The sequence below is a fragment of the Methylobacterium sp. NPDC080182 genome, assembly GCF_050281105.1.
GTDB lineage: Bacteria > Pseudomonadota > Alphaproteobacteria > Rhizobiales > Beijerinckiaceae > Methylobacterium.
The window spans coordinates 1-108,771 of the sequence record NZ_JBNNWO010000018.1; the positions used below are offsets into that span (position 1 = coordinate 1).

Here is a 108,771-nt window from a genome sequence, read left to right on the forward strand (position 1 = left end):
ACCTGCTCTTCTTCACGGCTCTGCTCCTCCCATCAGGGTCTCACAAAACCGGAAAACTCGCACTCAGGCCGGACCAAAGCGATGGGGGGACGTCAGCAGATCAACGGCTGCGCGCATTGCATCGACCTACATACCCGTGACCTCTTGAAGACGATGCCGTTTGGGAAGGTCGCCCTGGTCCCGGTTTGGGCCGAGGTGCCCCAGCTGTTCTCCGACCAATACCGCGCCGCGCTTGCCTGGGCGGAGGAAGTCACGCTGGTAAGCGAGACGCACGCTTCTGACGAAGCCTATGCGGCCGCAAGCGCGGCTTTCACGCCAAAGGATCTCGTGGATCTCACGATTGCCATCGCGGCGATGAACGCATTCAATCGGCTCGGAGCGCCCTTCCGGCTTCCAGTCGTCGCGAAAGCCTGAGCCCCTTCCGAGCACGACCATGGCTGGGACGACGGCAGCTTACCGGGCTGCCAATCGATGAGCAGACCAGAAGCTTTCCACCCATAGCGGTCGCCCAAGTTCTGTGACGGTTCATGCGTAGGCGACCGGTAGCTCGCCGACCTGCGTGGTGTAGCGCGGCGTGCGCATCTCGAACTTCGTGTTCCAGTCGCGCCGGCTCACCAGCCCCGCGCGCGCTGGCACCACCGCGCCGCGGCCCCAGCGCGCGTTGCATGCGTCCATCGCCGCCATTAGCGGGCCCGTGCGCTCGCGGTCCAGCGCACCGAACAGCGCTCGGGGGCTGTGCAACAGCGGCAAGAGGTCGTTCGTGACGATCCCGGCCTTCGAGTACCGCCACGGCCGATCGCCCGGATCGCGCCAGGTCCGCGCAACCCCATGCCGCGCCGCCTTGATCAGCACCAGCGTGTCCGAGCTGTGCTCCGGCAGTTGCACGGTGGTCGAGACCGAGCGCATCGGCTCGTCCCGGTCGTGTTCGCTCGTGTGGTAGAAGACCGTGACGTGGTCTGTGCCCAGCCCCTCGCGCCGCAGCTTCTCGCCGAGCCGCGTCGCGTGCGCCGCCACCGCCTCCTCCAGCACCGCCCGCTCGGTGATCCGGCTCGAGAACGAGCGCGTGACCGCGCACCCCTTCCGCCGCGCCGGCACCATCTCCAGCGGCAGGCAGGCCGCGCCGCGCAGCTCGTAGATGATCCGCTCGCCCACCACGGTCAGGCCCTTGCGCACCGGCCGCGGGTCGAGGTCGCGCAGATCCGCCACGCTCTCCACGCCCATCGCCTGGAGCTTGGCGAGCGACGCCCGGCCGATGCCCCAGACCTCGGCGACGTCGACCCGGCACAGCCAGTGAGCGTAGGCTGTCGGATCGGTCAGGTCGCACACACCCTCCAGCACCGGCACGGTCTTGGCGATGTGGTTGGCGAGCTTGGCCAGCGTCTTGGTCGGGCCGATGCCGACACAGGTCGGGATTCCGGTCCAGGTCCGGACCGTGGCGCGCAGGTCCCGCGCGAGCTCGACTCTCAAGGCCGGCGCCACGTCCGAGAGGTTCAGGAAGCTCTCGTCGATGGAGTAGATCTCCACCTGCGGGCTGAACTGGCGGTAGACCGTGTTGGTCCGCCCCGACATGTCGCCGTAGAGGGTGTAGTTCGACGAGAACACCCGCACGCCCTGCGCCCGGCACATCTCGCGGATCTTGAAGTACGGATCGCCCATCCTGATGCCGAGCGCCTTGGCCTCGCTGGTGCGGGCGATGGCGCAGCCGTCGTTGTTCGAGAGCACGATCACCGGGACCGCGGCGAGCTTCGGGTCGAACACGCGCTCGCAGGAGCAATAGAAGCTGTTGCCGTCGATCAGCGCCACGGCGCGGCCGCCGCCAATCCGGTCGCGCCGGCGGGCTTCCGGCGTGCTCACGAGAGCTGCCCGCGGGCGACGTGCCAGCGGATCGAGAAGCGGACCACGCCCCAGATTACGCCCTCGCCGAGTTCGTCGACCGCGAAGGCGGGCAGGTCCGGGTTGCAGAAGGCGAGCCGGGCGACGTTGCCGTCGATCACGAGGCGCTTGCAGCTCATCTGGCCGTCGACCGCCGCAACGACGATGCTGCCGTGGCCCGCCTTGAGGCTGCGATCGACGCAGGCGAGGTCGCGGTCGTAGATGCCGGCGCCCTCCATGGACGAGCCACTGATCCGCCACAGGAAGGTGGCGGGCGGGTTCGGCACGAGCCAGCGGGGCAGCTCGAGCGCGCCCTCCAGGAAGTCGTCGGCCGGCGACGGGAAGCCGGCGCACAGGGCCTGCCCGATCAGCGGGACGCGGACGGCTTCAGGGCTGCGGACCAGCAGGTCGTCGATGCGGTGTACTGACATATGGTTCAGGCTGCGGAGACGCGACCGCGTGCGTAACCGTCGGAGACAAGTCGCCCATGGTCCGCGATGTGGCGCTCCGCGGCATCGATGTCGGCAAGGGCGTCGGCGATCGCCTGCACGAGGGCCGCCCAGCCATCTCGATGTGCGGACTGGTAGTAGTGGAGCGCGATCGCCTCTGCCTCGGTGAGACGAAACTCCACAGGTGGCTCATGCGGGAGAGCGTGCATCGCGTTCCGATTCCCGGCTAGAACAGACTGGGAACAAAGCGCAGGGGGGATCGCGGTTCAACCGTCTGATCAGCGGCGGCTCGGATAGCGGGGGATCGGTGTGGAAGGCTCCCAGAATCAGCAATAGCGAGCGGGCCTTAACGTTACCGAGGCCGACCGGAGGAGGAGACGAAGACGGCGTTCGTGGTGCAGCCTTTCGAAGTCCACCGGAAGCGGCTGCGGCCGGCCCGGCAGGAGCCGGCACAGACCGAGAGCGGGGCGGTGAAGAAGGCTGAGAACCTGGCCAAGCGGATGCCGGGCGCGGCGGCGCTGAAGGTGGTGGCCGACGATGAGACCGGCGAGCTGGAGGGCGTCACGATCCTCGGCCAGTGGGGCGAGATCCCCGACGACTTCGCCGAGAGCTTGCAGGGCTGATCGTCAGCCGCGCCTCTTGGCTACGAACTCCCAGACCGGTGGCAGGGCTCCTCCCGGATGCAAACGCATCTCCGTGTTCATCAGCTTGGTGTGGCAGCCATATCAAGTGGTCTGTCCATCAAATGCTAACCCTCGCGCCGTTGAAGTGCTGTCCCAACGGCGTGAGCAGGAGCGACATGGCAGAGCGATACCATTTCCGTCTGAGGGGGCCGGGCGAGGTCATCGAGGACGAGGAGGGTGTATTGGCTAGCTCGATCGAGGTTGCCGTGGCCGAGGCGACGCAGCTGATCGCCGAGATGCGCGCGCGGGGCGAATTGGCCGATCCTGACGAGCGATGGTGCGTAGAGATCCACACCGCCGATGGCGTCGTGCTTCGCTCCCTTCAGCTGTACTGAGCGCTGGCCGCGGGGCACGGGAGCTTGCGCAGGATCCGGCGGATGTGCTCGCGGAGGATGAGCGTCTCAGGTGTTGGGCTGACATCTGGAGGCACTACCAAAACCTCCAGGGCCACCAAGGCTGAGTCGCGCATCAAGGCCCTCGTCTGTTTCGAGAGCTGCATTTAGCAGATTCTTATCGTGGATTCATCCATCATTTGAGTTCGTTTGGCCGTTTAATATCGCGGATTTTTACGTAGATTAGTTATTCGGCCCCAGATTAGATCGCGCAATAAAGTATCGTGCCCTCTTGGGAGGTCGAGCTAGGGAGCGCGCGATTATCCCGCTCCCCGTGATTAAAGGACGCTTCTTAGCGGCGGAACTCGGGCTGGCCATCGGCAGGCGGAGCCTCATAGCACAACCCGCGGGGATCAGGTCGCGCCAAGCGGCGACGGCGGGCGGGAGGTCAAACATGGCCGGCGGGGTACGGCCGAATGGTCGCCAGATTGGAAAGGGCCGCCAAAACGGTGCGCTGGGCCAAGGGCTTGGAGCGCTCTGACCGGGGTGCCGTTGGCGCCGGGCGCGATCTGATGTCAGTTGCAGCCCCAGGCTGAAATCATGCTGTAACCGGCGGATGTGATCACCGGCCTGTCGCAAAGCCCGTCCCCAACCGGTTTGCGGCAGGCAGGTCGGGTTCTTGCGCCCATCGCCCTTCGGTGCGGACCCGACCCGCCATCTTCAAAGCTCTTGTGGGAATGGCCGCTTCAGCCGCGCACCTTGGCCGCGCACTCCCAGACCGGCGGCCCCTAGGTCTGACCGGGCTTCGTCCGGTAGCCGCAGAAGCGACCTGGCGGTGTCCTTACTCGTCGTCCCACTTCATGGCATCCCGCCTGATGGACGCGACCTCCATTCCTGTCCCATCCACGTCGATCACGAGTGCGATCTCGGCGTCGCGTTGGGCGATCTCTGCTTCCGCGAGCCGCTTGGCCGCAGCTCGATCCTCAAGCCCCTCGGCCTCGCCGATGACAGCGCCGTCTCTGCGGAATTCAACACGATAGGTCATGGCCTCACATGCCACGGGCTGATGACGGCTTCAAAGCGCTCGATCTGGTCGCGCCAGGAGGCGACGGCGGACCTGACGTTCGGTGCAGCGTGACGCCGCGCCCATTTGCGCTGCTCTCAACTCAGAGTATGTCTCTCCTCATGGCGACGGGTGGATCCAGGACCGTCATCGCTGCCTTCACCGAGGACGAAGCGCAGCGCCTGACGGGCATCAGCCTGACGCAGCTCAGGTACTGGAGACGCACGTCCTTTTTCGAGCCGAGCCTGAAGGTCGAACTCAGCGAGGGGGAGGAGACGCGCCTCTACTCCTTCCGAGATCTCATCTGCCTGCAGGTGCTGGATCGCCTACGGAATGATAGCGGCGTCTCGCTGCAGCATCTCCGTGAGGTGAAGGCAGAGCTCGCCGACCTGGGCGACGATGTCTGGGCGCGGACGACCCTTTACGTCCTCAACAAGCGCGTGGTCTTCAACCATCCCGAGACAGGACGGCGTGAGGAGGTCACGACAGGCCAGGGCGTGCTCAGCATCCCGCTCGAGATCGTGCGAGCGGACATGGAGCGAAACGTCCGACAGCTGCGCACGCGGAACCCCGACAACTACGGGAAGGTCCAGAGCGTGCGCGGGGTCGCGAGGAGCAACCCGGTGATCGCGGGGACCGCGATTCAGGTCGCAAGCATCAAGGCCTATGCCGACGCCGGCTACACGGTCGAGCAGATCATCGAAGAGTACCCGACGCTGACGGAGCGCGACGTTGAAGCGGCCCTGGCCCACGACGCCGCCGCTTAGGGCCGTCGCCGAACAGCCTGTCTTCCGCGTCCTCCTTGATGAGGGCGTACCTGTCTCCGTCGCACGAACCTTCGAGCAAAGTGGCTATGAAGCCATCCGCCACGGCGCCGCGCTTTCGCCGGGCTCTGATGACTACCTCGTGGCGAAAGCGGCACAGCTCAACGAAGCGGTTCTGATCGCGATCGACAAGGACATGAAGCGAATCGCGGGCCGCTACGGCATGGCCGACCCGAAATTTCAACTTCTCAACGTCATCAAAATCGGCTGCTCCGAGCCGCTGGCGGCCGCCCGTATCGACCAGGCTATGGACCTGATCGCGTTGGAATGGCGCTATCGTTGTGAGCAGCGCGGACGACGTCTCTACATCGAGATCGGCCCACACTGGATCCGCACATTCCGTTGAGGAAAGCTACCTGCCCTAGCCCGCTCGGCCCCGCCCCGATCTGCTCACGGGGCGGGGGAGCGTGCCAGCAAAATCAGGCTTGATCAGCCGCCTCTTGTACAAGCAGAAGGACGCGGCGCCGCTCTTCGGGATCTTGGATACGGTTGTATGCGCTCAGAAGCGCATCGCACTCAACCGCAGGATTGATGGCCGCTTTGCTCTCACTGGCTTGGTACGGCGTTACTTTATGAGCAGGCGCATACAGTACTTGCTCTGGGAGCTGTAATGCTTCAGCGATCCGCGTTACAAGGTGTCGTCCTGCCGGAGGCCGCTGAGAAACCCTGTGCTCAAATGCCTCGTTCTCGCCGCGCTCTCCATGGGAAGTTTTGCGCACAGGCGGTGACTTCGATCCCATTTTGTATTCCATCATGGGTAGATGCTGCTGATCTTGTATACATTCGCGTCGGCGACCTAGCTTGATGGGCTACCTCCAGCACGCGACAGTTGCACAAATTTGTATCGCCTCACTTGAGGTTGATTGATTATCGATCAATAGATTGGGGGTCGCTTTGATTTGCCATGGGATCAGCGGTGAGCAAATTTCTGTGTGATAATATACACTATCCCACTTCAGCGTTCCAAATTGCACTCGACGAGCTTGACGTAATTGGTTCTTGGACTTGGGATGCTGCGACTGACCGGATCCGCGTTGACGCTGTAGTTGCGCTCTTGTTCAATCTAGACCCAGATCAGGCGGCAGAAGGCTTGCCGCTAACATGCTTCATCCAGAGTATCCACGGCTGTGAGCAAGAGCGTATAGCGGCGCTGTTTTGCGGTTGTGCGCGGGAAGGCGGCGCTTATCTTGCGGAACATCGAGTGAAATCTGTCGATGGCCAGATGCGGTGGGTGCTGGCGCGCGGACGCTTCACCAGAGACCATGTTGGTAGGCCTCAAAGTGGCCGCGGAATCCTTGTCGACGTCACCCAACTGAGGATGAACGAGGGCGCCCTTGAAGCGGAGGAGCTATGCTTGGCGGAAGAGCAGCTGGAGCGGGCCGCTGAGCACGCCATCACCGCGCAGGAAGCGATCGCAGACCTGAAGGATCCAGAGTTGAAAGCTTGTGCGGACGCACTGCTGATGGCCCTGGGACGCAAGCTAGCCCAGCGGGAGAGGCGGGAGTGGCGCCGACACATGAACTAACGAGGGAGTGCCTCGTGAATTCACTGAGCGCAGGGGGAACGTCCGATCTCACCAGCGTGTGAGCCGAGTCTCGCTGAGGCACTAAGCGAGCAACCATGTTCCCGTGAAGGCAAGGGCGCCCAGATAGACGGCTTGGCCGTTCTCGTCCCTGATCAGGACAGTCAGGGCATGCCGCTCGCCATCTCTAGGCACCTCATCGGCCGCGATCTCGGGAAGCGCCTGCTTGGCGTGCCTGACCGCAGCCTGAAGGTCAGCGCACTCAAAGCCCACTTCGTCGCGCTCGTTGCGGCCGTCATTGATGTCGAAGAAGTAGCGGGGCACTCACGCCTCCGTGAACGGATACCCCCCACGCAGCTAACCCAAAGCGCCAGCGCCGGTTCGAAGAGCCGAGCCGATACGCAACTTGGCTCGGCGTCACGATGGCCGGCGGCGGTTACCTGCTCGTGCGATTGTTGGCCTCGGAGTAGTCCCAAGCCGGGACGGCTAGATCGAGCGACGCCGCAGGGGTGCATTCCACGAGCAGCGCCAGCATCTCGGTACGGGAACTCAGCAGGATAGCAGGCGGCTCGCCCGTGATAAGGCGCCATCGTTCGACGAAGACGGCGTCGGACAGATCCGCCATCGCATCCGAGCCGGACCTCACGAGACCCTTTTGAGAATGGCCGGGGAGGCTCATGGCCCCCAGAACGGAGACGGCGCCCGTTTGGCCCATCTTGCTGCATCGGATGGTGGACAGTTGATTGCGGCGATCGGCCACGAAAAAGCCCGCGCCGGCGGACCGGGCGGGCTTCTCAGGCTCGGCACCGACAAGGGAGGAATCCCGCCAAACCTGACACTGAGAGTGGGTGAAGAGCACGGAAAGACAAGCCCTCCAACGGTAGTGACGCTGGGAGCGAGGACTCGACGCTCGCCCAGGCAAATCGAACCACCCACCTTTGAAAGCGTTCACGCCTCGCAACAACGGAGAGCACGACATGAAGGTGATCTCGGCGACCGTCCTTGGCCTAGCGCTACTCAGCGGAGCCGCTCCGGCCTTCGCGCAGCCATACGGCGGACGCGACTACGGCTACGATCGCGGCGACTACGGACCCCGTGATCGGGGCTACGGAGATCGGGGCTATGGCGATCGAGGCTACGGCGACCGTGACCGCCGCGACTACGATCGTGACTATGACCGAGGCTCGCGGGGCGGGCGTGGCGACTACGCTTTCAACGAGATGGAATATCTGCGCTGCAATCCGGACGTGCGCCGAGCGGTCATCGGCCGAGCGATCAAGTCCGGTCTGGAACACTACCGGAAGGTCGGCATGGCCGAAGGCCGGAAGCTGACCTGCAATTAGAGCGCGTCTGAAGAGCGGAGCACGATGTGAGAAAACCCCGCGCGGCGGTGCCGGCGGGGCTGAAGGTTTGGGTCTCGGGCTGCCACCACAGTAACGGCAGAACTTGAGCCGTACCCCCTCATTTGAGGGTCGAGTGTCGCGAAATATCGCTCCGGCCGGTGCCGGGCGGTTCGAGGTGATCTCGCTGGGGAGTGTCGAGGCCCGGTCTACGCGCAGGATGGCAGCGCGGTTCAGTCGTCGATCCGGCTCACCGGCCCGCCAGCCCGATCTTCGCCAGCACGATCCCCCCGAAGGCCAGTAGCGCCGCCGAGGCCAGGCCCCAGCCGATCTTGCGCAGGTCCCGCACCTGCCCGGCGACCTCGGCCAGCCCCTTGGCGGCCTCCGCCTTCGCGCCGTCGACCGCCTTGTCGATCCGCCGCTCGATCTCATCGCGGACCACGAAGTGCTCGATGTCGCGCCGATAGGCCACGCCCTCCAGCTTCTCGTCCATGCGGTCGAGCTTGCCCCCGAGCGCGTCCATCTGCCGCCCGGTCGCCTCCACGCGCTCGATCATCCGGGCGGCCTGGTCCTTCCGTGTCTCGATCACGAGCCGGAGCAGGTCGTAGCCGTCGGCGAGCCGGCGCAGCTGCGCGAACGAGACCGGCTCGAAGGCGCGCGCGGTGGTGTTGAGGTTGTAACCGGTCGGGTAGTCGAAGCGGCGGCCGGCGACCTCCGCGGGCGCGGTCGGGCGCATCGGCACCGACGGACCGAACCAGCCCGAGCCCTGGCCGGTCAACGAGCCAGCGCCCGCGCTTCCATAGGTGAGGGTGTAGGCCAGCGGAGCGAGCGAGGTGCCCGCCACGCCGCCGCGCGACGGTGAGGCCAAATGCAATTGCCCTTTGGCGGAGCGCGAAGATCGATCTGGAGAGCAGTGAGGGTGCGATCGAAGGCTGTGGATCAGAATTGTCCGCTGGCGACCTATTGTTTATCCACTAGAATAACAGCCGATGTTCCATCTGAACAGTCTTCCAGATCGTTATTCGCCGATGAGACGTTATATCTCCGAGCACAACCGAACCGCCTGACCCAATTTCTGGACCATCCCGCCGCTGACGGTCCCAACTCCGCTAGCCATTTTTCTAAATAATCTGTCCGTGCTCACCCAATATCTGGGCCAAGTCGTTAAAATATCCCATACCATTAGACGTCTTGTTATTGCAAAACGCAATAGGCCGGGATTACGCCTGCCGAGTCAGTGCAGCATGGCGGTAGTCGCGCGGACTGAGACCGAAATGAGCTCGAAATCGGCGAGAGAAATGAGCTTGGTCCAAGAAGCCGCTTTCAAAGGCGAGCTCGCCCAACGAAAGGTGTGAACATCCAGGGTCTGAAAGCCGCCGAGACGCCATCTCCAATCGTCGCTGCCAGATCCAGGCGGCGATATTATCCCCATTCTCGCGAAACAGCATCTGTAACTGGCGCAAAGACACACCTGCCGCGGATGCGACTTCGGCTGGGCCTATGCGCGGATCGGAAAAATTTGCGGAGATGTAGGATTTCGCTCGCTGCACGATCAATGAGCCGCGCAGAGACTTGGGCGATTCCATTGCCATGCGCTCGGCTATGCTGGCGGCGATGAGATCAACGCCGACGGCCGCCATGCGCTCAGCAGAATGGGGCTCCAACTGGTCCGCCGTACGCGCCAGATCACAAAGGAATGAGCGAGCCAAAGCCGCGACCGGAAGATGACGCCCTACGATCAGTCCGGCGAAGTGTCGTGCAGGTCCTATAATACTCTCGATTTTGTCCCTAGGTATCTCAATGGCAAGAACTTCGCTATATCCGCTATGTTCGATCGTCCAAGGCGCATTCGTGTCTCTGATCGAAAAATCACCAGTGGTGGAGACCGCCGATTTATCGTTCTGAAGTGCTTTGACGGAGCCGGTCAGGACCAGGCTCATAAACAGCCTGTCTGTCTTATTGTCAGGATGACGTACCATCTGCGAAGTGGTGGCGGCATGCAAATTTTGTAACGAGAACTTTGTGAAACCAAGGCTGCCGACTTGACAACCCTCAATGACAGCCTGAAAGGCGCCGCCTTCCAAGCGTTGCTGCGCCATTGGGACCAGGCGGTCTTCGCAGATGTCGCGCCACAGGCGGAAACGGTCCCTCTGCGGCACTCCATCGGTTGAAAATAGCGTCTGCATTGCTTTGGACGCTTATTATATTCTCAGGCTGCCGGCATCCCCTAACAGTTACAAGAATGCGTGATCTGACATTCGCGGATCATGATACTGAACTGTTATTCAAAATTACATCCGATTTTCGTTTCCGATCGTCCTAATAATACTACGATATTGGAAATCACACAGACAGACTCGATAGTACAGTACGGCTTGCCAATTGCTTAAGCAATCGCGCGTGCCGCCTCTCGGACTTGCCGTGTCGCTTGGTCGACTTGCGCACTCGCTGCGGCGATGGTGTCCATTCCGGCCGCAATAGTGGAAACGCCATGCGAAGCTGTCTGCATACTGCCTGACATCTCGCGGGTCACCGCCGACTGTTCTTCAACGGCAACCGCGATAGCTGACGAAACATCATTCAGGGTGCGGATCGTGGCTTGGATGTTCCCGATCGCCCCGACGGCTTCATGAGTTGCAGCTTGCGTGGAGGCGATCTGTCCGCGGATCTGGTCGGTCGCCCGCGCTGTCTGCTCAGCCAGCGCCTTCACCTCTGTCGCGACGACGGCGAAGCCACGGCCGGCTTGTCCTGCTCGAGCAGCCTCAATGGTGGCATTGAGCGCCAGCAGATTTGTCTGCGCCGCGATGCCAGAGATCAGGCCAACAACGGCACCGATCTGCGCCGCCTGCTCGCTCAAGCCAGATACGATGTCGCCCGTATGCCGGGCCTGATCCACGGCATCGCCGGCGATCCGCGCGGCGTGGCTCACCTGCTGACTGATCTCACCGACCGAGGCAGACAATTCCTCTGCGCCGGTGGCTACGGCTTGGATGTCGGAGGACACCCGGCCGACTGTTCCGGCAGCCTCGCCCGTCTGACGCGTGACGTCCTCCACAGCCTTGCCGATCGCGTCAAGATCGTTGCCGATGGCACGTTGCGCCTCAGCGAGTTGCTGCCTTTGGCGGACCTGCGGCGTGACATCGACGGCGAATTTAACGACCTGCATAACCCGCCCGTCTGCATCGGTGATTGGGTTGTAGGTGCCCTGAATAAAGACGTCCGTTCCATCTTTCGCGAGACGGCGGTACTCGCCCGTCTGAAAATCTCCGCGCGCGAGATTGGCCCAGAACGCGCGGTAACTGTCCTCCGCCCGTTCGCATTCCGGGACGAAGATCGAGTGGTGCTTTCCGCGGATCTCGTCCAGGCGGTAGCCCATAGCAGAGAGAAAATTGCTGTTGGCGTCCAGGATCGTACCATCTGGGGTGAACGCGATGACGGCCTGAGAGCGATCGAGCGCCGACAGGCGGCCATCCGCCTCCAAGCCTCGCGTCTTCGATGCGGTGATATCGGTCGCGAATTTGATCACCTTCGTGACGCGGCCGGCTCGGTCGAGAACCGGGTTGTAGCTTCCCTGAATCCAGATTTCACGGCCACCTTTGGCTATCCGTCGAAAAGCATCGTTCCGGAACTCGCCTTGTCTCAGAGCAGTCCAGAAAGAATTATAGGAAGAGCTTGCAGCGAATTCAGGATCAACAAAAATCGCGTGATTCCTCCCCTGTATTTCCGTCAGTTCGTAGCCAATCAATTGCAAAAAATTGCGATTGGCGCTGATGATCGTGCCATCCGGCTTAAATTCGATGACTGCCTGCGAACGATCCAAAGCCTCGAGTTTAGCGCGATCATCGCCCCAAAGATCGAACATTTAACAGCTCTCATCCTTCTGCGACATCATCCGATGCCGCTATACGGTAGATCTGCCCAGAACTTTGCCTTAAAAACTGAATTTAACAGTTAATGTTTGATCAAGATATTTGGACAGCAGCGCATTATTTTTGCCTGATAGCGAATGCCGCGCTGGTTGAATTTTGAAATCTAATTCTACTTTGGGTTTGATCTGGTGTATCGCGAGCTGATCGTGTAAGTCGGGATGATGCGATTTAGGCGTGCGCTATGCGGCCTTATCCGTAGTTATAGCTAATCGTGAGCAGAGGGGATTGCATTCAAAAGATGCTTTTTTGAGCCTTCGGAAAGCGAACAGACCGCTCAACACCCAAGAAAGACCTTCAGACCGCCTCGGCTGCATAGCTGAAACCTGAGGCCAGCAGCGGCCCGGCGTCCGTGGTCACGACTGCGATACGCCCATGGGTGTCAGGCGTATAGCGTGCCCCCGACAAGCCGATCACGGATCCTGTGCCAGCCGGTGCCACCAGCTCGATTGTCGAGCCCTCGGCCGCGCCGCTCGGCATCGACCACCCGTGGCGAAGGCTCTCTGAAGCTGAGCTTGCCGCGGTCTGCCGACGGTAGAACTCGATCAGCCCCTCGCCCGGCAGCACGCCGGCCAACTCGTTGAACGCGTCGGCGGCCGCGTCCACTTGATCGTCGTGGCTGCCCGCCGGGAACATGCCCAGTTCCTCCAGAAACGCCTCGTTCCAGTGCCCGCGCAGCAACAGCACGTTGCCGACCTCGACCTGGCTGGAGAGCGGCTTGGCGCGCACCTCTTTCGACCCGGTCGGCGCCACGGCGCTGACGATGAAGCCCGCGAGTGCCGTGACGTAGTCCTCAGCCTGCGCGATGCCGGCCTGCCCCGCATCCTTCGGGATCCGGATGCCGACCGCGGCCCCGTCCTGGCCGGCGGTGTTGATCAGCCGCTGGCGGACCTTGCCGGGTGTCTCGCGCACCCGAACCACGTCGGCGATGTAGAACCGCTTGTCCGCCCCGCGGCCCATCTTCACACCGACGGTCCAGTCCGGATCGGCGCCCGGCCGCTTCCTCGTGCCGGCGAAGTCCCAGGCGCGCACCCACTTCTCGATCGGCGGCAGCGCGTCGACGATCCCGAACCCCGCCCGGTCGAACAGCCCGCCCTCGCGCGGCGCCGGCCGCTGCTGGAACTGCCCTGCCACCGCGTAGGCGCCGAGCGGGACCTTGTCGCGCTCCACCACTGCCCGCGGGAAGCGCTCGGGGAACAGCAGCTCGCCGTCCAGCGTGCGCGGGTCGGCGAAGATTGGCGTCCGGCAGGCGCGGTCCGGCTCGAACTCCATCGGCAGCATCAGGTGAACGTAGCCCAGGCCGAGCCGCAGGATCTCGCCCGAGACGTCGCGCTCGTGCAGGCGCTGCATGATCACCACGATCGCCGAGCGCGCCGGGTCGTTGAGGCGCGTCGTCACCGATTCCCGGAAGATGCGCAGCGTCCGCTCGCGCTCGGTCTCGCTCTCGGCGGTCTCGGTCGAGTGCGGATCGTCGATGATGACCCGATCGCCGCGGCCCGCGGTCAGCGAGGCGAACGGCATGCCCTCGCGCGAGCCGGTCGCCGTGTTGGCAAACGAGATCTCGCCCGACCGCGACAGCGCGACGTGGGGCCAGAGCGCCCGGTACCACGCGCTCGACACGAGGTCGCGCATGCGGCGCGCGTCGCGCTTGACGAAATCCTCCTTGTACGAGGTCGTGAGGTAGCGCAGTCCGGCGAGGCCGCACGGCCCCCATTCCCAGGCCGGCCAGAACACCGAGACGATGAGCGACTTCATCGTGCCCGGCGGGACGTTGATCAGCAGGCGGTTCTCCAGCCCGAGGGCGAGGAAACGCCCGTGCGTGATCGCCTCGAGATGCGCGCAGATCGCCTCGATGTGCCAACCGTGCACGTAGGGCTGATTGGGCTCCAGGACGTGCCAGGCCTCCTGGACGAAGCCAGCAAGCGACGCGCTGCGGGTCCGGATCCGCTCGCGCTCGGCCCTCTCGCTACGCCGCGCCTGTTCCGCCCGGATCGCCGCCAGCAGCTGCGCCGGCGGCGGCAAGCGGACCGAAGAGAGCGCCGAGCGCGGCCAGTTGCTCATCGGTTGCGCCCGTCAGGTCGACCGCGATCGGACCGCCCCCGACGCCGCCGTGCTCGTGGGCCTGGGTCGGCTTGCCGTAGCCGCGGTCGAGGATCTCGCGGATCGCCGCGACCGCCGCGCCCTCCGGCGTCTTGGCGTTGCTGGCGATGGCCACGAGGCGCGCGACCATCTTCGGGCCGTGCTCCTGGCAGAGCGTCTTGATCTCCGCCGTGGCCTTGTTGCGCGCGCCCTTCGGCCGTCCACGGGGCATCGATTTTCCCAGGTTATTTTAGTCGGAGTCGCGGCGGCGAGATTCGGCGCACTATGGCTCTGCGGAGCTGAGTAAGCCGATCGAGCGCACAATCCGGGCTGTGCATGTCGCGCGTGGGCAGATGGTCCCGACGCTGACACGTGATCCGGTAGTTCCGGCAGGCGCACCCTCCACCGAGCGCAGCTCACGATCCGGCCGTCCACGGGCGGGATAGACTCAGATCTGAGTTTCCAAGTCAAGCCGCCACCGGATCGCCAAGTTGGTCGGGTGTGAATTCGACCGGGGTCGCGCGGCCGAAGAGGCTGACCTCGGCGCGCACGAGCCCGTTGCTGAGAACATCCTGGACCTCGGCGAAGAACGACATGAACGGCCCGTTCAAGATCCGGCGCAGCTCGCCGACCTGAAGCAACGCGGCCTCCCGGCGCCGCTTCGCCCGGTCCGTCTCATCGACGCCCGCGATCCGATCGGACAGGGCCTGCAGGACCGAGCCCGGGATCTCAAGCGGCGCGCGCCGGCCGAGCACGTCGATGACGTGGCGGCTGTCGAACAGCGGCTCGGTCCAGCGCCTCGCGTGGCGCTGCCTGTCGAGCCCGACGAACAGGTACGAGGCGAAGAAGATCGCCTGCGTGTCGATCTTGCGCCCGCGTCGGACCACGGTGACGCGGTACCGCGGCAGCCACCAGTCCATGGCCAGTGTCCCGAACTCCTCGGCGGCCGAGGCCTCGTGCAGCGGCAGAGTGTGGACCACGAACCACGTCAGGCTCTGATCGATCACCGCGTGCTCGGCCCTGATCCGGGATCCGTTCGTTCCGCGTTTCCGACCCATGTCACACTCCTCGATCGCACGCGATCATCTCGGCCCCAGGGCGCGGGGCGGCTCCGCGCGGCGCCGTCACGCGGCCTCGCCGATCAGCAGCCGCGACGGGATCCGGCATCCGGGCTGGCCCGGCGGCGGGCCGAACAGCGATTCCGACCACGTCGCCGGGTTCTCGCGGAACCGTGCGATCCAGGTCCGCAGGTCGGCCTCCGGCCAGCGCAGGCCGCCGGGCAGGTCGATCATCTCGTCGGGCGGTACCGGCGCCGGCGGCACGGCGGGCAGGCCCTGCGCGGCGCGACTCCGGCGCTGGGCGGCGACGCACTCGGCGACCGCGTTGGCCAGCAGCGCCCAGGTCCGGATCGGCACGCGGCGACTGACCGCGAGGTCGAGGATCGCCGGCACGATCTCCCGCTCGAGGTCGAGGCCGTCCGCCTCCAGCCGCGCCATCGGACCGACGACGGGGTCCAGGCACCAGCCCGGGGGCAGGGCGGTCCGGCACCGGTGCTCGACCCGGTCGAAGTTCGCCCGGTTGCTCCAGGGTGGCGCGCCGTCCGCGCGGGGTACAGGATCACAGGCGGCCGCCGGTATATCTTTCTTCTTCCCTTCTACTTCCCCTTCCCTTGGTGAACGTAACGGTCCGCGCGTGGCGACCGTGACGGTATCGTCACGTTGATCGTCGCGTGGGTCGTGACGTTGATCGTGACGACCATCGTTACGATCGGTCGTTTCGTTGAGAAGATTGGGTTTTTCGCCGCCGGGCGGGGTCGCCTCGGGATCACTCTTGCGCTGACGGGCTCGCGTGGCCGCGGCGGTCCGCTCGCGCCGCGCGTCCTTCGCCTCCGCGGCGCGCAGCACGTCCTCGCACAGAACCCGGTGATAGTAGCGGCCGTCCGCGCACAGGACGAAGCCGCGCAGGGCCATCGTCCGCACCTTCTTCCAGCGCGGGCCCGCCCCCGAGAAGGCGGCGAGAAGCCGGTCGTCGTCGGGCAGCGAGCCCGCCGGGCGCTGGCGCCAGGCGTGGCACCACAGGGCGACCGCGGCCTTGAACTCGTCGCCGGTCGAGAGCGCCCACAGCTCCGAATGGAACAGCCGGTCCGTGTGCAGGAGGAAGCCGTGGATCCCGTCCACGTCGATGTCGGCCGGCACCAGCGGATCGGGCAAGGGCGTGGACGCGTCGGAATGCTGGCTCATAGCGGGCCTCGTGCGGTCTGGGCGATGGCGGAGGCGGCCACGTCGCACCACAGGTCGAGGGTGGGGCATGGGCCGGAGCGGTTCTTGGCGAGGATGAGCTCGAGGGCGTTCTGCCGCTCGATCAGGCGCGCGCCGATCTCGGGGTCACCGCCGGAGGCCTTCAGCTTGCGCTCCAGGTAGTAGGCCTCGCGGTAGAGCATCAGCACCGCGTCGGCGTCCTGCTCGATCTCGCCGGAATCGCGCAGGTCCGCGAGGTTCGGGCGGCGGTCGGCCCGGTCCTTGGCCTCGACGGCGCGGTTGAGCTGCGTCAGCAGCACCACGCAGATGTCCTCGGCCTTGGCGAGCTGCTTCAGGCTGCCCGTGATCTCGCCGATCTCCAGCACCCGGTTGCCCTGGTACCGGTCCGAGACCTTGATGAACTTCAGATAGTCGATGAACACGACGCCGAGGGCGATGCCCTGCCGGGCGAGGCGCCGCTTCTCGACCTTCACGGCCGCGGCGATCTGCGCGAGGCCGACGCTGGGCTCGCAGGTCAGGGTGAGGTGCAGGCGCTCGAACCGCCGCATCGCCTCGTCGAGGCGCGCCATCTCTTCCTCGTCGAGGTCGACGGCCGCCATGATCCGGCCGAAGGGCAGCGGCCGGTTATGTCGATAGGACAGGTCGGCGAGGTAGCGGGCCATCTGCTGGTCCCGGGTCACCTCGCACTGGAAGGCGAGCACGCCGGCCGCACGGGCGGCGAGGCGGCTCAGCGTCGTCATCGCTACCGTCTTGCCCATGCCGGGACGGCCGGCGAGGATCCAGAGCTGGCCGCGCTGGAATCCGCCGTTGGTGGCGCGGTCGAGGTCGGGCAGCCCCGTCGGGATCGCGGTCGAGCGGATGAGCCCCGAGCGCAGGCCATCGATCCGCTCGCGCATCCAGGCGGCGGACTGGGCCGCGCTCTGCGCCGTGGAGCCCAGGCCCGGCTCCGCGTCGATCAGGTCGAGCAGGCGAGACTCGGTGGCCGCGATCAGGTCGCGGGGCGCCTGCTCCACCGGGGCCTCGTAGGCGCCGTTCACCAGCTCCTCGCCGATGGTGATCAGGCGACGGCGCACGGCGAGGTCGTGGATCGTGCGGGCGTAGGCGCCGGCGTTGACCACCGTGGTGGCGTCGGAGGCCAGCCTCGCGAGGTACTGGATCACCGTCTGGCCGCCGAAATCGGCGTCGCCCAGATAGGTCTTCAGGGTGATCGGGGTCGCGACCGTGCCGCCCCGGATCAGTGCGCCGGCGACTGTGAAGATCTGGCGGTGCGCCTCCTCCATGAAGTGCTCGGGCAGCAGGAAGTCCGCCACGCGGTGATAGGCATCGTTGTTGACCAGGATCGCGCCGAGCAGCGCCTGCTCCGCGTCGACGTTGTGCGGGGGTGCCCGGTATTCCGGCCGGATCGCCTCGAGGCGGGCGGTGATGGCGTGCGGGAGGTTCATGCCGCGCGCCTCCGGCCTCGCGCCGGCAGCATGGCCTCCGGCAGGATCAGGGCGCCCTGGACGAGCCGCGGCGGCAGTTCCGTGCCGTCGGGATGGTAGCCCCGGGCGGGCTCGGGCGAACGCCCCGAGGTCGCGTGCCAGACGAGACCGTGGTGCTCGGCGAGCGTCAGCACGGTCTCGCGGCTGCCCCGGCCGAGAACCGCGCCGGCGCGGATGAGGATCCAGCGCATCGGGCTATTCCGCGACTGCGGGCGCGGCCAGGGACGCGAGCGGACGCGCGTCGCCCCTTGGCCGGGGGCTGTCCGGGTTCTCGGCCATCGCGGGCCTCCAGAATACGCGGGGCACGCCCCGCAGGGGCGGAAATCCTCAGCCCGGCGCGCGGGGCAATTCGGCCAGCGTCCCCGGCATCACGCGCGCAGGCGCGACCGCAGGTCCCGGATCGCGGCCAGACCGAAGCGGCCCAGCGACCGCAGCAGCTTCACGAACCGCACGTCGCGCCTCCTCTCGGGCCGCCGTCGCGGCCTCCAGCCGCGCGCTCGCCTCATCGAGCCTCGCGCAGAGCGTGTTGATGTTGAGCCAGTCGTGGAGACCGACCGAGACGTCGGCCGCGCGCCCGATCACCTTGCGCACCCACGACGGTGAGCGGCCGAGGCATCCCCCGACATCATCGTAGGCCGCCATCAGCGAGCCCGTGCGATCCTTCCGATCCAGCACGAGCCGCAGGAGCGGATCCCGGGCGACCTCGTTGGCCTGCTCCACCGTCACCATGCGACGCCACCGCGATTTTGACCGCATTCGATCAGCCCTCCATGCGAGATCCTCGGCGGGGCCGAAGCACGGCGTGCGGACGGGAGGCGACGGAAGCGGCGGAGGAGAACGGCGACACCCCGGCTGCGATGCGGCCAGCGAGGCAGCCGGGGCGTGAGGACGAAGCCAGTTTGAGATCCGGCGAGCGCCAAGCTCCGGGCAGGGCCGGCGCGGTGTCTGCGGGTGCGGCGCGCGGCCGGCGCGCGCGGGGATCTGCGGGGGCCTGCGGCCGTGCCGCCGAGGAGGGAATCGGGATGGAGGTCGGACCGAAGATCCACGCGCTGAACGGCTTCTTGGTGGCGCCGTTGCCTGGGCCGGGCGGCCCCTACGTGCTGATGACCACCGGCGGCCGCGCGCAGGATCCGCGCGCTCGTGCGGTGCCCGTGCTGCACACGGTCGGGATGCGCGTCGAGCAGGCCCGCGACCTCGCGGCCGCTCTGCTCGAGGCCGCCGATGCGGCCGAGGCCTCGGGCGGCCGGTAGCCAATTGCGCGGGCGCGGACCGGGCGGCATCACACAGCCTCCTCCCGTGCGGCATCGACCGGATCATCCGCGTCGCGGCGCGGGATGAAATCGGCGGCCGTCACCGGGCGCGGGAGGTCGCGGGAGGCGGCGATGATCTGGGGCGCTCGGCGGATCGGGATGAGGCCGCGCTCCATCCAGCCCTGGATGGTCGAGGGCGGCGTGTCGCGGAGCTTCGACGCCATGGGTCGAATGCCACCGAATCGCCGGATGATGCGCTCTGCGGGCGTCATGCATCGATACGTACGCAATGAACGTACGTACGTCAACGTGGAAAGCGTACGACTCTGTGCGTCATAGCTGCGCCATGGTCACGACCAGCGCCCGGCCCGTCGCGGAACGTCTCGCCCACCTGCGCGAGCGTGCCGGCATGTCCCTCGAGCAGGTGGCTCGGGAGGCCGGTTACCGGGGCCGATCCAGCATCCAGCGCTACTTCGAGGATCAGACGATCGAGTCGCTGCAGCCGAAGGTGGCGGCCAAGCTCGCCCGCGCTCTTGTTGGCAAGGGGACGCCGCCGATTCAGCCGGCCGAACTGATCGTGCTCGTTCACGGCGACGCGGATCACGGCGCGTGGATGGCGCAGCTCGAGACCATGCCTCTCGCGGCGTCCACAATTTTGAAGCTGCCGCCCCATGAGCCCCGGGACGCAGCATCTAGCGTCCTCCTGATTCGTTCCGGCATGTTGCCCGTCATGGGACCAGCACATGCGAGCAATTGGATGGAGCGAAGCCCGTCTTTGGACGAGCCGGAGGACTGGATCTCCGTCCCGAATGAGCATTACGTCAATAAAGTTGGGCAGTACGTCCTTCGAATTGTTGGGCCTTCACTTAATAAAGTCGCACCGGACGGGCATTATGCCATCTGCCAGCGCTACGGTGAGGGCCGGCATACTCCGCCGAACGGAAAATACGTTCATGTCGAGCGGTGGCGCGGCGACTTCATCGAGTGGACCATCAGGAAGGTCCGGTCCGACGGAGACCAGGTCCTCCTGTGCCCGGACAGCACGCATCCAGATCACCAGCAAGTGCTCGATCTCGGCGCCAGCGAGGACCAGGTCCGCATCCTCGGGATCGTCACGGGCTGGTATCGACCGGCATAGGTCCGGCGCCACGATCCGGAGAGGACGCGCAGGGCAGCCTCCGCGATACCCTCGACGTTGCTGGCTCCCCCGCGACGCTCTCCGCCACCGCCTGCGCGCCGCTCGGCGGAGCAGAGGCTTCAGAGCGTGGCCGAATCCCATGGGCCGCCGCTCTCTCTGACGGGTGGTCAGCCCGTTCCGGCCGATCGCAGGCCTATGCGCGGACCTCAACAAGGGATTGACGTACCCGCAGGCCAAACGGACCGACCATTCGTACGTTTTGCCCATTCGTACGCGTTATGCGTTGACAAAACGTACGCTTTATGCGTACAACGCTGCATCGCCCGCCGCGATGGAGCTTCTCGTGTCCGAAGCCGCCCAGTCTCACGTCAACCTCACCTTCGAGGCCTCCGCTTCGGGCGGAAGCGTCCACCTCCCATTCACGTCCGAGGACCGCTGGGTCGTCATTCTGGATCGCACCTACGCGGTCCGCAGTCCTCGCGGGCTCGAAGCCGAGGGCTTCGACTGCATCGCGGCAGCGCGCCACTGGATCGAGGAGCGCGAAGCCGAGGAGGCCGAAGAGCTGGCGGCAATCGCGGATTGTGAAGCCGACCAGATCCGCGAGGCCGCCTGACCATGGCCGGCCATGCCTTCGATCATATGACCCTCGAGGAACGCCGTGATCGACTGGACGCGCAGGCGGCCGTCATCGCCAACCAGCAGGCGGCCCGCCGCTTCGCCCTCCAGATCGCGCCAGCCGATCGGGCGGCCGCTGAATGCCTACCGCGCGAGGAGCGCCTCCGCTCCACAGCAGGCCTCCGCGGGAGCCCCATCATGCCCCTGTCCGCTTGGCGCGGCCGCTCCGGCCGCCGCTACGTCGTGCGGGTCCTGCCCGTCCCGGCCGGCGATGCCGAGGAGCTGTGCGACGCCGTCGTGATGCTGGTGGGCCGGGACGACTCCGGCCTCGCCGAGATCCGCGGCGTCTCGATCGTCCGCGGCCTCGCTTCCGCGCAGGCCCTGATCGATGGCCTGCCGCCAGCCGTGACCGAACTGCACGCGCACCGGCTGGCCCAGACCGACGCCGACCGCGCCGCCATCCTCGCCGATCTCGGCACCGTCACGACCGGGCGGCGCCGGTGACCGCCAGCAGCAAGAGAGAGAGGAGAGGAGCCGGTGAGCCAGCCGCAGATGCAGATCGTCGCCACCGATGCGGCGTCCCAGGCCGTGACAGCGGCCTCGCCGAGCGAGGGTGCCACGGTCCTCTCGATCATCGAGCGGATGGCGCGCGATCCGAACGTCGATCCCGACCGGGTCGAACGGTTCCTGGTCATGGCGAGGGAGGATCGGGCTGAGCGCGCCCGGGTGGCCTTCATCGCCGCCATGGCGGCCTGTCAGGCCGAGCTGCCGCGCGTCCTGCGCGATGCCCGGAACACGCATTCCGGCGCACCCTACGCGCGCCTGGAGACGATCGCGCGGGCCACGCAGCCGGTCATCGCGCGGCGCGGCTTCTCGCTCTCGTTCGACACCGAGGCGTCGCCGATCCAGGGGCATCTGCGGGTGAAATGCACCTGCGCCCACGAGGCCGGACACGAGCGCGCCTACCATCTGGATCTGCCGCCCGACACGGCGGGCGCACAGGGGAAGGCCAACAAGACGCCCATCCAGGGCATCGGGTCGACGATCACCTACGCGCGTCGCTACCTCGTCCTGCAGGTCTTCAACATCGCCCTGACCAACGATCCGGACGACACCGACGGGGCGTCCGGGGCGGACGCGTCCGCGGACGTGATCTCGGACGCGCAGGCCGAGACGCTGCGCAATCTCCTCACCAAGCACGGGATCGCCCCGGCCAAGTTCCTGCGCGTCTTCGCCGTCGAGAGCGTGCCCGACCTTCCAGCCAGCCTCTACGGCGAGGCCCTGGACGCCATCGAGCGCGCCGTCGCCCGGCGTGCCCGGCCGGAGGGCCGCTGACATGGCGGAAATGATCCAGGGCAGCGCCGCGTGGTTGGACGCCCGCTGCGGCAAGGTCACGGCTTCGCGCGTGGCCGACGTGCTGGCGGTCAAGCGCGACGGCAAGCCGACTGCGGAGCGCGAGCGCTATCTGATGGAGCTCGTGGGCGAGCGCCTGACCGGCCTCGCGACGCAGCACCATCTCACGGCCGCGATGATCGAGGGCTCGGAACGGGAGCCCCAGGCCTGCGACGCCTACGAGTTCCTGTACGGCGTCGACACCGTGAAAGTCGGGTTCGTCGACCATCCGACGATCGAAATGGCCGGGGCCAGCCCGGACCGACTCGTCGGTACGGACGGCCTGGTCGAGTTCAAGTGCCCGACGCTGCGCACCCATCTGGAGACGCTGCTCGCGGAGGAGATCCCGGAGGCGCACCGGCCGCAGATGCGCTGGCAGATGGCCTGCACGGGCCGAATGTGGTGCGACTTCGCCTCGTGGCACCCGAGCGTACCATCGGCCCTGCGGCTGTGGGTCAAGCGGCTGCACCGCGACGACAGGCAGATCGCCAGGGACGAAGTGCCGTGAACGCTTTCCTTGGCGAAGTCGAGGCGCGGATGGCGGCCCTCCTGGCCATCGGAACGGTCGAGGCCGCTTGATGCCCGGCCGCTGCACTATCGACAGCCGCGCCGGCTCCTCGAGCATCACACCGAGATTGCCTGCCGAGCGCCAGACCGTACGCGCTGATGCCCTCCTCGGTCTTCGGGATCACCAACACGAACCTGCGATGAAGCGCCTAGGAGGGCAAAGTGCGACATAGCGGTCGCCCGCCCGGGCGGACCACAATTCCGTTCGCGCCCAAAGGCCTCTCTCGCCAAGAGGTAGCCCGCTACGTCGGGGTGTCTACGACGACCTTCGACGAGATGGTGCGCGAACGGCTGATGCCGCGGCCCAAGCTCGTAGGCACACGCGTGCTCTGGGACCGTACCCAGGTCGACCTCTTCTTCGAGGCGCTGCCGGAACGCGAGCCAATTCAGGAGAGCGACGAGGATATCTTGGCGAGGCTCGGGTGACCCGCATCCGAGTGAAAGGGTTCAAGATTTTCGCGGACCGGCACGGCGTTATGCGATGCTACCACCGGAAGACTGGCGAAAAGATCGACCTGAAGAAGGCGCCGCTCGGATCCGCTGCGTTCTTCGCGGAGGTGGCCCGGATCGGGAAGAGCGCCGAGTCGGCCGCCGCGCCCAAGGCCGGCACGCTCGGCAGCCTGATCGTCGCCTACCGCGCGCACGCGGCTTTCACCGACTTAGCTCCGCAGACACGCGCAGACTACCAGAAGGTCCTCGACTACCTGAAAGACATCGACGGCACAGATCTTTCTCGGTTCACGCGCCCGTTCGTGGTGAAGGTCAGAGACCGCGCAGCTGAGCGGAAGGGCCGTCGGTTCGGCAACTACGTGAAGGCGGTGCTGTCGCTGCTCTTCGCCTGGGGGTCGGAGCGCGGTCACCTGCCGGCGAACACTGCCGCCGGCATCAAGGATCTGCGCAAGAAAAAGGGCGAACCCGACGCCAATCGGCCTTGGTCGGACGCCGAGCGCGAAGCTGTGCTGGCCGCTGCCCCGCCGCACATCCTCACTCCGGTCGCCTTGATGATGTTTACCGGTCTCGGACCAAAAGAGGCGCTCGGCCTGCCGCGGGAGGCCTTCCGCGATGGCGAGTTGTCGACGAGCCGCGCCAAAACGGGCGAGCCTGTGTTCTGGCCCGCTCCGTTACCGCTCACGATGATCCTGGCTGCCGCGCCGGAGCACACAGCACCGACTCTGTGCGCAAACTCCGAGGGCAAACCCTGGACACTCAGCGGATTCCGCGCGTCCTGGCGACCGATACGGCTGAAGCTGGAGAAGGCTGAAAAAGTCCAGCCGGGTCTCACCCTGTACGGGCTACGGCACACCCTGGCCGTCGTACTGCGCGAGATCGGGCACGATGAACGTGCGATCGCCGACGCCCTCGGCCAGCGCACGATCGAGATGGCGCGCCACTACGCGAAGGGGGCCGATCTGGCTCCGAAGATGCGGGCGCTGGTGGCCTCCTTGGACGCCGAATTCGCGCGTCGCAGGGCGAATGGGCGTCAAACCTTGGCGCCAAAAACGTCAAACCCGCCGAAGGGCGGGTTCGGTCTAGCAAGAAAAAACAAGGAGTTAGATGGTAGCGAGGGAGGGATTTGAACCCCCGACACAAGGATTATGATTCCTCTGCTCTAACCAGCTGAGCTACCCCGCCACGAGCCGCGACCGTCCATCGAGACGATGCGTGCAGTGGCGGCGGTATAGGAAGAGCGGGCGCTCCGTGTCAACGTCTTCCCGTGAGCAAATCGCGCCTCCGGAGGTCGGGCAGGCCGCGTGCCGTCGCGCGCGGGAGGGAAACGCTTGGCTGTCACCGAGAATCGCTCGGCGACAGCCACTTCGCCATGTCCGACCCGTCCCGGCCCGCTAGGTTTGGCACGGGCCGCTCGACGGCCCGTCAGATCGCGGAGCGTTCGATGACAGCGCGCAAGAGCCATCGCTGGACCACCAGCCTCGCCGCCCTTCTCGTCCTCGGGGTGCCGCTCGCCACGGGTCCGGCATTCGCCGCGGGCAAGGACGTCACCTACCGCGCGGCGCTCACCGGCGGCAGCGAGGTGCCGGCAACCGCGTCCTCCGGCAAGGGCGAGATCACCGCGACCTTCGATCCCGCCACCAAGCGCCTGAGCTGGTCGGGCCAGTACAGCGGCCTCACCGGGCCGGTCACGGCCGCCCATTTCCACGGGCCGGCCAAGGCGGGCGAGAATGCCGGCGTGCTCGTGCCGGTGACGGCGGCGAGCAGCCCCTTCACCGGCGAGGCGACCCTCGACGACGCCAAGGCCGCCGATCTCGAGGCGGGGAAGGTCTACTTCAACCTCCACACCGCCGCGAACCCGAAGGGCGAGATCCGTGGCCAGATGGAGCGCGCACCCTGATCCGGAACGCCGGGAGCCTCGACGTTCCCGGCCGCGCCCGGTAGGCGGATCCCCGTCCACCTGCCGGAGCCTTCGATGAAGCACACCGACGCCATCATCGCCTGGACGCCCGTCCGCTGGGCGGAACTGAAGCCGGAAACCGCCGGGCAGGTCGTCGTCCTGCCCGCGCCAGACGCGGCCGGAGAGGCCAAGCGCTACATGATGCGCGCCGGCGCGAGCTCGTCCGCCCTGGCCACCCTGACGGAGGAGGCCCGCGTCGCGCGCCTGTTCATCGACTTCCAGACCCTGGTCGTCCGCGACGGGATCGACCCGCAGGTCGCCCACCGGGCGTTCCTGGCGATCGACGAGTACCGGTTCCGCATCGCCCCCGATACCGAGGGCGCGGAATTCGAGGACCCGCCCGAGGAAGATTAGACCGAGCCTCGAAGGTGCAGCGCGCATCCCTCGCGGAAGCGTGAGAATTAAGAATACACAGAGCGCGGACGCGCCCTATCTCCCGGCGGGTCCTGAATCCGTCGGAGGCCGGCCATGCCCGTATCCCGTCGCGCCGTCATCGCCGCAGCCGCTATCGCCCCGCTCGCCGGCCGCCTCGCCGCGGCGGCCGAGCCGCTGATCCGCCGCCCGATACCCTCCACCGGCGAGACGCTTCCGGCCATCGGGATCGGCACGTCCCGGCGCTACGAGGTCGAGCCGACGCCCGAGGCGGTGGCGCCCCTGAAGGAGGCGGTGAAGACCTTCGTCGCACTCGGCGGATCGGTGATCGACACGGCCCCGAGCTACGGCACCGCCGAGGACGTCCTCGGCCTGATCCTGGCGGAGCCCGGCCTGCGCCAGAAGATCTTCCTCGCCAGCAAGGTCGACACGACCGGCCGCGACGCGACGCTCGCGGAGTTCGACCGATCGCTGAAGCGCATGAAGGTCGACACCCTCGACCTGGTGGCGGTCCACAACCTGATCGACGTGACCGGGAATCTGGCGGTCCTGCGCGATCTGAAGGCGCAGAAGCGCGTCCGGTACGTCGGCGTCACGGTCTGGCGCGACAACCAGCTCGACGCCCTGGAGGCCGTCATGAGGCGCGAGAGCCTCGACTTCATCCAGGTGAACTACGCCATCGACAACCGTGCCGCCGCGGAGCGCGTGCTCCCGCTGGCCGCGGATCGCGGCGTGGCGGTGATGACCAACGTGCCGTTCGGCCGCGATCGCCTGTTCAAGGCGGTCCAGGGCAAGGAGTTGCCGGCGGTCGCCAAGGATCTCGGCTGCGCGAGCTGGCCGCAGTTCTTCCTGAAATACGTGCTCGGCAACCCGGCCGTGACCTGCCCGATCCCCGGCATGGCGAAGGCCGCCTATGTCGAGGACAACCTCGGGGCCGCGCGGGGCAAGCTGCCCGACGCGGCGCAGCGCAAGCAGATGGAGACGTTCATCGATGCGGTCTGATCTCACCTCGCGCCGCGCGGCGCTCGCCCTCGCGGCCGGCCTCGCCGTGGCCGCCGCTCTTCCCGCTTCCGTGCCCGCCGCGGCCCAGGACGGCGCGAAGAAGATCCGGATCGGCGTGATCGGCGCCGGGAACATCGGCGGCACGATCGGGACGCTGTGGGTCAAGGACGGCCACGAGGTCATGTTCGCCTCCCGCCACCCGGAGCAGCTCGCCGCGATGGTCTCGGAGCTCGGGCCCAAGGCCAGGGCCGGCACGCCCGAGGAGGCGATCAAGTTCGGCGACGCCGTGTTCATCGCCGTCCCCTACAAGGCCTATCCGGACCTCGCGAAGGAGATCGGCCCGTCCCTCAAGGGGAAGGTCGTCCTCGATGCCGGCAACGCCACGCAGAAGCGCGACGGCGCGCTCTACGACGAGGTCCAGGCCAGCGGGATCGGCGCGACCTCGGCCAAGTACTTCCCCGGCGCCAAGATCGTGCGCGCCTTCAACGCGGCCAATTACAAGATCTTCGCCAAGGAGGGCGCGGACGGCGGCAAGGGTCGTGCGGGCGGGCGGATGGCGATCCCGATCGCCGGGGACGACCCGGAGGCGCTGAAGGTCGCCGAGGGCCTCGTCCGCGACGCCGGGTTCGACCCGGTGGTGGTCGGCCCGCTCAAGGATGCCGACAAGTTCGCCATGGGCAGCCCGGGCTTCGGTCACGACGTCACCGCGCCGGAGATGCGCGAGAAACTCGGACTGGCGAAGTAGGCGCGTCGCCCGGCCCCTCGCCGGGCCCCGCAACGGCGAGGGGTCCGACCGAGCCTTCCCCGAGGGAGGCCCGTCCGGGGAAGAAGCCCATTCCGGTGAGATCGGCCCATGCCTGAACCCGCCCGCGGCACGCTCGCGCGCCTGATCGACGTTCAGCCCGGCGAGGGCCGGGCGCTGGCCTGGTCGTGGGCCTACATCTTCTCGATCCTGGCCGCCTACTACGTCCTGCGCCCGATCCGGGACCAGATGGGCGTCGCCGGCGGAATCGAGAACCTGCCCTGGCTGTTCACCGCCACCCTCCTGGGGATGCTCGCCCTCAACCTGCCCTTCGCCTACCTGGTGAAACGGATGCCGCGGGCGCGGTTCGTGCCGATCACCTATCGGTTCTTCGCGGCCAACGTCCTGGCGTTCGCGCTGACGCTCTACCTCGCGCCCGCCGAGTGGGGCGTGTGGATCGGCCGTGTGTTCTTCGTCTGGCTGTCGATCTTCAACCTGTTCGTGGTCTCGATTTTCTGGGCGACGATCGTCGACGTGTTCTCGAACGCCCAGGGCAAGCGGCTATTCGGCTTCATCGCGGCCGGCGCGACGCTCGGCGCCATCGCGGGCTCGGCGACCACCGCGATCCTGGCCAAGAACGTCCCGACCTGGGGCCTGATGCTCTGCGCGGTGGCGCTCCTCGAGGTCGCGGTGTTCTGCATGCGCGGGCTCGCCGCGCTGTCGACGCAGCTGCACGAGGTGCCGGGCCGCGACGGGGGCGCCGAGGACGGGCAGGACCGGACGATCGGCGGAAGCGTGCTCGCCGGCGTCACCCGGACCCTCGCGTCGCCCTACCTGCTCAACATCTCGCTGTTCCTGCTGCTGTTCTCGGTGACCTCGACGTTCCTGTACTTCGAGCAGGCGGGCATCGCGAAGCGGAGCTTCCCGGACCGCGGCGCGCAGACGGCGTTCTTCGCCAGCGTCGACCTCGCGGTGAACGTCCTCACGCTGGGCATCCAGCTGTTCCTCACGGGCCGGATCGTGAACCGAATCGGCGTCGCCCTGACGCTGGCGATCCTCCCGGCCTTCAGCATCCTCGGCTTCGCGGCGCTCGCCCTCTGGCCGACAATAGGCGTCATCGTGGCGTTCCAGGTGCTCCGCCGGGCCGGCAACTTCGCGATCGCCCGGCCGGTGCGCGAGGTGCTGTTCACCGTCGTCCCCCGGGAGGACCGCTACAAGGCCAAGAGCTTCATCGACACGGTCGTCTACCGGCTGGGCGATCAGGTCGGCGCGTGGTCGTTCACCGGCATCCAGGGCATGGGGCTCGGCAGCGCCAGCGTGGCCGGCGCCGCGATCCCGCTGTCGATGGCGTGGCTCGTGAACAGCGTCTGGCTCGGGCGCGCGCAGGAGCGGCGGCGGGCCGAGCAGGCGGCGGAGCCGGACATCGAGCCCGAACGGACCGCGCCGGTCGGCCGCGCGGCCGCTGCGCCCGGCGGGTGAGTGCCGTTTCGCCCCGCCTATCGATGCCGCATGAAGTCCCAGACCAGATAGGCCGGGAACGGCAGCATGATCGCGAAGAAGATCCAGTCGAACATCTGAGGCATCAAGCCGTCTCCCGCTCGGTCCCCCCTGGTTCTACCGGCTTCCCGAGGTGAAGTTCCGCGCGGCCGCGGCGGCCGTTAAGAGGCGGTTTACCCTGACGGGTGAGGTATCGCGCTCGTTCCGGGCGGGAGAGTGACATGGCGGGACCTGCATGGTCGGCGCCGCGGCGCCGGTGGCGTGCCGCCGATCCCGCGATGGCGCTGCTCGGGCTCCTCGCCCTGACACCGGCACCCGTCGCCGCGCAGGAGCCGCTCTTCATCCGCATCCGCCCGCTGCCGGACGCCGAGGCGGCGCGCCTTGCCCGGGAGATGCTCTGGGCCCGCCGGCAGGCCCATGCCCGAGCGGTGATCGAATCGGTCTGCACCGGCTGCCTGGGCGCCTGGAAGCCCGAACCGGTCCCGCCACCGCCGCCTGCGCCCGCGCAGGACAGGATTGCGAACCTCACCGTTCCGATAGGGGTTGAACTCGACCCCGGCTCCGGGGCATCCGAGCCCGGTCCCGATCCATCGACCTCCGAGAGGCATCCATGACGCAAGCGCATCCGACCAGCGGCGCCGAGCCCGAAGTCGATTGCCCGGTGACCCTCGAGGTTCTGGGCTCCGTGTACCGGGCCGACGACTTCGACCTGCCGCTGATCCTGGAGCAGATCCCGCCGCTGAAGCGCGCGCAGCTCGCCGCCTACCTCTACGGCAAGAGCCACATGCACAAGCTCGGGCTGAAGGTCGCTCGTTCCTGCGAGCGCGACGACCTGATCCGCGTGGCGGGGGAGATCGGCTCGGTGATCCACGGCCAGGCGCACTTGAAGCCGTCGCGACCGACTCCCGAGCCCGCCCCGCAGCTGCGCGCCAAGACCCCGCCCGGCCAGAAGAAGGTGAGCCTCGCCGGCGCCGCCGCGAAGCCCGCGATCAGCCTCGGTGGCTCGGCCAAGGTCCGCAACTTCGACTGAGAACTGGCGCGCGTCGGGCCAGCCGAGACCGCCGCGCGCGGCTGGCCGCGCCGGCACCGACGGGGCGACGGCGACGCGCGGGACCTGACGGTCGGGTCCGGCATTCCGTCGGTGACGGCACGTCGGAAGGCCGGACAATCCGGACTTGTGCGTTGCACGCGCCGCGGGCTTCGGATAATCGCCCGCGATGAACACCGACCACGACAAGATCCTGATCGTCGATTTCGGCTCTCAGGTGACGCAGCTCATCGCCCGCCGGGTGCGCGAGGAGGGCGTCTACTGCGAGATCGTGCCCTTCACGAAGGCCGAGGCCGCGTTCCGCGAGCAGAAGCCCAAGGGCGTGATCCTCTCCGGCGGCCCCGAATCGGTGACCGTCGAGGCCTCGCCCCGCGCGCCCCAACTGGTGTTCGATTCGGGCGTCCCGGTCTTCGGCATCTGCTACGGCCAGCAGACCATGGCAGCCCAGCTCGGCGGCGCCGTCGAGGGCGGCCACCACGCGGAGTTCGGCCGCGCCGAGGTCGAGATCCTGGCCGACTGCCCGCTGTTTAAGGGCGTCTGGCACAAGGGCGAGAAGTACCCGGTCTGGATGAGCCACGGTGATCGCGTCACCAAGCTGCCGGACGGCTTCACCACCGTGGCGATCTCCAGGAACGCGCCCTTCGCGGCGGTGGCCGACGAGGCCCGCAACTACTACGCGGTCCAGTTCCACCCGGAGGTGGCGCACACGCCCCACGGCGCCCTGCTGATCCGCAACTTCGTGCGCGACGTCGCGGGCTGCTCGGGCGACTGGACCATGGGCGCCTACCGCGAGGAGGCCATCGCCAAGATCCGCGAGCAGGTCGGCTCCGAGAAGGTGATCTGCGGCCTTTCGGGCGGCGTCGATTCGGCCGTGGCGGCGGTGCTGATCCACGAGGCGATCGGCGATCAGCTGACCTGCGTGTTCGTCGACCACGGGCTCCTGCGCCTCGGCGAGGCCGAGCAGGTCGTGGCACTGTTCCGCGACCACTACAACATCCCGCTGGTCCACGTTGAGGCGTCGGGGATGTTCCTCGCGGCTCTGGAGGGCGTCAGCGACCCGGAGATCAAGCGCAAGACGATCGGCCGCCTGTTCATCGACGTGTTCGAGGCCGAATCGAAGAAGATCGGCGGGGCGAAGTTCCTCGCGCAGGGCACGCTGTACCCGGACGTGATCGAGAGCGTGTCGTTCACCGGCGGCCCGTCCGTGACCATCAAGAGCCACCACAACGTCGGCGGCCTGCCCGAGCGCATGAACATGAAGCTCGTGGAGCCGCTCCGCGAGCTGTTCAAGGACGAGGTCCGGGTGCTCGGCAAGGAGCTGGGCCTGCCCGAGGGCTTCGTCGGCCGCCACCCGTTCCCGGGCCCGGGCCTGGCGATCCGCTGCCCCGGCACGATCACCGGCGAGAAGCTGGAGGCCCTGCGCAAGGCCGACGCGATCTACCTCGACGAGATCCGGCAGGCCGGCCTCTACGACACGATCTGGCAGGCCTTCGCGGTGATCCTGCCGGTGAAGACCGTCGGCGTGATGGGCGACGGGCGCACCTACGACCACGTCTGCGCGCTGCGCGCCGTCACCTCGGTCGACGGCATGACCGCCGACTTCTACCCGTTCGACATGGCCTTCCTGGGCCGGGTCGCGACCCGGATCATCAACGAGGTGAAGGGCATCAACCGGGTGACCTACGACATCACCTCGAAGCCGCCCGGCACGATCGAGTGGGAGTGAGCCGGCGTCCGACCCGATTCCCGCGCCGTCATCGCGAGCGGAGCGAAGCGACCCAGAGCAGCGTGACGCTTCGATCCGTGTCGCGCTCCTGGATTGCTTCGCTCCGCTCGCAACGACGCGGCGCCGGTCCTCACGGGGTGCAGAGCGCCGGCTCGACCGCCCTCAGCGCCGGCCGGAACGCCGCGAGGTGCAGCCCGTCGCGCAGGGCGCCGGGCTTGGCGTAGCCCGTATCGCCGTCGCGCAGGGCGGCGAACGGATCCGTGAAGACGCAGCCGAGCCGCCCGCAGAGGTTCTGCAACCGGCGCGAGTAATCCGCGACCGCGCCGGCATCGACCAGCTTGCCGATCTCGCGACCCACCGGGGGGAGGGCGGTCACCACGACGCGCGAGCTGAGGGTCTGCAGCCGCTTGACGATCGTCTCGGCGGCGGCCTCGAACTGCTCCGTCGGCTTGTGCAGCTGCGGGTTGTTCTTCACCAAGATGTCGTTGGTTCCGATGGTCAGGACCGCGAGCCGCGGCTGCACCTTGAAGGTCAGGCGCGCGAGATAGTCCGCGTAGCTGCCCGCGGTCGCGCCGCTGATCCCGCCGTTGAGGAAATCGAGCCCGCAGGGGCGCTGGCTACCGGGCTGCAGCTCCACCTGGGAATCGCCGGCCCAGAACACGTAGTCCGGCGGCGCCTCGTCGAGGCTGACCTGCACGGCAATCAGGCGCATCTCCGCGTAGGCCCGTGCGTCGGCCCCCGGCCGGTGCAGGCGCCACCCGGCGAAGCCGCCGATCGCCAGGAGGGCGAGGCCGCCGAGAACGAGGAGAACGACGCGCTTCACGGCTCGGCCCCGGCCCTGTCGACCCGGGCGTCGGGCCGCGCGTCCGTCGAGGCGTAATAGGGCTTGATGTCGAGGAGCGGCGTGCCGTCGAGGCAATCAAGCCCGCGCACGCGGAGCGTGTCGCCGACGCGGCCGAGCAGTTCCACGACCGACAGGGCGATCGGGTTGGGACGGGCGGGCGAGCGCAGGGAGAACGTGCCCCTGGGGCCGTCGGCGTGGCGCGGCCGCTGGATCACGAGGCCGCGGGTCGCCCGGTCCATCCAGTAGAGGAGGATCAGGTGCGTGCAGCCCGTGACGTTGCGCAGGCCGGGGGCGTAGGCCGGATCGACCTCGACGGTGCAGATTGCGTCGGCCTGCAGGCCGTTCTTCGGACAGTCGGACCGCGCCTGCCAGGGCGTGCGCAGCCGGCCGATGAAGTGGAGGCCCGCGTCGAAGGTCGCGGGCAGGGCGGCCCTCTCTTCACCGGGACGGGTCCCGAACTCATCCGCGTCCAGCCCCGTGTCCATGCCCGCGTCCTCGCCGCCGCGCTCCGCGCCGGCCGGCTTGTCGGCCATGTGTCCGCGGCTCGCAACCCCGCATCTCGCCCCCGGATGGCGCGGGGTGTAGATCCGGCAGCAGGAACGGAGGCGACATGATCGAGCGGGAATTGCGGCCGATGCAGGCAGTGGCGGATGCCGCGACCGCCATCGACCGGCTGGTCGAGCTCTACGACGACGCGGCCGGCGCCCTGCGGACCGCGCTGGAGCGCTACCTCGCCGGCGGGCCGCCGCCGGACGCCACGGAGCGTCTCGCCTTCCGCTACCCGGAGCTGCGGATCAGCTACCGCCCGGACGGGCCGCTGCCCCGGGTCCGGCGCGCCACCGCCAAGCTCCAGGCCGCCGGCACCTACGCCACCACAATCACGCATCCGGGATTCTTCCGGACGTACCTGACCCGCCAGCTGGAGCCGCTGATCGCCGACTACGGCATCGCCCTCGAGGTCGGTCTCAGCGCGCAGGAGATTCCCTATCCCTACGTGCTGGAGGCCGGGCTGGACGCGCGCGGGCGGACCGTCGACGGCGCTGACCTCGCCACCTACTTCCCGGTGCCGCTCCTGTCGCTCGTAGGCGACGAGATCGCGGACGGGCTGTTCGACCAGATCCCTGGCGAGCCGCTGCCCCTGGCGCTGTTCGACGCGGTTCGGGTCGATTACTCGCTCCGGCGCCTCGTCCATTACACCGGCTGCGACTGGCGCGACGTCCAGCCGTGGATCCTGCTCACCAACTATCACCGCTACGTCGACCAGTTCGTCCGCCACGGCTTGGAGCGGCTCGCCTCGGGCGCGGAGGGGTTCGAGCGGCTGGTCCTGCCGGGTGGCGTGTCCGTGACCCGTGCCGAGGCGGCCGATGCAGACCCGGCCGCTGTGATCGCCGCCTCGCCCTGGCATCGCCATCAGATGCCGGCCTACCACTTGGTGGCGCGCGATTCCGACGGGACCCAGCAGGGCACGACGCTGGTCAATATCGGCGTCGGCCCCTCGAACGCGAAGACGATCACCGACCACCTCGCGGTGCTGCGCCCGGATTGCTGGCTGATGGTCGGCCATTGCGGCGGCCTTCGTCAGTCGCAGACGATCGGCGACTACGTGCTGGCGCACGCCTATCTCCGCCGCGACCGGATCCTCGACGAGCTCGTGCCGCCGGACGTGCCGGTGCCGGCCCTCGCCGAGGTGCAGGTCGCCCTTCAGGACGCCGCCGCCGCGGTGACGGGCGAGCAGGCTGACGCGCTCAAGCGGCGCCTGCGCACCGGCACGGTGGTTACCTACGACGATCGCAACTGGGAACTGCGCTTCAGCCAGGAGCGGCGTCGGATCAACCAGTCCCGCGCCGTGGCGGTGGACATGGAGAGCGGCACGGTCGCCGCTCAGGGCTTCCGCCTGCGCGTTCCCTACGGCGCGCTGCTCTGCGTCTCAGACAAGCCGCTCCACGGCGAGATCAAGTTGCCGGGTGCCGCCAACGCCTTCTACGATCGGGCCGTCTCGGAGCACCTCCGGGTCGGGCTGGCGGCCCTCGACGTTCTTCGGGCCGATCGGCAAGGTCTCCACTCGCGCAAGCTGCGCAGTTTCGATGAACCGCCCTTCCGGTGAGACTTCGTGAAGTCCAGGGTGACGTTCGAGCCCGACGTACATATCGCCAACTCAGCGACCGACTGCCACGCCATCGGTCATACTCAAGCTTGGATACAGCCGCCTTAGAGCCGGGTTGAGTGGTTAAAGCACCACACATCAGGCTGAGCTTTCCCATGACTCGTATCGCACTCGTCTCCACCGCCCTCCTGGCGACCGTCGCGTTCGCGCCGACCGTCGCCGATGCCCGCGGCTTCGGCGGCGGTGGCTTCCACGGCGGCGGATTCGGCGGGGGCGGTTTCCACGGTGGCGGTTTCGGCGGCGGCTCACGCGGCGGCAGTGTCGGCGGCGGAGCGTTCCGGAATGGCGGCTTCGGCGGCGGCGCCTTCCAGAACGGCGTCGGCGGGGCGCGGGTCGGCGGACTGGGCGGCGGCTTCCGCGGGGCCGGGCTCGGCGTGGCCGGCGTCGGCGGCGTCCGGACCGGCGGCCTGCGGGCCGGCGGATATAACCAGGCCGGCCGGTTCGGCGGGGTCGGGAACCGCGGGATCGCCGGTCGCGGCTTCGTCAACCGCGGCTATTACGGCCACCGCTACGGACGCGGCGTCGGCTACGGACTCGCCGGCCTCGGGCTCGGCCTCGGCGTCGGTTACGGCCTGGGCGGTCTCGACTACGGTTACGACAATTGCGCCTACACTTACGGCTACGGCGCCTACGACCCGGCTGCCTGCAACGGCTACTACGGCTACGGCTACTGAGTCAGGCGGCGCGGGTCCCCGCGGCGCATCCTCGAAACCGCGCGACGCCCGGCCGGCCTTCGGTCGGGCAATGTCGTGAGGACCCCTGGGCCAGATCGGCCCACCGGATCCACAGCCTTCGCTGCAGGCGAAGGCTCGCTCAACAAGTCCCGAATTGCGAACGGTTCCAATCCGATGAGGATGCCGCTTCCGGCGTAGCGTGGTGCGGGGACGATCGCGGTGAGCGGCGAGGGACTGGTTGCGGCGACGGCGGGGCTGCTCGTGCTGTGCATGGGCCTGTGGGCGACCGCGCTGCTGCCCGAGATCGTCACGGCACTCGCCTTCTTCGGACTGGCGATGCTGCTGCGTCTCGGCTCGGCCGCGACGGTGTTCTCGGGCTTCTCGTCCTCCGCGTTCTGGCTGGTCCTGTCCGGCATGGTAGTGGGGCAGGGCATGACCCGGACCGGCCTGGGCGCCCGGATGGCGCGCACCCTCGCCCTGCGGCTCTCCGGCTCCTACGGCCGCTTCATCGCTGGGCTGGTGACGCTGAGCTTCCTCATCGCCTTCGTCATGCCGTCGAATCTGGGCCGCATTGCCCTGATGATCCCCGTCACCCTCGCACTCTGCGACGCCTTCGGCCTCGCGGCCGGGCGCCCGGGGCGGACGGGTGCGGTCCTGGCCGTCGGCCTCGCCACCCCGATCCTCTCTGCGGCGATCCTGCCCGCCAACGTCCCGAACCTCGTGATGGCCGGCTCGGCCGAGCACCTGCTCGGCCTGCACCTGTCGTACCTCTCTTACTTCGTTCTGCATGCCCCGGTCCTGGCGCTGTTGAAGGGCGTGCTGCTCGTCGGCCTCATCGTCCGGCTGTTCCCGGACAACCTCGGCTCCGCCGCTCCGGCCCTGCCGGACCTTCCCCCGCTGTCCGCGCCCGAGCGGCGCCTTGCGGTGATCCTCGCCTGCACGCTGATCCTCTGGATGACCGACAGCCTCCACGGCCTTGCCCCCGCCTGGGTCGGCCTCGCCGCCGCGGTCGTCTGCCTGCTGCCGCGGATCGGGGTCCTGCCGCCGGAGGCGTTCCAACAGGTGAACCTGCGGACCTGCTTCTACATCGCGGCGCTGCTCGGCCTCGTCGCCCTCGTCAACGAGACCGGGCTCGGCGAGCGCCTCGGCCATCTCCTGCTGACCGTCGCGCCCCTGGCGCGCGACGCGCCGACGCAGAACTTCGCGGTGCTCACCGGGGTCGCCACGGTGCTGACCCTCCTCGTCACCGCCAACGGCGCCCCGGCCCTGTACACGGCGCTCGCGGGCGAGATGTCGGAGGCGAGCGGCCTGTCACCCTTCGCGGTCGTCTCGCTGCAGGTGATCGGCTACTCGACCCTGTTCTTCCCCTATCAGGCGCCCCCGATCGTGTTCGCCAGCGAGCTCGGGCGGGTCCGTCTCCGGGACGCGACGCGGCTCACCCTGAGCTTCGGTTTCCTGTCGCTCCTCGTGGCGGCGCCGCTCGACTACGCGTGGTGGCGCCTCCTCGGACAGCTGAAGTGACAGAATCGGCAAAGTGTCGCCCCAGAGGGCACATTGCGCCGCACCATGACGGATTGCGGGTTGCCCGCTCAGGCTCTAGCGCTACCAGATTAAAGACGGTCCAGTTCGCAGCTGCGAGGCTTCAACACGATGGCACCCACCGCCCGCCCGACAGTGGCTCAGCCCATGTCGCCGCATCTCCAGATCTATCGCTGGACCTGGACGATGGCGATGTCGGTGTTCCACCGCATCACCGGCACCGCGCTCTACGGCGGGACTGCGCTCGTCGCGATCTGGCTCGTGGCTCTGGCTTCCGGGCCGGTCGGCTACTCTTACGTGGCGGGGTTCTTCGGCTCGATCTTCGGGCGCCTGATCCTGTTCGTCTACACCTGGATCCTGATGCACCACATGCTCGGCGGCATCCGGCACCTGATCTGGGACACCGGCGTCGGGTTCGACCGGGAGAAGCGTCTCTCGATGGCCCGGCTGACGCTGATCGGCTCGGTGGCCCTGACCCTCGTCATCTGGGCGGTCGCCCTTCTGGTCCGCTGAGGAGGCCGATATGGCTAAGGAAGAGGTCCGGCAGGACACGCGCGTCTCGATCCGCACCCCGCGCGCCCGCGTGCGCGGTCTCGGCGTCTCCCATCACGGCGCCGGCCACTGGTGGCTGCAGCGGCTGACCGCCGTCGCCAACGTCGTGTTGATGCTGAGCTTCGTGGTGATCATCGCCAAGATGGCGGGCCGCGGCTACGCGGAGGCGCGGCTCCTCGTCGCGACCCCCTTGGTCTCGATCCTCCTGATCCTGGCGCTGCTGTCGGTCACGGTCCACATGCGCCTCGGCATGCAGGTGATCATCGAGGACTACGTGCACGCGCCGGCGACGAAGATCGCGGCGGTGTTCGCCAATAACGCCTACGCGGTCGTCGTGGCCGTCGCCTGCCTCTACGCGGTCCTGCGCATCGGCTTCGGACAGCCGGCCTGACCCCGCCAACATCGATCTCGAGGAGCCGAACATGGCCGCCAACGGCACAAACGGCAGCGGGCCTGCCTACACCATCCACGATCACGCCTTCGACGTCGTGATCGTCGGCGCGGGCGGCGCGGGACTGCGCGCCACGGTGGGCTGCTCGGAAGCGGGCCTGCGCACCGCCTGCATCACCAAGGTGTTCCCGACGCGCTCCCACACGGTGGCGGCGCAGGGCGGCATCTCGGCCTCGCTGGGCAACATGGGCCCGGACGACTGGCGCTGGCACATGTATGACACCGTGAAGGGATCGGACTGGCTCGGCGACCAGGACGCCATCGAGTACCTTGTGCGCAACGCGCCCGCCGCCGTCTACGAGCTGGAGCACTGGGGCGTACCGTTCTCCCGCACGGAGGAGGGCAAGATCTACCAGCGCCCGTTCGGCGGCATGACGACCGATTACGGCAAGGGCACCGCCCAGCGCACCTGCGCGGCGGCCGACCGGACCGGCCACGCGATGCTGCACACCCTCTACGGGCAGGCGGTGAAGAACCAGACCGATTTCTTCATCGAGTACTTCGCCCTGGACCTGATCATGGACGACGAGGGCCGCTGCCGCGGCGTCATCGCCCTCGATCAGGCCACTGGCGAGATCCACCGCTTCCGCGCCCAGATGACCATCCTGGCGACCGGCGGCTACGGCCGCGCCTACTTCTCGGCGACCTCCGCCCATACCTGCACGGGCGACGGCAACGCCATGGTGCTGCGCGCCGGCCTGCCGCTGCAGGACATGGAGTTCGTGCAGTTTCACCCGACCGGCATCTACGGCGCGGGCTGCCTGATCACCGAAGGCTCCCGCGGCGAGGGCGGCTACCTCACCAATTCCGAGGGCGAGCGCTTCATGGAGCGCTACGCTCCGTCGGCGAAGGACCTCGCCTCGCGTGACGTGGTCTCGCGCTCTATGACCATGGAGATCCGCGACGGCCGCGGGGTCGGCAAGAACAAGGACCACATCTACCTGCACCTCGACCACCTGGACCCGAAGATCCTGCACGAGCGCCTGCCGGGCATCTCGGAATCCGCGCGGATCTTCGCGGGCGTCGACGTGACCAAGGAGCCGATCCCGGTCATCCCGACCGTCCACTACAACATGGGCGGCATCCCCACGAACTATCACGGCGAGGTGCTGACGCTGCGCGACGGCAACCCCGACACGGTGGTCCCGGGGCTGATGGCGATCGGCGAGGCGGCCTGCGTCTCCGTCCACGGCGCCAATCGCCTCGGCTCGAACTCGCTGATCGACCTCGTGGTCTTCGGCCGCGCCGCCGGCAAGCGCTGCGCCGAGATCGTCGAGCCGAACGGCCGGGCCATGGAACTGCCCAAGGGCGCGACCGACAAGGCCCTCGAGCGCCTCGACCGGTTCCGCTACGCCAACGGCTCGACGCCGACCGCCGAACTCCGTGCCGAGATGCAGAAGACGATGCAGAACAACTGCGCCGTGTTCCGCACCGGCGAGGTGCTGGAGGAGGGCAAGGGCCTGATCCACAAGGTCTGGAACGCCGCCGCCGACGTGAAGATCACCGACCGGTCGCTGGTCTGGAACACCGACCTCCTGGAGACTCTGGAGTTCGACAACCTGATCGGCCAGGCGGTGGTGACGATGGAATCGGCCGCCAACCGCACGGAATCCCGCGGCGCCCACGCGCGCGAGGACTTCCCGGACCGCGACGACAAGGACTGGATGAAGCACACGCTGTCCTGGCTCGACGAGGGCCAGCACCAAGTGGTCATCGATTACCGCCCGGTCCACACTTACACGATGTCCAACGAGATTCAGTACATCGAGCCCAAGGCGCGCGTGTACTGATCTGCAACTCTGCACAACGACTGCGGCGGCGGGGCCTCACCCCTCCGGCCGCCGCGTCCTGCTCCAGCGGAAGCCGTCGAGAACCATGGCTCAGTTCAACCTTCCGAAGAATTCCCAGATCACCCAGGGCAAGTCCTGGCCGGCCCCGCCCGGCGCCAGGAACCTGCAGACCTTCAAGATCTACCGCTGGAACCCGGATGACGGGGCCAACCCGCGGATCGACACCTATCAGGTCGACCGCGAGGATTGCGGCCCGATGGTCCTCGACGCACTGCTGTGGATCAAGAACAAGGTCGACTCGACGCTGGTCTTCCGCCGCTCCTGCCGCGAGGGCATCTGCGGCTCCTGCGCGATGAACATCGAGGGGCAGAACGCGCTCGCCTGCACGATGGGCATCGACGAGTGCAAGAGCCCCGACAACGCCCTGCCGGTGATGACCCGCAAGGACAAGGACGGTGCGATCCGGATCTACCCGCTGCCGCACATGCCGGTCCTCAAGGATCTCGTGCCGGACCTGACGAATTTCTACGCCCAGCACGCCGCCATCGAGCCCTGGCTCCAGACCGAGACGCCTGCGCCCGAGAAGGAGTGGCGCCAGACGCCGGAGGACCGCTCCCGCCTCGACGGCCTCTACGAGTGCATCCTGTGCGCGTGCTGCACCACGTCGTGCCCGAGCTACTGGTGGAACGGCGACAAGTTCCTCGGCCCGGCGGCCCTGCTGCAGGCCTATCGCTGGCTGATCGACTCGCGCGACGAGAACACGGGCCACCGCCTCGACGGGCTGCACGACCCGTTCCGGCTGTACCGCTGCCACACGATCATGAACTGCGCCAACACGTGCCCGAAGAGCCTGAACCCGGCGAAGGCCATCGCCGAGATCAAGAAGATGATGGTCGAGCGCACGCTCTGATCGCGCAGTCGAGTCGGGTGTTGAGGCCTGAGGGCCACACCCGGCCGAAAAGGCCGGCTCTCCGCAGCAGAGTTGGCCCGGGCTGAGAGGGCTGCCTTGCGGACAGCGCAATTGCCACGGAGTCAGGATCGAAGCGCCTCCGCGCCGTGAATCCTGACCCGAAGTGGACCGATGCTGCGCCCGAGCCTGTCGACGTTCGCCGTTCTCTGTCTGGCCGCCAGCCTCGGCGCCTGCGCCTCTAGCCGCCTCGACGGGCCGCGCACCCGGGGGCCGTCGCCTCAGGCGTCCCTGGAAACGGTGCCGGCCATGCCGTCGGGCACGGTGACGGCGGCCCCGCTGGCGCCGCCGCCCGGCGTCGCGGCGAGCCCCGACGCGCCGCCCCCGCCCGGTGCCCAGGCGGCCGCGCCGCCCGCCGGCGGCCCCACCGTGATCTCCGAGCCGGTCGCCCCGCCGGCGCCGCCGCCGCCGGTCGCTACGGGCGGCCGCTCGTCGGTGGTCGGAAGCTGGGATGCGCGGGACGCGACCGGTGCGAACTGCAAGGTCACGCTCTCGAGCACCCCGGCCCTCGACCTCTACCGGGCGACGGCCTCGGGCTGCGCCAACAAGGATCTCGCGCGGGTCTCGGCCTGGGACTTCCGCGACGGCGAGGTCTACCTCTACCAGCCGGGCGGCTCGGTGGCGGCGCGGCTGCGTCAGGGCGGCGGCGGTCTGGAAGGCGCCCTCACCAAGTCCGGCGCGGCCCTCGCCCTGAACCGCTGAGGCCGGGCGGCGCGACCACGCCGCGCGGTTGGCGCGCGGCGGGAGGCGCTTACATGAGGGGCTCCCGCCGCGTCACGCCCCCATCAACATGTTCCTCGATTGGCTTGAACGCCGCGTCGACCCCTTCGCGCCCTTCGACGAGGCGCGGATGCCGCCGCGGTCGGTGCTCGGCTTCGCTTGGTTCTACCTGCGCCCGATCCGCGCCACCCTGGCGGCGCTGTTCGTCATCGCGGTGATCGCCGGCACGGTCGAGGCCTCCCTCTACCTCGTGATGCGCTGGTTCATCGACCTGCTCGGCTCGGCCGACCGGGCGACGGTGCTGTCGGACCACGCGGTCGAGCTCGGGCTGGTGGTCCTGCTGATCGCCGTGGTGCGACCGCTGTCGATCTGGGCCCACGAGGTGCTGTCCAACCAGCTGGTCGTGCCGCAATCGACCAGCCAGATCCGCTGGCGGGCGCATCTCTACACCCTCGGGCACGCGCTCTCGTATTTCCAGGGCGACTTCTCGGGACGGCTCGCCAACCGCGTCGTCCAGGTGGGCCCGGCGGTGCGGGAACTCGCCGTCGTCTTCATCGACACCCTCCTGTACGTGGCGATCTACGCGATCACCGCGGTCGGGCTGTTCAGCGCGATCTCGCCGTGGCTCGCCGTCCCGGTGCTGCTCTGGATCGCCGCCTACGCGGCCCTGACCGCGTGGTTCGTGCCCCGGGCCCGCGCGCGCTCGCACAAGACCGCCGACACCCGCTCGACGCTAATCGGCCGCATCGTCGACAGCTACACCAACATTCTGACGGTGAAGCTCTTCGCCCGCGACCGCGAGGAGCGGGCCGCGGTGCAGGACGCCGTGGAAGTCCACACCGCCGCCTATCTCCACCAGTTCCGGCTGGTCACCCTGACGACGAGCCTCCTCGGCCTGCTCAACAGCGGGCTCCTGATCGCTACCGGCGCGGCCTGCCTCGTGCTGTGGCGCGACGGCGGCATGACGACCGGCGAGGCGTCGGCGGGGCTCGCCCTGGTCCTCAGGCTCATCGCCATGTCGGGCTGGGTCATGCAGACCGTGCGCGGCGTCTTCGAGAATGTCGGCGTGGTCCAGGAGAGCATGCAGACGATGGCCCGGCCGCACGCCCTCGTCGACGCGCCGGACGCGCGGACGCTCGCCGTCACCGGCGGCGAGATCCGGTTCGAGGAGGTCGGCTTCCACTACGGGCGTGGCGACGCCACCGTCATCGAGGATTTCTCCCTGACGATCCGTCCGGGCGAGAAGGTCGGGCTGGTCGGCGTCAGCGGCGCCGGCAAGTCGACCCTGGCGGGCCTGCTCCTGCGGCTCTACGACGTGGAGAGCGGGCGGATTCTGGTGGACGGCCAGGACATCGCGACGGTGACGCAACAATCCCTGCGCGAGGCCATCGCGATGGTCAGCCAGGACACCTCCCTGCTGCACCGCTCCATCCGCGACAACATCGCCTACGGCCGCCCCGGCGCCACCCAGGCGGAGATCGAGCGGGCCGCGCGGCTCGCCCACGCGGACACGTTCATCGCCGATCTCGTCGACCACAAGGGCCGGCGCGCCTACGATGCCCAGGTCGGCGAGCGCGGCGTCAAGCTGTCTGGCGGCCAGCGCCAGCGCATCGCCATCGCCCGCGTCATGCTGAAGGACGCGCCGATCCTGATTCTCGACGAGGCGACCTCGGCGCTCGACAGCCAGGTCGAGGCGGCGATCCAGGAATCCCTCGACACGCTGATGGCCGGCAAGACCGTGCTGGCCATCGCGCACCGCCTGTCGACGATCGCGGCCCTCGACCGGCTGGTCGTGATCGACCGCGGCCGGATCATCGAGGAGGGGACTCACGCCGAACTGGTCGCCGCCGCCGGCGTCTATGCCGGGCTGTGGTCGCGGCAGTCGGGCGGTTTTCTCGACGACGGGACGGCCCGATACGACAGCGCCGTCGCGTGAGCGTCGGAGGAGCGAGATTGCCGGCAACATACCGCTACGATCGAGGGGCGACCTTATCGCCGCGCCGCACACTGCGGCTTGACTCGGGGGCGGCAGACGGTCTCATTGCTCAGATTAGAACCATAATGCTTTGTTCCCGGGACGAGCCGGGACGAGGGCACCTGCGGCCCTGACGCCGACGCATGGAGTTCCGAACCTTGGCGAACACATCAGCCGCCGCTGCCGCGGTCTCTGGTCATGAGGGCAGCCGCCGTGACTTTCTGTTCCTGGCGACGGGCGCCGGGTTGGCGGTCGGGGCGGGGGCCGTCGTCTGGCCGCTGATCTCCTCCATGGCGCCCGACGCCGAAACGATCGCCGCCGGCGCGCCGATCGAGGTCGACCTGACGCCGATCCAGGACGGCCAGATCATCAACGTCTTCTGGCGCGGCAAGCTGATCTTCGTGCGCAAGCTGACCGCCAAGGAAGTGACCGACATGAAGGCGGTCCCGCTCTCGGCGATGATCGACCCGGCCGCCTTCCCGACGCGGGTCAAGAGCGGCCACGACCAGTGGCTGGTGGTCTACGGCAACTGCACGCATCTCGGCTGCGTGCCGATCGGCCACCAGGGCAATTTCGAGGGCTGGGCCTGCCCGTGTCACGGCTCGCAATTCGACGCGGTGGGTCGCGTGCGCCACGGACCGGCGCCCATCAACCTGCCGATCCCGCCCTACGCCTTCCAGACCGATACCAAGATCCGGATCGGCGAAGGCGGCAAGGAAGCGGCCTGAGGAGGACGGAAGCATGAGCGGAACAGCCAGCACCTACGTCCCGAAGAGCCGCGTGGCCAAATGGTTCGAGGCGCGCCTGCCCATCGCCGGGCTGGTGCACTCGTCCTTCATCGCCTACCCGGTTCCGCGGAACCTCAACTATTTCTGGACCTTCGGGGCGATCCTCGCCGCCTTCCTGGGAATCCAGATCGTCACCGGCATCTGGCTGGCGATGCACTACGAGCCCTCGGCGACAGGTGCCTTCACCTCCGTCGAGAAGATCATGCGCGACGTGAACTACGGCTGGCTGCTGCGCTACGCGCACGCCAACGGCGCCTCGATGTTCTTCGTCGCCGTCTACGTCCACATGTTCCGCGCCCTCTATTACGGGTCTTACAAGGCGCCGCGCGAGGTGCTCTACATCCTAGGCGTCGTCATCTACCTCCTGATGATGGCGACCGCCTTCCTCGGCTACACGCTGCCGTGGGGCCAGATGAGCTTCTGGGGCGCGACCGTCATCACCAACATCCTGGCGGCGATCCCGGTGGTCGGCGACACGATTCAGACCCTGCTGTGGGGCGGCTACTCGGTGGGCAACCCGACCGTGAACCGCTTCTTCTCGCTGCACTACCTGCTGCCGTGGATGATTGCCGGCGTGGTCGTGCTGCACGTCTGGGCCCTGCACGTCACCGGGCAGAACAACCCGGCCGGCATCCCGATCAAGTCGGGCAAGGACGCGGTGCCGTTCACGCCCTACGCGACGGTCAAGGACGTGTTCGCGACCTGCGTGTTCATGATCCTGTTCGCGTGGTTCCTGTTCTACCAGCCGAACTATCTCGGCCACGCCGACAACTACATCCAGGCGAACCCGGCGGTGACGCCCGCGCACATCGTGCCGGAATGGTACTTCCTGCCGTTCTACGCGATCCTGCGCGCGGTCCCGAGCAAGCTCGGCGGCGTCATCCTGATGTTCTCGGCGGTGATCATCCTGGCGTTCGCGCCGTGGCTCGACACGTCGCGGATCCGGTCGTGCAACTACCGGCCGATCTACCGCCAGTTCTTCTGGGTGTTCATCGGCGCGACCCTCCTCCTCGGCTGGCTCGGCTCGCAGCCCCCGGAGGGCGGCTACGTGCTCGCCGCCCAGGTCTGCACCGCCTACTACTTCGCGCACTTCCTGATCGTCATGCCGCTCTGCGGCCTGTTCGAGACGCCGAAGAAGTTGCCGGGCTCGATCCTCGAGAGCGTGACCGGACCGGGCAAGCAGGTGACCGGATCCGGCATGCCGGCGGGCGCCGCCGCCGCTCCGACCACCAAAGGCTGACGGGCTGACGACAGGACCATGATGATGACCCGCGTCCTCTCGACGACCGCCGCGGCCGCCCTGGCGGCCCTGCTGATCGGCGCCGTGCCGGTCTCCGCCCAGGAAGGGCATGGCGGGCCGATCCCGGCCCGCGTAAACTGGAGCTTCGCCGGCGTGTTCGGCCGCTTCGACACCGCGCAGCTGCAGCGCGGCTTCCAGGTCTACAAGGAGGTCTGCTCCGCCTGCCACTCGATGAAGCTGGTCTCCTTCCGCAACCTCGCGCAGGAGGGCGGGCCGCACTTCTCCGCCGGGCAGGTCAAGGCGCTGGCCGCGACCTACCAGGTGAAGGACGGGCCGAACGACGCCGGCGACATGTTCGAGCGGCCGGGCCGCCCGGCCGACACCTTCCCGCCGCCCTTCCCGAACGATCAGGCTGCGGCCGCGGCCAACGGCGGCAAGGCCCCGCCGGACTTCTCGGTCATCGCCAAGGCGCGGACCTTCTCCCGCGGCTCGCTCTACTTCCTGACCGACTGGCTGCCGCTCGTCGGCTACTCGGAGCAGGGGCCGGACTACATCCACGCCCTGATCAACGGCTACCAGGATCCGCCGAAGGACTTCGCGCTGCCGGAGGGCGGCCACTACAACAAGTACTATCCGGGCCACATCATCGCGATGCCGCCGCCGATCACCGACGGGCAGGTCTCCTACCCCAAGAACGATCAGGGCCAGCCGGTCGTGCCCGAGACGCTGGACCAGTACGGCAAGGATGTCTCGGCCTTCCTGATGTGGGCGGCCGAGCCGCACATGATGGATCGCAAGGCCCTGGGCTTCCGGGTGATCCTGTTCCTGATCGTGCTGTCGGGTCTGCTCTACTACGTGAAGAAGAAGATCTGGGCGGATGTCGGTGGCGAGGTGCACGGCCTCCAGCCGGAGCTGCACAAGACCTACTGAGGCGGGCCGGATCGGTTCGCAGTTCGGATGGGCCTCCCTCGCGGAGGCCCATCTTTTTTTCGGCCGGCGCTCCATGCTACCGCTCGCCCGCCGCGACGGTCCGCCTCCCGCGACTGCCCGCCCCCTGCACCACCTCATCCTGAGGTGACCGCGTCAGCGGGCCTCGCAGGAGGGCTTCAGGGATCAGAGCGGCGTCCGGAGGTCTCCGTCGAGGCCTACGCATGGCTCCGGCACCCGAGGACGAGGTGCCGGGTGGGATAGGCCGCGCTGCCGAGGCGTCGCGCGTTGAGGGAGTCCGGCATGAGCGCAGCGGTACTGGGTGTCATGGGTGGGTCCGGCGTCTACGACCTGCCGGGTCTCGAGGACGTGCGCGAGGAGCGCGTGGCGTCGCCCTGGGGCGAGCCCTCGGACGCCCTGCGGATCGGGCGCATCGGCGACACCAAGGTCGTGTTCCTGGCGCGCCACGGGCGGGGGCACCGGCTCTCGCCGTCGGGCATCAACTACCGCGCCAATATCGACGCCCTGAAACGGGCCGGGGTCACCGACCTCGTCGCCCTCTCGGCCTGCGGCTCCTTCCGCGAGGACCTGCCGCCGGGCCTCTTCGTGCTCGTCGACCAGTTCGTCGACCGCACCCACGGCCGGGCCTCGTCGTTCTTCGGCGACGGCTGCGTCGCCCACGTCTCCCTCGCCCATCCGGTGGGCCCCGGCCTGCAGGCGCGGATCGCCCAGGCCGCTAAGGCCGAGGACATCGCGGTCCATCGCGGCGGCACGTACGTGTGCATGGAGGGGCCGCAATTCTCGTCGCTGGCCGAATCCCGCGCCTACAAGGCCCAGGGCTTCGACGTGATCGGCATGACCAACATGCCCGAGGCCAAGCTCGCCCGCGAGGCGGAGATCACCTACGCGACCATCGCGATGGTGACCGACTACGATTGCTGGCACCCGGGCCACGACGCCGTCGACGTCGCCGCGGTGATCGCCGTCGCCCGGGCCAACGCCGACAAGGCGGCGCGGCTCGTCGCCCGTCTCGCCCGCGATTTCCCAACCGAGCGGGAGCCGTGCCCGGCGGGTTCGCACCGGGCCCTGGACGGCGCGATCATGACGGCTCCCGCCGTCCGGGATCCGGCGCTGCTCGCCAAGCTCGACGCCGTCGCGGGGCGGGTTCTCAACGGCTAGCCGGCCGGCCTTTCCATTCGGCGACGAGTCCCTCTAGAAGGCGCGGGCGGCCCGGGCCGCCCCCGACGCGAAGTCCAGACCGAAATGCGCAGCGCCTCCATCAGCCGGAAGACCGCGGAGACCGATATCGCGGTCACCGTCAATCTCGACGGGACCGGGCGGTCGAAGATCGCCACCGGCATCGGCTTCCTCGACCATATGCTGGATCTGCTGGCGCGGCACGCCCTGTTCGACCTGGACGTGAAGGTCGACGGCGACCTGCACATCGACCAGCACCACTCGGCCGAGGATTGCGGCATCGCCCTGGGGCAGGCCTTCGCCAAGGCGCTCGGCGACAAGCGCGGGGTCACGCGCTACGCCGACATCCACCTGCCGATGGACGAGGCGCTGACCCGGGTCTGCGTCGACATCTCCGGCCGGCCCTTCCTGGTGTTCCGCACGACGTTCCGCGTGGAGAAGATCGGACAGTTCGACACCGAGCTGGTGCGCGAGTGGTTCCAGGCCTTCGCGATGAATGCCGGCCTGACGCTCCACGTAGAGACCCTCTACGGCGACAACGCCCACCACATCGCGGAGAGCTGCTACAAGGGGCTGGCCCGCGCCTTGCGGAAGGCCGTGGCGATCGATCCGCGGGAGGAGGGGCGCGTTCCCTCAACCAAGGGCTCCCTGTAGACCCGTTGTCGTCGGGCGCCCGGATCGGCCACACGGCCGTCGCGGCGCGCGCTGTCGGAGTTTCGCGATGCGGATGCGCAGCTACACGCTCCACCTGCCGGCCGATGCGCGGCCCGGCGAGACGGTCGGGCTCGACCGGGCTCTCCTGGTACGTGACGGCTTCTCCTGGCCGGCCTTCGCCTTCACGGTGCTGTGGTTCCTGTTCCACCGCCTCTGGCTCGCCGCCCTGCTCGTCCTCGTCGGCCTCGTGGCGCTGGCCGCTGCCGGCATCGCCCTCGGGCTCCCGGCCGGTGCCGGCCTGATCGTCACCCTGCTGGCCGCCTGGCTGATCGGCCTCGAGGCCTCCAGCCTGCGCCGCTGGACCCTGGCGCGGCGCGGCTGGCCGGCGCGCGACGCGGTGGTCGCCGCGACGCCCGAGGAGGCCGAGGCCCGGGCGCTGAACCGCTGGATCGAGGCGATCCCGAGCGCCCCCAGGGCCCCGTTCCCGAGCGGCCCCAGCCGGCGGGCCGAGCCGGTGATCGGGCTGTTCCCTGCCCAGGAAGGCGCCCGGTGAGTTCCCGGGCGAGACGCGCATGACCACCGAGACCGTCGCGATCATCGATTACGGGTCGGGCAACCTCCACTCCGCCGCCAAGGCCTTCGAGCGCGCCGCCCGCGAGAGCGGGCGCGACGCGCGGATCTGCCTGACCTCGGACCCGGAGGTGGTGGCCGCGGCCGACCGCGTCGTGCTGCCCGGCGTCGGCGCCTTCGCGGATTGCCGCCGCGGGCTCGATGCCGTCCCCGGCATGGTCGAGGCGATGACGCGGGTCGCCCACGGGGCGGGCCGCCCGTTCCTCGGCATCTGCGTGGGGATGCAGCTCCTGGCGAGCCGCGGGCTCGAGTACACGACCACGCCGGGGCTCGGCTGGATTCCCGGCGACGTCGGTCCGATCCGGCCGTCGGATCCGGCCCTCAAGGTTCCCCACATGGGCTGGAACACCCTGCGGACCGAGCGCGACCACCCGCTGCTCGGCGGCATTCCCACCGGCGAGGACGGGCTGCACGCCTACTTCGTGCACAGCTACGCGCTGCAGGCGGAGCGTCCGGACGACGTCGTCGCGCGCGCCGAGTACGGCGGCCCGGTCACCGCCCTCGTCGCCCGCGGCAACGTCGCCGGCACGCAGTTCCACCCCGAGAAGAGCCAGCGGCTGGGCCTCGCGCTCATCGCCAACTTCCTGAACTGGCGCCCGTGAGCGCCGTTCGGCCCAGGCAAGAAGGACGGAAGCGCCCGTGATCCTGTACCCGGCGATCGACCTGAAAGAGGGGCGTTGCGTTCGCCTCATCCAGGGGGACATGGCGCAGGCCAAGGTCTTCGGCGACGATCCGGCCGCGCAGGCCGCGATCTTCGAGGCGCAGGGCTTCTCCTGGCTCCACGTCGTCGATCTCGACGGCGCCTTCGCGGGCGCCCCGCGGAACGCCGAGGCCGTCGACGCGATCCTCGCGCGGGTGACGATCCCGGTCCAGCTCGGCGGCGGGATCCGCGAGATGAAGACCCTGGAGGGGTGGCTGAGCAAGGGCGTCGCCCGCGCGATCATCGGCACCGCGGCGGTGCGCGATTCCGGCTTCGTCCGGGAGGCGGCCCGCAAGTATCCCGGGAAGATCGCGGTCGGGATCGACGCCAAGGACGGCCGCGTCGCCGTCGAGGGCTGGGCCCAGACCTCCAGCATGACCGCGGAGGAGCTGGGGCGCCGGTTCGAGGACGCGGGCGTCGCGGCGATCATCTACACCGACATTGCCCGCGACGGGATCCTGAAGGGCCTCAACGTCGAGATGACCCTGGCGCTCGCCCAGGCCGTCCGCATCCCGGTGATCGCCTCGGGCGGCCTCGCCTCGATCGACGACGTCCACCGGCTGCTGCAGCCCGACTGCGCCCTGATCGCGGGCGCGATCACCGGCCGGGCACTCTACGACGGCCGCATCGATCCGGAGGCGGCCCTGGCGGCGATCGCTGCGGCGCGCGGCCCGGCGGCGTGATATCCAGAGGCTCGCGACATGAGACGCCGCCCGTGCTGAAGACCCGCATCATCCCCTGCCTCGACGTGAAGGACGGGCGCGTCGTGAAGGGCGTGCGCTTCGAGGGCCTGCGCGACGCCGGCGATCCCGTCGAGGCCGCGAAGGTCTACGACGAGGCCGGCGCCGACGAACTGTGCTTCCTCGACATCACCGCGAGCCGCGAGGCCCGCGGCACCCTGCTCGACATCGTCAGCCGGACCGCCGAGGCCTGCTTCATGCCGCTGACCGTCGGCGGCGGCGTGCGCACCGTCGAGGACGTGCGCGCGCTGCTGCTCGCCGGCGCCGACAAGGTCGCGATCAACACCGCCGCGGTGAAGGATCCCGACCTCGTGGCCCGGGCCGCCGAGAAGTTCGGCGCGCAGTGCATCGTGGTGGCGATCGACGCCAAGCGCGTCTCGCCCCCCGGCACGCCGGCCGCCTGGGAGATCTTCACCCATGGCGGCCGCGACCCGACCGGGATCGACGCCGTGGCCTTCGCGCGGCTGGTGGCCGAGAAGGGCGCCGGCGAGCTGCTCGTCACATCCATGGACAAGGACGGGACGCGCTCCGGCTACGATCTCGCCCTGACGCGGGCGATCAGCGATGCCGTAACCGTGCCGGTGATCGCCTCGGGCGGCGTCGGCGGCCTCGACGACCTCGTGGCCGGCGTGGCCGAGGGCGGCGCCAGCGCCGTCCTGGCGGCCTCCATCTTTCATTTCGGTCAGGCGAGCGTCGCCGAGGCGAAGGCGCACATGGCGGCGGCCGGCCTCGCCATGCGCCTCGACGTCCCGGCCTCTTCCTCGAGGGCGCCCCAGTGAGCAGCTACCTTCTAGCGAACGCCGACCTCCTCGATCCCGTGACCGGTCGCCAGACCGCCGGCGCGGTGCTGGTGAGGGACGGCCGCATCGCCGATATCGCCGCCGGCGCGGCGCCGGGCGCACCAACCGACGCGAAGCGCGTCGACTGCGCCGGCCGCGTGCTGACCCCCGGGCTGATCGACATGCGCGCCTTCGTGGGCGAGCCGGGGGCCGAGCACCGCGAGACCCTGGCCTCGGCGAGTGCCGCGGCGGCCGCGGGCGGCGTTACGACGCTCGTCTGCATGCCCGACACCAATCCGGTGATCGACGAGCCGGCCATCGTCGACTTCGTGCTCCGCCGCGCCCGCGACACGGCGAGCGTCAACGTCCTGCCGGCGGCCGCCATCACCAAGGGCTTGGCCGGCCGGGAGATGACCGAGTTCGGCCTGCTCAAGGAGGCCGGCGCAGTCGCGTTCACCGACGGGCTCAGAGCCGTGGCGAATGCCCAGGTTCTGCGTCGCGCCCTGACCTACGCCCGGGATTTCGACGCGCTGATCGTGCAGCACGTGGAGGAATCCGCCCTCGTCGCCGAGGGCGTCATGAACGAGGGCGAGCTCGCCTCGCGCCTCGGGCTCATGGGCATCCCCCGCGAGGCCGAGACCGTGATGCTGGAGCGCGACATCCGCCTCGTGCGGCTGACCGGCGCCCGCTACCACGCGGCGATGATCTCCTGCGCCGATTCGGTGGAGATCGTCCGCCGCGCCAAGCAGGACGGCCTGCCGGTGACCTGCGGCGTCTCGGTGAACAACCTCGTCCTCAATGAGAACGACATCGGCCATTACCGCACCTTCTGCCGGCTCTCGCCGCCCCTGCGCCACGAGACCGACCGTCAGGCGGTGGTGCGCGCCCTCGACGAGGGCGTGATCGACGTGATCGTGTCCGACCACAACCCGCAGGACGTGGAGACCAAGCGCCTGCCCTTCGCCGAGGCGGCGGACGGGGCGCTGGGCATCGAGACGCTGTTCGGCGCCGCCATGCGTCTCGTCCACACCGGCGACCTCGCGCTGCCCAAGCTCGTCGCCGCGCTCACCGTGAATCCGGCGCGCATCCTCGGTCGCGAGGCCGGCCGGCTGGCGGTCGGCGCCCCCGCCGACCTCGTGCTGATCGATCCCGATCTCCCCTACGTCCTCGACAAGCGCCGGCTGAAGTCGCGCTCCAAGAACTCCCCCTTCGACGAGGCGCGCCTCCAGGGCGCGGCGGTGCTGACGCTGGTCGGTGGCCGGATCGTCCACGCGGTCGACGACCTCGCGGCCGCCGCATGATGCCCCCCGATCTCGCGACCCCGGCCGCCCTCGGCGGCCTCGCCCTCGGCTACGCCCTGGGCTCGATCCCGTTCGGGCTGATCCTCACGAAGTTCGCCGGCCTCGGCGACGTGCGGGCGATCGGCTCCGGCAATATCGGCGCCACCAACGTGCTCCGCACCGGCCGCAAGGGCCTCGCCGCGGCGACGCTCCTGGGCGACGCCCTCAAGGGCACGGCGGCCGTCCTGATCGCCCGGCAGTTGGGCGAGGGCCCGGCGCTCGCGGCCGGGCTCGGCGCCTTCCTCGGCCACCTCTTCCCGGTCTGGCTGGGCTTCAAGGGCGGCAAGGGCGTCGCGACCTTCATCGGGGTGCTCCTCGCCTTCAGCCCGCCCGCCCTCGCGGCGTTCGCGGCGATCTGGCTCGGTCTCGCCTTCGCGCTCAAGTACTCGTCGCTGGCGGCGCTCGCCGCCTCCGCGGCCACACCCCTCGTCCTCTGGGCGCTGGGTGCCCCGACGCAGGCGTTGCTGTTCCTGCTCCTCGGCCTGCTGCTATGGTGGAAGCACGCGCCCAACATCCGCCGACTCGCGTCCGGCACCGAGGGGCGCATCGGCCAGAAGGGCTGAGTGCCGGCGCGCCGCGCCGACCTTCGGGCAGGTGTGGGGGTGGTGGATGCAGCTCACCGAGGCCCAGCGGCTCGACTGGCTGCGGCTGATCCGGACCGAGGGCGTCGGCCCCCGCACCTTCCGGAGGCTCGTGAACCGTTTCGGCGGCGCGGCCGCCGCCCTTGACGCCCTGCCGGAGCTCACCGGCCGCCAGGGGCGGCGGATCGTGCCACCAACCCGCGCTGAGGCCGAGGCCGAGCTGGCGGCCCTGACCCGCCTCGGCGGCCGGCTGATCGCCACCGGCGAGGCGGAATACCCGCGGCTCCTCACACAGGTCGACGCGGCGCCTCCGCTTCTGGCCTTGCGCGGCGCACCGATCCTCAACCGGCCGGCCGCCGCCCTCGTCGGCTCGCGGAACGCATCGTCGGCGGGGCTCGCCTTCACGGAGCGGCTCGCCCGCGGGCTCGGCGAGGCAGGCCTCACGGTGGTCTCGGGCCTCGCCCGCGGCATCGACGCGCGCGCCCACAGCGCGAGCCTCCGGACCGGCACGATCGCCGTCATGGCCGGCGGCCAGGACCGGATCTACCCGGCGAGCCACGCGACCCTGGTCGAGGCCATCCTGGCGGAGGGCGGCGCGGTCCTCGCGGAGATGCCGATGGGCTGGGAGCCCCGGGGGCGGGACTTCCCGAGGCGCAACCGGATCATCTCTGGGCTTTCCTACGGGACGGTGGTGGTGGAGGCCGCCCGCCGCTCCGGCTCGCTGATCACGGCGCGCTACGCCCTGGAGCAGAACCGGGAGGTCTTCGCGGTTCCCGGCTCGCCGCTTGACCCGCGCGCCGAGGGCACCAACGACCTGATCCGCCAGGGCGCCACCCTGGTCTCCGAGGTGGACCACGTGCTGGAGGTGCTGGGACCCGTTATCGAGCGCGGCCCGGACGCCGAGGCAGCCCCGGCGCGCGGGCGGCCGGACCTGGCCGAGCAGCCGGATTTCTGGGACGAGATCGCGCTCGACGCGGCTCTCGACCCGGGACCGGAGCGAGCCGACGGCGCGTCCGCCGACAATCCCGCGCGCGACGAGCCGCCCGAGGCCGAGGACGACCGGGCGCGGATCGTGGCCCTGCTCGGCCCGAGCCCGGTCGGCACCGATGAGCTGGCGCGGAGCGCCGGGGTCGGTGCCCGGACCGTGCAGAGCGTGCTGCTGGAACTGGAGCTCGACGGACGGATCGAGCGCCACGGCAGCGGCACCGTCTCGCTGGTCAGCCGCTGAGGGAGTCCTCTTCGGGATCGTCGTCCGCATCGGCGTCCGCGAGGTTGCGCATGACGTCGAGGCAGCCCTGGAGGATGTAGGCGGCGGCGAGCTTGTCCACGAGTTCGCCGCGCCGCGCCCGCGAGGCGTCGGCCTCGATCAGCGCGCGGGTGACCACGGCGGTCGAGAGGCGTTCGTCGAAGAAGACGTGGGGCAGGGGGAGGATCGGCGCGAGGTTGCGCATGAAGGCGCGGGTCGACTGCACCCGCGGCCCTTCGCTCCCGTCCATGTTGAGCGGCAGCCCGACGACGAGGCCGCCGACCGCGTGCTGCCGGCACAGGGCGGCGAGCCGCTGCGCGTCGGGGGTGAACTTCACCCGGCGGATTGTCTCCAGCGGCGTCGCGATCTGGCGGCCGAGATCCGACAGGGCGAGGCCGATCGTCTTGGTGCCGAGATCGATGCCGATCAGGCGGGCGCCGCCGCGAGACTCGGCCGCGAAGGCGCGGATCGCGTCGAAATTCATGGTTCCGCCCGCGCGGCGCGCGCCAGAATGGCCTCGGTGACGCCCTCGAACCGGGCGGGGAGGGGCTCCGAGCCCGGTCCCAGGACCAGGGCCGCGGACGGCGCCGTGACCCGGGTGAAGAAGTCGTCGAGGCTCTCGCCGCCGAACCGCACCGTCTCCAGGTCAGGCGCCAGCAGCCAGACGTCGTACTCGCCGTCGGTCCCGGTGACGTCCCAGAACAGGAAGCTGCCGTCCTCGCCCGCGCCGAAGAAGCAGGCGCGCTCGACGACGCCGGCGTCGCCGCCCTCGACGTCGAAGCGGTGCGGCTCCGCCCCGTCCTCCAGCATGGCGACCGCGGCGCCGACGCTGTGGGCGATGAGGGCCGCCTGGCTCACCAGATCGCAGGCCTCGAACGGTGCCGGCACGGCGACGCGGAACTGCCCGCCCGCGAGGCCGACGCCGCAGGTCCGGCAAAAGTCGCGGTAGGAGGCCGGCAGGGCGAAGCCCAGCGCCTCCGCCGCACGGTCGAGGGCCGCCTCGTCCGGCACGAAGCCCGGCGCGAGCTCCTCGAAGACCGTCTTCCACATCGCTCCCGCTCCACCGTCCACAGACTTCGGCTCCTCCGCAGATCGCCCCCGGTGCGTGCGTAGCCGTTCGCGTCTAGGTAGGTTAATGTTCCGTTAAACCACGCTGTAGGGGTCCGCCTTGTCGACGAACGGCCAGCTCTCCTCTTCCGCTCCGTCCGGCCGCCGGCGGGCGATGCCGCGCAAGCACCGCTGGATGCTGCTCCTCGCCTTCGAGGTGCTGGTCGCGGGCTTCACCCAAGCCATGATCCAGCCGGTCCGGCAACCGGGAATCACCATCGAGATGTCGGTGACGCCCCACCACGTCGTGACCTGATCCGCCCGTCGCACGCCCGCGCCGAGCACGCGGTCAGTCGGGTCTCGCGCGCGGCCGGCCGCCCTGCGGGCGGCGCGGCATAGCCCACCCGCGTTGCGGCGCGTCGAGCGCCGATGCTATAGCGCGACCGACTTCGGGAGAGCGCTCCCGGGCAGGGACGAACGGGACGGCATGTCGGTCGACGAGAAGACGGTTCGGCGCATCGCGCATCTGGCGCGGATCGCGGTCACCGACGACGAAGTCGGGCCTCTGCAGGGCGAGCTGAACGCCATCCTGTCCTTCGTCGAGCAGCTCGGCACGGTCGACGTCGCGGGCGTCGAGCCGATGACCTCGGTGACGCCGATGGCGATGAAGAAGCGCGAGGACGTCGTCACGGAGGGCGGCCGCGCCGCCGACGTCGTCGCCAACGCACCCGAGACCGAGGACAATTACTTCCTGGTCCCGAAGGTGGTCGAGTAGGCCGAGGACGGCCCGGACCTTGCGGACCGGATTTCTGGCGGGCAGGCGCGCGGCGGCGCGCGCGGGGACGTGAACAGCGTGGATCCGAACGAACTTACCCTGGCCGAAGCGCGCGACGCCCTGAAGGCGAAGCGGATCTCGGCCCGCGAGCTGACCCAGGCCCATCTGGACGCCATGGCCAAGGCCCGCGTCCTGAACGCGTATATCCGGGAGACCCCGGACCGCGCCCTGGCGATGGCCGAGGCCTCGGACCAGAAGATCGCGTCCGGCGAGGCGCGGCCGCTCGAGGGCATCCCCCTCGGCATCAAGGACCTGTTCTGCACGCACGGCGTGACGACTACGGCGGGCTCCAAGATCCTCGAGACCTTCGAGCCGCACTACGAATCGGCCGTGTCGGCCAATCTGTGGCGCGACGGCGCCGTGATGCTCGGCAAGCTGAACCTCGACGAGTTCGCCATGGGCTCGTCGAACGAGACCAGCGCCTACGGCAACGTGGTCTCGCCCTGGCGGCGCGCCGGATCGGACGCGCCGATCGTGCCCGGCGGCTCGTCGGGCGGCTCCGCCGCGGCGGTCGCCGCGCGCCTCTGCCTCGGCGCCACCGCGACCGATACCGGCGGCTCCATCCGGCAGCCCGCCGCCTTCACCGGCACGGTCGGGATCAAGCCGACCTACGGGCGCTGCTCGCGCTGGGGCACGGTGGCCTTCGCCTCCTCCCTCGACCAGGCCGGCCCGATCGCCCGGACGGTGCGCGACTGCGCCATCCTGCTCGGCTCCATGGCGGGCGCCGACGCCCGGGACACGACCTGCGCCGACCTCGCGGTGCCCGATTTCGAGGCCGCCGTGTCGCGCGGCGTGAAGGGCCTGACCATCGGCATCCCGAAAGAGTACCGGGTCGACGGGATGCCCGCGGAAATCCAGAAGCTCTGGGACGAGGGCGCGGCGTGGCTCAAGGCCGCCGGCGCGACGATCCGGGAGATCTCGCTGCCGCACACCGCCTACGCGCTGCCGGCCTACTACATCGTGGCCCCGGCCGAGGCCTCGTCGAACCTCGCCCGCTACGACGGCGTCCGCTACGGCCTGCGCGTGCCCGGCAAGGACATCGCCGGGATGTACGAGAACACACGCGCTGCCGGCTTCGGCCGCGAGGTGAAGCGCCGGATCATGATCGGCACCTACGTGCTCTCGGCCGGATACTACGACGCCTACTACGTCCGCGCGCAGAAGATCCGCACGCTGATCAAGCGCGACTTCGAGGCCGCCTACGCGGCCGGGGTCGACGCGATCCTGACGCCGGCGACGCCGTCGGCCGCCTTCGGCGTCGGCGAGAAGGCCTCGGCCGACCCGGTGGAGATGTACCTCAACGACGTGTTCACCGTGACGGTGAACATGGCCGGGCTGCCGGGCATCGCCGTGCCGGCGGGTCTCGACGGCCAGGGCCTCCCGCTGGGCCTCCAGCTCATCGGCCGGCCCTTCGACGAGGAGACGCTGTTCGCGGTCGCCCAGGTGATCGAGGACGCGGCCGGTCGCACCGTCCTGCCCGAGCCGTGGTGGTCATGACCGTCCCGTACTATCCCTGGACGGTCTGGATCTGGGCCGCGTTCGATCCGGCGCTGATCGTGGTGGCGGTCTATCTCGGCTGGACCGCCAGCCAGTTCGGCAAGGTCTTCATCGCGGCGATCGCGGCGCTCGGCTTCTCGGTGCTGTTCTCCTACGCGGTCAGCGCGGCCGGCATCCCGTGGCCGGCGCCGATCACCCGCGACGGCCCGACCTTCTTCCCGGTCCGCGCCGTCGCGGCCCTGCTCTGGGCCGTCGTGGGCTACGGCGCCCGGCAGGCGGTCGGACGCCGCGCTTGACCCTGCGGGCAGGGGCCTCCTAGAAAATCTCTCGCTCGACGCATGCGGCGCCTCCGCCGTCTCTGCGAGCGCAGCGAAGCGATCCGGCGGTGCAACGCCTGGAAGCCTCGCGCTTCCCTGGATCGCTTCGCTGCGCTCGCGAAGACGGCGACGCCTCGAACGCCAGCCGCCTTTCGGACCGACCATGAACGCACCCGTCGACCCCAAGAAGCTGATCAAGGGCGGCCTCCACGACTGGGAGGTGATCGTCGGCATGGAGATCCACGCCCAGGTGTCCAGCCGGGCGAAGCTGTTCTCCGGCGCCTCGACGGAGTTCGGGGCCGAGCCGAACGACCACGTCTCGCTGGTCGACGCCGCGATGCCCGGGATGCTGCCGGTGATCAACGCCGAGTGCGTCGCCCAGGCGGTGCGCACCGGCCTCGGCCTGAAGGCCAAGATCAACCTGCGCTCCGTGTTTGACCGGAAGAACTACTTCTACCCGGACCTGCCGCAGGGCTACCAGATCTCGCAGTACAAGGACCCGATCGTCGGCGAGGGCGAGGTTCTGGTGGACCTGGCCGACGGCGCCTCGATCACCGTGGGCATCGAGCGCCTGCACCTCGAGCAGGATGCGGGCAAGTCGCTGCACGACCAGGATCCGACCCGGAGCTTCGTCGACCTCAACCGGTCGGGCGTGGCGCTGATGGAGATCGTCTCCCGGCCCGACCTGCGCTCCTCCGAGGAGGCGAAGGCCTACGTGACCAAGCTGCGCACGATCCTGCGCTACCTTGGCACCTGCGACGGCGACATGGAGAAGGGCTCGCTCCGCGCCGACGTGAACGTCTCGGTGCGCCGCCCCGGCGAGCCGCTGGGCACGCGCTGCGAGATCAAGAACGTCAACTCGATCCGCTTCATCGGGCAGGCGATCGAGACCGAGGCGCGGCGCCAGATCGCCATCCTCGAGGACGGCGGCAAGATCGACCAGGAGACGCGCCTGTTCGACCCGACCAAGGGCGAGACGCGCTCGATGCGCTCGAAGGAAGAGGCGCACGATTACCGCTACTTCCCCGATCCGGACCTGCTGCCGCTGGAATTCGACCAAGCCTACGTCGACGCCCTGGCCGAGGGGCTGCCCGAGCTGCCGGACGCCAAGAAGGCGCGGTTCGTCTCGGCGTTCGGCCTCTCGCCCTACGATGCCGGCGTGCTGGTCGCCGAGCGCGCCTCCGCGGACTACTACGAGGCGGTGGCGAAGGGCCGGGACGGCAAGGCCGCGGCCAACTGGGTGATCAACGAGCTGTTCGGGCGCCTCAACAAGGAGGGTCTGTCCATCGACGCGACCCCGGTCTCGGCGGACCAGCTCGGCGCGATCATCGACCTGATCGGCGAGGGCGTCATCTCCGGCAAGATCGCCAAGGACCTGTTCGAGATCGTCTGGACCGAGGGCGGCGACCCGCGCGCCGTCGTCGAGAGCCGCGGCATGAAGCAGGTGACCGACACGGGCGCCATCGAGGCGGCGGTGGACCAGATCATCGCGGCGAATCCCGACAAGGTCGCCCAGGCCAAAGAGAAGCCGACCCTGCTCGGCTGGTTCGTCGGCCAGACCATGAAGGCCACCGGCGGCAAGGCGAACCCCGCGGCGGTGAACGCGCTGCTCAAGGCGAAGCTCGGGATCGAGTGAGGCTTCCGCGGCGAGCGGCCAGTCCGCGCCCGGCCTCAGGATGAGTGCCGGGATCGGATGGCCGTCGCTTCGAAATCGCCGGCCAGTCCCATGCTCGCCAAAGCCACGACGAGATCCCGCCGCGGCGATGCCGGGCAGGTGGGCCACGAACAGATCCTCGAAGAGAAACCGCGGCGGAACGGCTCGAAGTGGGGCCTTTCGCGCATTCGAAGGCGTGCCATGCGTGGCCGCTTCTGCGCCCCTGGAGCCGCGTCCGTCCGGCTGTTCGTGTTGTGCCGCTAGGTCTCGGGCCGAACCTGTCCCTGAACCGTCTAGGCGGCATTCCGCTGCGGTGGAGTCATCCCTGTCTCCTCCAGCTTCCGACGACCGACACCGCTGCGAAACCTGATCGCGTCAAGATTTCGTGCCGGTCCGTGCCCGCTCTCGCTAAGCACAGATGGAGACTGCGCCCGTCCTCCAAGTCGGTCAATAGCTATTTTCTCGGCAAAAGGCTTTTTCGATCCACTTGCCCCCGCCGCCGCACCGCAGCGCGTGCGAGCTCAATCACTTGGATCGATCCCGTGGCGCTGCGAAATATTGATTGGCCCGCAAGCTACTTGCCGGCGCCCATATTGTTCTCGACCAGAAAGCGGATGCCGCGGTCGAAGGACTCATCCGTGTCGCCGCGCAGATCCACGCTGTAGGCCTTCTCGGGCGCGTCGCCGGTGAGGGACTTCACGTAGACGTTGAGGTTGAGGATCAGGTTCGAGACCTTCTGCACCTCGCCGGTGATCGCGACATCCGCGCCGAGCTTGCGGGCGAAGTCATCCGCGCAGCCATTGCAGCGGCGCAAGTCGGCACTTCTGGTGACCTCGTCCCGCACCGGCTCGGTCGAGACCACGACGAACAGGCCCTTCTTCTGGAGGAGGTCGCGCAGTTCGGCGCTGACCCGCTTCAGCCGCGCGGTGTCGGCGGCGTCACCCGGCACCGGTGATAGGTTCGAGAACTGGAAATCGAATACCGCGGCCCGCGGGGGCGCGGCCGCGGCCGGTCCCGCGGCCAGCAGGACGGTGGCCAGTGCGAGCAGTCGGTTCATCGTGATCTCCGGCGCGGATGCGTGTCCGGGAAACCGCGCCCCCGCCAACCGGGTCGCGTCCGCGCGGCGATTCAGCGCCGGTCGGCCTCCCGGGTGGGGCTGGCCGCCGGCTTTGCCAGGCCGGAGACGCGGTCGCGCAGGTCCATGAACCAGCTCGGTGCCGGGCCGCGGCCGCCGTTGACGAACACCGTCGCGGTCATGCCGGCGATGAGCGGGACGCCCGCCGGGACGTGGTCGATGCGGATGCGGACCGGCACCCGCTGGGCGAGGCGCACCCAGGTGTAGACGGGGTTGACGTCCGGCAGCCCCTGCGTGCTGGCGGCGGCGTTCGCCGTGGAGATGCCGAGCGTGATGCTGTGGACCGTGCCGGTCAGGTGCGGATCGAAGCCCATCAGCTTCACGTCGGCGGGGTCGCCGACGCGGATGTTGGACATCTTGGTCTCCTCGAAATAGCCGTCGATCCAGAAGGAGTCGGTGTCGACCACGTTGATGTTCGAGGTGCCGGTCCGGGCATAGTCGCCGACCCGCATCAGCAGGTTGGTCACCCGTCCGTTGACGGTCGACCTCACCTGGGTGCGCTCCAGATTCACCTTGGCCTGCCGCAGCTGCGCCTGCGCGCTCTCCAGCGACGCCTCGGCGATCTTCGCGGCGCCTGCGAATCGCTGCTTCTCCTCGATCGAGGTCGACACGGTCGAGAGCGCTTGGCGCCGGGCCGACTCGGCGTTCTTCACCTGCAGATCGGCCTCGCGATTCTTGACCTCGGCATCCGCCGAGGTGACGGCGACCTCGAAATCGACCGGGTCTATGACGTAGAGGACGTCGCCCTTGCGGACGTTCTGGTTGTCCTGGACCCGGACCTCGACGATCTGACCGGCGACTTGCGGGGCGATGTTGGCGACCTGGACCCGGACCGTGCCGTCGCGCGTCCAGGGCGCCGCCACGTAGAATTCCCACACGAAGGCTCCCGCCAGGATCGCCGCGAGCAGGATCACGCCGGTGGCCGCGAGGCGGAACACCTTGGCGGCCCGGCCCCGGCGCGGCACTGCGGGCAGCGGGTCGCTCCGCCCGGGCGCGCCGTCGCGGGCGGCGGACTTCGGATCGTCCTCGTCGGCGGTCGTGTCGGGCATCAGATGAACGCGATCAGGAGGGCGAGGACACAGACGTAGAGGCCGGCTTCGGCGAGCGGTGCGTTGGCGACGTAGCGGCTGCAGCGGATGCGGGCGAAGACGAGGCGAAGGACGACCAGGATCACGAACGCGGCGAGCGCGTAAGCGACGAAGGCCGTGACCAGCACCCCGCCGACATGGATGTCCTCGTGCATGGTTACCCCGGAAGAAGCGGCAATCAGAATAGCGCGATGTCGAGGCGTTGGAGGAATCGCCTGTGGCGGGCGATGGTCCGCGACGCGGTGACGAGGTCGCTGGCGGCACGGGCCGTCGTGAGCCGCACCGCCCGGTCCTGGCTGGAGGCGGCGCGGATCAGGTCGCGCGCCGCCATCTCGAGCCCGCGATCGTCGCCTGCCGCGAGGGCGTCCCGCGCCCGCGGGATCGCGCCGCGCAGGGCTCCGACCGACCAGAGGCGGCGCAGTTCCGCGTGGGCCCGGGCGGCGGCGGCCTCCAGGCGGGCGAGGGCGAAGGCGTGGTGCAGGTTCGCTTGCCGCACCGCCGCGCTCCCCGAGCTGTAGGCGGCGAACTGGAACAGCCGGTCGGCATTCAGGCTCGTGCGGGTGGTGGCGTCGCCGCCCTGGCCGACGAGGGCGTCGGCGAGCGCCCGCCGCGCCGAACCGAGGGCGAAGACCCGCTGCTGGGCCGGCGAGATCGGCAAGATGAGGCGGACGATGATCGACAGGATCACGGCCGCCACGACGACGAGGAACGCGTTCAGCAGGAAGCTCAGGGCGTCGTAGGTCTGCGGGTTCGACGGCCCCAGCAGGACGGGGAAGAACACGATCAGGATGAAGCCGACTCCGAAGGTCTTCGGGTTCAGCGAGAGGAAGCAGCCCAGGAAGATCACCGGCGCCATCACGAGCGCCAGCATCGGGAAGCCCTGGACACCGTTGAGGAGCGCGAACCGGGCGATGCCCGCCAGGGCGGCGGCCAGCGTCATGCCGACGACGACGCCGTTCGCGAACTTCTTCGGGTCCGGCGTCATCGACGACAGTGCCGCGGTGGCGGCCACCTGGACCAGTGCGAACGAGGCCTGGGGCAGGCCGAGCGCCGCGAAGGTGGCGGCGGTGACCGCGAAACTCAGGGCCACCCGCAGGGCGCCGCGGAGGGCGACGGGGAAGTCGCGGTGCGTCGGCAGTTCGGCGTCGCGCAGGGGCCTGTGGCCGTCGGCGACGGCGCGGATGCCGTCCTGCGCGAAGGTCGCGGCGCAGACAAAGTCGAGGGCGCGCTGGAGCACCACAACCTCGTCGAGGGGACGGGTCCCGTCGCGGATGGCCGCGTCGACCAGGTCGCGCAGGCGCTCGTCGTCGCGGTCGAGGGCGTCGAGATCGGGCGCGTCGGCCACCCGCCGGCAGATCGCCATCGCCTCCGCGACGGCCGGGCTCGGATCGCGCAGGGACGCGGCCGCGGCCCCGAGGCCGCGGATCGACGCCGCCATCACGTAGAGCGCGGCGATGCAGCTGCGCGCGCCGGCCGCGCGGTACCGGCCGTCGTCCAGCTCGCCCGCGATGGCGCTGGCATCGGCCCGCATCGGCGCGATGGTGCGGATCAGCGCGGCGGTGCGCGGGGCGCCGAGATCCCCCGACGCCAGAGTCTCGCGGGCGTAGCCGCGCGTCTGGTCCCAGGCCGCGCGCAGCTGCGGCAGCAGCGCCCGCCACGTGCTCGGCGAGGCGAGGGCGTCGTTGATGAAGGTGATCACGACGATGCCGAGCACGATCGCGGCGACGCGGGACACAGCGGCGTCGAAGGTCCCCTGCGGATCGTCGATCTGGCCGAGCGCGATGATCGCCACAGTGTAGCCGGACAGCATCGCGCCGTAGGCCCGCGTGTCCTGCAGAAACTGGGCGACGAAGACGCAGAGGCCGAGCCAGACGGTGAAGCTGAGGAGCAGCAGCACCCGGTCCTGGCCGAAGAGCGCCATGAAGACGAGCGCCACCGCCGCGCCGACGAGCGTGCCGAGCAGGCGGTAGACCGCCTTCGAGATCGCCTGCCCCCGCTTGGGCTGGGCAAGGATCGCCACGCAGGTGGCGGCGGACGAGGCGCTGTCGAGCTGGAGCCAGAATGCGGCGGCCAGCGCCAGCATCATGGCGATCCAGATCCGCAGCGCGAAGGCCCAGGCGGCCGGTTTCGGCACCCAGGCATCGAGGAACGCCAGGATGCGGTCGCCGAGCGGTTCGGAGCGGCGATCTGCAACGGAGCCGACGGGGGCCTCAGCCATGCCGGACCCCGCGCGGCGCGCTGTCCACCGCCCGACCGGACGGAGAAGGGTCCGTCATCGCCTCGTGCCTCCTGCCAACCCGCCGCGGATGTTCGAACGAACGGAACGCCCCGCGGTTCTAGCCGATCAGGCCTTGTCGCCACCTTTCAGGCGCTTGTTGCACTTGCTCCAGTACTGCGGCCATTTCGGTCCCTGCGCCGCCTTCTGCGCGTCGGTCAGGGCGCGCCACTCGGTGCCGCAGGTCTTCTGGCGATCGCGGGCGGCGGACTGGCCCGGGCTCGGCGCCCTGGCGGCCGGCGTCTCGGCGGCGGGCGGCGCCTTCGTGGGTGCTTCCTTAGCGGGTGATTCCTTGGCAGGTGGCTCCTTGGCGAGAGCCGGGCAGGCGGCGAGCAGCGGCGCGGACAGGACCGCGATCCTGACGAGACGATCGATCATCGGATGTTCCCCCTCGGGCGCCGTTCCGGCGCCCGAGCCGCAATCTCGCCGCTCTCCCGCGGCGTCGGCAAGCCCGGCCGCGCCGCCGCCGCCAGCCCCGGCGCAGCTTCGCCGTGCGACCGCGTCTACGGGCGCGGTGCCCTTGAGCGCGGCCGGGAAATCGTCTTCACTGCCGGAGCAATTCGGAAACGGCGGAGGACCACCGCGCCGCCGACGATCGGGTCTAGGAGCAGGCAGAGCATGGCAGCGGTGTCCGGGCGGCCGATCGACGTCCACACATGGAGTACGCCGAACGGCTGGAAGATCCCGATCATGCTGGAGGAGTGCGGGCTCCCCTATCGCATCGTTCCCGTGGACATCGCGAAGAACGAGCAGTTCGCGCCCGACTTCCTGGCGATTTCGCCCAACAACAAGATCCCGGCCATCGTCGATCCGGACGGTCCGGGCGGACAGCCAATCTCGGTCTTCGAATCAGGCGCGATCCTGCAGTATCTCGGCCGGAAGACCGGGCAGTTCTACCCGACCGACGAGCGCGCCCGCGTGGCGGTCGACGAGTGGCTGTTCTGGCAGGTGGCGGGCTTCGGGCCGATGCTCGGGCAGACACACCACTTCAAGATCTACGCGCCCGAGAAGCTGCCTTACGCGATCGACCGATTCACCGCCGAGGCCAAGCGCCTCTACGGCGTGCTGGAGCGGCGCCTCGAGGGGCGCGCCTTCCTGGCCGAGGACTACTCCGTCGCCGACATCGCGACGTTCACCTGGGCGAAGCTCAACTTCAAGCAGGGTGTCGACATCGACACCCTCCCGAACGTCGCCCGGTGGCTCGAGAGCATCCTGGCGAGGCCGGCGGTGCAGCGCGGCCTCGCGGCGATCTGACGAAGCTCAGTTCTTGTTGGCGGCCTGCTGGTTCACGTCCGGCACGCGGGTCCAGGTCTGCGACCCGCACAGGATCTTGAGCATGCAGCCCGACACGTTGAGCTCGGCCTCGCTCTCCCGCTCGAGGCTGACCGTGTAGATCTTGCCTTCCTCGATATTGTAGAGTTCGCCGGTGAACTTCGCGTCGTCCGGCTTCAGACCTTCGATCAGCTGGAGACCGATTACCGGACGGGCGCGCTTCTTCGGGTCGGGATTCTTGAGGTCGGTGCGCGGGGCGCCGTTGTCGAAGGTCGGCGTCTTGAGCCAGACGACCTTGCCGCAGACCAGCTTCTGGCCGGGGCCGCAGCGGTCGATCCGGATCTTGGCGCGGCCGTCGCCGGTGAGCCAGGTGCCGGACGGGTCCTTGCCCGTGTCGGCGGAGGCGGCGGTGAGGCCGGCGAGAAGCAGGCTGGCGCTGAGAGCGAGTCGCATGGTTCGTCTCCGGGATTGGGGCGCCGCGGGCGCCCGAGGGGTGGACGAAGTCGGTTGGTGCGCGACTGAGCCGCCGCAATCGGGCGATTTTTCGGCGGTGTTGCGGCAGAGCCACGGCCGCGCTTGCCCCGCCCGGGCGCGCCGGGCCGCTTGAGGCACCGGGGGGCGCCCGCTATAAGCCCGGCGCCGAAGCGAAATTCTCGCTGCCGCGGCGTGTCCGGATCGCCGGCGCGCCGCAGATCTTTTCCACAGACAGACCGGACGCACCATGGCCACCGAGCGCACCTTCTCGATCCTGAAGCCCGACGCGACGCGGCGGAACCTGACCGGCGCGGTCAACGCCGTCATCGAGGAGGCCGGCCTGCGCATCGTCGGCCAGCGCCGCATCCGCATGACCAAGGAGCAGGCCGAGAAGTTCTACGAGGTGCACAAGGAGCGCCCGTTCTTCGGCGAGCTCGTGACCTTCATGACCTCGGGCCCGGTGGTGGTCCAGGTCCTCGAGGGCGAGAACGCCGTCGCCAAGTACCGTGAGGTGATGGGTGCCACGAACCCGGCCCAGGCCGCCGAGGGCACGATCCGCAAGAAGTTCGCCGAGTCCGTCGGCGAGAACACCGTCCACGGCTCCGACAGCGCCGAGAACGCCAAGCTCGAGATCGCGCAGTTCTTCAAGGATTCCGACATCGCCGCCTGAGGCGAGGCGACGCGCGGTGGCGGGTTGGGCACACCGACCCGCCATTCGCGCGCCCCGTACCCGGCGGCGCCGGGAATGCCGCCCTGTGTGACCGGGTCGTCCTTGACGGGACGGAGCCCGGGAGCGTCCAACGGCCGAGCTTAGCCAATCTCAGCCCCCGGACGACCCCGACCATGACGATGCGCCGCCTGCCCCTGCTGATCGCGACCGGCCTGTTCGCCCTCGGCGCGACCGCCGCCCTCGCGGGCGGATCCTCGGCCCCGTTCCAGCAGTACGAGCCGGACCCCGCTCTCAAGACCGCCAGCAAGACCAACCTCGAGGGCCGCGTGCGCCACGCCTGCACGGTCGTCCAGGCCCGCATGACCAGCGCCAGCGAGGCCTCCCTGGAACGCCCCTGCGGCTGCTACGCGCGGCAGACGCTGCGCAGCCTCGACGCCTCCGAGATCGAGGCCTACCGGACCACCGGCTACTTCAACGACACCGCCCGCGCTAAGGCGCTCTCCGCCCTGGACAGCTGCAAGCTCCAGCGCCCGGTCTGAGCGCCCAGAGCTTCGAAGGCCTCCGGGTCCGCGCACCGTCTTCGTCGGCGGAGCAGCCCCGGGCGGAACATGGCGAGCGTGGCGCGGCCGGATCGCGGCGCCCCGCTCGCGCGGATGGAAACGCCCGTTCTACCGCCGCCTAGAGGCTGAACAGAGCGCCGTCTGGCGCCCTCTCGTCGATCACGACGCGATCGCCGTCCAGACGGGCGCGGCCGCCCGCCACCAGGGCGAGCACCGCGGGGTAGAGCCGCCGCTCCTGCACGATCACGCGGTCGGCGAGGCTGTCGGGATCGTCGTCCTGGCGGACAGGGACCGCAACCTGGGCGACGATCGGTCCGGCGTCGAGTTCCGGCACGACGAAGTGGACCGTGCAGCCGTGCAGGCGCACGCCCGCGTCCAGCGCCTGCCGGTGCGTGTGGGTGCCCTTGAACAGGGGCAGAAGCGACGGGTGGATGTTGAGCATCCGGCCGGCCCAGGACGCCACGAAGTCGGTCGTCAGGATCCGCATGAAGCCCGCGAGGCAGACGAGGTCGACCTCGGCCGCCCGCAGCGCCGCGTCGACGGCGGCGTCGAAACCGGCCCGGTCGGCGAAGGCCCGGTGATCGATGGCCTGCGTCGGGATGCCCGCCTCGGCCGCCCGGGCGAGGCCGGCGGCCTCCGGGCGGTTCGACAGGACCAGCACGATCTCGGCCGGGAAGGCGGGATCCTTCGCGGCCTCCAGCAGCGCCAGCATGTTCGAGCCGCGCCCCGAGATGAGGATCGCGACGCGGGTCTTGCGGGCGGACGCCATCACAGGGCGAGGCGGCCGCTGAATGTCACCGGCTCGGGGCCGCGCGCCGTGATCCGTCCGAGGCGGACCGGGGTCTCGCCGGCCCGGGTCAGGGCCTCGTCGACGTCGTCGACCGCGTCGGCGGCGGCGATCACCACCATGCCGATCCCGCAGTTGAAGGTCCGAAGCATCTCGGCCTCGGCGACGCCGCCCTCGCGGGCGAGCCAGCCGAAGACCGGCGGCGGGGTCACGGCATCGAGGTCGACGGCGATGCCGACTTCGTCCGGCAGGACCCGGGGAAGGTTGTCGGGGAAGCCGCCGCCCGTGATGTGGGCGAGCGCCCGGATCCCGTCGGTGGCGCCCAAAGCCGCGAGCAGCGGCTTCACGTAGATCCGGGTCGGCTCCAGCAGCGCCTCGCCGAGGCTGCGGCCCGGGGCGAACGGGGCCGGCGCGTCCCAGCGGAGACCCGTCTTCGCGACGATCCGGCGGACCAGCGAGAAGCCGTTGGAATGGACGCCGGAGGAGGGGAGGCCGAGCACGACGTCGCCGGGCCGGATGCCGGGCCGCGGCAGCAGGGCGCCGCGCTCGGCGGCGCCGACGGAGAAGCCCGCGAGGTCGTAGTCGGACCCGTCGTAGAGGCCCGGCATCTCGGCGGTCTCGCCGCCGATCAGCGCGCAGCCGGCCTGCCGGCAGCCCTCGGCGATGCCGCGCACGATGTCGGCGCCGACGCCGGGGACCAGCTTGCCGGTCGCGTAGTAGTCGAGGAAGAACAGCGGCTCGGCGCCCTGGACGATGATGTCGTTCACGCACATCGCCACGAGGTCGATGCCGATCGTGTCGTGGCGGCCGGTCTCGATGGCGATCTTCACCTTGGTGCCGACGCCGTCGTTGGCCGCGACCAGGATCGGGTCGCGGAAGCCCGCGGCCTTCAGGTCGAACAGGCCGCCGAACCCGCCGATCTCGGCGTCGGCGCCCGGGCGCCGGGTCGAGCGCACCAGCGGCTTGATCGTCTCGACCATGGCGTTGCCGGCATCGATATCGACGCCCGCCGCCGCGTAGGTCAGCCCCGTCTTCGGCTCGTTGCCGTCCTTGGCCGTCATGCCCGCGCCACCTCGCTGAATACTGGCCCCGCTCTAGCGGCTTCCCGCGCGCCGCGCGAGTCGTGCCGGCGGCGCCTTGATCGGCGCGCTCCGCATACCCACTCTGCCCGCTGGCGTGGTGTGCTGCTGGGGGGAGCGTCATCGTGCGCGCACGGGCTGTGATCGGGCTGGCCGCTGTCGTGGCCCTGGGATTGATCGTCTACCTCCTGCGGGAGGTGATGCTGCCGTTCGTGGCCGGCATCACGCTGGCCTACCTCCTCGACCCCCTGGCAGATCGGCTGGAGCGGCTCGGCCTCGGGCGGCTGGCGGCGAGCCTGCTGATCCTGGCGCTGTTCGTCGTCGTCCTCGTCGTGACGCTGCTGATCCTGATTCCGCTCACGGCCAACCAGGTCGTGGCGCTCGTCAACGCGCTGCCCGGAATGGTGTCGCGGCTCCAGGCGATCATCGCCGAGCGGTCCGGGACCCTGCTCGAGCGCGTCGGCGGCGCGAACGTCCTCAACGAGCTGCAATCCTCCGTGGGGACGCTCGCCACCCAGGCCGGCACGTGGCTCCTGGCCTTCCTGAAATCGCTCTGGTCGGGCAGCCAGGCGCTGATCTCGATCGCCTCCCTGCTGGTCGTGACGCCGGTCGTCGCCTTCTACATTCTCGTCGACTGGGACCGGATGGTCGCCGCCATCGACGGCTGGGTGCCGCCCCGGCACCGGGCGACGGTGCGCGAGCTGGCGCGCCAGATCGACGGAGCGGTCACCGGCTACGTCCGCGGCCAGACCCTGGTCTGCCTCATCCTGGGCAGCTTCTACGCCGTCGGCCTCTGGCTGGTCGGCCTCAACTTCGGCGTGCTGATCGGCCTGATCGCCGGGTTCCTGACCTTCATCCCCTACGTCGGCACGCTCACCGGCTTCATGCTCTCCGTGGGCGTCGCGCTCGTCCAGTTCTGGCCCTCCGGAGACTGGCTGCATCTCGGCCTGACCGTCGCCGTCTTCCTCGTCGGCCAGTTCCTGGAGGGCAACGTCATCTCGCCGAAGCTCGTCGGCGATTCCACGGGGCTGCACCCGGTCTGGCTGATGTTCGCCCTGCTCGCCTTCGGGACGCTGTTCGGCTTCGTCGGGCTGCTGCTCGCCGTCCCGATCGCGGCCTCGATCGGCGTGCTGGTCCGCTTCGCCCTGGCCCGCTACCTGGAGAGCCGCCTCTACCACGCCGGGCAGCCGATCCTGATCGAGCATGAGGGCAAGGACGCTTCGGCCTTGACCTCCGCGGGCGCGGGATGATCCTGAGCGGCCTATGCGCGAGAACGCCCCACCCCGGCAGCTGGCCTTCGACCTGCCGCTCGACCCCCGCTACGGGCGCGAGGATTTCCTCGTCGGACCGGCCAACGAGGCCGCCTACGCGCTGATCGAGGCGTGGCCGGACTGGCCCGACAGTGTCCTGGTCCTCACCGGTCCCTCCGGCAGCGGCAAGAGCCACCTCGCGGCGATCTGGGCCGAGCGGGCCCATGCCTGGACCCTCCCGGCCGCCGAGCTGGGTGCCGACGCGGTCCAGCACCTCGTCTCCAACGGGGCGCTGGTCGTGGAAGACATCGATCGGGCGGAGCGGCGCGACGAGGCGGCGCTGTTCCACCTGCTCAACCGCGCCCGCGAGCGAGGCTGCCCGGTTCTGCTGACCAGCGCCACGGGTATCGACGCCCTCGGCCTCACGACGCCGGATCTGCGCTCGCGGCTTCGCCTCGCGCCGCGCATCGCCATCGAGGCGCCGGACGACGCGCTCCTGCGTGCCGTCCTGGTCAAGCTGTTCGTGGACCGGCAGCTGGTGGTCGATCTCGGCGTCATCGAGGCGCTGGCCCTGCGGATCGACCGGTCGCTGGGCCGAGCCCGCGACGTCGTCGCCGAGCTGGACCGCGACGCCCTCGGCCGCGGCCGCCGCATCAGCCGGCCGCTCGCGCTGGCCGTCCTGCGCCGCATGGGGCTGGAGGACGAGCCGGACCCGAACGCCTGAAGGAGGAATGCAGTGGCCGTCACGAAACTGTCGTGAAGGCCGCCGGTCTAGGGTGATACACGCTCCGCCGCCGCGAGGAGCAGAGACAGGGATCCGGGATGGAATCGACGCAGAAGCCCGTGGACCGCGACGCCGCCGATGAGGCGCCCGAGCCCCGTCGGCGCGCGACGGCCAGTCCGGCGACGCGGCGGGCGGTCGCGCCCAAGCGCCTGCAGGCCGATCCGGTCGCGGGGGCGGCGGCTCCGGCGGAAGCCATTCCGGACGCCAACGACGAGTGGCCGGCCTCGGCGGCCGCGACTCCCGCGGAGCCGCCGGTCGGCGCGGCCCGCGAGCCGGTGGTGGAAGCCGGGCGAACCCTGCGCCACTCACCGGAGCGGTACGTGAACCGCGAGCTGTCCTGGCTGCAGTTCAACCGGCGGGTGCTGGAAGAGGCGTCGAACCCCAACCACCCGCTCCTGGAGCGCCTCCGCTTCCTGTCGATCTCGGCCAACAACCTCGACGAATTCTTCATGGTCCGCGTCGCCGGCCTCATCGATCAGGTCCGGGCGGGGATCACGGTCCCGTCGCAGGACGGCCTGTCGCCGTCCGAGCAACTCGTCCGGATCGGCGCCGAGGTGTCGCGCCTCGCCGCCGACCAGCAGGCCCGCTGGCGGGAACTGCGCACGGAGCTGCACACGAGCGACATCGACATCGTCGAGCCCGCGGCCCTCACGGCCGAGCAGGCGGCTTGGCTGGAGGAGTACTTCCTCAACCACGTCTTCCCGGTCCTGACGCCGCTGGCGATCGATCCGGCCCACCCGTTCCCGTTCATCCCAAATCTCGGCACGACCATCGCGCTGATGCTGGTGCGGCCGAAGGACGGCCGGCTGCTGCGCGCGCTGATCCGGCTGCCGGGCGTCATCGACCGCTTCGTGCGCCTGCCGGTGAGCGACAGCGAGACTTCCGCGCGCCTGATCACCATCGAGCAGGTGATCGGGATGTTCACCGGGCGGCTCTTCCCGGGCTACCTCGTCAAGGGCAGCGGCGCGTTCCGCGTGGTCCGCGATTCCGACCTGGAGATCGAGGAGGAGGCGGAGGACCTCGTCCTGCATTTCGAGACGGCGCTAAAGCAGCGGCGGCGCGGCGTCGTGATCCGTCTCGAGGTCGAGGCGGGCATGTCGGAGGATCTGCGCAGCTTCGTCGCCGACGAACTGGAGATCGCCGCGGACGCGATCTTCCTCGTGGAGGGCATGCTGGCCCTGAATGAGCTGTCCCAGGTCGTCGGCATCGACAGGCCCGACCTGAAGTTCAAGCCCTACAATCCCCGCTTCCCGGAGCGCATCCGGGAGAGCGGCGGCGACGTGTTCGCGGCGATCCGGCAGAAGGACTTCATCGTCCACCACCCCTACGAATCCTTCGATTCGGTGGTGCAGTTCCTCGCGCAGGCCGCCCGTGACCCGAACGTGGTCGCGATCAAGCAGACTCTCTACCGAACCTCGTCCAACTCGCCGATCGTGGCGGCCCTCGCCGAGGCCGCGGAACTCGGCAAGTCCGTCACCGCCCTCGTGGAGCTGAAGGCGCGCTTCGACGAGGAGGCCAACATCCGCTGGGCGCGCAACCTCGAGAAGGCGGGCGCGCAGGTCGTGTTCGGCTTCGTCGAGTTGAAGACCCACGCCAAGCTGTCGCTGGTGGTCCGGCGGGAAGGCGACAAGCTCGTCACCTACTGCCACGTCGGCACCGGCAACTACCACCCGATCACCGCGCGCATCTACACGGACCTGTCGTTCTTCACGGCCGATCCCGCGATCGCGCGCGACGTGTCGCGGATCTTCAATTTCATCACCGGCTACGCCGAGCCGGCCGAGCTGGAGCGCATGGCGGTCTCGCCGCTGACCGCCAAGAACAAGCTCCTCGAGCACATCGAGGCCGAGGTCGCGCACGCGAAGGCCGGGCGCCCGGCCGCCATCTGGATCAAGTGCAACTCCCTGGTCGACAGCCAGATCATCGACGCGCTCTACGATGCCTCGGCAGCCGGTGTTCAGATCGACTGCGTGGTCCGCGGCATCTGCTGCCTGCGCCCGGGCATCCCCGGCCTGTCGGAGACGATCCGGGTCAAGTCGATCGTCGGGCGGTTCCTGGAGCACGGGCGCATCTACGCCTTCGGCAACGGCGTTGGGCTGCCGCACCCTAAGGCAACGGTCTACATCTCCTCCGCCGACCTGATGAGCCGGAATCTCGATCGCCGCGTCGAGGCGCTGCTGCCGATCACGAATCCGACGGTGCATCAGCAGGTGCTCGACCAGATCATGCTGGCCAACCTGCTCGACAACCGCCAGAGCTGGCGGCTCCTCGCCTCGGGCGGCTGCGAGCGGATCCAGCCCGCCGAGGGCGAGGAGCCGTTCAACGCCCACAAGTATTTCATGACCAATCCCAGCCTCTCTGGGCGCGGCAAGGCCTCGAAGAAGTCGAGCCCACGGGCGCTGAGCCGCCGCGCCCAACGCAGCTGAGTTTCGCTGCGCGGCGTCGCTGGGCTAAACCTCCCGCACGGCGCGCCGGCGGCGCGCCGGGCTGATGAAGGACTCGGACGTTTGGGCAGCCCTCTTGCCAACCTCACCCTCGCGCACGACGCGGAGGCGATCGACAACACCGCGCGCCATCCTGTGGCGATCATCGACATCGGCTCCAACTCGGTCCGCCTCGTCGCGTACGACGGACTGACCCGGGCGCCGACGCCGCTCTACAATGAGAAGGTGCTCTGCGGCCTCGGCCGCAACGTCCTGACGACCGGCCGCCTGAACGAGGAGGCGGTGACGCGCGCACTCGCCGCCCTGGCGCGGTTCCGGGTGCTGTGCCAGACGATGCGCGTCAGGCAGGTCTACGTCCTCGCCACGGCGGCGGCGCGGGACGCCGAGAACGGTCCAGACTTTCTCCGCGCCGCCGAGGCGGCCTGTGGCCAGGAGATCCAGCTCCTCTCCGGGCGGCGCGAGGCCGAGCTGTCGGCCCTCGGCGTGGTCTCGGGATTCCACGCGCCGAACGGCGTCGTGGGCGACATGGGCGGCGGCTCGCTCGAGCTCGTGGACGTCCGCGGGGCGGTCGTCGGACAGGGGGTGACCATGCCCCTCGGCGGCCTCGCTCTGCAGGACCTGTCCGGCGGCTCGGTCAAGAAGGCCGCCAAGATCGTCCGCGAGTACATGCGCAAGGCCGCCCCGCAGCTCGAGACCCTGCGCGGGCGGACCTTCTACGCGGTCGGCGGCACGTGGCGGGCGATCGCGCGGCTCCATCAGGCGGCCCGCGGCTACCCCGTCCACGTGATGCACGGCTACACGGTGGAGCCCACCGACGAACTCAGCTTCCTGCAGGTCGTCGAGCAGACCGACGTGGCGCTGCTGCAGGACGTCGACGCGATCTCCGAGGCGCGGCGCCCGCTCCTCGCCTACGGCGCCGTCGTCCTCGAGGAGATCATCCGGGTCGGGCGCCCCCGCGAGGTGGCGATCTCGGCATCGGGCGTGCGCGAGGGCCTGCTGTTCGAGCAGCTCGACCGCGACACCCGTCTGATCGATCCGCTGCTGGCCTCGGCGTCGGAATTCAATGTTCTGCGCGCGCGCTCGCCCCGCCACGGCGAGGAGCTGATCACCTGGACGGACCGGTTCGTCGCGACCCTGGACGGCCACGAGACCACCGACGAGCGCCGTCTGCGGCACGCCGGCTGCCTGCTGTCCGACGTCGGCTGGCGGGCGCATCCGGATTACCGCGGTGAGCAGAGCATCGCGGTGATCCAGAATGCCGCGTTCGTCGGCGTGGATCATCCGGGCCGGGCCTATCTCGCCCTGGCGGTGTCCCTGAGGCACACCGGCCTGGCCCCCGAGAAGGCGAACCCGATGCTCCGGAGCGTGGCCGGTCCGCGCCTGTTCGAGCGCGCCCGCCTCCTGGGCGCCCTGCTCCGGATCGCCTTCCCGATCTCGGCCGGCATGGACGGCGCCCTCGGACGGGCGCCGCTCACCGTCGAGGAGGGCCGGGTGGTGCTGCGCCTGCCGCGGGACTGGGAGGCCCTGAACGGGGACCGCCTGCTGAACCGCGTCCGCGGCCTCGGGCGCATCATCGGCCTGGACGGGCGGGTCGAGCTCGCGGACGACGCGCCCTGATCCGCGCGGCGCGGGCGCCGAACCCGGGCAGGGCCTCGCTCGTCGCCGCGGTCCGGTCTCGCACGATGGCCCGGGCCCGTCGCGCGGGAGAGCTCACGCGTGCCGAGGCCGACGGCGGCCTCGTGACCGTCGCACCGGCGCTCACCGCACGCCGCCGGAACGGTGAGCGTGCGCCTGCCGACCGAGATCGCCGCGGTAACGTCGGCTTAATTCACGAAGCCAACTTTTTTATTGGTTGATGTCGATTCTCCTCTGAATCCGGAATAAAGCGCGCCGCCCACGAAATATGTCGGCGCGATAGACTGTCGAACACTGCCGAGCGGCAGCGTGAACGCGCGCGCCGTTCGCCCTATGATGCGAGCAACACGCAGATCCCACTCGCACATCGGAATGTTCACGCGATGAGATGGCTTGGCTACGTCTCGATTCGAGTCGTCATGTGCACGACGATACTCGCAATGGCGATGATGTTACTGGCTTACGCGGGGAATGCTCTGCTCGACGCGCGTCTTCAGGCGCGACAGGCCCGGGACGCGGTCACGCTGACCCGCGCGAGTCGCCAGCTGCTCGGGACGATCCTGCCGACACGCCTCGAGCGGGGGGCAGCGCTCGCCCTGAGCGGGGATGCGTCCGCCGACCCGGAGAGCCTGAAGGCCTACGCGACGAACCGGGACGCGATGGTCGCGGGCTTCGCGAGCGTTCAGGACCTGCTGCGGAACCGGGATCTGCCCTCCGTGACGGCGACGATGGCGAGGCTCAACGCGGCTCAGGACGCCGTGAACCTGCTCCGCCCCCGGATCGATGAAGCCCTGCGCGTACCGAAGCCGAAGCGGGACCCGGCGCTGCTGCCCGCCGTGCTGACGGCCTTTCAGGAACTTCTCGACGCGCTGACGGCGACCACGGACGCCGTGGATTCGGCTATTCCGCGCTCCGACGCCGTCCTGCAGCACTACCTCGTCCTCAAGCGGTCTGCCTGGGCGACCCGTGTCGCGATCGGGAACGTCGCCCTGCGCGTGCAGACCTCGCTGGCGGCGGGAACGTCGTGGTCGCTGCCCGAGACCGTGGCGGCGGCCGAGGAGCGGGCGCGGGTCCAGTCGGCGTGGTCGAGCACCAGCGAGGCCGCCGCCCAGAGCTCGGACGCCGTGCGGTCCGCGTTCGAGAAGGCCAAGCGCAGCAATTTCGAGGGCGAGGCGGCGGAGGCGGCGCGCGCGATCTTCGACGCCCTGAGCCAGCATCGCGCGTCCCCCATCACGTTCCAAGACCTCCGTAAGCGAAACAGCGTCGAGCAGATGACGATCGTCGATCTCGCTAATGCCGCCCTCGCCGAGATGGTGGCGCGGGCCGAGAGCATCGCCGCGCAGGCGGACCGCGTTCTCCTGCACAGTGCCGCGGCGCTGCTGGCCGTCCTGCTGCTCGTCGGGCTGGGCCTCATGGCTCTGTTCGGGGGCGTGCTGCGCCCCCTCCGGATCATCGCCACCGCGATGCGCGCGCTGACGGGGGGCGACACCGCCGTCGCCGTCCCGGTGCAAGCGTACCGGAACGAGTTCGCGCCGATCATGGTGGCCGTGCAGGCCTTCCGGGACAATCTGATCCGCACGCGCGACCTCGAGGCCGGGGCCGAGCGGGCGCGGCTGGACGCCGACGACCAGCGCCGGGACAGCCTGCGCCAGATGGCGCAACGGTTCGAGGAGGCCGTCGGAGGCATGATCGGCTCGGTCGCGTCCTCGGCCAACGCCCTGCAGGTCACGGCGCAGACGATGACCGCGACGGCCACCCAGACGGCCGGGCAGTCGACGGCGGTCGCGGCCGCCGCCGAGCGGGCCTCGAGCAACGTCAACACCGTGGCGGCGGCCGCGGAGGAGCTCGGCACCTCCGTCCAGGAGATCGGGCGGCAGGCCGACGGGTCGGCGGATCTCGCGCAGAGGGCCGCGGCCGAGGCCGACCGGACCGCCGCGCGCGTCCAGGACCTGAGCAGCGCCGTGGACCAGATCGGTGCCGTCGTGGGGCTGATCTCGTCGATCGCCGAGCAGACCAACCTGCTGGCGCTCAACGCCACCATCGAGGCGGCCCGCGCGGGCGCAGCCGGCCGCGGCTTCGCGGTGGTGGCTTCCGAGGTGAAGGCCCTCGCCGCGCAGACCGCCAAGGCCACCGACGAGATCTCCGGTCAGATCGCGCAGGTGCAGGCGTCCACCGGGCAGGCGGTGGAGGCCATCGCGGCGATCACCGCGCGGATCCGCGAGATCAACGGGGCGGCGACCACGATCGCGGCGGCCGTCGAGGAACAGGGTGCGGCGACCCAGGAGATCGTCCGCAACGTCGGGCAGGCGGCCACCGGCACAGGCGAGGTCACCACGACCATGACCGGCGTCGCGCAGGCGGCGGAGGGCACCGGCCTGGCCGCGAGCCAGGTTCTCGCGGCGGCCTCTGCCCTGTCGGACCAGTCGGACCGACTGACCGCCGAGGTCGAACGGTTCCTGGCGAGCGTTCGCGTGTCTTACGCGGTCTCCGCCGCCCAGGTCGCGATCGTGCAGCGCAGCTTCGCGACGGTGCAGGCGCTCGGCGACACCGCGGCAGAGCTGTTCTACGGACGCCTGTTCGACATCGCGCCACAGGTCCGGTCGCTCTTCCCGGACGACATGACCGCGCAGAAGCGCAAACTCGTCGCCATGCTGGCACTGGCGGTGGCCAACCTCGACAAGCCGGAGGCCCTCGTCGCCACCGTGCGCGATCTCGGGGACCGGCACGTCGGCTACGGCGCGCTGCAGGCGCATTTCGAGGCGGTCGGGGCGGCACTGCTCTGGACCCTGGAGCAGGGGCTCGGCCCGGACTTCACGCCGGAGGTGCGGGAAGCCTGGACCGAGACCTACCGGGTCATCGCCGGCCTCATGACGATGACCGGAGCCGCGAAGGCCGCGTGAGCGGGTCAGGCGTCAGGCGACGCGATCGGAGAAGATCGCCTTCTTGACCACGGCGTGGACGCCCCAGTTGCCGTCCACGACCTGCGTGATCCCGAAATCGACTGCCACCGACATCAGCGAGATCGCCTCGTCCTCCGTGAGGCCCTTCGCGTGCATCAGGAACTGGCGCATCTTCCGGAAGGCGTCGCGCATGGCGAGGTCGATCGAGGATTTCTGGAAAATCGCGCTCTGCGCGTCCGGACCGAGATCCCGCAGGTAGTTCGGGTAGCTGAAGCCGGACAGAACCCAGTCGTCCCGGGTCTCGATCATCGGGAAGTCGAGCGCCTCCAGCGGCGTGCCGGGCAGGTCCGCCTTCTTGTGCAGGATGAACTGGAAGGTGCCGGTGAGCGAGCACTCGATCGCGGTGCCGCACAGTTCGGAATCGCCCTGGCTGGCGTGGGGATCGCCCACGGAGAACAGGGCGCCCGGCACCGCCACCGGGTAGTAGAGGGTCGCGCCCTTGCCGATCCGCCAGTTGTCGATGTTGCCGCCGGTGTAGCTCGGCGGGATCGTGTTCACCCGGTCGGCCTCGGCGGGCGCCACGCCCATGGTGCCGAAATGCGGCCGGATCGGCACGCGGATGCCCTTCAGGACCTCGAAGGTCTTCTGGGTTTTCGTGTGGTCCACCGGCAGGCCGGGATAATCGATGGTCGGGTGGGAGACGCCGAACGGGTCGGTCACGCCCGGCCAGCGGAAGCTGTAGACCGCCCGGGCCCAGTCGCGCTCGCCGGTGGCGTCGACCTCGTAGATGGTCACGACCTCCCGGGGCTTATCGCCGGTGATCAGGTCGTTGTAGTGGTAGCCCCACCACGCCGCCGCGTTGCTGCCGAAGGCCAGTCCCTTGTACCTGGGATTGGCGCAGGGGCGGGGGGCGACGTCGAGGATGCGCACCTCCAGGACGTCGCCGGGCTCGGCGCCGCGGATCGCCACCGGGCCGGTGCAGATGTGCACGCCGAGGCCACCGCCGGGGCCGACCTTGGCGTCCATGGCGCCGGCTCCGCGGGGCGAGACGCCCATCTTGTCCTTGGTCCAGAGATAGACGCTCTCGGCGCCCGGATCGCCCTGGATCATGCGCTCGGCATCGTCGCTCGCCTGGTGGGTGAGCGTCTCGATCGTGACGAAGTCGCCCGAGCCGATCTCGACCTTGGGCTTGAGGCTGCGGCTGAAGAAGCCCCAGTGGACCGTCTCGGCATTCGCCGGCAGGTGGTAATGCGCCGTGGCGGCGATCTTGGCGCCGCTCGCCTGGGCCAGGGCCGGGCTCACGAGCGACGGACCGCCGGCCGCGAGGGCCGCGGCCGCGGCGCCGGTCGCCGCGAAGCCGCTCTTCAGGAAGGCGCGCCGCTCAGGCTCGAGATCCCGCCGGAACCGGCGGCGGTGCTCCTCGAAGGCGTGGCAGGTTGGATCGTCGCCCGCGCACATCGCGTCGTCTCCCGGTGGTTTCGTGGTCCCGGGGCGGGCAAGCAAATCGACGGCCACGCTGGCGGCCGCCGACGGGCGCCCCTCACTCCGAGAGCATGCCGACGCCGCCCTCCTCGGCGCGCGCGACGGCCTCGTCCGCCTGGGCCTCGACCACGGCGGCGGCCGTGACGTTGACGATGCCGCGCGCCGTCACCGACGGCGTCAGGATGTGGGCGGGCTTGGCCGGGCCGATCAGGAGCGGGCCGACCGGCAGCGCGTCCGCCAGCACCTTCGCGAACTGGAAGGCGATGTTGGCGGCGTCGAGATTCGGGAAGATCAGGACGTTGGCCGCGCCCTTGAGGCGCGAGCCCGGCAGGACGCGCTCGCGCACCATCTCGTTGAGGGCGGAATCGGCCTGCATCTCGCCGTCGACCTGCAGCTCGGGATTCCGCGTGTGCAGGAGCGCGAGGGCGTCGCGCATCTTCATCGCGGAGGGCGAATCCGACTGGCCGAAATCCGAGTGGCTGAGGAGCGCGATCTTCGGCGTCATCCCGAACCGGCTGACGTGGCTGGCGCAGGCCTGCGCCACGTCGGCGATCTCCTCGGCGGTGGGGTTCTGGCGGACATGGGTGTCGGCCAGGAAGTAGGCGCCGTTATGCGTCACCACGAGGCTCATCGCGGCGCACTGCTCCACGCCCGGCGCGAGCCCGATCACGTCGCGGATGATGCGCAGGCGCGTCTCGAACCGGCCCTCCAGGCCGCAGATCAGCGCGTCGGCCTCGCCGCGGCGGACCGCGATGGCGCCGATCACCGTGTTGTTGGTGCGGACCAGGGTCCGGGCCGCGTCCGGCGTGATGCCGCGGCGACCGGCGACTTCCAGGTAGGTCTGGACGTAGGCGCGGTAGCGGGGATCGTCCTCGGGATCGATCAGCTCGAAGTCGCGGCCGTGCACCATCGACAGGCCGAAGCGCTTCAGGCGGGTCTCGACCACCCGCGGCCGGCCGACCAGGATCGGCAGGGCGACCTTGTCCTCGACGATCGCCTGGACGGCGCGGAGCACGCGCTCGTCCTCGCCCTCGGCGTAGATCACGCGCTTGGGCTCGGCCTTCGCCTTCGAGAACAGCGGCTTCATGATCAGGCCGGACCGGTGCACGAACCGGTCGAGGCTCTCGACATAGGCGTCGAGGTCCGGGAGCGGCCGGCCGGCGACGCCGGAATCCATCGCGGCCTTGGCCACCGCCGGGGCGATGCGCAGGATCAGGCGCGGGTCGAAGGGGCTCGGGATCAGGGATTTCGGTCCGAACGGCCGGGCCTCGCCGCCGTAGGCGCGGGCGACCACGTCCGAGGTGGTCTCGTGGGCCAGGCCCGCGATCGCCTTGACGGCGGCCTTCTTCATCTCCTCGTTGATCTTGTGAGCGCCGACATCGAGCGCCCCGCGGAAGATGTAGGGGAAGCACAGGACGTTGTTGACCTGGTTCGGGAAGTCCGACCGGCCGGTGCAGATCATGGCGTCCGGCCGCTCCTTCTCGGCCAGATCCGGCATGATCTCCGGGTAGGGGTTGGCGAGCGCCATGATCAGCGGCTTCTCGGCCATCTCCTTCAGGTACTCGGGCTTGAGCACGCCGCCGGCCGACAGGCCGATGAACACGTCCGCCCCCGGAATCACCTCGGCGAGCGTCCGCTTGTCGGTCTCCTGGGCGTAGACGTCCTTCCACCGGTCCATCAGCTCGGCGCGGCCCTTGTAGACGACGCCCTTGATGTCGGTGACCGTGATGTTCTCGCGGGTCGCCCCGAGCGACACGAGGAGGTTGAGGCAGGCCAGAGCCGCCGCGCCGGCGCCGGACGTGACGATCCGGACGTCGGACAGGTTCTTGCCGGCGAGTTCCAGGCCGTTGAGGACGGCGGCGGCCACGATGATCGCGGTGCCGTGCTGGTCGTCGTGGAAGACCGGGATGTTCATCCGGGCCCGGCACTGCTCCTCGACCTCGAAGCACTCGGGCGCCTTGATGTCCTCGAGGTTGATGCCGCCGAAGGTCGGCTCGAGGGCGCAGACCACGTCGACGAGCTTGGAGACGTCCTTCTGGTCGACCTCGATGTCGAAGACGTCGATGCCGGCGAACTTCTTGAACAGGACGGCCTTGCCCTCCATCACGGGCTTCGAGGCCAGCGGGCCGATATCGCCGAGGCCGAGCACGGCCGTGCCGTTGGACAGCACCGCCACGAGGTTCTGGCGCACCGTGAGTTCGGCGGCCTGCTGCGGGTCGTCGTGGATCGCCATGCAGGCCGCGGCGACGCCGGGCGAGTAGGCCAGGGCGAGGTCGCGCTGGTTGCCGAGCGGCTTGGTCGCCTGGATCTCCAGCTTCCCGGGCTTGGGCAGGCGGTGGTAGACGAGCGCCCCGGCCTTGAGGTCCTCGGACATGTTATCGGCCATCGCCCACGCTCCCGCTCACCTTTTTCACCGAGGACGACGCGGTCGCGCATCGCGCGGGCTCGCGTCATGACCGGTCTGTTGCACCGGCTGCGCAGGGGGCGCAACCCGCACAACGAGACCCGGATCCACCTCGCCGAGCTGGCGAGGACCCACGGGTTCTCCATAGGCGCTTATTCGTACGGGCGTCCAAAAGTCCGCTTCCCGGAGAGCGGGCGGCGGCTGACGATCGGCCGCTATTGTTCCATCGCTGACAAGGTCGAGATCCTGCTCGGCGGCGATCACCGCCTCGACTGGGCGTCGACTTATCCCTTCGCGGCGATGCGCGGGCTGTTCCCGGACGCCGCGGCGCCGGAGGATTTCCACGCCTCCCGGGGCGACGTGGTGATCGGGCACGATGTCTGGCTCGGATCGGGCTGCATGATCCTCTCGGGGGTGACCGTCGGGCACGGGGCCGTGGTGGCGGCCCGCGCCGTGGTGACCCGCGACGTGCCGGCCTACGCCGTGGTGGCGGGCAACCCGGCCAAGGTCGTGCGCCACCGCTTCGACGCGGCGACCGTGGAGGCACTCGTCGCGGCGGCGTGGTGGGACCTCCCGCACGACGCGGTGACGCGGCTGGTGCCGCTGCTCCAGAGCGGGCGGATCGCCGACCTGCTCGCGGCGTTGCGCGCGGGCCCGGATTCCCGTACCGGCGGAGCCCTCCACGAAGACCATCCGAGATCCGGACGATGACCGACACGCCCCCCGACCGCCTCGCTTCCAACCCGAACAGCCCGTTCTACGACGAGAAGGTGCTGGAGCGCGGGGTCGGTGTCCGGTTCAAGGGCGTCGAGAAGACGAACGTCGAGGAGTACTGCGTGAGCGAGGGCTGGGTCCGCCTCTCGGCCGGCAAGGCCCTCGACCGGGCCGGCAACCCGATGACCGTGAAGCTGAAGGGTACCGTGGAGCCCTACTTCCGCGACCCCGCCGCGGACGCCTGATCCACCACCCGCGCCAGGGCGGCCTCGAAGTTCCGGACGGCCTCGCGGACGAGGTTCCCGATCTGATCCGAGGAGCGCGGCCCGTCGATGACGAGGCTCGCGAGGATATCGGAGCGCCGGGCGCGCTGCTTGGCGGTGCGCCGGTGGTTCGAGACGCGCAGGTGCCAGGCGCAGTCCGGTCGCCGCAGGTAGAGGCTGTCGCCGCGCTCGTTCCGGGCGACGATCGCGAAGCCGTCCGCCTCCAGCATCCGCGCCGCCAGACCCAGCGCCGCGAGCGGCGGAAGCGGGCCTGCGGCGGTCACGGCCCGGCCGGCTCGATCGTGCCGAGGCGCCGCCGCCCGAGCGCGCGCGCCTTCAGCGACAGGGCCGGCCGCTCGACCCCGTACCAGGACAGCGCCGCGACCGGCAGCGTGAGGGCGAGGGCCGGCACCAGCAGCGCGGGCCCGGAGGCGGCCGGCCACAGGGCGTGCAGGGCCTGCTGGACCGGCCAGCCGTAGAGATAGATCCCGTAGGAGAGGTCGGCCGCAGGGTCGAACAGGCTGCGCGCGAGGGGGCCGAGGGCGAGCCAGACCACGCCGTAGGCCTCGGCGAGGAACAGCAGGGCCGGGTAGGCCGGCGTCCGCGCGAGAACGAAGGCGCCGAAGACCAGGCAGGCGAGGGCCGCCGCCGAGACACGCAGGCGGTCGCGCCACAGGTAGAGACACGCCCCGGCCGCGAAGATCAGCGGCAGGCGCAGCGCCGTCTCGGTGCCCTTGGGCAGGTCCGGACCGCGGAGGCCGCAGGCGATCGTCAGGGCGAGCGCCAGGCCGGCCACGATCAGGGGCGCCGACCACCGGCGCCGGAGCAGGCCACACAGGGCGGCGACGAGGACGCCGAGGTAGCACAGCACCTCGTACTTGAGCGTCCAGACCGTGCCGAGGGGCGCCCGGTAGGGATTCGCTTCGAAGACGCCGGGGAGGGCGGCGTTGCTCTTGAAGGTCGTCAGCGTCCCGCGGATGAACGACCACAGGGCGGGATCGCGCCAGTACTCGGTGACGGGCAGGCGGGTCAGGGCCGCGCCGAGCCCGAGCGCGACGACGAGCGTCGCCGCCACGAGTCCCGGCAGGATCCGCAGGGTCCGGGCGAGGGCGTAGTCCCGGAGGCCGCGGCGGTCGCAGCTCATGGTGACCAGGAAGCCCGACACCGCGAAGAATCCGTTCACCGCGTGCTCGCCCAGCGTGTAGCCGGTCAGCCGGGCGAGGGGCTCGTCGCCGGCCGCGCCGGTCGCGACGCTGAACGCGTGGGACACCACGACGGCCAGAGCCAGCATCAGCCGCAGGCCGGTGAAGCCGTTGCGCCCGCGCGCCAGAGCGGTCGCGATCGTCGGCGCGCTCATCCGGTCAGACCCTCGCGGGCCAGCGCGGTCCGGCCGCGCAGGAAGGCGAGGGCGCCCGCGGCCGAGCCGCCGTAACGCTCGAGTCCGGCCCGCCGGAGGACCAGACCCGACAGCAGCGTCTTCGGCAGGTTGGCGCCCAGGACGGCGAGGCTCGGGTCCGGGAGGCCGTACTTCCGGCTGACATAGGCGCGCGACCACGCCTGATGCCAGCGCGCGCGGAACACCCGTCCCGGCTCCGGCGCCGACGATCGGCCGCGACCGTGCAGCGCCTCGGCGCGGTGGACGTGGATCAGGGCGCGGCCGCTGTCGGCCACACGCCGGCACAGATCATCGTCCTCGTAGAACAGGAAGATGTTCTCGTCGAAGCCGCCGAGATCGAGGAACAGGGCGCGCGGCATCATCAGGCAGGCCCCGGAGAGGAACGGCGCGCAGGCATCGCCCTGCGGCAGCGCGAGCCGGCCCGCGGGATTGGTCAGGTAGGGCGCGAGCAGGGACCGCGCCTGGAAGAAGTAGCGCCCGTCGGGTTCGACGAGGCGCGGGGCGATAAGCCCGGCATCCGGCCAGGTGCGGGCCGCGTCCAGCAGGGCGTCCACGGTGCCCGGCCGCAGCACGACGTCCGGGTTGACGACGAGGACGTGCTCCGCCGTCTCGGCCGCGCGGACGCCCCGGTTGTTGGCGCGGCCGTAGCCCTCGTTGCGGGCGTTGCGGATCACCTGCGCGCCGGCCGCCTCCGCGACCGACGCGGAGGCGTCCCGGCTGGCATTGTCCACGACGATCGCCGGCACATGCTCGGCGGCGAGCGCCGCGAGACAGGCCGGCAGCACGTCGGCGCTGTCGTGGGCGACGACGATCGCGACGAGGCTCGCCACCGCGGGGGACTATGGGCGCCTCAGGCCTTCTTCTCGGGCAGGTTGAGGCGGATGTGCAGCTCGCGCAGCTGCTTGGGGGTCGCCTCGGAGGGCGCGCCCATCATCAGGTCCTCGGCGCGCTGGTTCATCGGGAACAGCACGACCTCGCGGATGTTCGGCTCGTTGCACAGGAGCATGACGATGCGGTCCACGCCCGGCGCGATGCCGCCGTGCGGCGGGGCGCCCATGCGCAGGGCGTTGAGCATGCCGCCGAACTTCTGCTCCAGCACCTCGTGGCCGTAGCCCGCGATGGCGAAGGCCTTCTCCATCACGTCCGGACGGTGGTTGCGGATCGCGCCCGAGGACAGCTCCACGCCGTTGCAGACGATGTCGTACTGGAACGCCTTGATCCCGAGGATCCGCTTGGTGTTCGCGCCGTTCTCGTCCTCGCTCGCGAGGGCGTCGAGGTCGAGCGCGAGGAACTCCTCGCGGTCGATGTTCGGCATCGAGAACGGGTTGTGGGAGAAGTCGATCCGCTTCTCCTCCTCGCTCCACTCGTACATCGGGAAGTCGGTGATCCAGCAGAACGCGTACTGGTCCTTGTCGCAGAGGCCCAGCTCGTCGCCGATCCGGACGCGCGCCTTGCCGGCGAGCCCGGCCGCCTTGGCCTCCGGACCGGCGGAGAAGAACACGGCGTCGCCCGCCTTCGCGCCGGAGCGCTCGGCGATCAGGGCCTGAACCTCGGAAGGGATGAACTTGGCGATCGGCCCCTTGCCGGTGAGCGCGCCGTTCTCCTCCTCGAACACGACGTAGCCGAGGCCGGGCGCGCCCTCGGAGCGGGCCCAGTCGTTGAGCTTGTCGAAGAACGAGCGCGGCTGGCTCGCCGCGCCGGTTGCCGGGATCGCCCGGACGACGCCGCCGGAGGCGACCACGCCCTTGAACGCCTTGAACGCCACGTCCTCGCGGGCGAACAGGTCGGAGACGTCGGCGATGATGAGCGGGTTGCGCAGGTCCGGCTTGTCGACGCCGTACTTCAGCATCGAGTCCGCGTAGGTAATCCGCGGGAATTCCTTGGTGACGCGCTTGCCCTCGGCGAACTCCTCGAACACGCCGCGCAGGACCGGCTCGACCGCCTGGAACACGTCCTCCTGGGTGACGAAGCTCATCTCGATGTCGAGCTGGTAGAACTCGCCCGGCGAGCGGTCGGCGCGGGCATCCTCGTCGCGGAAGCACGGCGCGATCTGGAAGTAGCGGTCGAAGCCCGCGATCATCGTCAGCTGCTTGAACTGCTGCGGCGCCTGCGGGAGCGCGTAGAACTTGCCGGGATGGACCCGCGACGGCACGAGGTAGTCGCGGGCGCCCTCGGGCGACGAGGCTGTCAGGATCGGGGTCTGGAACTCGAAGAAGCCGCCCTCGCGCATCCGGCGGCGGAGCGAGTCGATGATCGCGCCGCGCTTCATGATGTTGGCGTGGAGCTTTTCCCGGCGCAGGTCGAGGAAGCGGTACCGGAGCCGCGTCTCCTCCGGATACTCGAGGTCTCCGAAGACCGGCAGCGGCAGCTCGCCCGCCGGCCCCAGCACCTCGAGGTCGTCGATGTATACCTCGACCGCGCCGGTCGGCAGCTCGGCATTCTCGGTGCCGGCCGGGCGCGTGCGCACGCGCCCGTCGATCCGCACGACCCATTCCGAGCGCACGGCCTCGGCGGCCTTGAAGGCCGGGGAATCGGAATCGATCACGCACTGGGTCAGGCCGTAATGGTCCCGCAGATCGACGAACAGCACGCCCCCGTGGTCGCGGATGCGGTGGCACCAGCCGGAGAGGCGGACACTCTGCCCGACATCGGACGGGCGGAGCGCCCCGCAGGTGTGGGAACGGTAACGGTGCATGACGGGCTTCTTCTGTGGGAAGGCCGGCACCATTCACGCGAGGCCCCCCAAGTCAAGCGCGGGGCGCGCAGAACGGCGCCGAAAGCCGCGCGCGACTCGCCCGCCGGCCTACCGCAGGAGACCCCGAATCCCCATATCATCTCCATGAACGACAACCTCTTTTTCGATCTGGAGCGCCCCGCGAAGGCGGCGCCCGAACGCACCGCGGCCGGGTGGCGGACGCTGCCCCTCGAGGGCCGTTTCGACCTCGTCTACGAGGACGCGGCCGGGGCCTGGAGCAACCGCTCCCTCGACGCCCGCGAGCTCAGGCTCGGTCCGGGGCGGACGCTGCTCGGCGGCATCGATGCCCGGCGCGGCGGCTATCGCGGGTTCCGGGTCGACCGGATCCGCCGCCTCGTCGACGGGGCCACCGGCGAGCGGATCGAGACCGGCATCCTCGACCGCCTGCTCGCGCGCGCCGAGGCGCAGCGTCGGGCCGACGCGCTGCGGATCCGCCGGCAGGCGCGGGCGCGCCGGAAGGCGGCGGTCGCGGCCGTGGCGTGATCGCGGTCATCGGGCCGCGCGTGAACGCGTGAAAGATGGGGACCTGCGAAGCCGCGTCTCCCCATGTCCGCCGCGGTTGCGTATAGCCGGTGCATGGACCTGATCACCACCACTGACGCGCTGCGCCAGATCTGCACACGTCTCGCCGAGCAGCCCTTCGTGACCGTCGACACGGAGTTCATGCGCGAGACGACGTATTATCCGAAACTGTGCCTGATCCAGATGGCGGCACCGGACGGGACCGGCGTCCTGGTGGATCCGCTGGCGCCGGGGATCGACCTCGGGCCGTTCATCGCCCTCATGGCCGACGAGGGCACCGTCAAGGTGTTCCACTCCGCCCGCCAGGACCTGGAGATCATCTGGCTGATCGGCGGGATCCTGCCGCACCCGTTCTTCGACACGCAGGTCGCCGCCATGGTCTGCGGCTACGGCGATTCCGTCTCGTACGAGCAGCTCGTCAACGACGTCGCGAAGGCCAAGATCGACAAGTCCTCTCGCTTCACCGACTGGTCGCGGCGCCCGCTCTCGGAGGCGCAGCTGACCTACGCGCTGTCCGACGTCACCCACTTGGTGAAGATCTATGAAGTCCTCGTCGCCGAGCTGCTGCGGACCGACCGCGGCGCGTGGCTCGACGAGGAGATGGCGGTGCTGACGTCTCCCGAGACCTACCGCGCCGATCCCGCGCAGGCGTGGCGCCGCCTCTCCGGCCGCATGCGCAAGCCGCGGGAGATCGCCGTGCTGATGGAGGTCGCGGCCTGGCGCGAGAGCGAGGCGCAGACGCGCAACGTGCCGCGCGGGCGCGTCCTGAAGGACGAGGCGGTCATCGATATCGCGTCGGCGGCGCCGCGGAGCGCGGAGGCGCTCGGGCGGCTGCGGACGATCCCGGCGGGCTTCGAGCGCTCCCGGACGGGGGCCGACATCGTCGCCGCCGTGGAGCGCGGTCTCGCCCGCGACACGAGCGCCGTCCGGATGCCCGAGCGCGTGCGACGGAGCGGCGGCAACGGCGCGATCGTCGAACTCCTGAAGGTCCTGCTGAAGGCGGTCTGCGAGGCCGAGGGCGTGGCGCCGAAGATCATCGCCACGGTCGACGATCTGGAGGCGGTCGCCGATGACGACGACGCCGAGGTCCCGGCGCTGCAGGGCTGGCGCCGGACGCTGTTCGGCGAGAAGGCGCTGGCGCTGAAGCAGGGACGGCTGGCCCTCTCGGTCGAGTCCGGTCGCATCGTGGTCCGTCCCCTGGAAGCCGAACCTGTCGGCAGCGGCGCCGACCCGGACCGATGACGCCGCAGCGGCACTGACCGCACAATCCGCACTGGCGGGCGTGACTCGCCGCGGGTCCGGGATTAAATGGCAATTCGGTTGCCGCTTAATCCCGCCCCTGCGTCCCGCGTATGTTCGAGCCGAACGAGATCCTCAAGACGCTGACCGGGCGCGGTCTCGTGTCGGCCGAAGGGTGTGAGTCCGTCCGCGTCCGCTACCGGGTTGTGGTCGAGAGGCGCGAAGGCGGTGTCGTCGCTTACGGCAATCTGTACGGCAGCTACGCGGGCCTGCGGCCGGTCTGGCTCGAGCCCGATGCCCAGCTCCGCCTGTCCAACGGCCGTCGCCTCAACATCTCCGTGACCGACCTGATCGGCGACACGGCCGAGTTCGAGAGCACCGGGCCGGTCGGCGCGGTCTGACGCCGGCAAGAGCCGTTCCGCAGATCCTGAAAGAGGCCTTCTGGTCCGCGCGCGCGACCCATCCCGATTCTCAGAAGCGGGATGATTCGGCAATTTGTCGCGCGCGAACCCCACCGATCAGGCCGGGATCCGCGGAAAAACGGGATGCGGCGACTGGGCGCACAGCGGGCTTTCGGGAAAATTCGGCAACTCATAGCCGCCGAAGCGTCTTGCACTGCAGTCCGGCGAACCACATCGGCCGCGCGCTTGGGTGCGCCTAAATCCCGCCCACCGCGCGGGGGACGCATGCTTAAGCGCAGCAAAGCTCGCCTGTTTGCAAGGTCTGCATGGGACACGGACACAACCCCGTGAGACCGAGGCCAGAGCAGGCAGCTTCTCTTGTGCGTCGCAACATTTCTTTTCGCAAACGCATGACATCCATCGTGCCTGTGTCACCCGAAAAGAAGCTTTCACCGTGTGCCCACAGGCGTCGAACAGCGAGTTGACGGCGCTCAAAAATCTCTTAAGGTCCGGGCAAGCCTCGGTTTCGAGGGAGACGCCTCAGGGATGGCGGCTCCTGGCTAGGGGATCAGTAGATCTCCTCGAAGTCCACTATGCCCGCTACCGAGGCGTCCATCCCTGTCGCAAACAGTCAGGTCGGAGTCCGAGCGACGCCACTCTCTTCGCGCGCCGTGAGAACTCTCAAGACTTGTCGGAGGAACCCATGAGAGCGGTACATCTCCTTGCGCTCGGCGCAGGTGTCGCGGCCGTCGCCGCGCCGGCGCTGGCCAATGAAAGCGTCATGAAGGGCATCGCCAACCCGGCGGAACAGGTTCTTCAGACGGTAGACTACGCGAATACGCGCTACTCGAAGCTCGACCAGATCAACGCCAAGAACGTCAAGGACCTGCAGGTCGCCTGGACGTTCTCGACCGGCGTGCTGCGCGGCCACGAGGGCTCGCCGCTCGTCGTCGGCAACATGATGTACGTGCACACGCCGTTCCCGAACATCGTGTACGCCCTCGACCTCGACCACGACGCGAAGATCGTCTGGAAGTACGAGCCGAAGCAGGATCCGTCCGTGATCCCGGTCATGTGCTGTGACACGGTCAACCGTGGTCTGGCCTACGCCGACGGCGCCATCCTCCTGCACCAGGCCGACACCACCCTCGTGTCGCTCGACGCCAAGACCGGCAAGGTCAACTGGTCGGTCGTGAACGGCGACCCGAAGAAGGGCGAGACCAACACCGCGACGGTTCTGCCGGTCAAGGACAAGGTCATCGTCGGCATCTCGGGCGGCGAGTTCGGCGTGCAGTGCCACGTCACCGCCTACGACCTGAAGACCGGCAAGAAGGTGTGGCGCGGCTACTCCGAGGGCCCGGACGATCAGCTGATCGTCGACCCGGAGAAGACCACCTCGCTCGGCAAGCCGATCGGCAAGGATTCCTCGCTGAAGACCTGGGAAGGCGATCAGTGGAAGACCGGCGGCGGCTGCACCTGGGGCTGGTTCTCGTACGACCCCAAGCTCGACCTGATGTACTACGGCTCGGGCAACCCCTCGACCTGGAACCCCAAGCAGCGTCCGGGCGACAACAAGTGGTCCATGACCATCTGGGCGCGTAACCCGGACACCGGCATGGCCAAGTGGGTCTACCAGATGACCCCCCACGACGAGTGGGACTACGACGGCATCAACGAGATGATCCTCACGGATCAGAAGATCGACGGCAAGGAGCAGCCGCTCCTGACCCACTTCGACCGTAACGGCTTCGGCTACACGCTGAACCGCGCGGACGGCACCCTCCTCGTCGCCGAGAAGTTCGACCCGGCCGTCAATTGGGCGACCAAGGTCGACATGGACAAGGGCTCGAAGAACTACGGCCGGCCACTGGTCGTGTCGAAGTACTCGACCGAGCAGAACGGTGAGGACACCAACTCCAAGGGCATCTGCCCGGCGGCGCTGGGCACCAAGGATCAGCAGCCTGCGGCCTTCTCGCCGAAGACCAACCTGTTCTACGTGCCCACCAACCACGTCTGCATGGACTACGAGCCGTTCCGGGTGACCTACACCCCGGGCCAGCCCTACGTCGGTGCGACCCTCTCGATGTACCCGGCCCCGAACTCGCACGGCGGCATGGGCAACTTCATCGCGTGGGACGGCGTCAACGGCAAGATCAAGTGGACGAACCCCGAGCAGTTCTCGGTGTGGTCCGGTGCTCTGGCCACCGCTGGCGACGTCGTGTTCTACGGCACGCTTGAGGGCTACTTGAAGGCGGTCGACGACAAGACCGGCAAGGAGCTGTTCAAGTTCAAGACCCCGTCGGGCATCATCGGCAACGTGATGACCTACCAGCACAAGGGCAAGCAGTACGTGGGCGTCCTCTCGGGCGTCGGCGGCTGGGCCGGCATCGGCCTCGCGGCCGGCCTGACCGACCCGAACGCCGGCCTCGGCGCGGTGGGTGGCTACGCGGCTCTGTCGCAGTACACCAACCTCGGCGGTCAGCTGACGGTCTTCGCCCTGCCGAACTAATCGGCCGCAGGGTTTGAAGTGAAAAATGGTGCCGGCGCGGGTTCCCGCGCCGGCATCCTTGTGATTAGACTTTCTCGCAAGAGGCTGCGTCTCGGAGGGAGACCAAGAGCCTCGATCAAGGGAGACACATGCGTTGCTCAACCTCAGCAAGATCGTAACGCGGCCGGTTATCGCCGCCCTCGCCCTAGCGACCGTCTCGACGGTTGCCGTACATGCTGAGGATGCCAAGCCCGCCGACCCCAAGCTGGCGAATTCGCTGAACGCGAACGACAAGACCGCCGAGCAGGATGACAAACTCCTGAAGAAGGACGCGGCCGTGAAGGTCGACGACGGCAAGTACTTCGACGCCGAGGGCCACCCGACGTTCCACGTGACCCAGGACGGCAAGATGCTCGACTGGTACACCTACTCGGGCTACCGCCGCTATCACGCCGAGTGCCACGTCTGCCACGGCCCGGACGGCATGGGCTCGACCTACGCGCCGGCCCTCAAGGACTCGCTGAAGCACCTCTCCTACGAGGAGTTCATCGGCATCCTGGCGGGCGGCAAGCAGGAAGTGAACGCCGCCGAGCAGAAGGTCATGCCGGCCTTCGGCGACAACAAGAACGTCATGTGCTACTCGGACGACCTCTACGTCTACCTCAAGGCGCGCGCCTCCGGCGCGATCGGGCGTATCCGTCCCTCCGAGCACGAGGGCAAGCCCGAGACCGCCAAGAAGGCGGAGAAGGAATGCATGGGCGGCTGATGTCGTCTCCTGCCCGGATCGCCGTTCTCTGCGCCCTGACCGTCTTCGGGGCGCAGGGCGCGCTCGCCCAGCATCTGCCGGATACCGTCACCACGGACGTGCTGCGCGTCTGCGGTGATCCGGGCAACATGCCGTTCTCCGAACGCAAGGAGGACGGCTTCGAGAACAAGATCGCGGCGATCATCGCCGACGAGTTGAAGATCAAGGTCCGCTACTACTGGCTGACGCAGGGTCCGGGCTTCGTGCGCAACACGCTCGGAACCGGCCTCTGCGACGTCATCATGGGCCAGGCCTTCGGCAGCGACCTCGTCCAGACCACCAATCCCTATTATCGATCGGCGTACACGCTGGTCACCCGCGCGGGCGAACTCGACGGTGTGACGGCCCTCGACGACCCGCGGCTGAAGGGCAAGAGCATCGGCGTGATCGCCGGGACGCCGCCGGTCAACCGGATGGGTGAACTGGGCCTCGTCTCGGCCATGAAGGCCTACGCGCCCTACCAGCTCGACCCGTCCCGCAAGCACCAGACGGTCGCTGCCGAGATCGTCGCGGCCCTGGCCGCGAAGGAGATCGACGCGGCCGTCCTCTGGGGCCCGGCGGCGGGCTGGCTCGCCAAGCAGTCCGGCACGCCCATGAGCGTCGTGCCGCTGCTGAAGGAGCCGGAGCGTCCGCCGATGGCGTACCGGATCGCCATGGGTGTCCGGATCGGCGAGAACGACTGGAAGCGCTCGCTGAACACCATCCTGCGCAAGCGCAAGGCCGACATCGACAAGGTCCTTCGCGACTACGACGTGCCGCTCCTCGACGAGGAAGAGAACAAGCTCGTCGCCCCCGGCGAGCGCTGACGCGCAGCGCCGCGGCGCGCGCCGCCATCAGGCGCGCGCGATACCGGTCGAGTCGAGCTTCGCCAGGGCGTCCACCACGCGCTCGCCGCCGATGACGAGGTCGGGCGCGATCTCCGCCAGCGGGACGAGCACGAAGGCCCGCTCGCGCACGTAGCGGTGCGGCAGGACGAGGCGCGCGTCGTCGATGCTGGCGCCCTCGTAGGCCAGGACGTCGATGTCGATCACACGGGGCCCCCAGCGCTCCTCGCGGATCCGGCCGAGGTCGTGCTCCACCCGCAGGCAGGCGTCGAGCAGCCCGTGCGGATCGAGGTCGGTCTCGACCGCCACGGCCCCGTTCAGGAACCACGGCTGATCGGTCTTGCCCCAGGGCGGAGTCCGGTAGTCGGCCGAGCGCGCCACGACGTCGATGCCCGGGATCGCGGCGAGACCGGTGACCGCGCGGTCGAGCATCGCGGCCATGTCGCCGACATTGCTGCCGATTCCGAGATACGCCCTCATCGACCGGCTCCGCGGCGGCGCGTGATCGCGACGCCGACGCTGTCCAGAATGGCGGGGACGGGCGCGCTCGGCTTGTCGACCTGAACGGTGATGGCGTCGACCTGCGCGAAGCGCGCGAGGATCTCCGCGGCCACCGTCTCGGCCAGGGCCTCGATCAGGTTGAACCGGCGCTCGGTGGCGATCGCGACCGCCACCGCCGTGAGATCCGCGTAGCTCACCGTGCCGGCCACGTCGTCGGAGCGGCCCGCCGGGCCGAGATCGAGTTCCGCTTCCAGGGAGATGTAGAAGCGCTGACCGAGCACCGCCTCCTCGGCCAGCACGCCGTGCCGGCCGAACACGGCGATCCGGGTGACGCGGATCAGGTCGCCCGCCATGCTCAGCGCGCCTCCGGCCGCATCACGGCGTCGACGACGCGCATCGCGTCGATATGCGCGGCCACGTCGTGCACGCGCACGATGTCGGCCCCGAGGGTCGCCGCGACGGCGTGGGCGGCGAGGGACCCGTGCAGGCGGTCCGCCGGACGGGTCTCGCGGTCGTGCAGGCGTCCGAGGAGCGACTTGCGCGAGACGCCGACGAGGACCGGAAAGCCGAGGGCGCGGATCTCGGGCAGCCGCCGCAGCGCCTCGAGATGCTGATTCCAGGTCTTGCCGAACCCGACCCCCGGGTCGAGCACGATCTCGGAATCCGCGAGGCCCGCCCGGTGGGCGATCGCGAGGGACCGCTCGAAGAAGGCCAGCATGTCGGCGACGATGTCGAGCTCCGGCTCGATCGTCTCGCGGTTGTGCATGATGATGACCGGCGCGCCGTGGGCGGCCGCGACGTTGGCGATGTCGGGCTCGCGCTGGAGGCCCCAGACGTCGTTCACGATCCGCGCGCCGGCCTCGAGCGCGGCGCGCGCCGTCGAGGCCTTGTAGGTGTCGATCGAGATCGGCACCGGCAGCCGCGGCGCCACGGCCCGGATGACCGGCACGACGCGCGCCTGCTCCTCCTCGGCGGGGACCGGAACGTGGCCGGGCCGCGTCGATTCCCCGCCGACGTCGAGGATCGCCGCCCCCTCGGCGACCAGCCGCTCGGCCTGGGCCACGGCCTCGGCCTCCCCGGCGAACAGCCCGCCGTCGGAGAAGGAATCGGGCGTGACGTTGAGGATGCCCATGACCAGCGTGCGGCCGCCGAGCGCCGGCAGCAGGTCGGACAGGCGGGAAGAGGGGGTCACAGGCGGGTCCCGTTCACGAGCGCGGTTCGGGAGCCGGTGTGCGCGAATCGGGAGGCCGGCGCAACGCCGGCCTCGCCGTGCGGCCCAGACCTGCGCGTCAGCCGTGGTAGCAGCGGATCTCGGCCTCGGCCTGGGCGCGGCGCAGCTCCGCGACCTTGTCGTCGAAGATCTTGGTCGACTTGAACTCGTTCGCCCGGTTGCCGATGCCCTGCCGCATCGAGAGCACCGTGCTCGCCTGAACGTACTTGTCGTAGGGGAGGATCGCGGCGAGCTGATCCAGCGAGCACGAGCATTTCTGCAGGCTCTCGCGGGTCTGGCCGTTGGCGGCCATGCAGCCGAACACGTAGTCGACCCGCGCGTCGGTCGGGTAGTCGTTCTCCTCGGCGGCCCAGCCGGTCAGGCCCGACAGCGTGAGGGCGAGGGCGGCCAGCGCGCCCCGTTCAGCCAGCCTTCTGATCATAGCTCAGCTTCTCCTCAAGCAGCTCGCCGCCGTCCGGGCTCTTCGACGACGCCTCGATCGAGACGATCTCGCCCGGCACCGAGGGCGCGGTCACGAAGGTATAGGTCATGTCGTCCATGCCGCGCATGCGCTGCGCCATCGAGTCGCCCGCGAACGGCTTCGTGACCACGCGCCAGCCGTCGACCTCGCGGCCGCCGATATCCACCTTGGTCGGCGTCACCGTCGCCTTCTCGCGCAGGCCCTTGCGGATCGCGAGCTTGAGGTAGCGCGGGTTCGCCTCCAGCACCTTCGCGACGGCCCGGAGATGGTTCTCGAGGAAGAGCGAGACGACCGGGTTGCCCGCCATGTCCTCGAACGGGCCGGCCGGCATCCGGTTCAGCCCGGAGAACATCACGACGCTGATGTCGCGGCCCTCGGCGGTCTTCCCGGGCGTCACCTTCAGCTGGATCGTGTCCTCGAGCGGCGCCCCGAACGGCCCCTTCGAGATCCCCGAGCGGCGCAGGTAATCGTAGGTCAGCGTCGAGCCCGCGGCCGTGTTCTTCATGTGCGGCTGGTCGAACAGCAGATCCGCCGCGGAGGGCGGGGCGGCGGCGTTCGCCGGGGTGACGGTGGCGGGCTTCGGCGCGTCCTCGGCGAGGGCCGGCAGCGCGGCCAGAGCCAGCGCGACCGACGTCGCGGCGAGGCCCCTCACGACAAGACTTCTCACGAGTTCACTTCCTCCTTGAGCGGCGACCGGACGTTGCTGCCGATCGTCCGGTAGACGTAGTCGGGCGGGTTCTCGGCCGCCTCCTCGGTGGCGAGCGCCCGCACCTTGGCGTGGAGCGGCGAGAGCGAGCAGGCCGGGTCCGTGGCGGCCGCGTCGCCGGCGAGCGCGAGCGCCTGGCAGCGGCAGCCGCCCCAGTCCTTCTCGCGCCGGTCGCAGGAGCGGCAGGGCTCCTTCATCCAGTCGGTGCCGCGATAGGCCGTGAAGGCCGGCGAGTCGCGCCAGATCTCGCCGAGCGAGCGGTCGTTGACGTTCCAGAACTCCAGCCCCGGGATCGTCTCGGCCGCGTGGCAGGGCAGGACCTTGCCCTGGGGCGTGACGTTCATCAGCTTGCGGCCCCAGCCGCCCGCGCAGGCCTTCGGGTACTTCGCGTAATAGTCGGGCACGACGAGGTCGATGACGAGCTGGCCCTTCAGGCGCTCCCGGGCCGCCTCGACGATCCGGATCGATTCGTCGACCTGCGCCTTGTCGGGCATCAGGGCGGCGCGGTTGACGTAGGCCCAGCCGTAATACTGCGTGTGCGCCACCTCGAGCCGCTTGGCGCCCATCCTCACCGCGAGATCGATGAAGCCCGCCACCTCGTGGATGTTGCCGCGGTGGATCACCGAGTTCAGCGTGAGGGGAAGGCCGAGCTCCACCACCTTGGCGGCGAACTCGAACTTCTGAGGCTGGGCGTTCTTCAAGCCGCCGATCTTCTCAGCGTTCTGCGCGTCGACGCCCTGCACCGAGAGCTGCACGTGGTCGAGCCCGACATCGTAGAGCGCCTGCAGCTTGCCCAGCGCCCCGCCGACGCCGGATGTGATCAGGTTCGAGTACAGGCCGAGATCGGCGCAGGTCTTGGTGATCTCGACGATGTCGTTGCGCGCCGTCGGCTCGCCGCCGGACAGGTGCACGTGCAAGACGCCGAGCGCCGCGGCCTCCCCGAGCACGCGCTGCCACGTCTGCGTGTCGAGCTCGCCCGACCGCCGGTCGAGCTCGAGCGGGTTCGAGCAGTACGGGCAGCGCAGCGGGCAGCGGTGGGTCAGCTCGGCGAGCAGACCGACCGGGGCCGGCGCATCGGGGCGGTTCGGCGTCAGCGCGTTCATCGCTCGAGAACCCGTTTCTCCGCGAGGCCGTCGAGCATCACCAGGATGTCGGCCTCGATGGCGCGGGGATCGGCCGCGTAGGTCTTGCCCAGCTCGTCCGCGATGTCGGCGACGCTCCGCGCGCCATCCACGAGCTTCAGGACCGCCACGGCGTTGTCGTCGAGGTCGAAGGTGCGCTCGGGGGCGAGCAGGACCCACTTGCCGCGGGTCTCGTCGTTGCGCAGCCGGACGCCGCGCGGCAGCCGCGGACGGTCGCCGGCCGCCATCTTCCCGCCGGCCGCTCCCGGCTTGGCCCGAGACGCCTCGGCCACCAGACCCTCACCGGGCTGCCACGCGTCCGGCGGGACCATGCCGGGGGCCACGTAGGCGAAGTACAGGGCGTCGAGCTGCGTCCACAGCACGGTGCACTTGAACGTCAGCGCCGCCATCGCCTGCCGCTGCAGCTCCGGCGTCGTGGCGTGCTGCTTGACGTAGTCCAGGGCGAAATCCGCGTCCCGCGGCGCCTGGGTCAGGCGCTTGTCGAAATAGGCCAGCGTATCCTTGGTGATGAAGTCGTAGTTCTTCAGCATCCCGGCAACGCGCTCGGAGATGATCGTCGGCGAGAACATCTCGGTCAGCGACGAGGCGATCGCCTCCAGGAGCGTCCGCTCGGAGACGAAATGGACGTAGGCCTCAACCGAGAACTTCGTGGCCGACAGGATGCCGCGGGTCGACAGCACGTAGTCGCGGTCGAAGCCGACGCCCTCGGCCAGCTTGAGCCAGCGCTCGATGCCGCCGTCACCCTCGTGGTCGCCGTCGTGGTCGACGATCCGCTGGCGCCAGATCCGCCGCAGCGACGCGTCGGTCATCCGCGCCAGCACGGCGGCGTCCTTCACCGGGATCATCGCCTGGTAGTAGTAGCGATTCAGCGCCCAGGCCCGGACCTGGTCCTTCGACAGCTTGCCGTCGTGCAGCAGCCGATGGAACGGGTGCAGGTTGTGGTAGCGGCGCGCGCCGATGTCGCGCAGGGCCGCCTCCAGTTCCTCGGGACTCAGGAGACGCTGGCTGTCGGCGGCATCGGGGGTCGGGAAAATGGCGTTCATGGCGTGTCCGGCGTCCGTCCTCAGGTCGCGTTTCCTGTGTTCCGATCCCGCCCTCGTGCGCGGGGCGACTGTCCGGGCTCAGCCACGATATAGTGCCGTCCCCCCGGGCGCCCAACCATCGCCGGCGAGCGTCCGTCGCGCATAAGGCCGCGGCGCGGGGATCCGGCAGGCCGTCGGCGCGGCGTCCTAGAGCGTCAGACCCAGCCCGTCATGCGCCACGGTCCAGCCGGCCGCCTCGACATCGGCCCGCTCCGGCGAGCCCTCGACCAGGACCGGGTTCGTGTTGTTGATGTGCACGAAGACGCGGCGCCCGATCTCGACCGAAGCCAGGGCCTCGATCGAGCCGTTCTCGCCGCGCATCGGCACGTGACCCATGCGCCAGCCGGTCTTGGTGCCGACGCCGGCCCGGATCATGTCGTCGTCGTGCAGGACGGTTCCGTCGAAGAGCAGCGCGTCGACGCCCGCGATCCGCGCGCGCAGACCGTCCGTCACCCGGGCACATCCGGGAATGTAGGCGAGGCGCCGGCCACCGGCCTCGATCAGGGCGCCGACCGTGGTCTCGGTCTCGGCGCCGATCTGCATGGTCTCGTCCTCCAGCCAGAGCGGCACCTTGCCGGGAACCGGGAAGAGGGTGACCGCCAGGCCGGGGAGGGGCTCGAAGCGCTGGTCCATGCCGATCGGCCGACGGGCGACCACGCCCTCGGCCATCACGTCGAAGACGCGGTTGGCATTGACCGAATCGAGGATCCCGCGCGTGCCGTAGAGCGTGTAGGGCTGACCTTCGCGCAGGGTCAGGAGACCCGCGACATGGTCGACGTCGCCGTTGGTCAGGAGCACGGCGCGGATCGGCGAGTGGCGCAGGCCCTCGCGCGGATGCATCTGCGCATTATCGAAGAGCTGTTGCCGGATGTCCGGCGAGGCGTTGATCAGCAGCCAATCCGACCCCTCCGCGGAGACCGCGATGCTCGACTGGGTCCGGGGCCGCACCCGGTCCGGCTCGGATCGCGCCAGCGTGCAGATGGGGCAGCGGCAATTCCACTGGGGAAGGCCGCCGCCGGCCGCGGAACCGAGGATCACGACGCGCATGGTGCGGCTCCCGAGATCCCCGGCCCGTGAAACTCAGTTGAAGGTGTCGATCTCGGCCGACTCGTAGCTCGTCACTTCCATGCCGACGCAGATCTCGGACACGATCGGGGCAGCCCACTTCATGGTGTTTCTCCTCAGGCAACATCTACACCGAGTGCCACGCGGTTCCTAAGAGGACCCTAAGACACTGATGGCGCTCTCATTTCCGGCGCCGGAGAGGTATCGACGATTCACGCGCGGGCTTCAAGCACTAAGTTGCCGGATCCTCCCAAATTTTTCGTGAGAGACTTCCTAAGCGTCCGGAAACCATCACGAAATGGGCGGGCCTGCGACTAAAGTACAGGGGCCTACTGCCGGAAGTCGGGACCGCGCAGTTCCAGCATAAATCCTTTACCCCGCACGGTGACGAGGCCGGGCCCGCCGTAGCGCACGAAATCGGCCATCTTGGAGCGCAGGTAGCCGATATAGACGTCGACCACGTTGAGGGAGAGCCCGCCCTGGCTCGCCCACAGCCGGTCGAAGATGTCGGCGCGCGATACCGGCTTGCCGATATTCTCCATCAGCATGGCCAGCAGGTCGGCCTCGCGGGGCGTGAGGCGGGCGCTCGCCTCGCCGCAGCTCGCCTGCCGGGTCTCGAGGTCGAGCATCAGCTTGCCGGCGGTGATGCGCGAGCGCGGCGCCTCCGCCTGCTCGCGGCGCATCAGGTGGGTCCGCAGGCGCGCGACCAGCTCGTCGAACTCGAAGGGCTTGATGATGTAGTCGTCGGCGCCGAGAGCCAGGCCCTCGGCCCGGTCGCGGATCTCGTCGCGGGCCGAGAGGAACAGGATCGCGCCCGGGAAGCCGCCCTCGCGCAGGGACCGGCAGACGTCGTGGCCCGAACCGTCCGGGAGGTTGATGTCGAGCAGCACCGCGCCGGGAGCCGGGTCGTGGGCCGCCTTCAGGGCCTCGTCGACGCAGGCCGCCGTCCCGACCTCGAATCCCTCGGCCTCGAGCCCTCGGGCGAGGAGGCCGCGGATGTCGATATCGTCCTCGACGATCAGGATCCGCGTCATGCGGCCGACTCCTTCACCTGCGCGCCCGCTTGGGCGCCCACTTGGGCGCCAACGGCAGCGCCGTCGACCGGGCCCGTCTCCCATGCCGGATCGCAGGCCGGGATGTCCAGGGTGACCCGGGCCCCGCGCCCGTCCGTCCCGGGGCCGAGCCGGATCGTGCCGCCGTGCTGCTCCACGATCCACCGCGCCAGCGCGAGCCCGATGCCGAACCCGGTCTCGTCCGGTCCGGCGCCCGAGCCGCGCTTGAAGCGCTCGAACAGCGCGTCCTCCGGCGCGCCGAAGCCCGGTCCGTCATCCGTGATGGTGATCCGTCCGACCGGTCCGGGCCCTGCCGACAGGGCGACCTCGACCCGGGTGAGGCCGGCGGCGTGGCGGAGCGCGTTGTCGACGAGGCTCTCGACGGTCTGGCGCATCCACTCGCGGTCGGCGAGGCTCTCGACGTCGCGGGTGCCGGGATCGAGGGTGAGGCCCACCCGGCGCCGCGCCGCCTCGGAGCTCATGTTGTCCACGGCCTCCGCCAGGACCTGGGCGAGCCCCAGGCGGCGCTTGTCGAACGCGATCTCGCCGGATTCCGAGCGCGCGACGCGCAGCAGGTCCTCGACGCGCAGCTTGAGGCGCTGCGCCCGCTTCTTGATCGTCGCGAAGACCGGTCCCGGATCGGTACCCCGGGACGCGCCGCGCAGGGCGAGGTCGCACTCGCCCAGGATCACCGTCAGCGGCGTGCGCAGCTCGTGGCTGACATCGGCGAAGAAGCGGCGGCGGGACTGATCGACGGCCTCGAGCCGGGCGTTGGCGGCGCGCAGATCGGCGGTGCGGGCCGCCACGGTGTCCTCCAGCGCCGCCCGGTCGGCCGCGACCCGCGATTCCCGCCGGGCGAGGCGGGCGGCCATGCGGTTGACGTTGGTCATGAGCAGGCCGAGCTCGTCCCGCGTGGCGACGGAGAGGCGCGTGTCCAGGGCGCCGTGGCCGATGGCGCTCGCGGCGCGGCGGACCTCCTCGATGCGGGCCAGGGTCGGCCGGGTGACGCCGCGGTAGAGGACCGCCAGCAGCACGAGGGCCGCGGCCACCGCGGCGGCGGCCGCCACCCGCAGGCGCTCCGAGAGCGCCCGGGCCTCCTCGGAGCCGAGCGCCATGCTGCGCCGCTCGGCCTCGATCAGGAAGGAGAGCGGCTGGCCGGTCATGGCGCCGAAACCGTTGAGCGCGCCCTTGATCGCGTCCTGACGCCGCTCCGGCTCGGTCTGGCGGCTGATCAGCGAAACCTGCCGGTCCAGCACGGCGCGCGCCGCGCGCAGTTGCGCCATGGGGCGGGTGCGGGCGGCGTACTGCATCCGGTCGGCCGGGTCGTCGCTCGGCGGGAAGCTCTTGGCGAGCGCCTCGTCCACGGTGGTCAGGGCGCGGTCGGCGTTGTCGCGGGCGATCGCCATCGCCTCGGGCTGGCCGTCGGGATTGCCGACGGTCTCCACCGCCGCGAGACCGAACTGCGTGAGGCGGCCGGACAGCTCGGCCAGCAGCTCCAGGCGCCGCTGGGCCTCGAGGGTCCGGTCGACTGTGCGCTCCGCCGCCCCGATGGCCGCCAAGGCGGCCGCGGCGGCCAGCATCACCACGATGGCGGTGCCGCCGAGCAGCAGCGCGAAGCGGACCTTCAGCGAGCGCATCGTCCCCGTCCCGCCCTCAATCCCGCCGTGCAGGCGGGCCCGAGCATGGCACCGCCGGAGCGCCGAACCAAGGTCCCGTCACAGGTCCTTCGGCAGGCTGCCCTTCGCGGCGCAGCGCCACCGCTCCACGTGCCATTCCGGGTGCGCCGCCTGCCACGTCGCGAGCGCGCTCTGCGAGTTGCGCAGGCACACGAAGGGGCTCGATTTCTCGAAGGACATCTCGATCCGGTCCTCGCGGCAGGTCGAGGGCTGGGCGACGAGACAGATCGACAGCAGAAGCAGCATGGGCGCCTCCCCGGGCTGCCGGCCTCGTGCGGGCCGGCTTGGCGGGGAGCATAGGACGCGTCCACGCCCCTTGCCCAGGCGGCGTCAGGCCGCGACCCAGATCTCGCCCTTGGCGATCGTCGCGAGGTCGCCGGAATAGCGGCGCAGCGGCTTGCCGAGGAGGTCGGCGTGCTCGGCGCTCAGGCCGCGCAGGGCCTTGGCCAGCAGCCGCAGGAAAACGAGGTCGTGCGTCCCGGTCTCCACGAAGGTCGGCGACATCCGGCCGTGGCTGCCGACGAGGAGCGTCCCGCGGCGCATGCCGAAGCCGGGATGATCGCCCACCGCGAGCGCCGCCAGGGTGCCGGCGATCATGCGCGAGCCCGCGAAGGCGCCCGCGCGCCCGGCCACGATCGTCCCGCGCCGCATCCGGTCGCCGAGATGGGCGCCGGCGCTACCGCGGATGATCAGCGTCGCGCCGTCGAGGCCGGCCTTCGCGGCGTAGACCGCGCCACCGGCATAGTCCCCGGCATCGCCCTCGACGGTGATCGTGCCACCGGTGGCGCCGGAGGCCGCATAGGGTCCGGCATGGCCGGTGACGGTGAGGCTGCCGCCCGCCATGCCGGCGCCGAGGCGCTGGCCGACATCGCCGGTCACCCGGATCGTACCTTCGGACAGCGACGCTCCGACCCGGTCGAGGCGCTCGTGGCCGCCCTCGATGGTCAGGGTGTCGGAGCCGTCCAGCGCCACCGCGAAGCAGTCGCCGAGGCGCACGCCGGTCCGGGTCGTCCCGATCTCGAGGCGCTCGGCCTCGCCCTGGGACAGGCGGCTGAGCGCCCGCGGGTTGACGTTCAGGAGGTCCAGGCGCTCGGGCGGGGCCGCGCGCAGGGTGAGGGTGCTCACGGCTCAGCCCTCCGGCTTGGCGCTGTCGCGCGCGATCAGGTCGCGCAGGTGGTAGTGGTGGCGGCCGAGATTGCCGCCGTAATTGCCGGCCGTGACGGCGATCAGCCCGTGCTTGCCGCCGATCTCGGTGGCGGCGTGCAGGCCGGCGCGCATCGAGTCGGACACGCCCTGCGAGGTGAGGGCGTCGATCACGATCTCCAGCACCACGCCGCACTCGGCCGGGAGCGCCGAGCCGGCGCGGCCCTTCAGGGTCGGGCAGTAGGCGTCGTTCGTCGAGGCCATCATGCCCTTGGTCCGGCCGCCGACCTTGGAGCCGGAGCGGACGATGCCGCCCGGGAACGGCAGGATCGCGCCCGGGACCGCCTTGGCGGCCTCGACGGCGATCTCGGCGACCTTCAGCGTCTCGGCGTGGTTCCGCCCGAGGAACAGCAGGTTGCCGCCGCCGACCGCGCCGTCGACGGCTCGGACCGAATCCTCGCAGAGGAACTCGCCGTCCATCACCGGGATGCGCCAGTAGCGCCGGGCCTTGCCGGTGGCGTCGGGCAGGCGCTTGGCCACCGCGAACCCGTCGCCGAAGTACCGGATCGCGCCGCCGAGCTTGATCTTGGTCGGCCCGTCGACGCCCGCGTAGCAGGCGGTGCCCGGGCAGGTGAGGATGCACTGGCCGACGCGCTTGATCAGCTGGTCCTTGAGGCCGTTCGGCTCGAAGCCGAACAGCAGGATGCGCACGCCCGGCCGCCCGTCCGGCGTCTCCTCGGGCGACAGCTCGGCGTCGATGCCGGCCTCGGCGCCGCAGCCGATCACCGAGGTGGCGAAGCCGGTCATCGTGGTCGCGGCGATCATCGCCCACTTGGCGGTGTCGTTCGTGACGATGATGGCCGTGCCGGCCACGTCGAACGCCTCCGCGAAGGTGTCGATGACCGGGATGCCGTTGAGGGTGAGGTCAGACATCGTACTTCCCGCGGCTCGCCCCGCTGATCACGCCCGGCATGGCACCGCCTCGAAGTTCTCCCGGCCCTCGCCGAAGGCCGCGTCGGGCACGGCGAAGCTGTCGAGGCCCTCGCCGAACCGCTCCGTGAGGTAGGTGTCGGCGCGCTTCGCCATGGCCTTGTCGGACTCGACGGTCAGCGACAGCGTGCGGCCGGCGCGCCACTCCACGACCTCGCCGTCCTCGACGATCGGCACGCCGTCCTTGAGGACGAGCTTGGCGGCGGTGAACATCGCGGTGCGGTTCGCGTCGTCGCGGTAGACGGCGACGTCGGCCCGGGCGCCGGCCCGCAGGTGGCCGCGGTCGGCGAGGCCGAGGAGCTTCGCCGGTCCGGACCGGGTCAGCTGCGCGATCTCCGAGAGCGTGTACTCGCGCTCCAGCCCGGGGAGGCTCGACCGCTCGCCGACCACGCTCGGCAGCGTCGCGATCTCGCGGTCGCGCTCCGACTTGTCCATCAGCAGGTGGATGATGCGGGGATACTGGGTGAACGGGCCGCCGTTCGGGTGGTCGGTGGTCAGGATCGTCCGCTCCGGGTCGGTGGAGAGCAGCATGATCTCCAGGCCGATCGCCCATTGCAGCGAGCTGGTCGGGCCCCGGGGCCGGTACAGGAACGGCACCACCCCGCCGCCCTCGGCGTCGCCCGCGTTGAGGACCCACTTCTTTGGCTTGGCGCCCTTCCGGCCGGCGAACTGGCGGAGGATGTCGAGGGACACCGTCACGGTCTGGCCGAACACGACCTGCCCGATATCGAGGGTGGCGTTCGGGTTGTCGGTGATCGCCTGCGCGATCCGCTCGGCGGCCGAGCGGAAGCCGCCGGTGCCGGGATTGGCCGGGTCGACCGCCCCGTAGGCGTAGAACTGCGCGTGGGCGAAGTGGATGCGCCGTCCCTCCGCCGCGTCGAGCGTCGCCATGAAGCTGTCGTCGGCCCCGGGCAGGCCGAGGTTGTTGCAGTGGACGTGCAGCGGGTGCGGCACGCCGATCTCCTCGACCGCGTCGAGGAGCGAGCCCATGATCTGCCGGGTCGAGAGCCCGTAGCAGGGGATCTCGTCGTCGAGGGAGAGGCGCAGGGCCCCGTCCTTGAAGGCGGAGGCGCCGCCCGCGTTGATGCACTTGACCCCGAGGCCGCGCGACTGGGCGACCGACAGGGCGACGAGGTCGCGCACGGCGTTGCCGCCCTGGCCCTCGCGCAGGAGCTGCAGGAGCTGGTCGTCGTTGCCCATCACGGTCAGGGCGCCGCGGTCGAGCAGCGGGATGTCGGCGAGCTCGAGCTGCGTGCCCAGCGCGTGGGTCGGCGGCATCGCCGGCTCGACGGCCGTGGTGTAGCCCATCCGCGCGTAGGTCGAGCCGATCCAGGCCGCCGCCCCGCCCGCGTGGGCGAAGGGATGGCCGTCGGGCGCCGCCTCGCTGACGTAGAGGTCGGGCAGGAGCAGCCGCGAGGTGATCACGTTGCCGCCGGCGATGTGCGAGTGCACCTCGACGCCGCCCGCCATCACCACGCAGCCCGCGGCGTCGATCACGGCGTCGGGCTCGCGGCCCGGCGGATCGACGACGCGGCCGTCCTCGATCCAGACGTCGCCCACGGAATCGCGGGACGCGGTCGGATCGACGACGCGCCCGCCCCGGATCACGCTCAGCATGCGGGTTCACTCCTCGACGCGGCCGGGCCCGTGACCAGGCGCTCCTTCAGGGCGCCCAGCACCGACGCGGCCGACGGCAGATCCGACGGCGCCGAGGCCGGCCAGAAGGTCAGCGCGGCGCGCTGCTCGTTCCACAACACGCCGCCGTGGTCGCGGCCGGGCTGGCCGACCGCGATCACCACCTCGGCGGCTCCGGCCTCACCGTCCGCGATCAGCGCGACGGAGGGGACGTTCGACAGCCAGTCCGGGCGCGACACCGGGACGGCGCCGAGCCAGAGAACGGCGTCGACCTCGCCGGCGGCGACCTGCCGGGCGGCGTCGAAGCGCCAGGGATCGTGCTCGGGCACGCGGCGCCCGAAGCCGCTGCGCGGCGCCTGCCCGGTGAGCCAGGCCGAGACCGGCACCACCGCCCGGTCCTGACCGGTGCCGCCGACCGCGAGGGTGAAGCAGCGCGTCGTCTCGCTGAGCTCCATGGCGAGGCCCTGGAGCATCTCGATGCCGACCTCGCCGAGTTCGGCGGCGTCGTAGAGGAGGATTCCGTACTGCGCGGCGGCGAGCTGCGCGGTGATCTGGCCGGGGAGATCATCGCCGGCGAGGTGGCCGCGGGCGTGGGCGCGCAGCACGCCGACCGCCTCGGTCAGCCCGCCCTCGGCCGGCCAGGACAGGGACGCGGTGGCGTTGGCACCGACGGCCAGCAGGGTGCGGTCCGACCCGGCGGCGCGACCGCGGCCGGGCTTGCCGTCGACGAGGCGCTTCAGGAGCGGCGCCTGCCAGGGGGCGGCGCCGACCACCAGCACCACGTCGGCGCGCCCGACGGCCTCGGCGGGCGTCGAGGTCAGCGCCCCGACCCGGCTCAGCGCCCCGAGGTCCGCATAGGTGCCGGCCGCGCCGGCGGTGTCGACGGAGGCGCCGATGCGCCCCGCGAGATCGTAGGCCGCGCGGATCGCGGCCACGTCGGCGCTGAGGCCGGCGATCACCGGCGCGCGCGCTTTGGCGAGGAGGGATGCGGCCGCCTCGATGGCGGTGCCCGCGTCCGTCGCGCCACCCTTCACCCAGGCTGCCATGCTCCCTCTCGCAACGTTCTTGCTTGGTTTCGGAGCGGGCGACGGCCGTAAGACCGGACGAAGCGGGTGCCCCTCGAGCCCGAGGGTTCCCCACCGAATCGGAATGGCTCATCCGCCCGGCATGTCCGGGCAGGCGGCAAACTCGGCGCGCCGTCGCGGGCCTAGGTTTGCCTTCATCCGCGCACCGCGGCAAGGGGGTCCGGCGGCGATGCGCGTCGGGAAGTGAATCGCGGGTATCGGTTCACCGCCGCGCGCGCTCTCCGCGATCGATCAGTCCTGCGCCGTCGGCGGGCACGATCCGCGCGCGTCCACGTTGCCCGGTTCCGGGCCGCGTGTGACAAGCGCGCCGCGCAGGGGCCGGACCTGCGGGATTCGAGACGGGATTCGAGGGAAGAGCGTTGGGCGAGGTCCCCGAACGGAACGAGGCGACGGCGGACGGTACCGTGCGGGTCGAGGCGCCGGCGCGGCTGCATTTCGGCTTCCTGGACCTGCATGGCGGGCTCGGCCGGCGCTTCGGCAGCATCGGGCTGGCCATCGACGCGCCGTCCCTGGCCCTGACCGCCCGGCGGGCCGCCCGGCCCACCGTCACGGGCCCGGAATCCGACCGGGTGCGCGGCTACGTCGAGGCCGCCGCCGCCCATCTCGGGCGCGGCGGGGACGTCGCCATCGATGTCGAGCGGGTGATCCCGGCCCATGCCGGGTTCGGCTCCGGCACGCAGCTCGCCCTCGCGGTGGCGGCCGCGATGGCGCGCCTCAACGGCGAGCCCTTCGCGGCGGATGCCTTCGCGGCGACCCTGGACCGGGGCAACCGGTCCGGCGTCGGCCTGTGCGCTTTCACCGAGGGCGGCCTGATCGTCGACGGCGGCCGCGGCGCGGATGGCGGGCCGCCGCCGGTGATCGCGCGCCTGCCCTATCCCGAGGCCTGGCGGATCGTCCTAATCCTCGATCCGAGCATGGCGGGCGTGCACGGGACGCGCGAGGTCGAGGCGTTCCGCGACCTGCCGCGCTTCCCCGAGGCCCAGGCTGCCGAGATCTGCCGGATCGCGCTGATGCAGGTGCTGCCCGCCGTCGCCCTGGCGGAGCCGCAGGGCTTCGGCGCGGGCATCACCCGGATCCAGACGCTGATCGGCGACCATTTCGCGCCCCATCAGGGCGGCCGCTACGCCAGCGCCGCGGTGGCGGAGGCGCTCGCCGCCGTCGCCGCGCGGGGCGTCGCGGGCTACGGCCAGTCCTCCTGGGGGCCGACCGGCTTCGCGCTGGTCCCGTCCGAGGCGGAGGCCCGCGCCCTGGTGGCCGGCCTCGACCGGGGCGGCCCCCTCCGGTTCGTCATCGCCCGGGGCCGAAACGATGGCGCTTCGGTAACCGGTCCGGCGTGAGCCGGCCGCCCCGGGCTTGACCCGGGGCGCCGCTCCGGGTTTGGACGGAGAGAAGGCGCCTCTCTTCTCGCGCGCCGCACGAGGATTCCATGGCCCGCTCGATCCTCCACATGCTGACGCCGCTCCGGCACATGAGCCCGTTCGACGTGAACATGGCCGTGGATGCCGGCTTCGAGACGGTGGTGACCTACGCGGAGGTCAGCCTCGCCGACGTCGTCACCCTGACGCAGGATTCGATCTTCTCGCGGTCGCCGGCCGACGGGACGCGGACGGGCATCTTCATCGGCGGCAAGAACGCCGAGGACGCCCTCGACATGGTCGACCGCGCCAAGAAGGCCTTCGTGCCGCCCTTCGTGAACCACGTGTTCGCCGACCCGGCGGGCTCGTTCACCACCGGCGCCGCCATGGTGGCGCAGGTCTCCCGCGCCCTGCGGCAGAAGTTCAGCACCGACCTCAAGGGCAAGCGCATTGTGATCTTCGGCGGCGCGGGCGTCGTCGCCTACGTGGCCGCGGTGATCGGCGCCCTTCAGGGCGCGACCACCGTCCTGGTCGGCCACGACGGCGAGGAGCGCGTCTCGAAGATCGCCT

General features: G+C 69.7%; 119 protein-coding genes and 1 tRNA gene (1 of these 120 only partly in view). 67 read left to right on the plus strand and 53 right to left on the minus strand.

Features of this window, described 5'->3' with window-relative positions; all coding sequences use genetic code 11:
• Positions 1 to 414 (plus strand): carboxymuconolactone decarboxylase family protein (locus ACQKQD_RS26865; RefSeq protein WP_427510065.1); only part of this gene is annotated, 414 nt, incomplete at its 5' end.
• Between the two features lie 111 nt (positions 415 to 525).
• On the opposite strand, the gene ACQKQD_RS26870 is transcribed toward ACQKQD_RS26865, so the two are convergent.
• Genes ACQKQD_RS26870 through ACQKQD_RS26880 form a run of 3 tightly spaced genes read right to left on the minus strand, consistent with a single transcriptional unit; the run spans position 526 to position 2,503 of the window.
• Complete coding sequence (locus ACQKQD_RS26870; RefSeq protein WP_427510066.1) at positions 526 to 1,854, minus strand: Y-family DNA polymerase; 1,329 nt, start codon at positions 1,852 to 1,854, stop codon at positions 526 to 528.
• Positions 1,851 to 2,303, minus strand: a complete 453-nt coding sequence (locus ACQKQD_RS26875; protein WP_091678584.1) for a LexA family protein — start codon at positions 2,301 to 2,303, stop codon at positions 1,851 to 1,853. Before ACQKQD_RS26875 ends, ACQKQD_RS26870 begins: the two co-directional genes overlap by 4 nt.
• 5 nt (positions 2,304 to 2,308) lie before the next feature.
• A complete protein-coding gene (locus tag ACQKQD_RS26880) occupies positions 2,309 to 2,503 on the minus strand; it encodes a hypothetical protein (protein WP_091678581.1) in 195 nt (64 codons plus the stop codon).
• 213 nt (positions 2,504 to 2,716) lie between these two features.
• Here ACQKQD_RS26880 and ACQKQD_RS26885 point away from each other — a divergent pair, with 213 nt between their 5' ends.
• Positions 2,717 to 2,944: a hypothetical protein gene (locus ACQKQD_RS26885; RefSeq protein ID WP_427510067.1), complete on the plus strand. Its 228-nt coding sequence runs from the start codon at positions 2,717 to 2,719 to the stop codon at positions 2,942 to 2,944.
• A gap of 176 nt (positions 2,945 to 3,120) precedes the next feature.
• Complete coding sequence (locus tag ACQKQD_RS26890; protein WP_091678575.1) at positions 3,121 to 3,339, plus strand: DUF6894 family protein; 219 nt, start codon at positions 3,121 to 3,123, stop codon at positions 3,337 to 3,339.
• An 838-nt stretch (positions 3,340 to 4,177) separates the two neighbouring features.
• On the opposite strand, the gene ACQKQD_RS26895 is transcribed toward ACQKQD_RS26890, so the two are convergent.
• Complete coding sequence (locus ACQKQD_RS26895) at positions 4,178 to 4,381, minus strand: hypothetical protein (RefSeq protein WP_091678572.1); 204 nt, start codon at positions 4,379 to 4,381, stop codon at positions 4,178 to 4,180.
• 128 nt (positions 4,382 to 4,509) lie between these two features.
• Here ACQKQD_RS26895 and ACQKQD_RS26900 point away from each other — a divergent pair, with 128 nt between their 5' ends.
• Both ACQKQD_RS26900 and ACQKQD_RS26905 read left to right on the plus strand, forming a co-directional pair.
• The gene (locus ACQKQD_RS26900; RefSeq protein WP_091678563.1) at positions 4,510 to 5,166 is read left to right on the plus strand and encodes a DUF433 domain-containing protein; all 657 of its coding nucleotides are present in this window, start codon (positions 4,510 to 4,512) and stop codon (positions 5,164 to 5,166) included.
• On the plus strand, positions 5,132 to 5,569 hold the full coding sequence (locus ACQKQD_RS26905; protein WP_091678556.1) for a DUF5615 family PIN-like protein: 438 nt from the start codon (positions 5,132 to 5,134) through the stop codon (positions 5,567 to 5,569). Before ACQKQD_RS26900 ends, ACQKQD_RS26905 begins: the two co-directional genes overlap by 35 nt.
• Positions 5,570 to 5,642: 73 nt before the next feature.
• On the opposite strand, the gene ACQKQD_RS26910 is transcribed toward ACQKQD_RS26905, so the two are convergent.
• Complete coding sequence (locus tag ACQKQD_RS26910) at positions 5,643 to 5,978, minus strand: hypothetical protein (RefSeq protein WP_427510068.1); 336 nt, start codon at positions 5,976 to 5,978, stop codon at positions 5,643 to 5,645.
• Between the two features lie 161 nt (positions 5,979 to 6,139).
• Here ACQKQD_RS26910 and ACQKQD_RS26915 point away from each other — a divergent pair, with 161 nt between their 5' ends.
• Positions 6,140 to 6,748 carry a PAS domain-containing protein gene (locus ACQKQD_RS26915; RefSeq protein WP_244534841.1) on the plus strand — a complete coding sequence of 203 codons (609 nt, stop codon included), beginning with the start codon at positions 6,140 to 6,142 and terminating at the stop codon, positions 6,746 to 6,748.
• Positions 6,749 to 6,829: 81 nt separating this feature from the next.
• Here the strand turns inward: ACQKQD_RS26915 and ACQKQD_RS26920 are convergent, their stop codons facing one another.
• A complete protein-coding gene (locus ACQKQD_RS26920) occupies positions 6,830 to 7,069 on the minus strand; it encodes a DUF6894 family protein (RefSeq protein WP_091678550.1) in 240 nt (79 codons plus the stop codon).
• A gap of 112 nt (positions 7,070 to 7,181) precedes the next feature.
• Positions 7,182 to 7,604 carry a hypothetical protein gene (locus ACQKQD_RS26925; protein WP_139215619.1) on the minus strand — a complete coding sequence of 141 codons (423 nt, stop codon included), beginning with the start codon at positions 7,602 to 7,604 and terminating at the stop codon, positions 7,182 to 7,184.
• 118 nt (positions 7,605 to 7,722) lie between these two features.
• Between ACQKQD_RS26925 and ACQKQD_RS26930 the strand changes: the two genes are divergently transcribed.
• Entirely contained in the window at positions 7,723 to 8,088 is a 366-nt protein-coding gene (locus tag ACQKQD_RS26930; protein ID WP_076728973.1) for a hypothetical protein, read from the plus strand.
• Between the two features lie 247 nt (positions 8,089 to 8,335).
• On the opposite strand, the gene ACQKQD_RS26935 is transcribed toward ACQKQD_RS26930, so the two are convergent.
• The 10 genes from ACQKQD_RS26935 to ACQKQD_RS26980 all read right to left on the minus strand — a co-directional run bounded on the left by ACQKQD_RS26935 (position 8,336) and on the right by ACQKQD_RS26980 (position 18,558).
• Positions 8,336 to 8,953 (minus strand): hypothetical protein, encoded by a 618-nt coding sequence (locus ACQKQD_RS26935; protein WP_427510069.1) that lies wholly within the window; start codon positions 8,951 to 8,953, stop codon positions 8,336 to 8,338.
• Between the two features lie 352 nt (positions 8,954 to 9,305).
• The gene (locus ACQKQD_RS26940) at positions 9,306 to 10,271 is read right to left on the minus strand and encodes a helix-turn-helix domain-containing protein (RefSeq protein WP_427510070.1); all 966 of its coding nucleotides are present in this window, start codon (positions 10,269 to 10,271) and stop codon (positions 9,306 to 9,308) included.
• Positions 10,272 to 10,471: 200 nt separating this feature from the next.
• Entirely contained in the window at positions 10,472 to 11,947 is a 1,476-nt protein-coding gene (locus ACQKQD_RS26945; protein WP_427510071.1) for a methyl-accepting chemotaxis protein, read from the minus strand.
• A 361-nt stretch (positions 11,948 to 12,308) separates the two neighbouring features.
• The gene (terL, locus tag ACQKQD_RS26950; RefSeq protein ID WP_427510072.1) at positions 12,309 to 14,072 is read right to left on the minus strand and encodes a phage terminase large subunit; all 1,764 of its coding nucleotides are present in this window, start codon (positions 14,070 to 14,072) and stop codon (positions 12,309 to 12,311) included.
• Complete coding sequence (locus ACQKQD_RS26955; protein ID WP_427510073.1) at positions 13,978 to 14,322, minus strand: hypothetical protein; 345 nt, start codon at positions 14,320 to 14,322, stop codon at positions 13,978 to 13,980. Before ACQKQD_RS26955 ends, terL begins: the two co-directional genes overlap by 95 nt.
• A gap of 235 nt (positions 14,323 to 14,557) precedes the next feature.
• Positions 14,558 to 15,148 carry a transcription termination/antitermination protein NusG gene (gene nusG / locus ACQKQD_RS26960; RefSeq protein ID WP_427510074.1) on the minus strand — a complete coding sequence of 197 codons (591 nt, stop codon included), beginning with the start codon at positions 15,146 to 15,148 and terminating at the stop codon, positions 14,558 to 14,560.
• A 66-nt stretch (positions 15,149 to 15,214) separates the two neighbouring features.
• Positions 15,215 to 16,330, minus strand: a complete 1,116-nt coding sequence (locus ACQKQD_RS26965) for a DUF1376 domain-containing protein (RefSeq protein WP_427510075.1) — start codon at positions 16,328 to 16,330, stop codon at positions 15,215 to 15,217.
• Positions 16,327 to 17,790 carry a DnaB-like helicase C-terminal domain-containing protein gene (locus ACQKQD_RS26970; protein ID WP_427510076.1) on the minus strand — a complete coding sequence of 488 codons (1,464 nt, stop codon included), beginning with the start codon at positions 17,788 to 17,790 and terminating at the stop codon, positions 16,327 to 16,329. The genes ACQKQD_RS26965 and ACQKQD_RS26970 overlap by 4 nt, the downstream gene beginning before the upstream one ends.
• Positions 17,787 to 18,020 (minus strand): hypothetical protein, encoded by a 234-nt coding sequence (locus ACQKQD_RS26975; protein WP_427510077.1) that lies wholly within the window; start codon positions 18,018 to 18,020, stop codon positions 17,787 to 17,789. The genes ACQKQD_RS26970 and ACQKQD_RS26975 overlap by 4 nt, the downstream gene beginning before the upstream one ends.
• Positions 18,021 to 18,156: 136 nt before the next feature.
• The gene (locus ACQKQD_RS26980; protein WP_427510078.1) at positions 18,157 to 18,558 is read right to left on the minus strand and encodes a hypothetical protein; all 402 of its coding nucleotides are present in this window, start codon (positions 18,556 to 18,558) and stop codon (positions 18,157 to 18,159) included.
• Positions 18,559 to 18,851: 293 nt separating this feature from the next.
• Between ACQKQD_RS26980 and ACQKQD_RS26985 the strand changes: the two genes are divergently transcribed.
• Complete coding sequence (locus ACQKQD_RS26985; protein ID WP_427510079.1) at positions 18,852 to 19,079, plus strand: hypothetical protein; 228 nt, start codon at positions 18,852 to 18,854, stop codon at positions 19,077 to 19,079.
• A gap of 29 nt (positions 19,080 to 19,108) precedes the next feature.
• Here ACQKQD_RS26985 and ACQKQD_RS26990 read toward each other — a convergent pair whose 3' ends face one another.
• Complete coding sequence (locus ACQKQD_RS26990) at positions 19,109 to 19,351, minus strand: carph-isopro domain-containing protein (protein WP_427510080.1); 243 nt, start codon at positions 19,349 to 19,351, stop codon at positions 19,109 to 19,111.
• A 74-nt stretch (positions 19,352 to 19,425) separates the two neighbouring features.
• On the opposite strand from ACQKQD_RS26990, the gene ACQKQD_RS26995 reads away from it, so the two are divergent.
• The 7 genes from ACQKQD_RS26995 (at position 19,426) to ACQKQD_RS27025 (ending at position 24,368) form a co-directional block, all read left to right on the plus strand.
• Positions 19,426 to 20,217, plus strand: a complete 792-nt coding sequence (locus ACQKQD_RS26995; RefSeq protein ID WP_427510081.1) for a helix-turn-helix domain-containing protein — start codon at positions 19,426 to 19,428, stop codon at positions 20,215 to 20,217.
• A 343-nt stretch (positions 20,218 to 20,560) separates the two neighbouring features.
• Positions 20,561 to 20,830 carry a hypothetical protein gene (locus tag ACQKQD_RS27000; protein WP_427510082.1) on the plus strand — a complete coding sequence of 90 codons (270 nt, stop codon included), beginning with the start codon at positions 20,561 to 20,563 and terminating at the stop codon, positions 20,828 to 20,830.
• 200 nt (positions 20,831 to 21,030) lie between these two features.
• Positions 21,031 to 21,336 carry a hypothetical protein gene (locus tag ACQKQD_RS27005; RefSeq protein ID WP_244526848.1) on the plus strand — a complete coding sequence of 102 codons (306 nt, stop codon included), beginning with the start codon at positions 21,031 to 21,033 and terminating at the stop codon, positions 21,334 to 21,336.
• Between the two features lie 33 nt (positions 21,337 to 21,369).
• Entirely contained in the window at positions 21,370 to 22,167 is a 798-nt protein-coding gene (locus ACQKQD_RS27010; protein WP_091678452.1) for an ERF family protein, read from the plus strand.
• 1 nt (position 22,168) lies between these two features.
• Positions 22,169 to 22,732 (plus strand): lambda exonuclease family protein, encoded by a 564-nt coding sequence (locus ACQKQD_RS27015; RefSeq protein ID WP_427510083.1) that lies wholly within the window; start codon positions 22,169 to 22,171, stop codon positions 22,730 to 22,732.
• A gap of 221 nt (positions 22,733 to 22,953) precedes the next feature.
• Positions 22,954 to 23,217 carry a helix-turn-helix transcriptional regulator gene (locus tag ACQKQD_RS27020; RefSeq protein WP_170855125.1) on the plus strand — a complete coding sequence of 88 codons (264 nt, stop codon included), beginning with the start codon at positions 22,954 to 22,956 and terminating at the stop codon, positions 23,215 to 23,217.
• On the plus strand, positions 23,214 to 24,368 hold the full coding sequence (locus ACQKQD_RS27025) for a tyrosine-type recombinase/integrase (RefSeq protein ID WP_427510084.1): 1,155 nt from the start codon (positions 23,214 to 23,216) through the stop codon (positions 24,366 to 24,368). The genes ACQKQD_RS27020 and ACQKQD_RS27025 overlap by 4 nt, the downstream gene beginning before the upstream one ends.
• Here the strand turns inward: ACQKQD_RS27025 and ACQKQD_RS27030 are convergent.
• Positions 24,347 to 24,423, minus strand: a tRNA-Met gene (locus tag ACQKQD_RS27030). The two genes, ACQKQD_RS27025 and ACQKQD_RS27030, sit on opposite strands and share 22 nt — an antisense overlap.
• A 259-nt stretch (positions 24,424 to 24,682) precedes the next feature.
• Between ACQKQD_RS27030 and ACQKQD_RS27035 the strand changes: the two genes are divergently transcribed.
• From ACQKQD_RS27035 to guaA, 8 genes are all read left to right on the plus strand, one after another.
• On the plus strand, positions 24,683 to 25,138 hold the full coding sequence (locus tag ACQKQD_RS27035) for a CHRD domain-containing protein (protein ID WP_056521304.1): 456 nt from the start codon (positions 24,683 to 24,685) through the stop codon (positions 25,136 to 25,138).
• 75 nt (positions 25,139 to 25,213) lie between these two features.
• Positions 25,214 to 25,552, plus strand: coding sequence for a hypothetical protein (locus ACQKQD_RS27040; RefSeq protein WP_056521301.1), 339 nt, complete (start codon positions 25,214 to 25,216; stop codon positions 25,550 to 25,552).
• 114 nt (positions 25,553 to 25,666) lie between these two features.
• Entirely contained in the window at positions 25,667 to 26,572 is a 906-nt protein-coding gene (locus ACQKQD_RS27045) for an aldo/keto reductase (protein ID WP_091678444.1), read from the plus strand.
• Positions 26,562 to 27,317: an NADPH-dependent F420 reductase gene (locus ACQKQD_RS27050; RefSeq protein ID WP_427510085.1), complete on the plus strand. Its 756-nt coding sequence runs from the start codon at positions 26,562 to 26,564 to the stop codon at positions 27,315 to 27,317. The genes ACQKQD_RS27045 and ACQKQD_RS27050 overlap by 11 nt, the downstream gene beginning before the upstream one ends.
• Before the next feature lie 108 nt (positions 27,318 to 27,425).
• Positions 27,426 to 28,793, plus strand: a complete 1,368-nt coding sequence (locus ACQKQD_RS27055; RefSeq protein ID WP_427510086.1) for an NTP/NDP exchange transporter — start codon at positions 27,426 to 27,428, stop codon at positions 28,791 to 28,793.
• Positions 28,794 to 29,089: 296 nt separating this feature from the next.
• Entirely contained in the window at positions 29,090 to 29,425 is a 336-nt protein-coding gene (locus tag ACQKQD_RS27060; protein WP_427510087.1) for a hypothetical protein, read from the plus strand.
• The gene (locus tag ACQKQD_RS27065) at positions 29,422 to 29,841 is read left to right on the plus strand and encodes a hypothetical protein (protein ID WP_020091761.1); all 420 of its coding nucleotides are present in this window, start codon (positions 29,422 to 29,424) and stop codon (positions 29,839 to 29,841) included. Before ACQKQD_RS27060 ends, ACQKQD_RS27065 begins: the two co-directional genes overlap by 4 nt.
• A gap of 187 nt (positions 29,842 to 30,028) precedes the next feature.
• A complete protein-coding gene (guaA, locus tag ACQKQD_RS27070) occupies positions 30,029 to 31,585 on the plus strand; it encodes a glutamine-hydrolyzing GMP synthase (RefSeq protein ID WP_012317458.1) in 1,557 nt (518 codons plus the stop codon).
• Positions 31,586 to 31,715: 130 nt separating this feature from the next.
• Here guaA and ACQKQD_RS27075 read toward each other — a convergent pair whose 3' ends face one another.
• Both ACQKQD_RS27075 and tsaA read right to left on the minus strand, forming a co-directional pair.
• A complete protein-coding gene (locus ACQKQD_RS27075; protein WP_427510088.1) occupies positions 31,716 to 32,408 on the minus strand; it encodes an SGNH/GDSL hydrolase family protein in 693 nt (230 codons plus the stop codon).
• Positions 32,405 to 32,914: a tRNA (N6-threonylcarbamoyladenosine(37)-N6)-methyltransferase TrmO gene (gene tsaA / locus ACQKQD_RS27080; RefSeq protein ID WP_427510123.1), complete on the minus strand. Its 510-nt coding sequence runs from the start codon at positions 32,912 to 32,914 to the stop codon at positions 32,405 to 32,407. The genes ACQKQD_RS27075 and tsaA overlap by 4 nt, the downstream gene beginning before the upstream one ends.
• A gap of 125 nt (positions 32,915 to 33,039) precedes the next feature.
• Between tsaA and ACQKQD_RS27085 the strand changes: the two genes are divergently transcribed.
• The 21 genes from ACQKQD_RS27085 to dprA all read left to right on the plus strand — a co-directional run bounded on the left by ACQKQD_RS27085 (position 33,040) and on the right by dprA (position 54,064).
• Positions 33,040 to 34,533, plus strand: coding sequence for an AMP nucleosidase (locus ACQKQD_RS27085; RefSeq protein WP_091978059.1), 1,494 nt, complete (start codon positions 33,040 to 33,042; stop codon positions 34,531 to 34,533).
• Between the two features lie 155 nt (positions 34,534 to 34,688).
• Entirely contained in the window at positions 34,689 to 35,267 is a 579-nt protein-coding gene (locus ACQKQD_RS27090; RefSeq protein ID WP_427510089.1) for a hypothetical protein, read from the plus strand.
• 270 nt (positions 35,268 to 35,537) lie between these two features.
• Positions 35,538 to 36,788 carry an SLC13 family permease gene (locus tag ACQKQD_RS27095; protein ID WP_427510124.1) on the plus strand — a complete coding sequence of 417 codons (1,251 nt, stop codon included), beginning with the start codon at positions 35,538 to 35,540 and terminating at the stop codon, positions 36,786 to 36,788.
• Positions 36,789 to 36,917: 129 nt separating this feature from the next.
• Positions 36,918 to 37,319: a succinate dehydrogenase, cytochrome b556 subunit gene (sdhC, locus tag ACQKQD_RS27100; RefSeq protein WP_331291974.1), complete on the plus strand. Its 402-nt coding sequence runs from the start codon at positions 36,918 to 36,920 to the stop codon at positions 37,317 to 37,319.
• A gap of 10 nt (positions 37,320 to 37,329) precedes the next feature.
• Entirely contained in the window at positions 37,330 to 37,749 is a 420-nt protein-coding gene (gene sdhD / locus ACQKQD_RS27105; RefSeq protein ID WP_266285010.1) for a succinate dehydrogenase, hydrophobic membrane anchor protein, read from the plus strand.
• Positions 37,750 to 37,780: 31 nt separating this feature from the next.
• Complete coding sequence (gene sdhA, locus ACQKQD_RS27110) at positions 37,781 to 39,598, plus strand: succinate dehydrogenase flavoprotein subunit (protein WP_056521268.1); 1,818 nt, start codon at positions 37,781 to 37,783, stop codon at positions 39,596 to 39,598.
• An 85-nt stretch (positions 39,599 to 39,683) separates the two neighbouring features.
• A complete protein-coding gene (locus tag ACQKQD_RS27115; protein WP_024831121.1) occupies positions 39,684 to 40,508 on the plus strand; it encodes a succinate dehydrogenase iron-sulfur subunit in 825 nt (274 codons plus the stop codon).
• Between the two features lie 171 nt (positions 40,509 to 40,679).
• Complete coding sequence (locus ACQKQD_RS27120) at positions 40,680 to 41,267, plus strand: protease inhibitor Inh/omp19 family protein (protein WP_427510090.1); 588 nt, start codon at positions 40,680 to 40,682, stop codon at positions 41,265 to 41,267.
• An 88-nt stretch (positions 41,268 to 41,355) separates the two neighbouring features.
• Positions 41,356 to 43,221, plus strand: a complete 1,866-nt coding sequence (locus ACQKQD_RS27125) for an ABC transporter ATP-binding protein (RefSeq protein ID WP_427510091.1) — start codon at positions 41,356 to 41,358, stop codon at positions 43,219 to 43,221.
• Between the two features lie 182 nt (positions 43,222 to 43,403).
• Positions 43,404 to 43,988 carry a ubiquinol-cytochrome c reductase iron-sulfur subunit gene (gene petA, locus ACQKQD_RS27130; protein WP_081636448.1) on the plus strand — a complete coding sequence of 195 codons (585 nt, stop codon included), beginning with the start codon at positions 43,404 to 43,406 and terminating at the stop codon, positions 43,986 to 43,988.
• Between the two features lie 13 nt (positions 43,989 to 44,001).
• Positions 44,002 to 45,288 carry a cytochrome b gene (locus ACQKQD_RS27135; protein ID WP_020091775.1) on the plus strand — a complete coding sequence of 429 codons (1,287 nt, stop codon included), beginning with the start codon at positions 44,002 to 44,004 and terminating at the stop codon, positions 45,286 to 45,288.
• Between the two features lie 18 nt (positions 45,289 to 45,306).
• On the plus strand, positions 45,307 to 46,218 hold the full coding sequence (locus tag ACQKQD_RS27140; RefSeq protein WP_056521259.1) for a cytochrome c1: 912 nt from the start codon (positions 45,307 to 45,309) through the stop codon (positions 46,216 to 46,218).
• Between the two features lie 300 nt (positions 46,219 to 46,518).
• Positions 46,519 to 47,394 (plus strand): S-methyl-5'-thioadenosine phosphorylase, encoded by an 876-nt coding sequence (locus ACQKQD_RS27145; protein ID WP_427510092.1) that lies wholly within the window; start codon positions 46,519 to 46,521, stop codon positions 47,392 to 47,394.
• Between the two features lie 84 nt (positions 47,395 to 47,478).
• Positions 47,479 to 48,066, plus strand: a complete 588-nt coding sequence (gene hisB, locus ACQKQD_RS27150) for an imidazoleglycerol-phosphate dehydratase HisB (RefSeq protein WP_020091778.1) — start codon at positions 47,479 to 47,481, stop codon at positions 48,064 to 48,066.
• A gap of 73 nt (positions 48,067 to 48,139) precedes the next feature.
• Positions 48,140 to 48,619 carry a DUF2628 domain-containing protein gene (locus ACQKQD_RS27155; RefSeq protein ID WP_419511807.1) on the plus strand — a complete coding sequence of 160 codons (480 nt, stop codon included), beginning with the start codon at positions 48,140 to 48,142 and terminating at the stop codon, positions 48,617 to 48,619.
• A 19-nt stretch (positions 48,620 to 48,638) separates the two neighbouring features.
• Entirely contained in the window at positions 48,639 to 49,298 is a 660-nt protein-coding gene (gene hisH / locus ACQKQD_RS27160) for an imidazole glycerol phosphate synthase subunit HisH (protein ID WP_056521252.1), read from the plus strand.
• A gap of 37 nt (positions 49,299 to 49,335) precedes the next feature.
• Positions 49,336 to 50,079 (plus strand): 1-(5-phosphoribosyl)-5-[(5-phosphoribosylamino)methylideneamino]imidazole-4-carboxamide isomerase, encoded by a 744-nt coding sequence (hisA, locus tag ACQKQD_RS27165; RefSeq protein ID WP_427510093.1) that lies wholly within the window; start codon positions 49,336 to 49,338, stop codon positions 50,077 to 50,079.
• Between the two features lie 32 nt (positions 50,080 to 50,111).
• Entirely contained in the window at positions 50,112 to 50,915 is an 804-nt protein-coding gene (gene hisF / locus ACQKQD_RS27170; protein WP_427510094.1) for an imidazole glycerol phosphate synthase subunit HisF, read from the plus strand.
• Positions 50,912 to 52,216, plus strand: coding sequence for a dihydroorotase (locus ACQKQD_RS27175; protein WP_427510095.1), 1,305 nt, complete (start codon positions 50,912 to 50,914; stop codon positions 52,214 to 52,216). Before hisF ends, ACQKQD_RS27175 begins: the two co-directional genes overlap by 4 nt.
• Positions 52,216 to 52,818 (plus strand): glycerol-3-phosphate 1-O-acyltransferase PlsY, encoded by a 603-nt coding sequence (gene plsY / locus ACQKQD_RS27180; protein ID WP_244534981.1) that lies wholly within the window; start codon positions 52,216 to 52,218, stop codon positions 52,816 to 52,818. The genes ACQKQD_RS27175 and plsY overlap by 1 nt, the downstream gene beginning before the upstream one ends.
• A gap of 46 nt (positions 52,819 to 52,864) precedes the next feature.
• A complete protein-coding gene (dprA, locus tag ACQKQD_RS27185; RefSeq protein ID WP_427510096.1) occupies positions 52,865 to 54,064 on the plus strand; it encodes a DNA-processing protein DprA in 1,200 nt (399 codons plus the stop codon).
• On the opposite strand, the gene ruvX is transcribed toward dprA, so the two are convergent.
• Both ruvX and ACQKQD_RS27195 read right to left on the minus strand, forming a co-directional pair.
• Entirely contained in the window at positions 54,054 to 54,566 is a 513-nt protein-coding gene (ruvX, locus tag ACQKQD_RS27190; RefSeq protein WP_020091786.1) for a Holliday junction resolvase RuvX, read from the minus strand. The two genes, dprA and ruvX, sit on opposite strands and share 11 nt — an antisense overlap.
• Positions 54,563 to 55,132 carry an SMI1/KNR4 family protein gene (locus ACQKQD_RS27195; protein WP_427510097.1) on the minus strand — a complete coding sequence of 190 codons (570 nt, stop codon included), beginning with the start codon at positions 55,130 to 55,132 and terminating at the stop codon, positions 54,563 to 54,565. The genes ruvX and ACQKQD_RS27195 overlap by 4 nt, the downstream gene beginning before the upstream one ends.
• A gap of 172 nt (positions 55,133 to 55,304) precedes the next feature.
• Here ACQKQD_RS27195 and ACQKQD_RS27200 point away from each other — a divergent pair, with 172 nt between their 5' ends.
• From ACQKQD_RS27200 to gatB, 5 genes are all read left to right on the plus strand, one after another.
• Positions 55,305 to 55,445 carry a hypothetical protein gene (locus tag ACQKQD_RS27200; protein ID WP_012317484.1) on the plus strand — a complete coding sequence of 47 codons (141 nt, stop codon included), beginning with the start codon at positions 55,305 to 55,307 and terminating at the stop codon, positions 55,443 to 55,445.
• Positions 55,446 to 55,616: 171 nt separating this feature from the next.
• Positions 55,617 to 55,904: an Asp-tRNA(Asn)/Glu-tRNA(Gln) amidotransferase subunit GatC gene (gatC, locus tag ACQKQD_RS27205; protein ID WP_020091789.1), complete on the plus strand. Its 288-nt coding sequence runs from the start codon at positions 55,617 to 55,619 to the stop codon at positions 55,902 to 55,904.
• A 78-nt stretch (positions 55,905 to 55,982) separates the two neighbouring features.
• Positions 55,983 to 57,461 (plus strand): Asp-tRNA(Asn)/Glu-tRNA(Gln) amidotransferase subunit GatA, encoded by a 1,479-nt coding sequence (gene gatA, locus ACQKQD_RS27210; RefSeq protein WP_427510098.1) that lies wholly within the window; start codon positions 55,983 to 55,985, stop codon positions 57,459 to 57,461.
• Positions 57,458 to 57,757 (plus strand): hypothetical protein, encoded by a 300-nt coding sequence (locus ACQKQD_RS27215; protein WP_020091791.1) that lies wholly within the window; start codon positions 57,458 to 57,460, stop codon positions 57,755 to 57,757. Before gatA ends, ACQKQD_RS27215 begins: the two co-directional genes overlap by 4 nt.
• Positions 57,758 to 57,941: 184 nt before the next feature.
• Entirely contained in the window at positions 57,942 to 59,414 is a 1,473-nt protein-coding gene (gene gatB, locus ACQKQD_RS27220) for an Asp-tRNA(Asn)/Glu-tRNA(Gln) amidotransferase subunit GatB (protein ID WP_091978070.1), read from the plus strand.
• Between the two features lie 592 nt (positions 59,415 to 60,006).
• Here gatB and ACQKQD_RS27225 read toward each other — a convergent pair.
• From ACQKQD_RS27225 to ACQKQD_RS27245, 5 genes are all read right to left on the minus strand, one after another.
• Positions 60,007 to 60,489, minus strand: a complete 483-nt coding sequence (locus ACQKQD_RS27225; RefSeq protein WP_103985179.1) for a DUF3280 domain-containing protein — start codon at positions 60,487 to 60,489, stop codon at positions 60,007 to 60,009.
• Between the two features lie 71 nt (positions 60,490 to 60,560).
• Positions 60,561 to 61,616, minus strand: a complete 1,056-nt coding sequence (locus tag ACQKQD_RS27230) for an efflux RND transporter periplasmic adaptor subunit (protein ID WP_020091794.1) — start codon at positions 61,614 to 61,616, stop codon at positions 60,561 to 60,563.
• Positions 61,616 to 61,810 (minus strand): DUF1656 domain-containing protein, encoded by a 195-nt coding sequence (locus tag ACQKQD_RS27235; protein WP_427510099.1) that lies wholly within the window; start codon positions 61,808 to 61,810, stop codon positions 61,616 to 61,618. Before ACQKQD_RS27235 ends, ACQKQD_RS27230 begins: the two co-directional genes overlap by 1 nt.
• A 23-nt stretch (positions 61,811 to 61,833) precedes the next feature.
• The gene (locus tag ACQKQD_RS27240; RefSeq protein WP_427510100.1) at positions 61,834 to 63,873 is read right to left on the minus strand and encodes an FUSC family protein; all 2,040 of its coding nucleotides are present in this window, start codon (positions 63,871 to 63,873) and stop codon (positions 61,834 to 61,836) included.
• 126 nt (positions 63,874 to 63,999) lie between these two features.
• Positions 64,000 to 64,308 carry a hypothetical protein gene (locus ACQKQD_RS27245; RefSeq protein ID WP_427510101.1) on the minus strand — a complete coding sequence of 103 codons (309 nt, stop codon included), beginning with the start codon at positions 64,306 to 64,308 and terminating at the stop codon, positions 64,000 to 64,002.
• A 240-nt stretch (positions 64,309 to 64,548) separates the two neighbouring features.
• On the opposite strand from ACQKQD_RS27245, the gene ACQKQD_RS27250 reads away from it, so the two are divergent.
• Entirely contained in the window at positions 64,549 to 65,184 is a 636-nt protein-coding gene (locus tag ACQKQD_RS27250) for a glutathione S-transferase N-terminal domain-containing protein (RefSeq protein WP_056521224.1), read from the plus strand.
• A gap of 6 nt (positions 65,185 to 65,190) precedes the next feature.
• Here the strand turns inward: ACQKQD_RS27250 and ACQKQD_RS27255 are convergent, their stop codons facing one another.
• A complete protein-coding gene (locus ACQKQD_RS27255) occupies positions 65,191 to 65,655 on the minus strand; it encodes a DUF2147 domain-containing protein (protein WP_020091800.1) in 465 nt (154 codons plus the stop codon).
• Positions 65,656 to 65,923: 268 nt separating this feature from the next.
• On the opposite strand from ACQKQD_RS27255, the gene ndk reads away from it, so the two are divergent.
• Positions 65,924 to 66,346 carry a nucleoside-diphosphate kinase gene (ndk, locus tag ACQKQD_RS27260; RefSeq protein ID WP_012317495.1) on the plus strand — a complete coding sequence of 141 codons (423 nt, stop codon included), beginning with the start codon at positions 65,924 to 65,926 and terminating at the stop codon, positions 66,344 to 66,346.
• 173 nt (positions 66,347 to 66,519) lie between these two features.
• Positions 66,520 to 66,885: a hypothetical protein gene (locus ACQKQD_RS27265; RefSeq protein WP_020091801.1), complete on the plus strand. Its 366-nt coding sequence runs from the start codon at positions 66,520 to 66,522 to the stop codon at positions 66,883 to 66,885.
• Positions 66,886 to 67,024: 139 nt separating this feature from the next.
• Here ACQKQD_RS27265 and purN read toward each other — a convergent pair whose 3' ends face one another.
• Together purN and purM are read right to left on the minus strand one after the other, a co-directional pair.
• Complete coding sequence (purN, locus tag ACQKQD_RS27270; protein ID WP_427510102.1) at positions 67,025 to 67,675, minus strand: phosphoribosylglycinamide formyltransferase; 651 nt, start codon at positions 67,673 to 67,675, stop codon at positions 67,025 to 67,027.
• Positions 67,675 to 68,754, minus strand: coding sequence for a phosphoribosylformylglycinamidine cyclo-ligase (gene purM / locus ACQKQD_RS27275; protein WP_427510103.1), 1,080 nt, complete (start codon positions 68,752 to 68,754; stop codon positions 67,675 to 67,677). Before purM ends, purN begins: the two co-directional genes overlap by 1 nt.
• A gap of 143 nt (positions 68,755 to 68,897) precedes the next feature.
• Here purM and ACQKQD_RS27280 point away from each other — a divergent pair, with 143 nt between their 5' ends.
• The 5 genes from ACQKQD_RS27280 to ACQKQD_RS27300 all read left to right on the plus strand — a co-directional run bounded on the left by ACQKQD_RS27280 (position 68,898) and on the right by ACQKQD_RS27300 (position 77,785).
• Positions 68,898 to 70,022 carry an AI-2E family transporter gene (locus tag ACQKQD_RS27280; protein WP_026604737.1) on the plus strand — a complete coding sequence of 375 codons (1,125 nt, stop codon included), beginning with the start codon at positions 68,898 to 68,900 and terminating at the stop codon, positions 70,020 to 70,022.
• A 13-nt stretch (positions 70,023 to 70,035) separates the two neighbouring features.
• Positions 70,036 to 70,746, plus strand: a complete 711-nt coding sequence (locus ACQKQD_RS27285) for a DnaA/Hda family protein (RefSeq protein ID WP_020091805.1) — start codon at positions 70,036 to 70,038, stop codon at positions 70,744 to 70,746.
• A gap of 98 nt (positions 70,747 to 70,844) precedes the next feature.
• Positions 70,845 to 73,232, plus strand: coding sequence for an RNA degradosome polyphosphate kinase (locus ACQKQD_RS27290; protein WP_427510104.1), 2,388 nt, complete (start codon positions 70,845 to 70,847; stop codon positions 73,230 to 73,232).
• A gap of 81 nt (positions 73,233 to 73,313) precedes the next feature.
• Positions 73,314 to 74,867 (plus strand): exopolyphosphatase, encoded by a 1,554-nt coding sequence (ppx, locus tag ACQKQD_RS27295; protein ID WP_331326445.1) that lies wholly within the window; start codon positions 73,314 to 73,316, stop codon positions 74,865 to 74,867.
• A 458-nt stretch (positions 74,868 to 75,325) separates the two neighbouring features.
• Positions 75,326 to 77,785 carry a methyl-accepting chemotaxis protein gene (locus tag ACQKQD_RS27300; protein ID WP_419544788.1) on the plus strand — a complete coding sequence of 820 codons (2,460 nt, stop codon included), beginning with the start codon at positions 75,326 to 75,328 and terminating at the stop codon, positions 77,783 to 77,785.
• 12 nt (positions 77,786 to 77,797) lie between these two features.
• Here the strand turns inward: ACQKQD_RS27300 and ACQKQD_RS27305 are convergent, their stop codons facing one another.
• Positions 77,798 to 79,243: an acetamidase/formamidase family protein gene (locus tag ACQKQD_RS27305; RefSeq protein WP_020091809.1), complete on the minus strand. Its 1,446-nt coding sequence runs from the start codon at positions 79,241 to 79,243 to the stop codon at positions 77,798 to 77,800.
• 82 nt (positions 79,244 to 79,325) lie between these two features.
• Positions 79,326 to 81,653 (minus strand): NADP-dependent malic enzyme, encoded by a 2,328-nt coding sequence (locus ACQKQD_RS27310; protein WP_020091810.1) that lies wholly within the window; start codon positions 81,651 to 81,653, stop codon positions 79,326 to 79,328.
• 66 nt (positions 81,654 to 81,719) lie between these two features.
• Here ACQKQD_RS27310 and ACQKQD_RS27315 point away from each other — a divergent pair, with 66 nt between their 5' ends.
• Positions 81,720 to 82,382 (plus strand): CatB-related O-acetyltransferase, encoded by a 663-nt coding sequence (locus ACQKQD_RS27315; RefSeq protein ID WP_427510105.1) that lies wholly within the window; start codon positions 81,720 to 81,722, stop codon positions 82,380 to 82,382.
• Positions 82,379 to 82,630: a DUF3297 family protein gene (locus ACQKQD_RS27320; protein ID WP_020091812.1), complete on the plus strand. Its 252-nt coding sequence runs from the start codon at positions 82,379 to 82,381 to the stop codon at positions 82,628 to 82,630. Before ACQKQD_RS27315 ends, ACQKQD_RS27320 begins: the two co-directional genes overlap by 4 nt.
• Here the strand turns inward: ACQKQD_RS27320 and ACQKQD_RS27325 are convergent.
• From ACQKQD_RS27325 to aspS, 4 genes are read right to left on the minus strand one after another with little or no spacing between them, the layout of a single operon-like run.
• Positions 82,600 to 82,932, minus strand: a complete 333-nt coding sequence (locus ACQKQD_RS27325) for a hypothetical protein (protein WP_427510106.1) — start codon at positions 82,930 to 82,932, stop codon at positions 82,600 to 82,602. The two genes, ACQKQD_RS27320 and ACQKQD_RS27325, sit on opposite strands and share 31 nt — an antisense overlap.
• The gene (locus ACQKQD_RS27330; protein WP_427510107.1) at positions 82,929 to 84,005 is read right to left on the minus strand and encodes an acyltransferase family protein; all 1,077 of its coding nucleotides are present in this window, start codon (positions 84,003 to 84,005) and stop codon (positions 82,929 to 82,931) included. The genes ACQKQD_RS27325 and ACQKQD_RS27330 overlap by 4 nt, the downstream gene beginning before the upstream one ends.
• A complete protein-coding gene (locus ACQKQD_RS27335) occupies positions 84,002 to 84,874 on the minus strand; it encodes a glycosyltransferase family 2 protein (RefSeq protein WP_427510108.1) in 873 nt (290 codons plus the stop codon). Before ACQKQD_RS27335 ends, ACQKQD_RS27330 begins: the two co-directional genes overlap by 4 nt.
• Before the next feature lie 20 nt (positions 84,875 to 84,894).
• Positions 84,895 to 86,739, minus strand: coding sequence for an aspartate--tRNA ligase (gene aspS, locus ACQKQD_RS27340; protein ID WP_427510109.1), 1,845 nt, complete (start codon positions 86,737 to 86,739; stop codon positions 84,895 to 84,897).
• Between the two features lie 144 nt (positions 86,740 to 86,883).
• Between aspS and ACQKQD_RS27345 the strand changes: the two genes are divergently transcribed.
• The 6 genes from ACQKQD_RS27345 to xoxJ all read left to right on the plus strand — a co-directional run bounded on the left by ACQKQD_RS27345 (position 86,884) and on the right by xoxJ (position 93,060).
• Positions 86,884 to 87,282 (plus strand): hypothetical protein, encoded by a 399-nt coding sequence (locus ACQKQD_RS27345; protein ID WP_170855122.1) that lies wholly within the window; start codon positions 86,884 to 86,886, stop codon positions 87,280 to 87,282.
• Between the two features lie 93 nt (positions 87,283 to 87,375).
• On the plus strand, positions 87,376 to 88,563 hold the full coding sequence (gene rnd / locus ACQKQD_RS27350; RefSeq protein ID WP_020091818.1) for a ribonuclease D: 1,188 nt from the start codon (positions 87,376 to 87,378) through the stop codon (positions 88,561 to 88,563).
• A 110-nt stretch (positions 88,564 to 88,673) separates the two neighbouring features.
• Positions 88,674 to 88,961 carry a hypothetical protein gene (locus tag ACQKQD_RS27355; protein ID WP_427510110.1) on the plus strand — a complete coding sequence of 96 codons (288 nt, stop codon included), beginning with the start codon at positions 88,674 to 88,676 and terminating at the stop codon, positions 88,959 to 88,961.
• Between the two features lie 703 nt (positions 88,962 to 89,664).
• Positions 89,665 to 91,470: a lanthanide-dependent methanol dehydrogenase XoxF1 gene (xoxF1, locus tag ACQKQD_RS27360; RefSeq protein ID WP_026604740.1), complete on the plus strand. Its 1,806-nt coding sequence runs from the start codon at positions 89,665 to 89,667 to the stop codon at positions 91,468 to 91,470.
• Positions 91,471 to 91,603: 133 nt separating this feature from the next.
• Positions 91,604 to 92,215, plus strand: a complete 612-nt coding sequence (locus ACQKQD_RS27365; RefSeq protein WP_020091821.1) for a c-type cytochrome, methanol metabolism-related — start codon at positions 91,604 to 91,606, stop codon at positions 92,213 to 92,215.
• Positions 92,215 to 93,060, plus strand: coding sequence for a rare earth element methanol dehydrogenase accessory protein XoxJ (gene xoxJ / locus ACQKQD_RS27370; RefSeq protein ID WP_244526844.1), 846 nt, complete (start codon positions 92,215 to 92,217; stop codon positions 93,058 to 93,060). The genes ACQKQD_RS27365 and xoxJ overlap by 1 nt, the downstream gene beginning before the upstream one ends.
• A gap of 27 nt (positions 93,061 to 93,087) precedes the next feature.
• On the opposite strand, the gene folK is transcribed toward xoxJ, so the two are convergent.
• The 16 genes from folK to ACQKQD_RS27450 all read right to left on the minus strand — a co-directional run bounded on the left by folK (position 93,088) and on the right by ACQKQD_RS27450 (position 106,807).
• On the minus strand, positions 93,088 to 93,558 hold the full coding sequence (gene folK, locus ACQKQD_RS27375) for a 2-amino-4-hydroxy-6-hydroxymethyldihydropteridine diphosphokinase (RefSeq protein WP_132366958.1): 471 nt from the start codon (positions 93,556 to 93,558) through the stop codon (positions 93,088 to 93,090).
• Complete coding sequence (folB, locus tag ACQKQD_RS27380) at positions 93,555 to 93,932, minus strand: dihydroneopterin aldolase (protein WP_020091824.1); 378 nt, start codon at positions 93,930 to 93,932, stop codon at positions 93,555 to 93,557. Before folB ends, folK begins: the two co-directional genes overlap by 4 nt.
• Positions 93,933 to 93,934: 2 nt before the next feature.
• Positions 93,935 to 94,771, minus strand: coding sequence for a dihydropteroate synthase (folP, locus tag ACQKQD_RS27385; RefSeq protein WP_331297458.1), 837 nt, complete (start codon positions 94,769 to 94,771; stop codon positions 93,935 to 93,937).
• A gap of 97 nt (positions 94,772 to 94,868) precedes the next feature.
• Positions 94,869 to 95,231 carry a hypothetical protein gene (locus ACQKQD_RS27390; RefSeq protein ID WP_091978084.1) on the minus strand — a complete coding sequence of 121 codons (363 nt, stop codon included), beginning with the start codon at positions 95,229 to 95,231 and terminating at the stop codon, positions 94,869 to 94,871.
• On the minus strand, positions 95,212 to 95,937 hold the full coding sequence (locus tag ACQKQD_RS27395; protein WP_056521183.1) for a hypothetical protein: 726 nt from the start codon (positions 95,935 to 95,937) through the stop codon (positions 95,212 to 95,214). The genes ACQKQD_RS27390 and ACQKQD_RS27395 overlap by 20 nt, the downstream gene beginning before the upstream one ends.
• Positions 95,934 to 97,079 carry a pyrroloquinoline quinone biosynthesis protein PqqE gene (gene pqqE / locus ACQKQD_RS27400; protein WP_427510111.1) on the minus strand — a complete coding sequence of 382 codons (1,146 nt, stop codon included), beginning with the start codon at positions 97,077 to 97,079 and terminating at the stop codon, positions 95,934 to 95,936. Before pqqE ends, ACQKQD_RS27395 begins: the two co-directional genes overlap by 4 nt.
• The gene (pqqC, locus tag ACQKQD_RS27405; protein WP_427510112.1) at positions 97,076 to 98,161 is read right to left on the minus strand and encodes a pyrroloquinoline-quinone synthase PqqC; all 1,086 of its coding nucleotides are present in this window, start codon (positions 98,159 to 98,161) and stop codon (positions 97,076 to 97,078) included. The genes pqqE and pqqC overlap by 4 nt, the downstream gene beginning before the upstream one ends.
• A gap of 186 nt (positions 98,162 to 98,347) precedes the next feature.
• Positions 98,348 to 99,247: a pyrroloquinoline quinone biosynthesis protein PqqB gene (pqqB, locus tag ACQKQD_RS27410; protein ID WP_427510113.1), complete on the minus strand. Its 900-nt coding sequence runs from the start codon at positions 99,245 to 99,247 to the stop codon at positions 98,348 to 98,350.
• A 33-nt stretch (positions 99,248 to 99,280) separates the two neighbouring features.
• On the minus strand, positions 99,281 to 99,370 hold the full coding sequence (gene pqqA / locus ACQKQD_RS27415) for a pyrroloquinoline quinone precursor peptide PqqA (protein WP_012317526.1): 90 nt from the start codon (positions 99,368 to 99,370) through the stop codon (positions 99,281 to 99,283).
• Between the two features lie 224 nt (positions 99,371 to 99,594).
• Positions 99,595 to 100,299, minus strand: a complete 705-nt coding sequence (locus ACQKQD_RS27420; RefSeq protein ID WP_020091831.1) for a response regulator transcription factor — start codon at positions 100,297 to 100,299, stop codon at positions 99,595 to 99,597.
• Positions 100,296 to 101,954, minus strand: a complete 1,659-nt coding sequence (locus ACQKQD_RS27425) for an ATP-binding protein (protein WP_427510114.1) — start codon at positions 101,952 to 101,954, stop codon at positions 100,296 to 100,298. Before ACQKQD_RS27425 ends, ACQKQD_RS27420 begins: the two co-directional genes overlap by 4 nt.
• A gap of 78 nt (positions 101,955 to 102,032) precedes the next feature.
• Positions 102,033 to 102,239, minus strand: a complete 207-nt coding sequence (locus ACQKQD_RS27430) for a hypothetical protein (RefSeq protein ID WP_012317529.1) — start codon at positions 102,237 to 102,239, stop codon at positions 102,033 to 102,035.
• Between the two features lie 84 nt (positions 102,240 to 102,323).
• Entirely contained in the window at positions 102,324 to 103,118 is a 795-nt protein-coding gene (locus ACQKQD_RS27435; RefSeq protein ID WP_056521171.1) for a formylmethanofuran dehydrogenase subunit C, read from the minus strand.
• Between the two features lie 3 nt (positions 103,119 to 103,121).
• A complete protein-coding gene (gene fhcD / locus ACQKQD_RS27440; protein ID WP_427510115.1) occupies positions 103,122 to 104,069 on the minus strand; it encodes a formylmethanofuran--tetrahydromethanopterin N-formyltransferase in 948 nt (315 codons plus the stop codon).
• A 27-nt stretch (positions 104,070 to 104,096) separates the two neighbouring features.
• Positions 104,097 to 105,743 carry a formylmethanofuran dehydrogenase subunit A gene (locus ACQKQD_RS27445; protein ID WP_427510116.1) on the minus strand — a complete coding sequence of 549 codons (1,647 nt, stop codon included), beginning with the start codon at positions 105,741 to 105,743 and terminating at the stop codon, positions 104,097 to 104,099.
• Positions 105,737 to 106,807 carry a formyltransferase gene (locus ACQKQD_RS27450; RefSeq protein WP_427510117.1) on the minus strand — a complete coding sequence of 357 codons (1,071 nt, stop codon included), beginning with the start codon at positions 106,805 to 106,807 and terminating at the stop codon, positions 105,737 to 105,739. Before ACQKQD_RS27450 ends, ACQKQD_RS27445 begins: the two co-directional genes overlap by 7 nt.
• Positions 106,808 to 107,205: 398 nt before the next feature.
• Between ACQKQD_RS27450 and ACQKQD_RS27455 the strand changes: the two genes are divergently transcribed.
• Positions 107,206 to 108,183 (plus strand): beta-ribofuranosylaminobenzene 5'-phosphate synthase family protein, encoded by a 978-nt coding sequence (locus ACQKQD_RS27455; protein WP_427510118.1) that lies wholly within the window; start codon positions 107,206 to 107,208, stop codon positions 108,181 to 108,183.
• A gap of 89 nt (positions 108,184 to 108,272) precedes the next feature.
• Positions 108,273 to 108,771: the 5' portion of an NAD(P)-dependent methylenetetrahydromethanopterin dehydrogenase gene (locus tag ACQKQD_RS27460; protein ID WP_427510119.1), read on the plus strand. The gene runs 395 nt beyond the window's last position; only the first 499 of its 894 coding nucleotides appear in the window; it begins with the start codon at positions 108,273 to 108,275; its stop codon lies off the right edge, out of view.

Bases quoted from the DNA above. Each gene is read 5' to 3' on its own strand.
- ACQKQD_RS26875 (WP_091678584.1), bottom strand. From the start codon at position 2,303: ATGTCAGTACACCGCATCGACGACCTGCTGGTCCGCAGCCCTGAAGCC.
- ACQKQD_RS26890 (WP_091678575.1), top strand. From the start codon at position 3,121: ATGGCAGAGCGATACCATTTCCGTCTGAGGGGGCCGGGCGAGGTCATC.
- ACQKQD_RS26895 (WP_091678572.1), bottom strand. From the start codon at position 4,381: ATGACCTATCGTGTTGAATTCCGCAGAGACGGCGCTGTCATCGGCGAG.
- ACQKQD_RS26900 (WP_091678563.1), top strand. From the start codon at position 4,510: ATGTCTCTCCTCATGGCGACGGGTGGATCCAGGACCGTCATCGCTGCC.
- ACQKQD_RS26910 (WP_427510068.1), bottom strand. From the start codon at position 5,978: ATGATGGAATACAAAATGGGATCGAAGTCACCGCCTGTGCGCAAAACT.
- ACQKQD_RS26930 (WP_076728973.1), top strand. From the start codon at position 7,723: ATGAAGGTGATCTCGGCGACCGTCCTTGGCCTAGCGCTACTCAGCGGA.
- ACQKQD_RS26940 (WP_427510070.1), bottom strand. From the start codon at position 10,271: ATGCAGACGCTATTTTCAACCGATGGAGTGCCGCAGAGGGACCGTTTC.
- ACQKQD_RS26945 (WP_427510071.1), bottom strand. From the start codon at position 11,947: ATGTTCGATCTTTGGGGCGATGATCGCGCTAAACTCGAGGCTTTGGAT.
- terL (WP_427510072.1), bottom strand. From the start codon at position 14,072: ATGAGCAACTGGCCGCGCTCGGCGCTCTCTTCGGTCCGCTTGCCGCCG.
- ACQKQD_RS26955 (WP_427510073.1), bottom strand. From the start codon at position 14,322: ATGCCCCGTGGACGGCCGAAGGGCGCGCGCAACAAGGCCACGGCGGAG.
- nusG (WP_427510074.1), bottom strand. From the start codon at position 15,148: ATGGGTCGGAAACGCGGAACGAACGGATCCCGGATCAGGGCCGAGCAC.
- ACQKQD_RS26965 (WP_427510075.1), bottom strand. From the start codon at position 16,330: ATGAGCCAGCATTCCGACGCGTCCACGCCCTTGCCCGATCCGCTGGTG.
- ACQKQD_RS26970 (WP_427510076.1), bottom strand. From the start codon at position 17,790: ATGAACCTCCCGCACGCCATCACCGCCCGCCTCGAGGCGATCCGGCCG.
- ACQKQD_RS26975 (WP_427510077.1), bottom strand. From the start codon at position 18,020: ATGCGCTGGATCCTCATCCGCGCCGGCGCGGTTCTCGGCCGGGGCAGC.
- ACQKQD_RS26980 (WP_427510078.1), bottom strand. From the start codon at position 18,558: ATGGTGACGGTGGAGCAGGCCAACGAGGTCGCCCGGGATCCGCTCCTG.
- ACQKQD_RS26985 (WP_427510079.1), top strand. From the start codon at position 18,852: ATGGAGGTCGGACCGAAGATCCACGCGCTGAACGGCTTCTTGGTGGCG.
- ACQKQD_RS26990 (WP_427510080.1), bottom strand. From the start codon at position 19,351: ATGACGCCCGCAGAGCGCATCATCCGGCGATTCGGTGGCATTCGACCC.
- ACQKQD_RS26995 (WP_427510081.1), top strand. From the start codon at position 19,426: ATGGTCACGACCAGCGCCCGGCCCGTCGCGGAACGTCTCGCCCACCTG.
- ACQKQD_RS27005 (WP_244526848.1), top strand. From the start codon at position 21,031: ATGCCCCTGTCCGCTTGGCGCGGCCGCTCCGGCCGCCGCTACGTCGTG.
- ACQKQD_RS27015 (WP_427510083.1), top strand. From the start codon at position 22,169: ATGGCGGAAATGATCCAGGGCAGCGCCGCGTGGTTGGACGCCCGCTGC.
- ACQKQD_RS27035 (WP_056521304.1), top strand. From the start codon at position 24,683: ATGACAGCGCGCAAGAGCCATCGCTGGACCACCAGCCTCGCCGCCCTT.
- ACQKQD_RS27040 (WP_056521301.1), top strand. From the start codon at position 25,214: ATGAAGCACACCGACGCCATCATCGCCTGGACGCCCGTCCGCTGGGCG.
- ACQKQD_RS27045 (WP_091678444.1), top strand. From the start codon at position 25,667: ATGCCCGTATCCCGTCGCGCCGTCATCGCCGCAGCCGCTATCGCCCCG.
- ACQKQD_RS27050 (WP_427510085.1), top strand. From the start codon at position 26,562: ATGCGGTCTGATCTCACCTCGCGCCGCGCGGCGCTCGCCCTCGCGGCC.
- ACQKQD_RS27055 (WP_427510086.1), top strand. From the start codon at position 27,426: ATGCCTGAACCCGCCCGCGGCACGCTCGCGCGCCTGATCGACGTTCAG.
- ACQKQD_RS27060 (WP_427510087.1), top strand. From the start codon at position 29,090: ATGGCGCTGCTCGGGCTCCTCGCCCTGACACCGGCACCCGTCGCCGCG.
- ACQKQD_RS27065 (WP_020091761.1), top strand. From the start codon at position 29,422: ATGACGCAAGCGCATCCGACCAGCGGCGCCGAGCCCGAAGTCGATTGC.
- guaA (WP_012317458.1), top strand. From the start codon at position 30,029: ATGAACACCGACCACGACAAGATCCTGATCGTCGATTTCGGCTCTCAG.
- tsaA (WP_427510123.1), bottom strand. From the start codon at position 32,914: ATGGACACGGGGCTGGACGCGGATGAGTTCGGGACCCGTCCCGGTGAA.
- ACQKQD_RS27085 (WP_091978059.1), top strand. From the start codon at position 33,040: ATGATCGAGCGGGAATTGCGGCCGATGCAGGCAGTGGCGGATGCCGCG.
- ACQKQD_RS27090 (WP_427510089.1), top strand. From the start codon at position 34,689: ATGACTCGTATCGCACTCGTCTCCACCGCCCTCCTGGCGACCGTCGCG.
- ACQKQD_RS27095 (WP_427510124.1), top strand. From the start codon at position 35,538: ATGGGCCTGTGGGCGACCGCGCTGCTGCCCGAGATCGTCACGGCACTC.
- sdhC (WP_331291974.1), top strand. From the start codon at position 36,918: ATGGCACCCACCGCCCGCCCGACAGTGGCTCAGCCCATGTCGCCGCAT.
- sdhD (WP_266285010.1), top strand. From the start codon at position 37,330: ATGGCTAAGGAAGAGGTCCGGCAGGACACGCGCGTCTCGATCCGCACC.
- sdhA (WP_056521268.1), top strand. From the start codon at position 37,781: ATGGCCGCCAACGGCACAAACGGCAGCGGGCCTGCCTACACCATCCAC.
- ACQKQD_RS27115 (WP_024831121.1), top strand. From the start codon at position 39,684: ATGGCTCAGTTCAACCTTCCGAAGAATTCCCAGATCACCCAGGGCAAG.
- ACQKQD_RS27120 (WP_427510090.1), top strand. From the start codon at position 40,680: ATGCTGCGCCCGAGCCTGTCGACGTTCGCCGTTCTCTGTCTGGCCGCC.
- ACQKQD_RS27125 (WP_427510091.1), top strand. From the start codon at position 41,356: ATGTTCCTCGATTGGCTTGAACGCCGCGTCGACCCCTTCGCGCCCTTC.
- petA (WP_081636448.1), top strand. From the start codon at position 43,404: ATGGAGTTCCGAACCTTGGCGAACACATCAGCCGCCGCTGCCGCGGTC.
- ACQKQD_RS27135 (WP_020091775.1), top strand. From the start codon at position 44,002: ATGAGCGGAACAGCCAGCACCTACGTCCCGAAGAGCCGCGTGGCCAAA.
- ACQKQD_RS27140 (WP_056521259.1), top strand. From the start codon at position 45,307: ATGATGATGACCCGCGTCCTCTCGACGACCGCCGCGGCCGCCCTGGCG.
- ACQKQD_RS27145 (WP_427510092.1), top strand. From the start codon at position 46,519: ATGAGCGCAGCGGTACTGGGTGTCATGGGTGGGTCCGGCGTCTACGAC.
- hisB (WP_020091778.1), top strand. From the start codon at position 47,479: ATGCGCAGCGCCTCCATCAGCCGGAAGACCGCGGAGACCGATATCGCG.
- ACQKQD_RS27155 (WP_419511807.1), top strand. From the start codon at position 48,140: ATGCGCAGCTACACGCTCCACCTGCCGGCCGATGCGCGGCCCGGCGAG.
- hisH (WP_056521252.1), top strand. From the start codon at position 48,639: ATGACCACCGAGACCGTCGCGATCATCGATTACGGGTCGGGCAACCTC.
- plsY (WP_244534981.1), top strand. From the start codon at position 52,216: ATGCCCCCCGATCTCGCGACCCCGGCCGCCCTCGGCGGCCTCGCCCTC.
- dprA (WP_427510096.1), top strand. From the start codon at position 52,865: ATGCAGCTCACCGAGGCCCAGCGGCTCGACTGGCTGCGGCTGATCCGG.
- ruvX (WP_020091786.1), bottom strand. From the start codon at position 54,566: ATGAATTTCGACGCGATCCGCGCCTTCGCGGCCGAGTCTCGCGGCGGC.
- ACQKQD_RS27195 (WP_427510097.1), bottom strand. From the start codon at position 55,132: ATGTGGAAGACGGTCTTCGAGGAGCTCGCGCCGGGCTTCGTGCCGGAC.
- ACQKQD_RS27200 (WP_012317484.1), top strand. From the start codon at position 55,305: ATGCCGCGCAAGCACCGCTGGATGCTGCTCCTCGCCTTCGAGGTGCTG.
- gatC (WP_020091789.1), top strand. From the start codon at position 55,617: ATGTCGGTCGACGAGAAGACGGTTCGGCGCATCGCGCATCTGGCGCGG.
- ACQKQD_RS27215 (WP_020091791.1), top strand. From the start codon at position 57,458: ATGACCGTCCCGTACTATCCCTGGACGGTCTGGATCTGGGCCGCGTTC.
- gatB (WP_091978070.1), top strand. From the start codon at position 57,942: ATGAACGCACCCGTCGACCCCAAGAAGCTGATCAAGGGCGGCCTCCAC.
- ACQKQD_RS27225 (WP_103985179.1), bottom strand. From the start codon at position 60,489: ATGAACCGACTGCTCGCACTGGCCACCGTCCTGCTGGCCGCGGGACCG.
- ACQKQD_RS27230 (WP_020091794.1), bottom strand. From the start codon at position 61,616: ATGCCCGACACGACCGCCGACGAGGACGATCCGAAGTCCGCCGCCCGC.
- ACQKQD_RS27235 (WP_427510099.1), bottom strand. From the start codon at position 61,810: ATGCACGAGGACATCCATGTCGGCGGGGTGCTGGTCACGGCCTTCGTC.
- ACQKQD_RS27240 (WP_427510100.1), bottom strand. From the start codon at position 63,873: ATGGCTGAGGCCCCCGTCGGCTCCGTTGCAGATCGCCGCTCCGAACCG.
- ACQKQD_RS27245 (WP_427510101.1), bottom strand. From the start codon at position 64,308: ATGATCGATCGTCTCGTCAGGATCGCGGTCCTGTCCGCGCCGCTGCTC.
- ACQKQD_RS27250 (WP_056521224.1), top strand. From the start codon at position 64,549: ATGGCAGCGGTGTCCGGGCGGCCGATCGACGTCCACACATGGAGTACG.
- ACQKQD_RS27255 (WP_020091800.1), bottom strand. From the start codon at position 65,655: ATGCGACTCGCTCTCAGCGCCAGCCTGCTTCTCGCCGGCCTCACCGCC.
- ndk (WP_012317495.1), top strand. From the start codon at position 65,924: ATGGCCACCGAGCGCACCTTCTCGATCCTGAAGCCCGACGCGACGCGG.
- ACQKQD_RS27265 (WP_020091801.1), top strand. From the start codon at position 66,520: ATGACGATGCGCCGCCTGCCCCTGCTGATCGCGACCGGCCTGTTCGCC.
- purN (WP_427510102.1), bottom strand. From the start codon at position 67,675: ATGGCGTCCGCCCGCAAGACCCGCGTCGCGATCCTCATCTCGGGGCGC.
- purM (WP_427510103.1), bottom strand. From the start codon at position 68,754: ATGACGGCCAAGGACGGCAACGAGCCGAAGACGGGGCTGACCTACGCG.
- ACQKQD_RS27285 (WP_020091805.1), top strand. From the start codon at position 70,036: ATGCGCGAGAACGCCCCACCCCGGCAGCTGGCCTTCGACCTGCCGCTC.
- ACQKQD_RS27290 (WP_427510104.1), top strand. From the start codon at position 70,845: ATGGAATCGACGCAGAAGCCCGTGGACCGCGACGCCGCCGATGAGGCG.
- ACQKQD_RS27300 (WP_419544788.1), top strand. From the start codon at position 75,326: ATGGCGATGATGTTACTGGCTTACGCGGGGAATGCTCTGCTCGACGCG.
- ACQKQD_RS27305 (WP_020091809.1), bottom strand. From the start codon at position 79,243: ATGTGCGCGGGCGACGATCCAACCTGCCACGCCTTCGAGGAGCACCGC.
- ACQKQD_RS27310 (WP_020091810.1), bottom strand. From the start codon at position 81,653: ATGGCCGATAACATGTCCGAGGACCTCAAGGCCGGGGCGCTCGTCTAC.
- ACQKQD_RS27315 (WP_427510105.1), top strand. From the start codon at position 81,720: ATGACCGGTCTGTTGCACCGGCTGCGCAGGGGGCGCAACCCGCACAAC.
- ACQKQD_RS27320 (WP_020091812.1), top strand. From the start codon at position 82,379: ATGACCGACACGCCCCCCGACCGCCTCGCTTCCAACCCGAACAGCCCG.
- ACQKQD_RS27330 (WP_427510107.1), bottom strand. From the start codon at position 84,005: ATGAGCGCGCCGACGATCGCGACCGCTCTGGCGCGCGGGCGCAACGGC.
- aspS (WP_427510109.1), bottom strand. From the start codon at position 86,739: ATGCACCGTTACCGTTCCCACACCTGCGGGGCGCTCCGCCCGTCCGAT.
- ACQKQD_RS27345 (WP_170855122.1), top strand. From the start codon at position 86,884: ATGAACGACAACCTCTTTTTCGATCTGGAGCGCCCCGCGAAGGCGGCG.
- rnd (WP_020091818.1), top strand. From the start codon at position 87,376: ATGGACCTGATCACCACCACTGACGCGCTGCGCCAGATCTGCACACGT.
- ACQKQD_RS27355 (WP_427510110.1), top strand. From the start codon at position 88,674: ATGTTCGAGCCGAACGAGATCCTCAAGACGCTGACCGGGCGCGGTCTC.
- xoxF1 (WP_026604740.1), top strand. From the start codon at position 89,665: ATGAGAGCGGTACATCTCCTTGCGCTCGGCGCAGGTGTCGCGGCCGTC.
- xoxJ (WP_244526844.1), top strand. From the start codon at position 92,215: ATGTCGTCTCCTGCCCGGATCGCCGTTCTCTGCGCCCTGACCGTCTTC.
- folK (WP_132366958.1), bottom strand. From the start codon at position 93,558: ATGAGGGCGTATCTCGGAATCGGCAGCAATGTCGGCGACATGGCCGCG.
- folB (WP_020091824.1), bottom strand. From the start codon at position 93,932: ATGGCGGGCGACCTGATCCGCGTCACCCGGATCGCCGTGTTCGGCCGG.
- ACQKQD_RS27390 (WP_091978084.1), bottom strand. From the start codon at position 95,231: ATGATCAGAAGGCTGGCTGAACGGGGCGCGCTGGCCGCCCTCGCCCTC.
- pqqE (WP_427510111.1), bottom strand. From the start codon at position 97,079: ATGAACGCGCTGACGCCGAACCGCCCCGATGCGCCGGCCCCGGTCGGT.
- pqqC (WP_427510112.1), bottom strand. From the start codon at position 98,161: ATGAACGCCATTTTCCCGACCCCCGATGCCGCCGACAGCCAGCGTCTC.
- pqqB (WP_427510113.1), bottom strand. From the start codon at position 99,247: ATGCGCGTCGTGATCCTCGGTTCCGCGGCCGGCGGCGGCCTTCCCCAG.
- pqqA (WP_012317526.1), bottom strand. From the start codon at position 99,370: ATGAAGTGGGCTGCCCCGATCGTGTCCGAGATCTGCGTCGGCATGGAA.
- ACQKQD_RS27420 (WP_020091831.1), bottom strand. From the start codon at position 100,299: ATGACGCGGATCCTGATCGTCGAGGACGATATCGACATCCGCGGCCTC.
- ACQKQD_RS27425 (WP_427510114.1), bottom strand. From the start codon at position 101,954: ATGCGCTCGCTGAAGGTCCGCTTCGCGCTGCTGCTCGGCGGCACCGCC.
- ACQKQD_RS27430 (WP_012317529.1), bottom strand. From the start codon at position 102,239: ATGCTGCTTCTGCTGTCGATCTGTCTCGTCGCCCAGCCCTCGACCTGC.
- fhcD (WP_427510115.1), bottom strand. From the start codon at position 104,069: ATGTCTGACCTCACCCTCAACGGCATCCCGGTCATCGACACCTTCGCG.
- ACQKQD_RS27445 (WP_427510116.1), bottom strand. From the start codon at position 105,743: ATGCTGAGCGTGATCCGGGGCGGGCGCGTCGTCGATCCGACCGCGTCC.
- ACQKQD_RS27450 (WP_427510117.1), bottom strand. From the start codon at position 106,807: ATGGCAGCCTGGGTGAAGGGTGGCGCGACGGACGCGGGCACCGCCATC.